The following is a 115,343-nucleotide window of genomic DNA, read 5'->3' as shown; positions in this document are numbered from 1 at the left end:
ATTCCTCCTTAGTTTTGAATACAAGAATCTATCACCACCTAACTAATAGGTGGTAGGGATGCTGAACTGGATTTTAATTAGCTGGCTTTATTCCGTTATTAATGCCTGTGGGATTGGCGCAAAACTATCTGGTAGGTCTTGGATAGATTTGCCGTGGCTTCGGAGAAGTCTATCAAGTGATTTAAGTTGGGGAATTGTAAAGGACGGGACGTTGACACCCGCTTCCCATCGGCTAACAGTTCTTACACTTATGCCAATGGTTCTCCCAAAATCCTCCTGAGACATATCTAGCTCATCTCTAAGTTGCTTCAAGGGTGATTCACCCCCATGTTTTTGTTCTGTGTTTTGGGTTGCTTTGTTCATATTAACCATGTCATGACATTTTGTCTAGACCTCTTGACATAGGCAATGAGTCAAGACATAATGTCTAGTGTGAGACAACAAGAAGCCAGCCGAGTTAATTACTCGGTAAGTGATTACAACTTGGCTAGTTGCTCAAAGTTTCTCACTTTAACTTTTCCAGAAACACAGTACAGTGCGTTTTTACTAGTTCATTTTTCTGGAACGCTCCCACCCCACACCGGGGAAATACCACGACTGGAGCAAGCACCCACACCTAGACCTCGTGTGGAAACACCCTGAACAAAAAAATCACCGAAGACATATGCGCTGTTCACGAGTTGACAGCGCGGTGATTTCTTCCATGTCTGCAATAACCAATGACTAAATACCAATGACTAAAGAACCTGACAAATGCCCAAATTGTGGCTCCTTACGTGTCGTGAGCAAGCCATTGTCCTTGTGGTCAATGATTTGCCTCAGTTGCCGACATGATTGGATGCCACCACCAAGGGAAAAACCAACAACCAATGACTAATGACTAATGACCAATAACCAATCGCTTATGGATAAAAAATTACCTTGCTGGCTCACAAAAAAGCAGTTATATGTCGCCGAACAACTCATTGCTCAAGGCTTTTATTATTGTGCCGATGCTGATGATTTCTACGAACCAATATTTTCTGAATCAGTAACAGACGGGTGGAGTTTATCATTCCCGGCTGGTGAATGCTTCCTTGATGCAACTTGTGATAATGCGATATTTTCAAAAAACTTAGAGGGGAGAGAGTTTCATTTTCAAGCCGAACTAAAAGCCGCAAGAAAAATAATTCGTAAAGCTTCTCAAGATTGGCATCTCACGGGCTTAAACCATTGCCAGTTGTCTTTTCTATAAACCAATTACCAATTACCAAATGATGAAACAAATTGAAGATTACTTTACCTTGGTTTATGGGTTTCTCCTTGCTTACCCACTAATATTTGGCACTCTTTTTGTTATCTCTACTGTCCTACTAGCGCTAGTTCTCCCTTACAGATAAACCTCATGGGAGGTGTAGCGGAATTGGTAAACGCCCGGCACAGGAATGCGGTTAAAAGGGAGCTTCCTAAATATCGGATTAAATGCAGGTTCAACCCCTGCCACCTCCCAAATTTCCAACATAACAACTAACAAAAAGCCATGATATTAACAGTTCAAGAGCTAATTATGAAGCTCGACGGATTTGAAGACGGCGCAACTGTTCAAGTAGAAAATGACGGCGTTGATTCCCATATCAGCGACATCAAGATGAAAGCCGGTAACGCGATTTTAATTATCAATTCTGAAGATGACGAAAATGAGGAGGATGATGACTAGACGATAAAACTTGTTGAAATTGTATTGTTCATTCCCAGTTCTCCCACTGGGATTATCCGCTCAAACTGCTATTTGATGGCAAGCCAGTATTAGCTGGTGGCTGATACTGGTTTTTTCTTTAGGAGCAATATGTACAGACAACTTAAACCGTGGGCTGTGTATCGTGTTGGCATTCCACATAATTTGTTTCTCAACAGATTCAAGAAACGTACTGACGCTGAGGAATACGCCAAACTTTTAAAGCAAGGTAGCACGCAATTCAACTTCGAGATAATCTTTGATAACTAACTAACATGGGCATCAAAACTGTTACATACAAGCGAATTCTAAACATAGGCAACTATGAAGCTAGACACCTGGAAGCAACCTTTGAATTTCCAGAAAACACGACTCCTGACTGGGTAGAGGAGGAATCTACCGAGTTGATGGAGTTCGTTGAGCGCAAAATCAGAGAGGATCATTCAGTCGAAATTAGAAGTCAGCTTGCATCTCTAGAAAGAGAAGTTCAGCAACTCAAGAAAGATAGATCATCTCTCAAATTTTTATTAGAATCTTCAGGAGTAAAGCCAGAGACAGCGGAACCAGAATATCCACTCCTTGAAGCTGAAGAATATGAAATAGGCGAAGGGGGATTTTTATAATGAACAACAGACCCCAGCAAATTCTCCCCTATGACGACGAGTACATCTTGGTTCGTAAGCGTCGTTTTCTGTCCTCTACTATAGCTATAGCCTCAATGGGTAAATATATTTCAGCAATCAATAATCGTTCACTGATTGAGATTGTTGACAATTTTGCTCAAGGTGCAGCAAGTCAGGCTGAGTCAATGTCCAGCAGCGAAGTAGAGAGCCAAATACTAAATGCAATAAATGCTTCCAAAAAAACCGCCTGATGAGTCTGGGTAGAACTCCCCAGACGAAACACACCGCACCTGGTGTGTCGCGGTCTGAGTCCAAATCAGTTCCGCACAAAGCACAATCAGCTTAGGGCTTTGAGCGTGAAATAAGCTTCTGGCTTTCCCTTCTTCGTAAGCTCGGTTGGTTTGTGTTTTAAAAATGTGTCCTCCTAGTATTTGCAGTACTAGGAATTGCTTTGAGACTGAATCAGGCTCGTTGGCCTTTGGGTGATTCACAAGCGTAATTGACACATATTTCACCTACACGAGAAAAACAGAATGACTAGAGTTGTTGGGTTGGATGTTTCCAAGTCAAGCGTTTCGTGCTGCTTACTTACTGAAAAACCAAGTAGCCCAAGAGAATTTTACTATGAATATCGGTTTAACAAATTTGCAACTGACAGAGCCGGACTAACTGGACTGCTGTTGCTAAAACCAGAGATTGCACTACTTGAACCTACTGGGATGAATTACTCTAAGTTCTGGGTAGAACATTTGACCCGTGCTGGTTGTGAGGTGAGATTTGTTGGGCATAAGCAGCTGCGAAACTACCGCGAAAATCACTTGGCACTACCTGATAAAGATGATGATGCCGATTCCTTAGCCCTTGCCTGTTATCAATTTGATTATGGAAATGATTTGAGTCGGTTCGTTCAGGTGCGCGATCGCATTATTTCCAGGATGAGAGAATTATTTCTCCGACTAAACCACCTTTCCAGAATTCAGTCCCCAATTATCAATCGCGCCAGACAAGATTTAGCTTGGCAGTTCCCAGAAATTGCGTTGGTTAAATCAGTTCGCGGTGTTTCTGGAAAAGTCCCCCTAATGTGGGGATGGTTAGCAGGTCAAAGGCAGAGCAAGCGATATGATCGCATTTACGCCACCACAGCCGGACTAGGTTTAACTGACTCGGTTAAGTTTCACGCTCAAAGAATTTGTAGTTTACAACTAGAAGAAAAATTAATTGAGGATGAATTAGATACACTCCTTACTGATGAAAGGTTCAGAAGTTACCGCGAAGTTTTCCAGAAATTTAACTTTGGCAACCGGGTGCAGTCTGTCATTCTCTCGCAAATTTTCCCGCTAGAGAATTTCTTGGGTGAGGATGGTAAACCAGAAATCAAAATTCGCAAGGGTAGAAAATCGGGTAATCCCACAAAGAGACACTTATCATTGCGGCGGTTTCACAAGGCTTTAGGAGTTGCACCTTCCCAGGAATCAAGCGGTGATATTTCTAAATCTAAAGTTTCTGGTGGATCGGGGGTGTGCCGTCGGGCGCTGTGGCAGTGGGTATTTAGTGCAGTTGAACCCGCCCGCCGTCGCACTAATCCACTACTCAAAGAGTTGGGGCAGTTCCTCGATGACGAAAAAGCAGCAGGCAGGCCAGTGAAGTTGATCAGGTCGCGTGTATCAGCAAGAGCGGTAAAACTTCTGTTCAAAATGCTGATTCAGTCCAGAAAAGTTCTAGACTGAAGAAGGAAAAACGAACCGCAGAGGCACAGAGGACGCGGAGAAATGAGTGTAAGAGTTGTGGTTTGCTATTTTGCGTGAACAATAATAGCAATAAAGTAGTTACAATAAGTGATATCATTAATTGGTTGCAACGAATGTTATGGAACGCGAAGCTTTAACAATCCGTTTTCCTTCTGAACTACTTGCCAAAGCCAGGAAACTAAAGGAAGGTAGGGAATCTTTTAATGATTTAATCGTTGAGGCTGTAGAACGTGAGGTACGACGCAGAAGAGGATGGGCTGCACATCAGCGAATTATTGCCCGCAGCGAAACCATCAAAGCCAAAACCGGCATACAACCAACCTCTATAGATATGATTCGCAGTCTCAGAGAGGGTGAGGGACGGCATGACTAGAGTTTTGTGCATAGATACCAGTGTCTGGATTCCTTACCTTGTCCCAGAAGTTTACCAATTCCAAGCCAGAACCCTAGTAACAGAAGCATTAAGCTTAAATATACGCTTAGTAGTTCCCGCTTTTGCTTGGGCAGAGGTTGGATCTGTACTAAGGAAAAAAACACGAATAGGAGTCATTACTAAAGAGGAAGCACAAGGTTTTTTTGAGGACTTCTGCGAACTTCCCATTGATTACATTGAAGAAGAAACAATTAGGGTTAGAAGTTGGGAAATTGCCGCAAAATACGGTTTATCTACCCTTTATGATGCAGCTTTTCTTGCTTGTTCTGAAATGACATCTGCTGAGTTTTGGACTGCGGACGCTGCACTGGTGAGACAACTCACACCCAAACCTGATTATTTGCGAGAAATAGAAGAAATAGTAAATTAAATTGATTAAAATATTTAGTAACCCAAAGTAACAGCAGATAAATTATGACTCTTACCTCTACAGAATATAAATATGTAGAACTCAACGAGCGCCATGTTCCGATCATCGCAGGAACGACAATGAAAATGATTGAATTAGTTACGGGTTATCTTGCTCATGGTTGGAGTCCAGAAGAGCTGCATTTTCAACATCCTTATTTAACTCTGAGTCAAATTCATTCAGCTTTAGCTTATTACTGGGATCATCAAGCAGAATTAGATGCAGATATTCAGCAACGAGAGCAATATGCTGAACAATTAAAACAGCAAGCTGGTGAATCTCCTCTAGCGAAAAAACTACGCGCTCAGGGATTAATTAAATGAAAACCCAACTTATTTCTATATTAAATAGAATTACCATATCACCAAAGTACAACTATATTATAAATAGTTTGAATATGTTGCTTCATGCCAGCATCAGTAACACCTACAAGATATTTTAATAACGCATCAACATCCTTGATAGCTTTAGCTGTCAGCCTAACTTTTCCTGTTGGTGTTTGTGTCCAAGAATTTGCCGGAATGGGAAAACCATGTGCAAAACTGTGTCTTACTTGCAGAATATCGTTTAGCATCTGTCGAGTGGCTAGTGCATTTATACTTCTTTTTGACCAAACCCAATCATTGATAGGATCGTAACCAGTATATTGAACCAAAAGATTACGAGAATTATCTGCATTTGGCGTATTAAATTGTTTGAGCGAACGTTCCGCTGCATTTTTCGCAAGCGAATGTACAGCATAAAACTGAGGATCTAAAGGGTTTGCTGTGACATCAAAAAAGTTGCGAACGAGTTCTTCAATATAAGTTTCCCATCCAGCTACAAACATTGCTAAAGCTGAATGGTAATAGACTTGAGTGTGACTATTTAATATTGGACGTAGGCGAATATCTGTAGCAGTATCACGTAGAATACGAGCTTTCTGAGCTACTAAATCATATTTTAAGGCTGCTGGTGATGGCACGGTGATACTCTCAGAGACAATTTACAAACTCTTCAAGTGCATCTCGATACCTCTGTAATGGCTCTGAATTTAATTGCACTTGCTCATCACCAATTTTTCTGGAGCCTGGTTTAAGTTTATGTAAGGGGGTACCAGTGGTTGTCATAACTATACTAGCAGTGTGAAAACTGGGAATTTCAACGAAATTGTTACTGGGAATTTCAATAAAACTGTTACTGGGTAAATCTTTGGGATTAGCAAAAATATGACGATTCTTCTGATGTATATTATCCATAGTTTTTTTAATCATTTTGTTTATAGCTAATGATGCAGATGCTGCCCTGCCTTCATACATGGATACCCGATTAAGGACAAAAGCATATAATTTTGGTAAGTTTATACCTTCTTCTTTTGCAAGTTTGGCAAAATTAATTCGTGCATAAGGAGCAGTATTAGGATCGCTGATACCATAGAGAAGTGCCACCACATTCTCAATTGCATGAAGCGAACTATCATCCGCAGTGAATGGGACAATTAGACTTTCTGCGGCAACTAGACCAAGTTGCGTATAAACAGCGAAGCTAGGATTACAATCAATTAAAAATAGAGTATCTCTCTCACCACTATGTGTACGCAGAGCAACTGTTAAATCTCGAATCCAACTCAGCACCTGCTTCCAAGCATCTATTGGTATTTGCAGTTGAGAAGTTTGCCGAATTGCTTCAGAAATTATTTCTAAAAGATTGTCTCCACATATAAGTCTTAAATTTTCTGGAATTTGGGGATTAAATTCTTTTGGCTCACATACATAAGGAGATACATCTGGAATCATTCGGAAAGGTGAGTTAAGACGTGCTTCTAGGTAGCCAGCTACTGTTGCACGAGGTGTCTTTCTACTTAAAGAATTGAGAGCTTCAGGACTTTTAAGATATCCCCCTAATAAAGTTTCCGAGACATTAGCTTGTGGACACAGATCAATTACATAAACATCTGTATCGGGATAAAGGTGAGCATATTCAGAAGCAGCTACAAAGCAAAGAAAACTTTTTCCTACTCCACCTTTGTTGTTCCAAAAAGCATACGAACTCATTTGTTAGATTCCTTTCTTTGGTAAAAAATACATATTTGTATGAGAAGTATTGAAAAAATTTTACCTCTATTATCACAAAATTAAGTTGAACAGATTTTCATTCTATCTCAACTACTCAATGGCTTTAAAGTTAAAAATCATACTGTTACAAAATTCATTTATTTCTTATAATGACATTACATCTATAATAATAACGTTAATATCTGACATTGTTAGATGCTTACATCTCAACAAAGTTGAGGAAAAACATCATGACTACCAACATCCTGGATAACATTGACTTGCGGACATTAGGTGAACTCCTCCAACAAGCCCGTAAAAAATGCAACATGACTCAAGCTGATGCAGCTAAGGTGATTGATGCTGCACGCACCACCATGATCGCTATTGAAAAAGGAGAACGCCGCCTCAAAGCCAATGAACTGATTAAACTTGCTCGTGCTTATGGACGTTCTGTGAGTGACTTTGTTCGGCAACGTCCTGTAGTTCAACCTTTTGAAGTGCAGTTTCGGGCAGTTTATCAACGCAGTCAAGAACAACAGACAGAAATCGAACCATTTATCTCTCAATTAGAGGATTTATGTCAAAATTACCTAGAACTTGAGAAGATTATGGACGCGCCAATCCCGCTTAACTATCCTCTTGAGTATCAAGTAACTGATATGCCCATAAAATCTGCTGCGGAGAGTATAGCAGTAGCAGAACGTCAACGCCTGGGTTTAGGTGATGCGCCTATTTCCCAACTGCGGGACATCCTAGAACAAGATGTGGGTTTACGGATCTTCTATTTGCAGATGCCGCAAAAATACTCAGAAGTGTACAGCTATAACGAAGAAGTTGGCGGTTGTATGGCTATCAATGCCAATCATCCAGAGGAACGCCGACGCTGGTCAATGGCGCATGGATACCTGCATTTTCTCGCACATCGTCAAAAACCGGAGTTCCATTTTGATGGTCAATATCAGCGATTTCCTGAAAGTGAGCAATTAGCAGAAACTTTCCCCAAATATTTCCTCATGCCTACCAGTGGATTGCTGAAGCGGTTTAATGATATGTACCGTACACACGGCAAATTCACGCCGACTAATCTATTTACACTAGCTCATTATTATGGTGTTTCTGTAGAAGCCCTAGTTTATCGGTTAGAAGAAATGGAACTTCTACCTTCAGGAACTTGGGATAAATTGCGAGATAGAGGTTTAAAAGTTAGAAAGGTACAAGAGGAACTGGGTTTAGAACAAATTCCGCAAAGAATTGATATTATGCCACTTCACTATCAACATCTCGCAATTGAGGCATTAGATCAAGGTTTGATTACGGAAGGACGTTTTGCTGAATTTCTCCATGTTAATCGTTTAGAAGCCCGTCGCATTGCCGAAGCATTACGAGAACATTCAAGCGGAATGATAGAAGAAGATACTCATTTTGATTTGCGTCAAATCCAAACTGCTGGGAAGTGAGGAGTATATATAAATTGTTATGCAAATTACTCACTCCCACGTTCTGCTTGATGCTTGTTGTGTTCTCAACCTTTGTGCGACGGGTCAATTTCTAGCAATTTTGAAATCTCTCCCTGCTGAAATTGTCGTTACTACAGTTGTGCAAGAACGGGAATTAAACACACTCCAACGGCTTCAGGAAGAAGAAAATTATGCTGTGTTAGAGTTTGAAGAAGCTATTCAACAGGGTTTGCTAAAAGTTGTGGCTTTTGAGTCAGAAGAGGAAGAGGAATCTTTTGTAAATTATGCTGTTGACCTTGATGATGGCGAATCTGCAACTTGTGCTATCGCAGTTCATAGAAAATGGGCAATAGCGACTGATGATAGAAAAGCAATTTCATTTATTCAAAAAGAAGCGCCCTATCTTCAGATTTTATCAACTCCAGAGATCATTAAACATTGGTCAGAAAAAGAAAGTATTGATTCCACAATATGAAGTCATGTACTCAATGCAATTCGGATTAAAGGACGTTATGTACCACCAAAAAATGATCCTCTGCGAAATTGGTGGCAAAATGCTTCTTAACCCACATTCGGCAGAAGCGTAGAGTAAAAAATAATTATCACCAAAAGCCATTTTTGGTAAGGCTTTCCAGGATTTTAGTTCAGATGAACCACAAAACACCTATTAGGAATTTATCTTATTTATTGAGAACATTTTTGGAGAAAAGTTTGTACAACCCTGAATCCTTCGTGATAATTATTCAGAAGTGGATTTGATCTGTAGAATGTGGGTTTTAGGTAGTTAACTATTCTAAATAGTTACTCTCTCTGTACCCAATATAAATAATATCTTTCACTATCGACCCATGCCCTTTCAAAATTCTTAATTGGTACAATTTTCAAATCATTTCGGTTTATTTTCAGTTCTTGATGTAAAATTAGCAAAATTTTGTTTAGATTTTTTTGCATATTTAAAAGAGAACTAGTTTGTTTTAGTATCTCCGCTTGATCAACCTCTTTACGTCCTGTTTTAAATAAAGTAAAGCTTCCCATATTTTGCAATTCAGGATAATAAAATTTACGATTGAGATAACCTGATAGCGCAGCCATATTTGCATCTCGACTAGCAACAATAAATTCCTGATCTAGCTGAGACTTGCGAATGTATTGGCTTGTTTCACGACTAGCAGAATAGGGAATAACTAAATCTCTCGTAAAACCATAAATTCCTCCGAAAAATTGCATATAAAGAGTAGCCATGAAGATGATAGAATACCATTTATTACTAAACCTAAGTGTTTGCTGGGGAATGAGAAATTTATTGGATAAAAAACTGGATTCTTGATAATAACTTTCCAGCCATAAAGCAGCTATAAAAACTAAATAAAAATGCCCAAAATGTCGAAGTCCTGAACCTGCAAATTTCAAATATGCAAACATTAAAATTTCTAAAGTTCCTAAAGTGTAAAAAAAGAGAGGAATGGGTTTTTTAGATAATTTAAGCAAGGTTAAAGCTATTGCAGATAAGGCAATTAATGTACAGACAATTAAATCTAGCCATCGTTTAGATGTAGGTATTATTAAAAAATAGCCACTAAATAATCTGCCTATACTTTTCAATAAATGACGTATATCTAGCGTCACAGACCATCCATTGCTTAATCCTCCATGAAGGTAACTATCAGCAGGAGGAGTAATAATGTTTATTGCTAAAATAAAACAAGATATAATAATGGCAACACTTATAAATAAATCATATTTTTTATTTTGGCGAAAATACTGGTGACGATGTTCAATATCAAAACAAAATTCAACTATTAATGTTAATACTAAAGTAAATGATATAAATAGAGCATAGGCATTACTATTGGCCATTAAACCCAATAAAATAGCTAGGATGATATAAGTTTTTTTTCTAGATGGAAAAGCAGCACAAAATGCAAAAATAAAGAACATTCCCAAAGCATAGTTACGAGAAATTAATAGATATTCATAAAAAGGGAGATAACCAAATGAAAACAGAAATTTTTGTCTATAATTAAATGGGCTGTATAAGCAAAAAATAGTAACAGAAGAAATTGCTAAACCTAAATGAAATAGTTGCATCATTATCGGTGTATCAGCAATATTTCTTAATAATGCTAGAGAGAAATACCACAGAACGGGATGACCCTCATAACGAATATTTCCGATTAAATCAGGCAAAGATTCACTATCTCTGATAATTAGCCAGGGATTTAATTCGTCTCTCCACATTGAATGGTTGAGAATCCCGATCAAACCGATAATCGAAAATAAAAGTATTATAAACCAAGGTGAATTAAAGATTAATTTTGGTATATGATTAAATATCTTTTTTGCAGACATTGTTTATAAATTAAGGTTTTGCACTCAGAATCAAAGCCAGGAAATTTTTAGATGTAAAACGCAGCAAAAACATGATGGATTTTGCCGCGATTCTTATTTATTAACGTGTAGCTTCCAACAAACGAGAAAAGTAGAAGCGAGTTCGAGTCATTGCTTGACGCTGTATTGTGAAGCCATTTTTTTCGAGGATTTTCACCACATCAGCTTCACGGTGTAAATAGGCACGAGTTGCTTTACTAGGGCCTGGGAAGAAACTACCAATTTTCTTGAGGATAGTCAGGAAACAGGTTTTAGGTGCAAAACTCAGAATAATGCGTGATTGTGCTAAAGAACACAGATGCGAAATCATCTCATCTGCTTTTTCTTGGGGGTAGTGAATAAGAACATCTAAGCAAATGACAGTATGATAATTACCACTCAAAGATTCTAAATCCTGAACTGCGAAAGTCGGATTTGTAGAATTTGACAAAGCTTCTACACTTCTATCTTTGGCTTCTGACACCATTTTTTCGGAGATGTCGCTGGCGTAAACTGTAGCACCATCTGTTGCTAAGGGAATACTAAGACTACCCACACCACAACCAGCATCACAAATTGATAACTCTGCTAAATTGTTATCTGCTTTCAACCAGCCGATGACTGTATCCACAGTTTGCTGATGTCCAGTACGGATATCTAACTGGACTTTGTTGACTTCACCATCACCATAGATGCGTTTCCAACGGTCAAAACCTGTGGAATTGAAGTATTCACGTACTATTGTTTTATCGTCGGCTGCGTTCATAAAGTCGATTATTGAAGTTCCCAATTCTTAGAATTATAAATTTTTTGAGCTAATTTTTCACTTAAAAAAAAGAATATTTTTCACATCTGCTTTTGCTAAGTAGATAGTTGGGTTTCAACCTAATAATGATTTATGGCTAAAACCCCACTCACAACCTTGATCATTGTTGATTTTGATTTTGATTTAACCAACTTTCTAAATCATCGACTTTGGCAAAGTCTAATAATTCCATGCCCAAAGCTTCTAATTTCTCAAGTGGTAATTTTTCAATCCTCTCAATTAATGTCGATTGAATTTCGCCAAGCCGTCGATTTAATTGACGGATAATTAACAATGTTTCTCCTTCAATTTTCCCTTCAATTTTCCCTTCAATTTTCCCCTCTATTTTTCCTTCCTGAACCGCTAACTCTCGATCTTGTTGATACAATGGTGCTAATCTCATAATTATCTCCTTGTCTTCCGGTTCTTGACTCACTGCCAGGTTTCTTTGCAGGTTATACAGCAATTCTAGCGTCACTCTCCGAAATGGGTGGTTTGCTGTTAATGCTGCTAGTTCTTCAATGGCTTGTTTCTGCACAGTTCCTCTCCCTAACATTCTAATCCAGAGGGTTTCTTCTGTTCGGGGTAGTTGGTGAATAACTACTATGGCTGTGCGTAGTGCTTTTCCTAAATAGTATATCCCTGGTAAAGAGTCGGTTTCTAAAGTAGCGTTAAAACTGGATAATATCTCAGCAGAGGCTGTAGGTGTGAGTATCCATAATTTGGGATTTTCGGATTCTTGAAGATTGGTTTTATTGCGTTTGGCTTCTCTTTTTAATGCTCCTTTTACTTCCAATAATTTTAACAAGCAATCGCAAATTTCATCGGCAGAAGCAGGATTACGATATGGTTCAAATATGGCGGGTATGGATGCAAATTTACCTAATAAACCTAAGAGTTGTAAATTAGGATTTGCCTGGGGAGATGGAGAAAAATAAACATCTATTTCTCTGACTTCTCCTGCAACGCGAGCAGGTGCTTGCACTTCTCCATAATTTTTCAGGAGTTCTTCTAAATAGTCTTTGGCAAATTGATCATGAATGAATCTTGTCATGTAATAATCTTATAATCTTTCCCAAGTCAATTCTTTTGTTTCTTCTTCATAATGCCAGCGTAATAAATTAGCAGGTTGATTTGGGGCAATTGTTGGTAAATTTATTGCTTTTCTGGGTGCGTCTGTAGCTAGGAAGATGGCTTTTTCTGCGTCGCATATTCCCCATTTCACTAGGTTTTGCACTCCCGTTAATAGGGGCAAGGTTGTGCCTGATAAAGTGCCATCAAATAGTCTGGCTGTACCGTTAATTATTTCAATTTGCCGATCATCCCAAGGATACACGCCATCTGGTAATCCTAATGGTGCTAGGGCATCACTGACAAGAAATAACCCTTTACTGGCGCGAAGGAGAATTTCTAACATTGTAGGGACTACGTGCTGTCCATCGGCAATAAAACTACACATCACGTCGGAATTGTTCATGGCTGCACCTAACAAACCCGGTTCACGGTGATGTAATGGTGGCATGGCATTAAAAGCATGAGTTAGCATTGTTGCACCTTGTTCAAAGGCGTTTTGTGCTTGTTCTGCTGTGGCTTGGGAGTGTCCTAAGCTGACTGTGATGCCTAATGAATGTAAATATGGGATGACTTTACCGGTGGGATCTAATTCTGGTGCTAAGGTGATGACTTTGACAACGGAGGCATAATCACCTAAAACCCGCTTAACTTCATTCATGGTTAGGGGTAGGAGGTATTCTGCTGGATGAGCGCCACGTTTACCGTAGTTTAAAAATGGTCCTTCGAGATGGACTCCGAGAATTTTCGCGCCTGAGTTTTGGGTATAGTTAGAGATGACGGCGAGCGATCGCTGTATATTTTCTACAGAAGTTGTCACTAGGGTTGGTAAATAGCCATCAACACCCACATCCCACAAATATTGGGAGATATCTTCGAGCATATCAGCGTTTTTAACTGTCAAATCAGGAAACGCCAAACCTAGCCCACCGTTAATTTGCAAATCAACGCCACCGTGGGAAATCCAGTCACCGGCAAAATCTAAAATTTGTAAATCTTCTGGTGTCACTCGTCTACAGACTTTACCCATTGGCAAAATTTGCTCAATTATGCCGTTTTCATTCACCCAGATCATCTGCAAGTCTTGATAACCGGGTACTCTTGCGTTGATAATATCTACGTTTGTCAGGATGGAATTTGGTGTTGCTTTGGTCATTACCCTAGCCAGAAAAAGCTGAACCTCAACCGATTGTAGATGGAAGCATCGACAATTAATCTAAAATCTAAAATCTAAAATTCTATGAGTCTTCAAGTTGGTATTATCATGGGCAGTGATTCAGATTTGCCTACAATGAAAGATGCGATCGCAGTTTGTGAGGAATTTGCTGTTGAATGCGAAGTAGCGATCGTTTCTGCCCATCGTACCCCAGAACGTATGGTGGAATATGCCCAAACAGCACACCAACGCGGTCTTAAAGTCATTATTGCTGGTGCAGGTGGTGCGGCTCACCTTCCTGGTATGGTAGCATCTTTAACCCCTCTCCCTGTCATTGGTGTCCCCGTAGCTACCCGCAATTTACAAGGCGTAGATTCTTTATATTCAATTGTGCAAATGCCAGCGGGAATACCTGTGGCTACGGTAGCCATTGGTAATGCTAAAAATGCCGGACTTCTAGCAGTGCAGATTCTCGCTACTCACCAACCAGAACTGCTGCAAAAAATCCTGAAATATCGTCAAAGCTTATGTGATATGGTCATGGAAAAACAAAACAAATTAGAAGAATTAGGCTATCAGCAATATTTACAACAAATGTTTTGACATAATCAGGACTTACGCAAAACAGAACGAAAGTAGCGGTAATTCATGAATTACCGCTATAAGCAGGTCTTAAAGAATCTGCCTCTCTTTAGTGGGCAGAGTGTCAAGTTTATTTGTATATCAAAATTTTAACAAGCTATTATTAAGCAAGTAAGCATCTTCTTGAACCTTATTATGCAAATTAAATCTAGAACAGCTTGACAGTAAAAACAAATAGCTCATAAATTTTTTATATGACAAAATAACCACATTATTATTTTTATTAATAGTTAATTATTCAAGTCCTTTTTATTAGATATCGATGAGGCTAAATCCTTGTATTGCAAGGGATACATTCACCTTGACCTTGATTCCAGGGTGAGTAATTTGTATCAAAAACATAAAAATGTATTTTTTGATACAGAATTTATTTCTAAATTAAATAGAAAATCAATCAAATTTATTGAATAACGGTTTCATTAAATTAAATCAGGAATTAATCTAGAAATTCCTGAAGCAATTACATCTAAAATTTTCCCTTAATTAGGGTTAATTAACTAAATTTTGTCAAATTGTAATTTGCACCTTGAACGATGATCAACTTTCATGATAATTAGGGGATAAATCATGGAAGAAATATTCTGTTTTCTGTGCCTCAAGCCAACAATTGTTATTCCAAATCAACACGTTTGAGCCGAAATAGAATCCATTTTTGAAACATAAATATTGAGGTAGTGATTTTTCAGATTTAGCGGTAAAAACATTGTTTAATGTTTCTAGAATTAATTAATTTCTGTCAGCTTCTGAAAAACATCAATCAAGGCTTTACTCGCAGGAAAAAACAGCAATGAATAAACGTACTCGACCCTTGTATCGCCTACTAGCATTAGCTATAGGTTCAATGGTGTTTGCAATTTTTGCTCCTACAGTTGTTCAAGCAGCAGATCCGCCAACAATTCAATCTTTAGCGGAAACAACAACCAAATTACAAATTTCTATTGATACTACCTGGGTATTACTCACAGGGTTTCTAGTATTTTTCATGCAAACTGGTTTTTCGATGTTAGAAGCAGGTTTGCTCCGTCAAAGAGGTGTAGTTAACGCCTTATTAGAAAACTTCATTGATGCTGCTGTCACCATCTTAATTTGGTGGGGAGTTGGTTTTGGTATTGCCTTCGGTACAAGTGCAGGTGGTTTCATTGGCACAGATACCTTTTTCCTCAGTCAGTTACCAACTGATGGAGCCTTTCCAAATGGTGGAGTGCCAGGTATAGCTTCTGAACTCAATGCTTACACCTTGTTCTTCTTTCAGTTTGCTTTCGCTGCTACTGCCAGTACAATCACAACTGGTTCAATGGCGGGAAGAACAGATTTTATTGGTGACTTAATCTATAGTGCCGTTATGGCAGCATTCAGTTACCCAATTATTGTTCACTGGGTTTGGAACGCGGATGGCTGGTTAGCCAAAATGAGTTTCCATGACTTTGCTGGTAGTTCTGTAGTTCACAGTGTAGGTGGTTGGACAGCTATAGTTGGCGCGTATTTGCTAGGCCCCCGTCCTGGACGTACTCCTTGGGGACAAATTCCCCCAGCACATAATTTAGGTTTAGCAGCCTTGGGAACCATGATTCTGTGGTTTGGTTGGTATGGGTTTAACCCAGGTTCAACCCTTGGTACTGGTAATCCTGGCTTGATTGGGTTAGTAACACTCAATACCACCCTTGGTGCTGGTGCTGGCGCTCTTGCGGCAATGTTTTACCAATACTACCGTTCCCGTAAATGGGATTTAGTTTATTCTCTCAATGGTTCTTTAGCCGGACTTGTAGGGATTACAGCTGGTTGTGCCTTTGTTGCACCTTGGGCTGCGGTTTTAATCGGGTTAACAGGTGGAATTTTAGTAGTTTTAGGAATTGATTTCATCGAATCAATGCATATTGATGACCCTGTAAGTGCATTTGCTGTTCACGGTATCAATGGCATGATGGGTACTCTGGCTGTGGGTTTCTTGGGTCAGCCAGAATTAACTCTGAACAAAAAAGCTGGGTTATTGTTAGGCGGTGGCTTTGATTTGCTGGGTGTGCAAATTTTGGGTGTAGTTGCGATCGCAGTTTTCACCGTTGCTTTTGCCTTTTTGATGTTCGGTGGACTCAAAGCAATTGGCCACCTACGTGTTGATTCTGAAGCCGATAAAATCGGTATTGATGCTTATGAACACGGCGCAACTGTCTGGCCTGATGTCTATGCAGTTGAGCAGTTTGTCGAAGAAGAAGAAAAACATCGCTCTCATTAGTCTGGTGTCGGTGCTTTAGAAGGTGAATAATTTACCGCTTTGGTTAGGTAAGTGCAATCAACCAATTACCTAACAAATTTGTACATTAGATTTAACAAAGCCAACCCAACATTAATTAATTTTTCTGTTGGGTTGTGCTACGCTTAATCCAAGCTACAATACTTAATTGTTAACAACATACTTTTTAAAATAGAGATTTTTGGTAATTCATAAGTAAACCCTATTTTTAATATTATTAAAATTATTCTTAATACTGTAAGTAAGCTAAAGATAGCTTTTGGAGATCGCCTGGGAGGATCGCTCAAAAAAGTAGTTATCAATATCTTTTACGTTTATTGCAAATAATTACATTGCCGTGATATGCTTACTTCACATAAATGCCTTTGTAATTAACAGTAATCAGCAGGTTTGAGTTATGTCGCCGGTAACAATCTCTTTGGTAGCTTTGAATAGTTGGGATTGTCCACCTTAAGGTGCAGCATAAGCCTTGCCGTAATTAAAAGTATTTGCAGCAGCCAACAAGTGGTAAACATTTCCAGCTTTGCATGATTCATAGTTTGCCAAGATCGACTGCTATGTCCAGCCTGTAGATTCATCTGTTCATAGTCTATTGAGTCATTCATATATCTCATCTATATTGAGTAACCCGTACTTACAAGTTATCTGCTTGTGAATGGTATTAAGTTGATGAATTGCCAAAAATCTGGTTTTTGGTGACTTTTCCAAAGCGGCATTACGAATAATTAATTACGGAATTATATTGGCGAGTAGGCTATTTTCGGTGTGAATTACGCACTGGGAATTTTATTTTGATGAAAAAGTTAGGAGGAAAATTGAACGGAACAATTTTGCGGCGAGAGTGGTTTTTTAACACTCAGCGAGACATTATGGCTGGTGCAGTAGTGGGACTGGCATTAATTCCAGAAGCGATCGCATTTTCGATTATTGCCGGGGTTGATCCCAAAGTCGGGCTTTATGCCTCATTTATTATTGCAGTCATCACAGCATTTTTAGGAGGTAGACCAGGTTCAATTTCCGCCGCTACAGGAGCGATGGCGCTACTAATGATTGATTTGGTCAAAGATCATGGTTTGCAGTATTTATTTGCTGCCACCTTGTTAACAGGAGTCTTACAAGTTGTGTTTGGGTTGCTGAAACTTGGACGACAAATGCGATTTGTACCCAGGGCGGTAATGATTGGCTATATCAATGCGTTGGCGGTGTTAATTTTCCTCGCCCAGTTGTCCCAATTGACCAACGTACCGCCGACTGTATATGTGTTAACTCTTCTTTCCTTGGGGATTATTTACATTCTGCCCCGCTTCACTAAAGCAGTTCCCTCGCCCTTGGTAGCTTTAGCGGTGATGACAATAGCAGCGATCGCTCTCAAATTAGATGTTCCCACAGTTGGGGATATGGGACAATTACCCACTGCCCTACCCAGTTTTGCCTTACCCCAAGTGCCTTTTACCCTGGAAACACTACAGATTATTCTGCCCTATTCTCTGACTTTAGTGATCGTTGGTTTATTAGCTTCATTCCTCACCGCTTCTCTAGTAGATGAACTCACAGACACCCCCAGCGATAAAAATCAAGAAGCCAAAGGACAAGGTATTGCAAATATAGTTACTGCCTTCTTTGGGGGTATGGCTGGATGTGGCATGATTGGCCAATCAGTCATTAATGTGCAGTCTGGTGGTAGAGGAAGACTGTCAACTCTTGCGGCTGGAATTTTCCTATTATTTGCCATTTTGGTTTTACAAGGTTGGGTTTCGTGCCTCAACCCAACCTTGTATTCAATATACATCAATATACTAAAGCCTTTAAATCATAATTCATCTAACTAAAGATAGATTTAAAATATTCTCATTGTTACATTTTCAAACTATAGCAATTCTATCTGATTTGTGAAAATGCTTTAATCTTATATTTTCCACTTCTTGGAGGATTTGGGGATCTTGTTTTTCCAAAAAATTAACCTATCTTTAACCGCTTCTAGGGAAGAGGCAATTATACTGGATATGTGCATATTTGGAAATCTAAATTTGAGGACAATCTTTCGCAAACGGCTAATTAACTCGGCAGATGACCATTAGAAATTTTTATTTATCATCCGAAATCTCTCCAAAATTGACTTATTGCCAAATTACTTTGGTTTAACCTTGACTTTGGTAGTAAAATGACTAAGTTAAGTTTTATATCCCAAATATCAAGGATATAAAACTGAATCAATACAAAACCTGTAGTTTTCTAAGTTTAGGCAATAGCTTTAAACTAGAAAACAGTAAAGAGAGGATTTCAAAACATGGCATTTTCACAACTTCCACTACCCTTCGACTTTAATGCTCTAGAGCCTTATGGTATGAAAGGTGAAACCTTTGAATATCACTATGGTAAGCATCACAAAGCTTATGTAGATAACCTCAACAAGCTCACCGATGGTACAGAACTTGCTGATAAGTCCCTCGATGAGGTAATCCAAATTTCCTTTAAAGACTCCTCTAAAGTTGGTATATTCAACAACGCTGCTCAAGTTTGGAACCATACCTTCTTTTGGAACTCACTCAAACCCGCAGGTGGTGGCGCTCCTACCGGTGAACTAGCTGCTAAGATTGACAAAGATTTTGGTAGTTTTGACAAATTCAAAGAAGAATTTTCTACTGCGGCTGCAACCCAGTTTGGTAGCGGTTGGGCTTGGTTAATTGATGATGGTGGTACGCTGAAGGTGATTAAGACACCAAATGCAGAAAACCCTTTAGCTCATGGTAAAAAGGCACTTCTCACCCTAGACGTTTGGGAACACGCCTACTACATCGACTACAGAAATGCTCGTCCAGCATTCATCAAAAATTTCTTAGATCAATTGGTTAACTGGGAATTTGCTGCTGCAAATCTAGCTGCTTAATCAACTTTTGATATAAAGCTTTCATTGACAGTCCCCATGCCTAACCAGCAGGGGATTTTTAATAAAGCCATCTGAGACGTAAACGCCTCAGTGGCTTCTTGATCCCCTGTATTGGTAATTTATTGGCTCCAACCCTGAAAATCCAACTCTCCACAGCGTGAAAGTAAAATTGGGTTGCAATTTGATCAAATTTACTACAACTTGCTCGCCTGGTCTTTAAACCACCGTTGACTAGTTTTTTGCTTGACTGTTATCAGTGTAGTTGGTGGTTTTGCCTGATTACCCTGATTTTCAAAGGCTTTATTCCCAAACTTGACCGAGGTGAGTTCAATATAGTCTATACTTCTGCCTTGCCTAGTGTTCCTGATCCCCGATTATTGGTGCAAGCAGGACAAGAACAACGAGGAGAACCAGGAAGGCTACCGGGACAAGGAGAATCGAACATAAGAGGACAAATAAATTCCTCTTCGGCTGCTGCTTTCGCTGCTTTATCATCTCCAATTCCTCTTCCTAATCCTTTAAATGATTCTGTGGATGTTGCTAAGAAACTGGAAGTAGTGGTGAGAAAGTCTCCCGCAGTGGAAACTGTGTTTATTATTGTAGGTTCCCGTGAAGGTGAGCCGAATAAAGAGAAGCTTTATGTGAAGCTGAAAAAAGAACGAATAATGACAACAGCTGCACTGCAAGACCAACTGCGTTCTGATTTACCTGATTTAAGCCACGCTACACTATCGGCAGTGCGATCGCTCATCTTCCAAACATCCACAACGCTAGGATGCAGCCATTTACAAAAATGTCCAAAATGTTGGCCATTAATGTAGCATGACAAATGATTGTGTCAGCGGCAGGATGATTGATTTTCCAAGATGGAACAGACTAATAGCTCAAAATCCGCACGCGAAGTTTTTAATATATCCAGATGGGCAATTAAATTTTCGTGGTTGACGGTGTGTTTTTGGATAGCGGTGACTGTAGCAGGTATTCTAGCTTTCGGTTCCCTCAAATACGCTTTGTTTCCAGATATTACCTTTCCGGTGGTGGTGGTAAATGCTCAAGCACCCTTAACTTCTGCTTTAGATACAGAAACCAAGTTAACGAAACCACTGGAAGAAAGCCTCAAGTCCCTGGCAGGAATTGAAAATATCCGTTCCTCAACTTATCCGGGGCAAAGTGCTGTTAGCCTATTGTTTGCGGTTGGTACAGATTTAGAAACATCTACTAACAAAACTACCAGCGCACTGAAGGAGTTAAAACTACCTGAAGGAGCTAAATATAAGATTATTCCTTTAAACCTGAATGAGTCATCAGTCATTAGTTATGCCATTGAGAGTCAGTCAGGAAATTTGGGTGATTTGCAGAAATTGGCTGATGAGAAAATTTTACCTGCGATCGCAAAATTACCAGGAGTTCTCAAAGTCTCACTATTGGGCGCTCAACCAAAATCACCTCCTCTTAATCCTAGCAATGCCACGGCGGCTTTAACAGGGGGAGCAAATTTAGTCAGATTTAATGGTCAAGATGTACTAGCATTTCAAGTCATCAAACGTGGCGATGCTAACACTTTAGAAGTAGTGAGTCGAGTCGAACAGGAAGTACAAAACCTGCGTTCTACCTTGAAAGATGTCAAACTCACCCTAGCGGCTACCCAAGCAGAATATATCCGCCAAGCCACCAAATCAACCATAGATGCGTTGATAGAAGCTATCATTTTGGCAGTTGTGGTAATTTTCCCATTTTTATGGAATTGGCGAGCCACTTTGATTTCTGCTTTGGCAATTCCCACATCTTTGTTAGCGACGTTTATCGTCATGGCAATTTTTGGCTTCAACCTAGAAACAATTACGTTGTTAGCCTTAGCTTTAGTTATTGGCAGTGTCATTGATGATGCCATCATTGATGTAGAAAACATCTTGCGGCATATCGAAGAAGGGCAAAGCCCCCGCGAAGCTGCACACTTAGCTACCGATGAAATTGGTTTAACAGTGGTCGCCACAACTGCCACAGCCGTAGCAGTATTCTTACCTATTGGTTTAATGGGAGGAGTAGTCGGGCAGTTTTTCCAGCCATTCGGGATTACGGTTTCCGCTTCTTATATTGCTTCTACATTGGTGGCTCGGACTTTATCACCGGTGTTATCTATTTATTGGCTCAAACCTGTTAAGAAAACTTCCCAACGCAAAGAAAATAAAATTGGGGTTTATTTTACCGACGCTTATCGCAATTTACTTTCTTGGTCTTTGAATCACCGGAAAATAGTTATTGCCTTAGCCGTACTCAGTTTTATTGCTGGTATTGCCATAATTCCCTTTATTCCCAAAGGATTTATCCCCAAACTAGATCGCGGTGAATTCAACATTACCTACATTGCACCTCTGCCGAAAATGCCGGATTTGGCAGCGTTACAAGGAGGCAGGAGGCAGGAGGCAGGAGGCAGGAGGGAAACAACTTTTTCCCAATCTCCAGTTCCCAATCCCCAATCCTCAATACCTATTCCCAATCCTCTCAATGACTCTTTAGAGGTGGCAAAAAAACTAGAAGCAGAGGTGAGAAAATTCCCAGATGTGGAAACAGTTTTTACCACTGTCGGTTCTCGTGGAGGTGAGCCAAATAAGGGAACTTTATATGTCAAGCTGAAGGAAGATCGCACGATTAAAACGGCAGAATTACAAGACCAGTTACGCCAAACTTTGCCTAAACTTCCTGGTGTGACTACCAGCGTGGAAGATATTCAATTTGTGGATACTGGTGGAGAAAAACCTTTACAGGTGGCACTTCGCGGTAATGACCTCAAAGCTTTGAATCAAGCAGCTAAGACTATTAAAGACCGCATTACCAAAATCCCAGGATTTGCTGATGTCACAGTTACAGGAGACACCAACAATGCAGATCAGGTTTTTCAAATTGAACGACTGAATCAAGAACGGGTTGCATATATCAGTGCTAATTTGGGTCAGGGTTTAACTTTGGGTGATGCTACAGACAAAATTGTAGCGGAAGCGAAAGAGGTTTTACCTGCTGATATCACTTTAGGTTTAGGTGGAGATTCTGCCCGACAAAACGAAGTTTTTGGTAGTTTTATTTCAACTTTGATTTTATCGGCTTTGTGTATCATCGTTGTGTTGATTTTACTGTTTAAAAGCTGGGTAGATCCTTTAGTGATTGGCGTTTCTTTACCCTTGGCGGTTGTAGGAGCGATGTTAGCATTACTCTTTACTAAGAGTGACTTTGGCATGATTTCGCTGATTGGTTTTGTGTTTTTGCTGGGACTGGCAAATAAAAACGCTATTGTTTTGGTTGATTACATTAATCAGTTACGTCGATCAGGTTTAGAACGCACGGAAGCTATTCTCAAAGCTGGGCCTGTCAGACTCAGACCAATTATGATGACTACTGTCTCTACTCTTTTAGGGATGTTACCGATCGCTTTGGGTTTTGGTGCGGGTTCAGAATTGCGATCGCCTATGGCTGTAGCTATTGCCGGCGGTTTGGTGACTTCTACTATCCTCAGTTTGATTGTTGTGCCGGTTGTCTATGCAATTTTAGATGATTGGTTTCCCAGGAAGAAGATGACTCAATAACAGCTTGTAGTAAAGATTGTAGAGACGTTCCATGGAACGTCTCTACAGGAGTTTCAGGTCACACATATTTAATTTTCACTCCTATCTCTAATTAGTGAATTGAAAAAATTGACGCACCAAATTAATTAAATTGTCAGAATCAGGATTTACAGGATGTTCGTTTATGGTATGATTTTTTTGTCTGAATCCTGATTTTAACGTTTTCAAAGTTCAAAAAAACAAATTTTTTTGGGGTTTAAAGTGGTTGACTTTTTTCTCTAAAAATGATATTTTTATAATGGGAATATAGCCTTAAATAAAAATTTTGCTTCTGCTCCATTATATTAATATGAATATTTTACCACGTTGACCCCGACCGCAACCCCTAAAAAAAGAATTTTTTTGAAGAAAATTTTATCAAAAATATTTCACTCAATAATCTAAACTTATTAATTACAAAAGACAACTGAGTTTTTTTTGCCTGTTATCCTGTAAATCCTGATTCAGACAATAATGAAATATTCAGGAGTGAGAGGTCATTGAATGCGGGCTTTTGTGACTGGTGGTACAGGTTTTGTAGGTTCTCATGTGGTGCGATCGCTCTTAGAGTCAGGATACAACGTTACAGCTTTGGTACGTGGGAGTAGTAATTTAGGCAATTTACGCGGTTTAGAGGTAGATATTGTTAAAAGTGATTTAAATGATCCACTTATCTGGAAACAGATGCAGGGTTGTAACTACCTGTTTCATGTCGCTGCCCATTATTCCCTCTGGCAAAAAGACCGCGATTTGCTCTATCGTCATAACGTGGAAGGAACGCGCAATCTCTTAGCAGCAGCCCAAAAAGCGGGGATTGAACGCACAGTTTATACAAGTTCTGTAGCGGCTATTGGAGTGGGGAAATCTGGTCAAGTGGTTGATGAAACCCATCAGAGTCCTGTAGAGAAGTTGATGGGAGACTACAAAAAGTCTAAATTTTTGGCTGAACAAGTAGCGATCGCAGCTGCAAAACAAGGTCAAGATATTGTAGTGGTTAATCCTAGCAGTCCAATTGGAACTATGGATATTAAACCCACACCAACCGGGGATATTATATTGCGGTTTCTGCGACGACAAATGCCGGCTTATGTGGATACGGGTTTGAACTTTATTGACGTGAGAGATGTGGCTAGAGGACATTTGCTGGCTTTAGAAAAAGGAAAATCAGGCGATCGCTATATCTTAGGACATCAAAACCTCAGCCTCAAGCAACTGCTAGAACTACTCTCCCAAATTACCGGATTAAAAGCACCGCAAATATCCGTTCCGGCTTTGTTACCTTTAACCGTGGCTTGGATAGAAGAAAAAATTCTCGCACCTATGGGAAAAACCCCCACCGTTCCCATAGATGCTGTCCGCATGGCACAGCAACCGATGTATTATGATGCTTCCAAGGCCGTCCGCGAACTTGGTCTACCTCAGTCCCCTCTGAACGTAGCACTCAAGGACGCTGTTGATTGGTTTGTATCTAATGGTTATGTGAATAGGTAAAAAATGAAGTTTTACCCCCTGATTTTGTAGGGGTTTAGCAATGCTAAACCCCTACCCAGTTGGAAATAATGATTTTTCAATTCAACAAGTGGTGTAATCAAGAGAGGAGAATAGTTAAATGGCAATTAATCTACAACAAGCAATAGATATTGGCAAGTATCTAGTAACACAGCGTCTGTTGGGGCGTAAACGCTTCCCTCTGGTATTGATGTTAGAACCGCTGTTTCGGTGTAACTTAGCTTGTACAGGCTGTGGAAAAATCCAACATCCCACAGAGATACTCAAACAAAACCTTACCCCAGAACAGTGTTTTGCAGCAGTAGAAGAATGTGGCGCACCTGTGGTTTCTATTCCTGGAGGAGAACCGTTATTACATCCCCAAATTGATGAAATCGTTAAGGGTTTAGTTGAACGCAAGAAATATGTTTACTTGTGTACTAATGGTTTGTTATTAGAAAAGAGTCTCCATAAATTTCAACCTTCTCCTTATCTGAGTTTCAGCGTTCACCTCGATGGAATGCGAGAATGGCATGATAAATGTGTAGACAGAAAAGGCGTTTTTGATACTGCTGTTCAAGCGATTCGCGCTGCTAAAGCTAAAGGCTTTCGTGTAACGACTAACACAACTATTTTTGAAGGTTGCGATATCCAAGAAATGCAGGAGTTTTTTGATTTCTTAGAAACTCTGAGAACTGATGGAATGATGATTTCTCCTGGTTACGGTTACGCATGGGCCCCAGATCAGGATCATTTTCTGCAAAGAGAACAAACCCGTGCTTTATTCCGAGAAATTCTCACACCTTATACATCTGGTAAAAAGAACTGGAATTTCAATCACAATCCCCTATTTTTAGATTTTCTCATTGGTGAGAAAGACTATGAATGTACTCCTTGGGGTAGTCCTAGTTATAGTGTTTTGGGTTGGCAAAAACCTTGCTATCTCTTGAATGAAGGATACTATACAAGCTTCAAACAGTTATTAGATGAGACTGATTGGAGTCAATACGGACGTGCTAGTGGTAATCCTAAATGTGCTGATTGCATGGTTCATTGTGGTTATGAACCAACCGCAGCAATGGATGCTATGCAACCACAAAATATAGCCCGTTCTTTAGGAACTGTGTTTGGTAGGGGGTGACGAACTGTAACTTAATTCTTGCTCATGTTTACTTTGGGTAGGTCTGATGTGAGTTGGTCAATAAAATCTCTTAACCGTTCCTGATAGTTGGGAACGGTTTTCATTTTCTTCCTTATTTATTTTTTGACTTTAAATTTTAAAGGAGTTTTGCAGTTTTACTTCCTTTCCACGAGAAGAATACCGATTGAATGAACCACGAAGACACGAAGGACGCTAAGGAAGAAGAGAAGAAGATCGGTAATCTTACACCGGAAAGGGAGTAGTTGTTGAGCAATTTAGTCAGAAAGTTCGATTATGATTTGCATCGGTTGATTCTCCTTGGCTTACGGTTTACTGTGGCGTTCTTTCACGGCTTCGTAGAGACGACGCGACATTTCAATAGGAATTCCAGTAGGAGGCAAGAGAATTTTCAACCACTCGATGCCACCTGCGAGAAGAACTTTGATAAGGTCAGGTGTAGATTCTATTAGTTCTAGAAATTTGTGAGTGAAAGTCTGCTTTTGTGGTTCAGTAGTAATAGGATAGGTTTGGACAAGTTGATTCAACAAAACTTGCATCTTTGGCGCAGCTACGGCAAGGTCTTGTTGACTGACATTTGTGACATTTTGCTGAAATTTGATATTGCTGTTTTCGGCAGCATAGTTAACACCAACAGTTGCATTAGGTTGATTAAAGTTGATGATAGGTTGTTTATCAGTCACGATAGTTAATACTTGTTTTGATGAGTTAAAATTTTCTATCTTTAGTATATCTGTTTGTGAAAACTTGGCAATTTCGTAGTTGTAGAATTGGCAGCGGGATTGGATAAGAATAACAGCATCAAGCACAAATCCATTTGGTGAAGTAGGAATTAAATTGATCAAATCTGGAAGATATTTAGCAGTAATTGGAAATGGCATATTTTTCAAAGATTCAGTTGCACTTAGAGCAACTTCAAAATCAGTATCTCTTACCATATCCAATAATCTGCTCGCAGCTTTTTCACTACTAAATTGTCCCAATCCTGTTGCAGCAGAACTATGTAGATTGTTATCAGCAGCTTTTGAGGCATTTATAAAAGCATTCTCTAAGTCTTCATTCAAAAGTAGATTTGGCTGTATAGAAGATAACTTTGTGAGCGTTGTTAGTGTTTTTTCTTGGATGTATATATCTTGATCTTCATTTAAAATTCGTATCAGTCTCGAAATTGTCGCTTCAGAAATTTCTAAGTTGTCAGGTAGATATTGCCTCAAACCTGTTAATTCCTGAGATGCTTGATCACGAACATTACAGTGTGAATCGTCTAAAGCTTTTATCACTTGAGGAATAGCTTCTTTACCAATCAGTCTTACTAGGCCAGTAAGGGCGTGTCCTCTCACATAATGATGTGGATCTTCTAAAGCTTGAATTGCTAAATCTATGGCTACTTCTTTACCAAGCAAACTTGTCAAGTGAAAAATAGCATTACCTCTTTCGATAGGTTCTTCAGAATTTAGATATCTCAGCCAATGGTTAATTTGTCCTTTTTGTTGAGATTCCTGACGTTCTTTTATATCATTTTCCTTAGTGATTTCTCTATTTTTTATCTGAAAAATGGCATAAGAAGCTGTACAATGTAAGTCTGAGTTCAAATCTAAATAAGCTTCAAATAAATCAATAATAATTCTTTCATTACCTAATTTACCCAGTAAATCGGCAGAAGTTTTACGAAGGGATAAGTCACTATTTTTATTCTTTAAAACTTTGGTTAATACAGGAATTACTGCTTCACGTTCCATTTTTTCCAAGCAGCGAGTAGCCATCCTGCTGACTTTATACTCTAAGTCTTGTGTTGCCCTAAGTAGTTCCAGAATGGCTGCTTCCGAATCTAATTTTCCTAAAACACGCATTACTGCCATTTCGCGAACTGAGACAATTGGATCTTTAATTAGAATTTGAGACACTAACGAAATTGCTTGTTCGGTGTCTAGCTCCGCAATTGCTCGGATAGCCGTCTTACGTACATGAAAATCTGCATCCTCAATTGCTATATTTATCACAGATAGAGCAGCTTCACTGCCCAATTTTCTAGATGCCCAAACAGATTTTCTACGGATATCTGGATCTGAATGTTTGACTGTCTTGATTAGATCATCAGCGGCTTTTAAAGATTTGGTTTCCCCAAGGAGAAATATCCTGAACCATTCTGTAACTTGTTGTTCAGCAATCATCTTGACTGTCTTTTGTTGAAGCTCCGGTTTTACATCTCCTGCCAACTTCGCCCCTAACTTCAAATCCACATTCAAGGCTAATTCTATTATCTTTATTGCTTGTTCCTCAGTGTTCTCTGGAAACCCAAGCATGAGGGCAATCGCCTCTGTCCATTTCAAATAATTGAGATGCTCTTTCTGAAACCGATTGTATTTCTGATTTAGTTCTTTTTTGATCAGTTCAGGTAGCCTAGTTAGTAAATATTCTGCCGCATAGTATTCCTGAATCAGTTGATGGTGAAAACTAATTTCTTTATCAGAAACTTTTTCCAGAAGATGATACTTGAGCAACTCTTCAATTCGGGATGAAGCACCATAAAGATCGCCAAACCTTTCACACAGAACTTTGTTAGCTCGATCATCAGAGATTACCAAGCCAGGATCATTTGGTTCTAAAGAGTTCAGCATAGTGAACGCCAAATGCTCCAACCAAGCATTCCAGTTTTTGCGGCGTTCATCTGTCACTGGTGCGTCTTCTTTGAACTTTTTGAATGACTTAAAAAATTCACGGAATGCCTCTCCCAAAGTCTCTGCAACAGTGCCAGTTTCCTGAAAGACGTGATATAGCATCCATAAAACAAAAGGTGTGCGGCTTAACTCTCGGTTGTCTCGGCTTAACAACTGCAACACCTTTTGCTCCTGACTAGACATACATTCTTTTAAAAAGCGATTAATTTCTAAATGACTAAGAGGTTGAATTTCCAACCTTCTTGTAATACCTAAATCGCCACTGCCTAGCTCTCGCGTTGTACAGATGAGTGGTATTTTGGACTGTTTGCACTTATTACGAAAGTCTTTCAAATCTGTACGAATTGAATCTGCTGGCATCTCGTTTAAGCCATCTAAGAGCAGAATCAACCGTTTTTTCTTCCACAAAAGTTCTTTTATTTCTGTAATTTCCAGTATTAGTTCTGGTTCTAGGGTATCTCTAATCAGAGTCAACATCCCTGAAGCATCTTCAGATCCAGAAACAGGGACTTTGTACCTTTTCAATGGAATCAGTACCGGAATTCGAGGCTCTGGTTTCTCAAGCTCTGCTTTTGCAAAACTAACCAAACAGCGTAAAAGTGAGGTTGATTTGCCCACACCCGGCGAACCGACAAGTAAAATATGTTCAGATTCGATGTGATCCTGAATTCCTTTGAATATGGGCAGTGAGATTATTTGCGGCTTTTCTTCACGCTCCTCTTTCTGCTCTTTAGTTTGCACGATTTGCTCAAATGAGAAAGTTGCTTGTTGAGCCGCGATTGTTTCAGTCAACGCATCTTTAGTCCACCACTTCTCATGGCGGCAACAGATTTCTTGCAGATAGGACTGGAACTCGCTGGAGGCAACCATGCAAAGACCAAGCTAAATTATTTTAAGTGAGTCTTATTAATCATAAGCAGACGCTTCGGATTATGCCTAGTATAATTCATAAAATTTTGAGAAAAAGCGTTATTCTGTAAAAAATCAGATATTGGTTTCTATGTGAGACATTAACTAGCGACTGAATCTGTTAATCTAAAAATACTGCAAGTTTATAACTTACCCAACCATGAAAACATCAACTCAGGTAAATGATATTTTGCAAGCTATATCTGATCTAGCTTTTGAAGATCAGTCATTTATCGCTGAAATTCTGTCCAAAAGAATGATCGAATTGAGAAGAAGTCAAATTGCTTCAAGAGCTAAAGAAGCTGAGGAAAATTACAGATTGGGTAATGTTCAGACTGGTACTGTTGAAGATTTGATGATGTCTTCAAGCGATGATTGAGATTATTTGGGATGAGCCATTCCTACGAATATTGAAAAAATGGCGCAAGAAGCATCCTGAACTTGTTGAAAGATTTCAGCAAAAAATCTCTCTTTTTATCGACGATCCATTTCATTCATCATTGAAAACACATAGTTTAAGTGGAAATCTTGAAGGTTATTGGGCGTTGAGTATCACCTATGAGTATCGGCTTGTTTTCCAATTTATCTCTGACAGCAAAGTTTTACTAATTGATATTGGAACTCACGATGAGGTTTATTAGCAGTTACCCTTTTCATCCTTCATCTAAATTCATCATCATCTCGTAGGTTGCAATGTTAAATCCATTAGCTTCAAATAGCTGCTTTGCAAATTCATTTTGTGCTGCAACTTGGAGTATCAATATTTGTGAACCTAACTGCTTTGCCGCATCTATTGAAGCATTTAACAGCAATTTTCCTGCTCCCAGTCCCCGCGCTGATTCATCAATGTAAATATCATGAAGCCATACTGCTTCTGGTGCAATATCTACAAAACTGCTTTCTTCTAACCGTGTAAATGAGTAACCAACGATTTCATTTTCTACTTCTACGACCAACACAACTGCTTTGGGGTTGACAATCTGTTCGACAAAAAAATCAAAAATTTGTTGTTCGTGATTTTCAAACTCAACGAACCTTAAAGGATTGAAATTGTGATGTTGATGAACTAGTTTGATTGCGTACTTTGTCACACCTTGATGATCATTTATGCTTGCTTGTCTAATTGTAATATTTGGCTTTTTCATAGCTTCGTAATGGATAAATAGAAAGATGTGATGCACCGTTTATCTAGTTTGTCCAGAATGTATGGGTAATTTACTAGGACTTACGCACTCAGCCAAGTTGAGAACCGTAGAATAGGCGTTTCAACTTCTGGAGAGATTCTTCGCTGCGCTCAGAATGACAGTTTTCCGTTTCAGTGCGTGAGTCCTGTTTACGTCCTGGACAAAAACCCCATCATCCTTCACTAGCCAACCCTTCCAAGACCTGCTGCAAATCGCTTGTCAATTCAGACACCGCTTGTCTAGCACCTACACGACTCCCCTTATACCCCGGATAACGTTCAGAAACAGATATCGGTGTACCCACAGTAATTTTCACCCTTTGCTTACCCAAATGCGGACGCTGTAAAGGATTGTTGCCTTTAATTTTATTGACCATACTCCATAAAAGTAAAGTTGTTTCTGCAAATCTTTCTACTGTTGGTTTTTCGCGGATATAAATCCCAGAAACTGCTACAAAACTCTCAACTAATCTCATGTGCCACATCCGAAAATAAGCTTCTTCGGCAATTTTATCGCCCAAACTTCTCTCAATTTGTGATAATGATTTAATATCTTTAAAATCTTCTCTAAATATATAATTCCAACCTGCTTGTTCTACTCTTCTACATCTATCATTCCAATTTCCTCTAGATGGTAAATCAAAATATTGTTCAGCAATAAATAAGGCTACATTCATGACAGCCTGTAACCGATAAGCTAAGGCTTGATTTCTATCTTTAATTTCTCCGTTAATAATCTTTTCATCTGGCAATGTTTGATGATAAAATCTGGTATAGAATTGCTCCATTATGGATAATAAATGTTCTGCTAAACTCAATAAGCGGGGATAAAGCACTTCAAAAGAAGTATCAGTTGATGGGTTGACAGATAAACCACTAGCTGATTCTAATTCAGTTAATAAGTTGGAGATCGCCTCCCAAGGTTGGTTAACATAACTATACTGAAGTCCTATTGGTAAAATTAATACCTCTTCACTTCTGCCAGCCTTGTGTAAATCTTCTGCACACCAAAAGCCCATTTGAGCAATACCCGGTTCCAAAGGACTGACAATTTCTGATAAACCATTAGTTGCACCTTCTGGTGCAGCAGCCATTGGAAACTGCCCATTCATATACAAATCCCGCGCTGAACGTAACCCTGTCCAGTCAGCTTTACCCCGTTGAATGGAAGTACCACCTAAATTAGAAGCAAGCCAACCAATATGTTGACCAGCCCAGAGAGGAATACCCCGATCATAGATAAAATGGGCATGAATTGGATGCTGTAGCTGTATACTCTGCTTTCGTGCTGCCTTGGGGACAAGTTGGGAAAACAAGTGCGTTAGACATAGTGGATCTTCTATTTGAGGATGACGAAAGGCAAACATGAAGCGGATTTTACCTTCCTGAAACTGATGATAAAGATCCACTAAAGTTTCTACGTTTTCAGCTTCAATTTGGCTAATAGGAGTTTTCCAGCGTATCCAGTTGGGTAATAAAAGATGTACAAATCTTAATAGTACAGGGTTAAACGCTGGGGGGATAAATTCTAGGGGTGGTTGTGCTTGATACATTAAATCTGACAAAGTACTTTTCTCCTCAAGTGACGATGAGACACTTTAGACTGAACAATGAGAATCTGTATAGAGTTTCTTTCAAGATACCCTAGCGATCGCTCTACCAGTTGCATAAATCCTGTCGAAGAGGGCGAAGCGAACTGACAAGTCAGCGTTCACACTATCGCACTTGGCACAATTGGGGCAAACTAGGAACAGGTCTGTAAAGAAAGGAGAACTGTATGGCCTGGACTAAAATTTTGGCGGCTAATGCCTTAGCCCCTGGTGCTAGAGAAGTTGTGAAAGTAGGTGACAGAAATATTTTGGTGTTAAACCACGAAAATAATCTTTATGCAGTGGAAAACAAGTGTCCTCACTTAAATTTACCCATGAAATCTGGGAAAATTAAAGATGGAGCGATTGTTTGCTCTTTCCACCGAAGTGCTTTTGACTTGAGTAGCGGTGAAGTGAAAACTTGGTGTCCTTGGCCCCCCGGAGTGGGTAAGTTAATGTCAATGGTTTCCCAAGCCAAAACCTTGCCAGTATTTCCTGTACGCGTGGAAGATGGCAATATTTTGGTTGATGTTCCAGAGTAATAGTAGATAGTTTGTCTTGATAGCGATCGCTTGAAAGTACAAATTCTGGAAAGCGATCGCATAGATTTAGTCTATATTTTAGCAATCAACCCCGATTAATATGAGCGAACAACAACCAGAAACCATACAGCAGAAGATTAAACAATTAGCCACCCAAGCGATAAAACAATCAAAACCATCATCCTGGTTTGAAGTTCTATATGCAGAATCTCAAGGTGATGCAACTCAAGTACCTTGGGCAAACTTAACCCCCCATCCCTATTTACAAAATTGGCTAAACACTCATCCTCAAACCCGTGAAAAGCCTTCAGCGCTGGTAATTGGTTGTGGCTTAGGAGATGATGCCGAAGCTTTAGCTAAACATGAATTTCAAGTCACAGCCTTTGATATTTCTCCCACCGCAGTTACCTGGTGTCAGCAGAGATTTCCTAATTCTGCTGTTACTTATATAGTTGCAGATTTGTTTGCAATTCCTATCCAATGGCAGCAGGCTTTTGACTTAGTATTTGAATGTCGCAATATTCAAGCACTACCATTGAATGTACGTTCCCTAGTAATTGAATCAGTTGCTTCTATGGTTGCAGTCGGGGGAACCTTATTAATCATTACAGGATTTCGAGAAACAGAAGCCGAACCAGATGGCCCACCTTGGTCTGTGTCTGAGTCAGAACTTACTCAGTTCACAGCTTGGGGATTAACAGAGATTTCTCGCTTTCCGTTCTTAGAATCTAACAAACAACGCCTGAGAATTGAATATCGGCGGGAATTGTCTACCAAATAAATCTACAAAATTTTACATACAGTATATTGCAGGTAAAAGAAGTACAAAATTTAACTTAAACACCAAGTATCAAGTGAGTTTTATTACTGACTCCTTGCCCTGAGCGTTCACGTAGTGTGTCGAAGACAAGCCGATAGCGTAGCGTGGCGTTAGCCATAGGGCTGACTCCTGACTCCTGACTTCTGCTCAATATTTTTTGTAGTTATTTTTAGGCGATAATAAAAATAGAAAGTTGATTCAACCATTGCTCACTTTTATTAAATTAGCTCCAAAATCAAATAGCTTAGTTAGCAAGTGGTAAATGGAGGTGAAATAAGATGACACATGATTTTATCATCCCTGATACTACTACATACCTGCTCATTAAAATCGGCGTGGTAATTTTAGCCCTTTTACTGTGGTTTGTAGTGACAGCCGCACCAGTTATTTAGTGATTAGACCTCTGGGAACAAAGAAAGTAGAGGCGTTACATGGAACGTCTCTGCAATATTTATAGCAAAATGAGCGATCGCATCAGTGGCTGCGGGGTTCCGTAGAAGCGCAACATCAAAAAAATTTGCTTTTGATAATAAATCTCTCATGACTTGTCCGTTATGGGCTTCCGTATTATAGGATGAACAGAGTGTTACAAGGCTTGGGGCTATTATGGCTCGCTATACCTGTTCGTTTATTGTTTCTGTTCCCATTGATCAGTTGCAAAGATTACTAATACAACTTCTACAGGAATGTCATTTAGATGTTCAATACTATACAGCAGACTACATTATGGCGCGTGAAATTCCCGGTCAAGTATCCTTTTCTAAATTAGTGACAATAGAGGTACTGATTGATAAATCCAATGCTACGGAAACCGAAACCGGAATGAGTATTATCATGAAAAATGAGGAACTCCCACTTCAATTAAATAATCACTGCCGACAAATATTTGATTTTGTGAGGCAGTCCATTGAACAGAGCCGACATTGGCATTTAATTGAAAGTATTTCTAGTTAACATTCTCCCGACTGTAAAAATCAGCAATAGCGAAATTTTCACAAAAAGTCGGGAAATTTTTAGTTCCGCAAATCCACTTAAACTAGATTTCTGAGGTTATGGTATAAATAAAGTATCTAGGCAACCACATTACAGTAATAGCTCGTCTACCAGGTATGCAAAGTAATCTTAATCCCCTCGAATTTCTTAGTGTCAAGGTAAAAGCGGCTGTTACTGATACTCAGAATTTAGCTAACCAAGGCATTGCTAAAATACAAGAAACTACAACTCAGATAGGCAATTTTGCACAAGCAGCACCCAGTTCAATAGTTAGTGCTGGTATAATTGCCACTCAAGAAGCTTTTAAAATCACTCATAATATCCGGTTTGAAAACTTGCCAGCAAATCTGCAATTCAAATTTGCACGGGCTGGAGTGCGTAATGGAATGCGTGATATTCAAGAAGCCGCAAAAGTGTTTGAAACCATTCCGGCACAGATTCGCGCTCAAGGTTCTGAAGCAATTCGAGAATTTTGCAAAGATAAAGACTGGAGTCACATTCAAGCTCATGTTAATGGAGGTGGCAGCGAAGCCACTAACGGCATTTTTGAGCATTTTCGGATTAACCGCGCTCGCGGTGGTGTAGACATGACACCAGAAGAACTAGCCGTAGCCCAGCAGGTTTTAGCTGACGCAGCATTTAAAGCCGCAGTGGCAGAAGTAGTGGGAGCAGTTTTAAAAGGAGCAGTTGCCGCAGCAGCTATTGAGTTGGTATTTTCCATTCTAGAAAACTCATTGTTGTGCGTCGAAGGTAAAATTACACAACAAGAATTAGTACAGAAAGTCGCCATAGCTACCACTAAAGCAGGCATAGCAGGTGGTGTGATCACAGGGATTCTGTTGACAATTTGTATGATATTTCCACCTATAGCCGCACTTTTAGGCGCAGCAGCTATCCCCCTTGCAGTTGCAGGTATTGGTTTTATGGGAGTTCGTGCTTGGGAAATTTTCTGTCATGCAGATAGCTTGTTTGGTATCACTGAACAGACACAAAAATTCCTGGGAATGTCTGAAGCTACAAGTTAGGTTAACCGGATCTCTCACAAAGAATGAGAAAATAGGGGTGATTGGACACAAGTATGGCTTGCTGAATAAACCAAAAACCTAGATATATCAACAGTTTCAGTCCGAAAAAAGTAGAAGAAGGTGCAAGAAATAAGCGATGAAATCATCAAAAACCGTTCATTTACCCAGATTTGAGAATATTCTGATCTACTTCTAATTCTTCCTCCTGACTTCTGACTCCTAGCTCTAACGGAAAGACTTTTTCAGCAAGCCCCAAGTAGAAACATAAGTTTAAGATGTAGCGACTGTCATATTATTTTCAATTTCACCTCTAAGAGTGCAGGACTCACGCACTGAAACGGAAAACTTTCATTCTGAGCGCAGCGAAGAATCTCTCCAGAAGTTGAAACGCCTATTCTACCATTCTCAACTTGGCTGAGTGCGTAAGTCCTAGATTGTTCCAAAATTAGCATCTTTGACATACGCTTTCGTGTGCGGTAATGTGGGTTGGAAAGTTACGTTTACACCTCCACCCAATCAAAAGTCTTACTAACAGCCTTCTTCCACAACCGATAACAATCTTCCCTCTCCACAACATCCATCTTTGCTTCCCAAGTCTGATCCAAAAGCCAATTATTAGATAACTCCTCCAAACTACACCAAAAACCAGTCGCCAACCCAGCAGCATAAGCTGCCCCTAAAGCTGTAGTTTCTGCTACCTGCGGACGAATCACTGGCACACCTAACACATCACTTTGAAATTGCATCAGCAGATTGTTATAAACCATCCCACCATCTACCTTCAAAGCAGTTAAATTTACCTGCGCGTCTTCTCTCATCGCATCTAAAACTTCACGAGTCTGCCATGCTGTAGCTTCCAACACCGCACGGGCAATATGACCTTTATTTGTGTAGCTAGTCATCCCCACGATCGCACCTCTAGCATCATTGCGCCAATAGGGAGCAAATAATCCAGAAAAAGCAGGGACAAAATAAACACCACCGTTATTTGTAACTGTGCTGGCTAAAGTTTCTACCTCTGCACTGCTTTGAATTAATCCCAAGTTGTCACGCAACCATTGAACTAAAGCACCTGCAATAGCTATACTCCCCTCCAAAGCATAAACCGCCGGAGCATCACCCAACTTGTAAGCTACCGTTGTCAGTAAACCATGCTGGGAAATCACCTTTTGCTGGCCTGTATTCAGCAGCATAAAGCAACCTGTACCATAGGTATTTTTGGCTTCACCCACCTGAAAACAAGTTTGTCCAATTAATGCTGCTTGTTGATCACCTATCTGGTATCTTGCCAAACAATGGCATTGTAGTAGGGTTCGCCTGTTTTTTTATCCCAGACTACTATGGTTTCCCGCTGATTGGTAATGCCAACGGCTGTAATCTCTGCAACAGTAATATTACTTTGCTCTAAAGCATCTTTAATTACAGTTTGAGTACATGACCAAATTTCCTTGGGGTCGTGTTCTACCCAACCTGGCTGGGGATAAATCTGCTGATGTTCTTTTTGTGCATAGCCAACAATTTTACCCTGCTTGTCAAAGATAATGAAGCGGGTGCTGGTCGTTCCTTGGTCAATTGCAGCTACATATTTGGTCATGGTTTTCTGTTGCTTGGCTATGCACTCGTGAGTGATTAAAAGCGATGACAACTGTATCCAGGGGGTGCAAAAATTCTCAAGGTATTTGACCTCCAACACTGCTTTCAGTGCGATAGTGTATCCCTGACGGGAGTGCAAGGCACTCCAATATCCAATACAATGATTAACGATGGAATGCTCCTGTTTGCTATTTCTGGATATAAAATAATTTCCGATATAATTCACAGCTTGGGATCACTTTATCTTTTAACTGTTTAATCAGCCCCATACTACTTAATTTATAAGTCATGAGGGAATCTAATGATATTGGTTGTTGAGAATTGATAATACTATCTAACGCTTTTGCTAATTCAGGTTGTTCTTGCAATGTTGCTTGATGACGCTGCAAATGAGAGGAATAAATTCCAGTCGATGTAGCTGCTGTATCGAGGAATTGAGCAAAGCTAATATCCCCTCGACTCAGATGATAAATAGCCGTATGTGTCAAGGCTGGATGTCCTTCCACCATTGCCATCAGTTCTCTAGCTTCCTGGTAGTCAGTCCAGTTGAGTCCGTAAAGTTGAGCTAACTGCTGTACCTGTTCTAGATTGAAACTACTTAACTCTATTGGTAATCCTACATTAAATGGTGATTGTTTTAACTGAAGAGGGACATAAATTTCAGTTGAATGAACAATAATTAACCGTAACTTTTGCCAAATTGGTTGTCTCTTAGCTTCTTCATACCATGAACGAAAGAGTGGTAAAACATCCTTTGCTACTTGAGGATGTTCAAAAATATAGTTGACTTCATCCACCGCTAAAACTAGAGGGGTATCAATTTGCTTTAAGAGATGATTGCGAAAATAAAGAGAGCAACTAATTTTGCTACCGATATCTTCATCCCAATAATCTTCTAATTTTGGTTCTAACTGAAGTTGACGAGTAACATTGGCACATAGCCAGCGCAAAAAACGATTCAAATCGTTCAAAATTACATCATCTATTTGTTCTAGATTTAAGCTAACAGTGCGGTAGCCTTGGTGAGTGGCATAATCCAAGGTTCTCAGTAGTAAAGATGTTTTTCCCATCTCTCTAGGGGCTTTAATTCTGACTAAAGCTCCAGGTTTTCTAATTTCTTCATAAACTTGCGTTTCCACCACAGTTCGTTCTATGTAAAAAGGAGAATTGAGGGGAACTGCGCCATTTGGATAACAGGGAGAATTGAGGGAGTTGTCCATATTTTCTATAGATACAGGACTATAGGGGCTAATATGGGATACAAAGACGCTTGTAGAGATGTCTTTGAGCTTGTTAAACTCTGAATTAGAGGTTTGTATTGTCAGATTTTGATTTACCCAATCCAAATTAAAGACTTTTGCATAGATTGGGTTCTTAACTGTTAAAATTCCTTGATGTTGGGCGACAAGTCCCGACAACCGCAATTCTAGGTACTCAGGGGAGTTGTGAGCAAGGATTTTTCCTTCTTGTATAATCTGCTGATATAGCTGTAATAATTGTTGGCTTCTGGGAGTGTTGCGAAGTAAGCGATCGCGAATTGTCCTTAAATGTTCTGGTTCGTCCTGACTTTCCCAATTTTTAATAATTTGATTCTCTACAATTTTCTCCACCCACTGCGATTCTTTGCCCTCTTGAGAAGAACAAAATTCTGTGCTGTTATTGCAGTAATTTACAATTAGCCAACACAGTTTCTGAGTCAGAAAAGGTTGTCCGTTAGTCCAATCTAAAACCTCTTTTAAGACTGCTTCCGGGTTGCTAATTTTTCCTATTAATCCGTTGGCTAAAGGTTTGCTGTTTTGGAGTTTAAACCCTTGTAGTTCAATGGCTCTACCGATATTAAATGGCGTAGAATAGTGTTTATCCTGAATCAAATCTGAAGGCGTAGCTACCCCCAATAAGGCAAATGACAATCGCCTATAAGCTGGCTTGATAGCTCGACTTTCATAGCAGTGGCGAATCAGGGCAAAAAATTCATCAGTAGAAAACTTCAAACCCAACACGTTATCAATTTCATCTATAAAGATGACAATATTTTCCTGAATTTGCGCCAGTAATACCGTTTCGATAAATTGATTTAAGCACTGAATAGGAGAAAGATCATCATGTTCTCTTAACCAACTACGCCGATTTATTTGTAGCTTAAAACCACTCGCTAATTCCTGAATAATTCCCCCATACCATTGGGGTGCAGTAATTTGCTGGCTACCAATACCGCTTAATTCAATTTCTGCACAGTTAATACCCGTAGCTCGTAACTTGTCCATTGTCCGTACTCGTAAGCTAGATTTCCCCATCTGTCTAGCGTTGAGAACATAGCAATAATCACCAGCTAATAACCCTTCGTAAAGTTCAGAGTCAGCCTGTCGCACTACATAAGTAGGGGCATCAGGTGGCAGACTACCACCTGGTTGATAGGTAGCGTTGAGTTTGGTAAACATTAGAATTCGTTTAGACGGTTAAAACCTGCATCAGTGTTAATTGTCACATGGTTCTAGGTTTTTTAATGCCTGAATTTAACTAAAATTAGCTGATTTTTTTAAGTCCTAAATTGAACTGAATTATTGAATTAACCAGCTAGATATTATTTAAACACCCAATTACATAAGTAGACGGACAAAAATACTTATAGTCATTGCCAGCGAAGCAAAGCAATTTCCACCCTTGTAATTGCTGAAGCCTAAGGCTATCAACACGTTCGCGGAGTGTAGCGTTAGCTATAGTGTCCCGAAGGGATACGCTGCTTTCACAATGACATTGTGTAATTAATTCTGTCCACTTACGTAAATTCAGAAACAGAAAACATTCCGAATCATTCATGAAAAAGTTAACTTCCTTTTTGGCTGCTATCCTTAGTTTTATTATTTGTCTAGGCGGAGTTAGTCCCGCTTTAGCTCAACAAATTCCTCAACCAACATCTCGTGGAATAACTACTTTTTACCTCACTCCAGAACAACAGAAACAAGGAGTGCAGATATATCAACAGTTAAAATATGATGTAGCTATCCCCAATCCTGACCTCAGTGCTGCTCTGCCTCAAAATTTACAAGATTTTCCCGCAGTTTATAAAAAAGTCCTCGCAGAAGGTCGCCGGAAAAACGGAACTAATGGTTCTTTTACAGAAGGTTGGTTTGATTTCCAAGCATCAACTGCTGTAATTCCTGGGACTAACACACTGTTCACTATTAATGCTCCTCGTGACGGCAGAATATACAGTGTGGTAGCTGGATCACCTGCTGCTGAATGCCCTCTGAAAATTAACAACACTGAAGTTGATTTCTTTGATAATGTCAAAGATGCAGAAACAAGGGCTGGTGAATTAGATGGTAAAGGATTCTTGGTCTACGTTTCTCCTAACGATGATTTGACCATCAAGGCATTTTCACAACTTTTCTATGACCAAGCTACTGGTAAGAAAAAAACTAACTCAGCTTGTTTCTTAGTTTCAGGTGCTACTGAAAAAGTTACAACTGATTTCAAACAAATATACACTTTACTTCCACCTGCATTACAACAACCTGCACGTCAAGCACCATTTGAATTCTCTCCCAGAGTTGGAAATTTCATCTATCTGGCTAATGCTAGAAAGACTCTCACTGCTCAAGGGGGTAATGCTGTCATAGATAGACAATTTGCGGATACGGCAAGAGATATCTACTCAGTTGATACTAATAATTCAGTCAATGTCAATGCAGACTTAACAAGTTGGCAGATTTGGGCAAAAAATACCTTACCTGTACAACTAATTATGTACAGACGTAATGGAACTTCTTGGTCTGTAGTTGGTAAAAGTGATTTAAAAACCCCTGTTGTGGGCGCAAATTCCTTTACTCTTCCAACTCCCATTCAAGTCAAAGCAGGAGATTTTGTTGGCTTGTACTATCCAAAACAAGGTTCTGTTGCTTTCACTCTGAATGGTCCAGATAATCTCGGATCAGGCAACTTCAGCGGAACAATGCTTCAAACAAGAGATGGTTCTGGACCTAATTCTGCTACTGACTTTGCTTTTTCTAGCGATCGCTTTTACTCAGTATCTGTTAAAGGTTCTGCTCAGTAATTGTCAATGACTTTGCATAACGCTGGGATGGATTGAGGGCAGCAGGGGCAGAAATTTTATCCAGTTGTTAATTCCTCGATTCAGCAATCCTAGCGTTGCCACATCTGAACTGTACCCCTGCTCCCTGCTCCCTTGCCTCTTTTTCAAGCCCCTTTTTCTAAACATCTTGGCGACTGATATGGCTGGAAAACTGCATATCTTAAGTTTAGGATGCGATCGCTTTTTTACAGGATATTAACGGTATAAGTTTAACTATGAAATTTCAACCTGTTTCTCATAGCTGGGTGGCTCTACATCCAAAACCTCAAGGCGTAATTCAATTTATTGGTGGGGCTTTCTTTGGCACATTTTGGCCAATGTTTTTCTATCGCTCTCTACTTCAGCGTTTATTTAACGATGGTTATACGATTGTTATTTTGCCATTCAACTTTACTTTTGACCATTATGCCGAGTCTGGCTTTTTAATCAGAGAACAGTATGAAATAATGCCAGAGCTTGTCAGAAGGGCAATATTTGCGGGCTATGAATATCAACCCTATCTCAGTGACAAAAACTTTTCTTGGATAGGTCATAGTATTGGCTGTAAATATATTGCTCTCTTGGAAGCATTTAGTGCCTTACCTTTCATTGGCAAACCTGGTAATTCTAGCTATTCGCATAATATTGAAAAACTACGGAAGTTTATTGATTCCATAGTTATAACAACAGCAAATAAAACAGATTCTCAAGTAAAAATTGATGGAAAGATTGAGAGTATCTTTACAGACCTCTTAATTCTGATTAATGATCTAGAACTAAAGCGTAAAGAGGCTAAACGATTAATTAAATATTACATCAAGCGAGAAGCTAATTTCAAAGACTTGCAAGACGATATTGAAATTAGTAGCATCTTTATTAAGAATCAAGCCTCTTTACTATTAGCTCCTGTAAATACAGGTCTTGATAGTGCTATCCCCCAACCTTTCGCAAGTATCGTTATTAGCTTAGGTTTCAATGTCAAGCCGACCCCAGAGGAAACTTATGCTTTAATAAAGTATGGTAATCTATTTAATCTCATGGGGTTAAATTCATTCAAAAATGATAAACTTGCGTTATCAACTGCTCAGTGGTTTGAGAATGATTTTAAAAAACCACCTGAGGGTTTTAAAGAAGATTTAAAAGGTGGACATTTAAGACCATTAGGTATTCAATTGGGCAATTTTGCTATCAATTTTCCAGACCTCAAGGATAATATTCCCATGATTGAGTCTATACAAAAACGAAATACAGAGTTTGAATCTCCTGTAAGTCAATTATTCCAACGTTTAGAAGCTAAGTAAGCTAATACTCAAGGGGACTTTGATTCTAGTTTCCCCTTTTTTTAAGGGGGGTTAGGGGGGATCTAAACGTTATCGGGCAAGTTTATAAGATTTGTGTGTACACCTTAGGTGAACGGAGAGAGGCTTTGAACTTGTTCTTTGTATTATCAAAAAGTCAAATTTCTAGCCGTTTTGAGTATAGCAGAGATGGACAAGATGGCTAAAAGCGACTGGAAAGGTGCGATCGCTCTTCTCTCCACAAAAAAAGCGATCGCACAAAAGTACAGCTTACTGCTCGTTGCATTACATTAAACGGATACCTGAATTTAACTAAATTAACTGAATTAGCTAATTTCAACTAATTTTTATTAATCCTGAATTTAACTGAACTACTGATTTTAAAGCCCAAGTATTATATGAATTATGTGAACTTTATCTCCAAAAAAGTAAGTCATTAACTAACTAATATTCAATTAGGTTAAGGAGTGATTGTTCGTACTGTTTGAGAGAGGGTAGCTTTTATTAAATTCATCAACTTTTGAATGTTTTATCAAGATAAAAGTTATGTTTAATTATCCAGTAAATACTAGATTATTTTTTGGCGATCGCTCTGAAAATATAAGTGCATTTTTTTGGCACTTATGGCGACAGAATCAAGATTATCTATATCGTTGCTGTCTCAGGTGGATGAATGGCAACCCTAGTGATGCTGAGGAAGCTTTGAGTCGGGCGATGTTCAGAGCGTGGGACAAGTTACAAAAATACGCAGGGGAAATTACTAATTTTAAGGCTTGGTTGACGCGTCTGACTCACAATCTATGTATAGATATTCATCGAGAGCGAAATCGCGGTGCGAATAGAGTTGAGAATATAGAAGTTTATGCTGCACAAGAGGAAAAAACCCCAGGTTTTCATTTTTATATATCAGAAAGTGCTTTGGAGATAGAGGAGAAAATGATTGTAATTCGTGAAGCTATTTATAACTTACCCCTCAGACTACGCGAGACTTTTATCATGCATTTTTATCAGGAATTATCCTATCAAGAAATTGCTCAACAGCAAAATATATCCTACCAAAATGTCTGCAAGCGCATTTCACAAGCAAGGGCAATTTTACGAGACGAATTGAGGGCATATTTTATTGAAGAAAGTTAGAAGTAAACAGAGGAGATTGTCGGTGCGTTGAGGTAGCAGTATATAAAAGGGACATCAAGAAGTAATTGACAGGTAAATAAATCTTCCTTCTCCCTTTGGGAGAGGCTAAGGTCAACGCAGTTCGTTTCTTCTTTATCCATCAAGATGTATTTGACAGATTACTGGGTAAAGTCATGAATTCAAATATTGAATAGTTAGCCATGACTTACATTTACCTGATTCCTAATCACATCACCAAAATAACGCCGATACAGTTGACAACGCGGCTCTACTTCATTACCAGCAAACTTCACCAAACCCATACTCTGTAACTGATAAGCTGATATCGTTTCTAATCTCGCTGGCTCGGTAGAAGAAATCACCGTTTGAAATGCTGCCATTAATTTTGTTTCCTGTTGCAAACTCAACCAATATTCCCTTAAATGATGACGATAGATACCTGCATCTGTTATCGCTTCTGCTAACAATTGCTCAAGCGTAACATCGGGATAACTTTTGATATGAGAAAATGCCTGTTCCAATAGATAAGGATGACCACCTACCAATTGCATTAAAGGGTCTATTAAGAATTCGTCTCCAGCTAATCCATATTGTCGAGCAAATTCCTGCACCTGCTCTCTAGTTAATTCTGGCAGTTCAATGGGCAATCCCACATTAAAAGGAGATTGATTAATATTCAGGCGGATATAAACATCAGTGGAATGAGCGATCGCTAATCGCAACTTTTTCCAGTTGACACGGCTTCTGGCTTTCTCATACCAAGAGCGCAACAACCCAAAAAAGTCTTCGTAAACTTCAGGATAAGGGAAAAGTGCATCCACGTCGTCTAAGTATAGAACGAGAGGATTGTCATTAGCCGCCAAGAGGTATTCTTCTAAATAAGTTGTGCAACTTACCTTCGCACCCATGCCTTCTTCATCCCAACATTCATCTAACTGATTGGGTAGCTTGAGTTCTCGACTAAGATTGAGGCAAAACCAGCGTAAAAATTTATTCAGATTAGTGAGATGAGTTTTTCGATCCGCCATCTTTAAACTTAAACTAACTGTACGATAGCCCTGCCTTGTCACTTTAGCCAATACCCTTTCCATGAGCGAGGTTTTACCCATTAATTTAGGTGCTTTGAGCCGAATTAGGGAGCCTGGTTGCAACAGAGTTTCATGGCAGAGAAATTCAATCGAAAATCGCTCGACATACAATTCAGAAGACGGAAAATCTTGTTTAGCTTGATTTAAATAGGTTGGAGATGGTAATTCTTCTAGTTGGCCATTGTGCTGTTTACCATTAGTAGCCATTAATTCGGGTTGTGATAAAAAAGATTCAGATGTAAATTGTTTATTCCAACATTGCTTTTCCCAATGTCTTTTTAGGGCTTCCTTAAAATTACTTTTTCTGACTTTTTCGCCTAAGGCATCTGTGAGCAGTTTCCAAAGCTTGGGAGCAATATCTTGACTAATATAACTTGTTGCATACTGGTTTTTAGCTGCAATTTGATCATATTCGTCTCGTTCCCAAGCTCCTTTAATTACAATTATTTCAACGTCAGTTAAGTTTCTATAAAAATTTTTTAAAACAGCTTGATTAGCGATTTTTATGGCATCATCTAAATTAAAATTCATAACAATATGGCGTAAAAGCTTTTATTTATGCATATTTATTCGATTAAATTGTATCCTGATCCGACTTGCAGAGAGATTTCTCCAAACAAGGTTAAGTTTGTATTAGACCTCTTGCCAAGTTTGATTATTTATTACTACGCCCTTGCTCTTAGAGAATATCATGTATGACAAATATTTAGTTAAAAGATTAAATAAAGTAAATTTTGTCTATTCTACGCAAGATGTCAATAAATCTTATTGATAAGATTTTTGTGAATAGCTTGAATTTTTGGACAGTGAAGATTTCCACCCTACTACTGATTAGACATCTCCAAAAAAGAATGTAGAGCCGAGAATCCCTAGCCATGTAACGTCTCTACAGGGGTTTTAGGAAACGCACATTTAATTTTCACGCTCTTGTCTATTGAAGAAATAGGGTGAGTGACGCTTCAACAAGCTGCTAATGTATTCACAAACTCAATCAAGTCTGATTTAATTTTACTTAAAAAGCTTTGTACTAAAACAAAAGCTGCTATAAATGTTGAAAAGCAGCCTAAATCAAAAACCCATCATATATTTTGTAAAATCCAAGTTGTATTAAAAACAACTTCATAAATCCGGTTATGGATTTTTAAATAACTCTCTTCTTTAACTAATAACCCTGATAATATCAATTCTCGCTCTTCTAGACTATCAGCTGCTTTCATCTTTCCATTTTCTAATACTTGTCGATAGAGTTCTAGCATTGAAGTAGCGGGTTGTTCACCTTTGAGGATGCGATCGCGAATCGTCCTTAAATGCTCTGGTTCGTCTTGAGCTTCCCAATCGTCTATAATACTAGTGTGGATTAAATTCTCAACCCAGGCTTTTTCACTTTTTTCAGATATAGAAGATGAGGAATTGCGAACCATCTGGCAAATCTTTTGGGTTAAAAAAGGCTGGCCGTTAGTCCAGAACAATACTTCTCTAAGTACCGCTTGCGGGTTGCTAACCTTGTCTGAAAACCCATGTAGTAGAGGTTGAGCTTCGTGTAATTGAAAACCTTGCAGTTGAATAGCCTGACCAATATTAAAAGGCGTTCGGCGATAATCTGTAATTAAATCACTAGGTGTAGCAACTCCCAATAAAACAAAGCACAATCGCTTATACTCTGGATTAATACCTCGCTGATTATAGCAAGAGCGAACTAAAGTAAAGAAGTCATTGACTGAAAATTCCAAACCTAAAATACAATCAATTTCATCTAAAAAGATAACTATTTTCGGTGCAGGAGTACCATCTGATAATTTAACTTCATTTAACAAAACTTCTTCAAAAAATCTACTCAATCTCTGCACAGGAGAAAGTTCGATATTTTCTTGCCACCAAGCTTTTAAATTAACCTTACCAAACAGGTCAAAACCCTGCCACAACTCTACAGCTAATCCCTTGTACCATTGATCTGGGGTAATATTTTCACTACCAATTCGAGTCATATCAATGGCAGCACAGCAAAAACCTTCTTGTTGTAAATAGTGCATCATCCGCACCATCAAACTTGATTTACCCATTTGTCGGGTATTGAGAATATAACAAAATTCTCCACTTCTTAATGCTTTATAAAGATAACGATCAGCAGAACGCACTACATAAGTAGGAGCATCAATTGGCAAACTACCGCCAACTTGATAATTATAACTTGAGGCTTCTTCGTCACTTTTTAACAGGGCATTTTCAAATTCTAATTTAGCTTGAGTGGCTTTGAGAATTTCCAGAGTTTGTGACAGTTCTTGAGTACGTTCTTCTACTTTTTGTTCTAAGGTTGCGTAGAGGCGAGAATTTTCAATTGAGATAGCAGCTTGACTAGAAAGAATATTTAAAACTTCAACTCTCTCTGGTGTAAATGCTCCCGTTGTGAGATTATTTTCTAAATATAAAATACCGCTCAATTTCCCTTGATTGAGTAAGGGAGTACAGAGAATTGATTTAGGTAGAGTAGCGATAATATAAGAATCACGGGTAAATTGTCCCTCATGGGCGGCATCATTGAGAACTACATTTTCCTGAGTGCGGGCAACATAGTTGATGATAGCGCTTGAGAGGAGCAGGTCATGGGTGGAGTCATCTAGTGAGTCTACCGGGATGGATTCTAGTATGGTAAGGTCATCAGAATTTATTGCTCCTACCGCCTCAATCACCCAGTGATCATCAGAATTTAGAAGCAAAAAGCCTTTTTGAGCGCCAGCATTTTCAATCACAATTTTCATTAACTTTGCCAGCAACTTACCTAGAACAATTTCTCCCGCTAGGACTTGAGATGCTTTAATAACTGTTGTTAAATCGAGAAATGTTCCATCATTACCACTAGTAGAAATAGTGGGACTGAGGCTTTTAGCCTCCCCTTTGTTTGTAGTTCTTATAAAATATTGTGGATATTCATCTTCTAATTGTTTGACTTTGGCTTTAGCCCCCCAATGGGTGTAACAATGGTGTGCATTTTTCAGATATAGCTGCCCAATTTCTTCCCTACCCAGTTGCAGATAAAATTCTGCTGCTCGTTCATAAGCTAAAGCTTCTTCATGGATAAATTCATATTTCTTAGCGCCTTGAATAGCTTTTTCATATAATTCTTCTGCTTGCCAATTTTGTCCTAAGACTCGTGCTTTTTCTGCTGCCACTAAATCATATTTATGTTGAAAATTTTCTAGGCAGTGGTTAGCCCATGTTTTCATGTTCTCCTGATTTTTGTCTACTTGCTTGATTAATTCTTCTTGCTGCTGGATATTACAAGCATTACAATGAGCAAGTAAAGAAAGAGAAAAATAAAAATTATGTTGGGGTGCTGTTAAAAAAGCACTAGAAGCTATTACATATTTATTCGCTTCTATTCCATTACTATAAGCTTCAGTATAATTCTTGAAAAAATAAAAATATACAGTCTTGGCAAAAAACACAAAAAAGATTAACCAGTCATTTGACTGATTTTGAATCCAACCTTTTAAAGTTTCTTCCTCTTCTTTTTTAGATTTACCAATAATCAAGCCATGATCATTGTTAATTTCCAAAAAATTAATCGCTATTTTATGAAGTATTTTTATGCAATATATACAAAAAACTATTTTTGTTTTTTCGATAAAAGCAGAATATTTTTGGTATTCTCTATCAACATCTTCCAAACTATATCCACATATAAACCTCATAAAGCAATAATCTATAGCCGCATAAGAAGCACACTCATTTTCTCCTGTATCTATACCTGTGTTAAATCCATGTCTTAATTTGTTGTGTACATCTATATTTCTAAGAAACTCTTTCCAGTGCCAGATATTTCCGTAGTATATCTGCACAACATGGGCTTCTAATTTGGGATTATTAAATTTTTCTAATAGCTTTAGAGCCAGCTTACCAAACTTATTTCCATAGTTAACTTCTCCTTTTAAGCTACACACCAGCATTCCATAAGTGCTATATATATATCCTGCGTGTAGTGGATTTCCATACTGTATACAGAGATTAAGCTGGGTTAATATGACCTCAACAGCTAAAGGAAAGTTGATCGTAAGTGTGGCTGAACTAACTTGCTGTAATATTGATATCACTGCTATTTTTGTTTGATCAGTCATTACAGGTAAGTTGGCTAAATCTTCAATATCTTCAAGATGTTTAGCTTTTAAAAATGATTCAATTAAGCCTTGTTGTTGTTCAATTTTTTCGCCTATATTTGTGGATTCTAGAGATATAGATATGCCAAAATATAACAAGGTTTGCAGTGCAGTATCTATTGCCTGATGTGGTTTAAGTGTTGTAAAGTAATATACTATTTTTAACTGATTTACCTTGGCTTTATCTAAAAGTTTTTTAGCTTGTTTTAGAAGTATTTCAGATAGTTTTTCAAATTGCTCAAACTTAGTGTTTAAATAAAGTAGTTCTAATGTTTCTATATGCAATTCCCATGTCAATTCATACTGATAATCCCAGCTATTGGAAGCTAAAAGTCTTAATCCAGTTTCTAAATATTTAAGACCAGGTTCATAAGCTGTAGATGCCTTAGATTTTTTACCAGCTTGAAGATTCAATTTGGCTAACTCATCTTTCTCTAGTTGCTGCTCTATTAATTCTGCTCCTTCATTAAGTTGATTGACAATATTAAAAATATTTTCTTCTAATTCATCTGCTTGAGTGTTTTTCCATAAGAGGCGGCCTATTTGCAAACGAATAGATTTTTTTTCTGCTTCTAAAATAAGAATATAAGCCGCTTGTTGAACTCGGTCATGTAAAAATTTATAGGGAATGGATGCAGTAGATTGGGGGAGGAAAGCTAAGGAACTTTCTGAAGTATTACTTGATATTTCTTCCTGATTCCATAACAGAGGTAGTTTATAGTTATTATTTAAGGGAATGATTAAGCCTTCCTGAAGTGCTGGTTGTAGTTCTTGAGCGGTGACAATCGGGGATTTTTTATTAACAATTGACAAAATTTCTAAGTTAAATTCATTTCCTATACAAGCAGCTAATTTTAAAATATTTTGTGTATTTTTATCTAGTTTTTCAATCTTTCTGACCATTAAATCAACTACATTATCAGTTATTCCTACTCGTTGTATTTGCTCAATATCCCAATGCCAAAAACCTCTATTATTTTCTCTTTGATTAAGGGGAAATTGAGTGATAGTAAATACTAATAATTTTTCTTGGTATAATATTTGTAATAATTGAGTAATAAAGAAAGAATTACCAGCAGTTTTCTTAGTTACTAACTCTGCTAAAGATTGTACCTCTTCTCTGCAACAATTTAGGGTATCAGCTATTAATTGTTTAACATCACTAATTCCCAAAGGTTGAAGAATAATTTGATTAACGGTCACTTCAACTTTTCTAATTTGCTCTAATGTTTGTATTAAAGGATGGGTAGGACTGACTTCATTATCTCGATATGCCCCGATAATCAATAAATATGGGCTATCAGCATTGGTAATTAATTTCTCAATTAAATTCAAAGATGGTAAATCTGCCCATTGTAAGTCATCAAGAAAGATAGCTAAAGGATGTTCTTTTTGACTGAAAATATGAATAAATCTGGCAAAGAATAAGTTAAACCGATTTTGTGATTCAGTTGCTCCTATTTGCTCAACAGGTGACTGTTTACCGACAATTTTTTCCAAGTCTGGAATTACATCAATAATTATTTGACCATTATTTCCTAAAGCTTTTAATATTTTCTCTTTCCAAATTTGTAGGGTTATTTCCGGTTCACTCAATAGTTGACGGATTAACCCTTGGAAAGCTTGGTTTATCGCTGCGTAAGGAATATCTCTCTGTAACTGGTCAAATTTACCATTGATAAAGTATCCCCTTTGCTGTGTAATGGGTTTATGGATTTCATTGACTAAGGCAGATTTACCAATGCCTGAATAACCAGAAACGAGAATTATTTCAGTATTACCTTGGCTAACTCGCTCAAAAGTAGCTAATAGTTGCGTAATTTCTTGCTCTCGACCATAGAGTTTTTGAGGAATATGAAACTTATCAGCAATATCTTGACTACCTAAAGACAATTGAGCAATTTTTCCTGTAGTCTTTAATTGCTGAAGACAGGTTTCTAAATCTGCTTTAATTCCCCAAGCACTTTGATATCTTTCCTCTGGGGTTTTTGCTAATAATTTCATGACAATATTAGATACTGTCAATGGAATAGAGGAGATTAATTCATGAGGTGATTTTGGATGTTGTGCAATATGACAATGGACTAATTCTATCGGGTCATTAGTTGTAAAAGGGAGTTGACGAGTCAACAGTTCATAGAAGGTGACACCCAGAGAATAAAAATCACTGCGGTAATCTATCCCTCGGTTCATTCTACCAGTTTGCTCTGGGGCAATATAAGCTAACGTTCCTTCTAATTGATTGATATTGCAAATAGTCTGATTTGCTTGAGACAAATGGGTAGAAATGCCAAAATCAATAATTTTTAGTTGTTTAGTTTTTTGGTTATAAACTATATTCGCAGGGTTAATGTCTTTGTGGATAATATTAGCAGTATGAATAGCTGCCAAACTTTCGGTAGTTTTAATAGCAATGGTGAGAAATTCTTCTAGGGTAAACTGATCTTTGGAGATTAATAGGTTTAAAGATTGTCCTCCAAAGTCCTCCAAGAGAATTACTAATGTATTTTTATATCGCTTTAAGTCATAGGCTTTGACAATTTTATCTGTTTTTAAGGAATGGGCAATTTCGTATTCCTGCTTATATCGAGTTAGTTCTGATTGTGTAGGGTAATTCTCTTTGAGAATTTTCATAATAATCGGTTGATTATCTGACTTGATAATGCCTCGATAAACTAACGAATTAGAACTCTCATATATTTTTTCATTCTGATAGTAGTCTATTAGGTTAAACATAATTAAGATAAGACGTATTTATGAATTAATTTATTGGGTCATCCCAAAATTTTACAAATAGCAGTATCAGGTTTATTTTCAAAGCTTTGCTATTATGACATATGTTTTTTGTTGTATGTACTTACTTCCTTGGAGTTGGTTAGGTAGTTAGATTAGAGATTGTATTTAATGTTCAATATCTTGACTAAAAACCAGGTAATTTTATAACCACAAGGAAGTAAGAAACTCAAATTGTTACTAACAGGTACTTAGAGGCATATAAGGAGAAGGTGGCGTAAAATACTTCACATCTAAGTAATAGTTTCCATCTTGATCCTTAATATAAAATGGCAATTCTCCATTTTCTTCTTTAGCATTAGCCCATTCTTTAATTTCTCTGATAGATAGGTTTCTTTCTGAAGGTATTGGAGGATAGGGAACAGTAGCTTTACTAGCCACAGAATACTTTCCTGGCTCTAGTTGCATCTCTTGTATATTGCCTTTAAAGTTATTCCAATCCACTTCTATTCCATATCTGAAAACGATATCACCTGTACTTAGAATAGGTGGAGAGATTTGGTGGTATTGTGTTTCGTCACCTTCTTTAACTTCATAATATGCCTGTCCTGCCATTAATAGGCTCAAGGTAATTCCCTGCCAACCTTCACTACTAGGCAGAATCAAATATCTGTCTTCGGCAGGTTTCCCATCTTGGTTCAATTTCTGATTTAATGGATAATAAATATTGAGGTTATCTGGTTCTAGATAATCAGGAGAAAATGCTTGATCAAAAAAGAAAATTTCTCTAGATATAAGACCATCTAAAATATCAATATCCACACCAGTCCAACGACCACCTGTGAAGTCTTCCCAATGTTCACGGTTTTTCTGTGCTGTTAAATAAGCATACCAAGTTTTGGCAATTAGCTGGGATATTTTGCGGGTTTGCAGTAGGGTTTGAGTTGTTTCATAAAAATTATTAAGTGCGACAACAGAATTTTGTACAGACTCATTTGGACATAGCGAATTTATATAACCTTCCGGGAAAATTGCTCCGGAAGAGGGTAAATATGAGCCTATAGTGTCCTTCTGAGTATTTTTCTGATCTGGGTAATAGTCTTTTAGCTTTTTTTGAGTTTGCTGGTCAAGCCGATATTGATTAAAGTCTCGTCTTGTTTTAACCACAATTTTTGTGTCTATTTTTTTCCCTTTAATCTCCTGATTATTCTTATTCTGGCAAGGAGAAACTAATAATATTTGATAATAAGTATCATCGTTGTCATACCACTGTTTTATTTCTGAAGAGTTCATAGATTTTGATACCTTTTGTGAATTGTTCATAATGATATTTTGTCCTCTTGAATGTTAACAAACTTTAGGAAATTTAGTGTTGCTGAATGAAGGTATAAATTTATTTCTCGCAAAGGCGAAAAAAGTAAGAGTTTGAGTAATGAATTTTTTGATTTTCATACCTCAATCCAGCAACTCCAAAAATTTTAAACCAAACTGTAAAAACAACAGTATTGTTACTTGTTCCCAATTATTCTAACTAGAAGTTAGGGGTAGATAGGGATATGGAGGCGTGACATAGTTGACATCTATTGAATATTTCCCATCTTCTGTTTTGGAATAAAATGGAAAATCTTCTCCTTCATCGTCAGCTTCAGCCCATTTTTTAATATGTTCGGGAGGGAGGTTGATTTCGGAAGGAATGGGAGGATAAGGAATAATAGCTTGGAAAGCAGTAGAAGAACCTCCTGGAGTTATACGCAATTCTTTTATCTTGCCTTCATAGCCATGCCACTCTACTACTATTCCATACCTATTCACTATTTCACCTGTACTTAAAATGGGTTGAGAAATTTGGTGATAGTATGTTTTGGCACTTTTTTTAATCTCTCGATATGCCTGTCCTGCCATTAAAAGACTTAAAGCAATTCCCTGCCACGCGTTACTATTGGGCAAAATCATAAATTTTGGTTCTGCATTAGCTTTATCTATATCCTTTAGTGGATAATAGATATCAATATTTTCTGGGTCAATATCGGATGGTAAACTGCTTTGATCAGCAAGGAAAATCTCTCTAGCTATGAGTGCATTTAACATTTCAGCATCAATTTCATCCCATTTACCATACACAAAATTATTCCAAATATTTGTTTTTCTTGCTTCTATATAAAAGTACCATGTTGTAGCAATTAGCTGGGATATTTTGCGGCTTTGAAGTAGATTTCGGGTTGATTCATAAAAATTGTTGATCTCCCCAATGCGTTGATTTTGTGAAGAATTGCTTGGGAATACCGCATCCACAAAACCTTCTGCTAAAACTACTCCAGGTGAGGGTAAATAAGAGCCTATACTATTACCAAGATCCTCCGGGCTTTCACAATAGGGTTTCAGCCTTTCTTGAGTTGCTGGATCAATTAAATATTGGTCGAATTCTCCCTTGGGTTTAGCTACTATTGTAGTTTTTATATATTTCCCTTCTGTTCTCTTTTCAGAGGGGGTAACTGAGAGGATTTGATAATATGTGTGAGGACTATACCACTGTCCTGAACCCATTTTATCTTGTTTGATTAATGGAGTCCTGGAGGCTAATTCTTGTTGATTTATGATCATAGTGCATCCTTAATTTAATGTTCAAGCCAAACTGTAAAAACGGCTGGGATTATCCCAAACAATCTTTTGTACCGTTTCTTGAGATAACTGTGCCTCAAGCTCTATAACTGTGTTCACGATGTTTGGTTTATGATCCATGTGAGGGTAATCAGAGCCGAAGATTAAGTTATCAGAACCGATATATTCGATAATTTGAGGTAAATAAGGTTCGGAAGGTTCGATACCTACAAAGCACTGACGACGGAAGTACTCTGATGGCTTCATTTTGACATGATCTTTGACCTCCCAATGTAAATTATCATACTCTTCGTCCATGCGCCAGAGCCAATAGGGAAGCCAACCACAACCAGACTCTAGAAAGCCTACTCTTAGCTGAGGGTGACGTTCTAACACTCCTCCTTCAATCAATGCCAACAAGGCCATCATCTGTTCCATTGGGTGGGAACAAGCGTGGAGGGCAAAACGAGTATTAAACCGGTCTGCACCTGTGGTTGGTAAGCGGCTATGGGTTCCTTCATGTATTGCTACTGCAATGTCTAACTCTTCGCAGGCTGTCCAAAATGGCTCATAAGTGCGATCGCTCAAAATTCGACCTTTGACCGGATTAGGACGTAAAACCACAGCCTTCCAGCCAAAATCGGCTATGCGATGTAATTCTGATACCATTTGCTCTGGGGCATGAAGATTTATAGCTCCTACCCCTTTTAATCTATCTGGAGCATAGCTACAAAATTCTTCATATAACCAAGTATTGTAAGCATGGGTAAAGGCTCCCACAACTTCAGCGGGCATTGTATCAATGGCAAAGAGCCACAGTCCATAAGTTGGATAAATAAATGCTAAATCAACCCCCATTTGCACCATTGCTTGGAGGTGAGATTCTGCATCGTAGCGATGAAGATAAGCATTAGGATGAGCCTCCATCATCTCCTGATTACCCATTTCTCTCATTTGCAAGGATATCTTTTCCACAATGTCTTCCCCTTGAATTTTCATGTCTGGAGAAGGTGCAAAATGCTTAAATTCCGGGGCTAGATACTTAGACCATATCTGCGGAGGCTCAATCACATGGGAATCAGCATCAATAATTTTATATCCGTGCAGCATAAAACCTGGGAAATTACAGACAGTTATCAGTATAAATTATCTCGTGTAAAATTTGGAGCAAACATCATTTATATTGCTACCTGTCAAACCTTTCTCTACAGAATACTACGGAAATATGGTATTCAAAATTCAATATAAGTAAGTGGACAAAATTAATTACATAGAATCTGATTTGCAATCTTTGCATGATAAAAAATTGACAAAAAATCAATATGTAATTAATTCTGCCCTAGTACTAGTACAGCAATCCTAAATGAAATGTGAGCAAACTTTAGGACTAATTCCCACCAGTTAGCTCAGAAGTCAAATCCGGACTTGCTATAGTATCTTTGGTTTTTCACCTCAAGAGTTGAGTTAAAATCAGGACTGTTGCACATCGGTTAAATTCAGTTAAATTCAGTTAAATTCAGGTATGGCAGATTAATGAGGCTTCGCCGTGAGCGTCAGCCGATAGCTTGCGTGGCGTAGCCATACGGTACAGAATCAAAATTGAAACCTAGACACCAAGCCAGTTGTACTCCTGCCTCCTTGCCCTGAGCGTTCACGTAGTGTGTCGAAGACAAGCCGAAGGGCTGAATTCTGCTGTAAATCACATCCACATCGGATAGGGGTTCAATTGGTCTTCTGTCAAAGACTGTTTCAACCAACCCATTGTGATAGGAATTTCATAAAGCCGTCCTGTACCTAAGCGTTTCCACATATGTCGCATTCCTGGCACAATTACCTTAGCTACTCTCAGCCCAATATCGGCACGAGTCTGATCTAGAACTAGCATTTCCAGACCATTTTTTTCAACGATTTGTTGACAAAGCCTGATATCTTCGAGAAGATCATCACTGGCTACTTGGGGATAATCAGCAAAAATTTTCGGGATACTCTGATCATCTGGAAGCAGATAAGGTTGATTTGCTACAGTCGCAGATTTCCACCATTCTATTGCCAGAGGATCAGCAGATGGGGGATATTGGGTATTGCCATCCGCTTGAGCAGATAAAACATTAGGTAGAATTTGGTTAACTTCAGTTAAAGCTCGACTAATGGCAATCTGAGGGTCAAAATGGGTTCCATACCCTAAAATAATATCTTCTATTTCTCGATCTGTGCGGCGACTAATAGCAGCGAAAGCCGGAATATTGAGGTCACTAGTAATATCTAAAACCCATAATTCTCTGTTAATGGCTTGATAATATTTCTTCAGTTCTTGGAAATAAGGCTGATTGAAACTGTCTAAATCTACTTGAGGTTTTTGTAGATGGTTATACCACCACAACGCTACACAATCACGCTCAACTAATTCCATAAATCCTTGGAGAATAGCCTCTTCGAGTGTATTACCTGCCGCACATCCATTAGAGTCTGCCCAACAGTCAGGTTTATGGGATTGAGAATAGCCATAATAGCAATAAGCCGTTGGCAGATATTTGAATTCTTGATGGGTTAAAGACCAAACTGGTGTCCAGTCGATTTCTTTTTCTATATCAAAGGGTTCAGGGACTTTTTGAAACCAACCTTTACTTTTGGTATTCAATTGTTCCCGATGCTGATATTGCTGTTCGCTAAAATTCATACAGGTATTGGGATGAATAGCTTTGTCTCCCATTTGTTGGTAACTGCCTTTGTGTCTAATCTCATCTCCCTGAAATACCCCAGAATACCTTTCAATAGCTTCGCAGAAACCGCTCACCCTGGCTTGAATATCAGTCCTACCTTTTCCTGCACTTCTACCTCCAATATTTTGGCGTAAGCTGTCTACATCATCAAAGACGCTGAGAAAATGATGCTTTGCTATGTATGTATGGTTTAACCCATTACCTGGTATCTTTTGCAGTTCTCGAACAACACCTGTAATAGGACTAATATGATGTTGATATTTTCTGAAAGTTTCTTGTGGTGAACAATAACGATGTCCTCCATCTTTAGTAAAGTTTTTCTTCCGGTGTCCTAAAATAATGGGTAGGGGTTGGTTGTTTTGTTCATTGGCTATTTCTCCACAATCAGGACATTGGGGACGCTTAACGAAGATATGCTTTTGAGTTTGGAGAGTCAGGGTATCATAGGTTAATAAAGTCCCTTCTAATTGTTGATTTCCACCTTGGATAATCCATTTGAAAACTTCTGTTGCTGCCATTCCTAAAGCTGTTTGCATTGTAGAAGCTAGGAATCCCAGCGGAGGAGATAAGGAAATCTGTTTATGTTTTTGGATAAAGTTGGCAACTGGTCTATTATCCCTTAATCTTTGGGCTAGACATTCCCAACACCCGGTAGTGTGATGATTAAATATAGGCCCTATCCAGAGGGTTGTTCCTAAAGGATTGACTAGCATCCAAGGTGATTGAGAATTTAAGGCTTGTTGATTAAATGCTTTTAGCTGAGGGTGTAGGTAGTCGTCAGTCAATACGACTGTGAAATCTCCATCATCAGCTACTTGAATATGCAGGGATTTCAGAATGTTTATGAGGTCGTCGCTAGGAAAAGAACCAAAGGTTTTGACTGCTACTTTCGCTGATTGTAGTCGTTGAGCAGCCACTATGGGAGCAATATTGAGATGATAACAGAAGATGGCTAAGTGAGAGAGAAGTGAGTCATCTTGTTCCACCAAATAGCCTTTTTGTTCCATTTGGAATAGGGCGTACTGGGTTTTGATACTGAGATTGAGAATACTTTGGAAAAAGTCACTAGTTTCTTGAGTAGGTTTCTGTTCTGGTAGTAGTTCTAATTGAATAATGTCAAGAATTTCATCAACGCTATAATCGTGTTCTTGTAGTAAAGAAGCTATGCGATAAGAAAGGCGATCGCTTAAACAGACTGTCTCTCTCTCGGATAAAAGAAATACCTGGTCTGGTTCTATAGTTTCAACAGAGTAACAATGTTTGAAATGGGGTTTGTTGATCATTTTCTGTATTTGTTAAGACTTACGCATTGTACAAATTTTACATAAAAATTACCTAGTTTCAGGCTTTGGGAATCGTATATTAGTGCGGTGCGTCAGATAGAAAAAGTCTGTTAGATGCTCAATTATCGGGTCTGACGTGGCTGGTGAGCTTGCCGAACCACACTCTACAAGAGATAAAATCCATAACCCATATTTGATAGATTTTGTCTATGCGTAAGTCCTAGCATATTTAAATTCGGTCGATGTCTACTTTTAGGACTTACGGACGAGTTACGGAATATCGAACCGCAGAGGACGCAGAGGACACGGAGAAATAAGAGTTGGAGGTTTTTTTGCGTAAGTGCTAATTTTATTGGATTAGGTGTATAGTTTTGTCTAGAAAATTATCAACTAGGGACTAGCTCTCTAAGATATTGGGATCTGTTTCTAAAGTATGGGCTGCTGTTTGCATCAGTTCAATATCTGCCGGCGACCAATCACGAAGTGCTTGACAATGGTGTGCGGCTAATAGACCCCATAGACCTTTTGGTATCACAATCGGTACTACTAGGTTAGAGCGAACTTGGATGCTGCGAAGAAAATTTCGGTGACAAGTTTCGATAGGTTCTATTTCTATATTAGCGATCGCTCTTACTCTTCCTGCTAAGTACAAAGCAGCATACTCGTTGTTAAAACAATCATCTGCTCCAGTTGAACCTAAAATCGAGAATTCCTCAGCACTCAAAGATTCAAATGTTACCTGTCCTTGCCATTTCTCATAAAAGTAATACAAAACTACACGGTCAACCTGGAGTGATTCTCTAAGTTGATTCATAGTCTGTCGGACTAACTCATCCCGCTGCATTTTGCTAACAAGGCGCTTGAGCAATCTTCGCAAACCCTGTTCACTATGCCGATTTGGGATATGTTCAAATTCTGAGTGAGAATGAATTTGCACAGGTTTAAAATAAAGACTGAGTAAATTGCTTTGGTTTCACATAATAACTTATCAGACTGATGAACAGAGGGTTTTAGAGAACTCCACAAAAAAGATGATCCAATTTCACCAAATCAAAGCGACTTTTCTTCCCCCTGCTCCCCTTCGACTTCGCTCAGGGCAAGCCTGCTCCCTGCCCCCCTGCCGTCACAACGACGGGATATTTTTTTAGTTGGAAGTCTCTTAATGTCCTTTGCCTGCACCCAAATACAATTCTCCTACTTTGGGATCGTGTAACAATTCCAATCCCGGCCCAGTAATAGCATCCCGTCCCGATTCTAATACACAACCACGATCTGCCATTTCTAAAGCTTTACGAGCATTTTGTTCTACTAGGACGATGGCTGTACCTGATTGGTTAATTTGTTTAATCTGCTCAAATACTTGCGTTACTAAGATGGGGGATAAAGCCGCAGAAGGTTCATCTAACAGCAGTAAACTGGGTTCTAACATTAAAGCTTTACCCATTGCTAACATCTGCCTTTCCCCTCCTGAGAGAGTCCCAGCCCGTTGACGACGGCGATCGCTTAATCTTGGGAACATCGCAAATATTTTATCCTTCAGAGGTTTCAGGGGAATATTCCGTACAAACGCCCCCATTTCTAGATTTTCTTCAATCGTCAAGGAAGGAAAAACGTTGGCTATTTGAGGAACGTAGCACATCCCCCGTTGGACGATTTGATTTGATTTCAAACCTGTAATATTTTCCCCTTTAAAGGTAATTGTGCCTGTGTGGGGTGTCAAAAGTCCAAAAATTGTTTTTGCTAACGTGGATTTACCCGCACCGTTGGGACCAATTACTGTAACTAATTCTCCTGCTTCAACGCGGAAATTTATACCTTGCAAGATATCTACATCTTTAATATATCCGGCATGGACATTTTCAACTTCTAATAAATAATTAATTGTCATAAGTTATTAGGAATAGGTAATTGGATGCAGGAGTCAGGAGTCAGGAGTCAGGAGTCAGAAAAAAGATAAACATTTCCCCAGTCCCCATTCCCCAGTCCCCAGTTTCCTAATCTACTATTTTTTGCAATTCTGGTCTTTCTTCTGCCAAAATTGCTCCTTCTACTGGGCAAACTTGTAAACAGATGCCACAGTCGATACAGGTAGCAAAGTCAATCCAGTACCAATCGGTGCCTTTGACGTTTTTACCTGGGCCGTCATGAATGCAAGCTACAGGACAAGCTGCTACGCAGTCAGCCACGCCTTCACAAACGTCAGTCACAATTGTATGTGGCATTTTCTCGATTCCCTCTCTTTAATAAATCAGCAGTTTCTAGGTTGACAATTTGTAAATCTGTGTAAGGATTCAGGATACATAATCTTTGATATAGCAGGGAACAGAAGAGAAAAATATTCTTCATCCTTCCTTCTTTCTCCTGACTCCTTGCCCTGAGCGTTCACGTAGTGTGTCGAAGACAAGCCGAAGGGCTGACTCCTGAATTCTTACAAATCTGTTAACTTACTGCTTCAATTGTGGGTGATCCATCGGCTTGAATCCAGGCAATTTGTGCGATCGCTCTTTCTTTGGCATATTGACGAATAGCCTCTGCATTCCTGCCCCCCAATTCCATTTCTACCCGCACTAAATCACTAGATTCTCGTAATTTTTGGGCATAGGCAAAGGCAGCAGCATCAGCACTCTTGCTTTCTGGAACTACTAACCAGTTACTCGCTGGGGTACTCTGTGGTAATTGCTGAGTAGATGATAGAACTTGGTATAAAACATCAATATTTAGTTCAAACCCAATTCCGGGTATATTATCGCCTTGGGGATGATATAGCCCTAACAACTGATCATAACGACCACCACGCCCTAAAACTTGAGCTTGCCCATCGGTATCACTGACTACTTCAAACACAATTCCTGTGTAATAGTCAATAGTTTGAATTAGGCTCAAGTCGAGAATTAAGGGGAATTTACCCTCTGATTCTAGTAATTCTACCAAGGATTTGAGGTTATTTACTGCCTCTTGTTGGTCTGCATCTAGATGTAAACTACTGACTTTTTGCAAGACATCTGCACTATTGCCGCGCAAATCGAGCATGATTTTAGCGCGTTCATGCAGTTCGTCTCCAAGGGGCAAAGTATCTAGAGTTACACGGTCAAGATGAGCGATCGCACTCCGCACTTTACTTCTTAGATGAGTCGGAAAAGCATCAAGCAGCGATTTGGTAATTCCCGCTTCACCTAAGATTAAATGCCAGCCCTGCAAATCCAAAGCTTCTAAACAATTGCCTATCAACAGCAGTACTTCTGCATTTGCCAGCAACCCACCTGATCCGAGCAACTCTACCCCAGCTTGATAATATTCTTGCTGACGATTATGTCGCTTTTCCCAGTTACGGCGAAACACATTAGCATTGTAATACAGCCGTTGGGGATAGGTAGCATCTGCCATGCGAGTGACAACTGTCCGCGCAATCGAAGCTGTGAGTTCTGGACGTAAACCCAATTCCTCATCTTGTCCATTTTGCAATTGAATCACCATTTGGCGCTGAATTGCTTCACCAGCCATCAGGGTATCCATTCGTTCCAAAGTTGAGGTGATAATCCTGTGATATCCCCAACGATGAAAAACTTGTTGTAACCTATCTTCAATCCAGCGTTTTTGAGCCACATCTAAGGGCAATAAATCCCTAGCTCCCGCTGCTGGTTGATACACCATTATTTTTTCTTCCCACCAAACAAACCACCAAACAAACCACCATTTCCAGAATTATCTGGTTGATTATCTCCTGTATTTGGAGATGAATCCACTTGAACAGTACCGGATTTTATCCCCATAGCCTGGTCTACCTTAGGTTTCCACTCCAAAGCAATTTTGTCTTGGGGATTTAATCTCAATGCGTTTTCAAAGTGAATTCTTGCCATTTTTAGCTGATTTTGCCGTAAATAGATGATTGCCATCAAGCTATGGCAGCGACTATTTTTTGGTTCCAGCTTCAAGGCATCCTGTAATTCTACTTTGGCTTGGGTAAATTGGTTTTTCTCAATTAGAATTTGAGCGCGACGGAGATATTGTTCTACAGGTGAGTCTTCTTTAGGTGGTGGTGGTGATGGTGGTGGTGTGCTGGATTTACTTGTAGATTGGGGAGTTTGAGGCGTTGTCATTAACCGCCCTGCACGCCGCATTAGGTACACTAAGTTCAATTCACTAATTTGGCTAATAAATTGGGCTGCTTGTTGCAACTCATTAAATTGAGTGTCGGCAATTTTAGCAACTTCACTTTTGTACAACAAGTCTATATTCGGTGCGATCGCTAATTGTTTAGCTATATCAGTACTGAGTTCTATTGATGTTGACTCTTGTGCTAAACGCTTGCCTATTTGCGACAAAATTAAACTATATTCGGCGCGATTACGTTCTACAGACAGTTTTTCGTAAGCAGGATTAACCAGCTTAGATAATAATTGATTTGCTATATCTTTATCAGAACTTTTGGTAACAACAGTACTATCTGGGTGCAATCGACGGGCAATTTTGAGATAGCGTTTGCGAACTTCTTTAGCATCTGCGTCAACCGGGACACACAAAATTGCGTGATAATCTATGAAATCATATTTAAATAGTCCACCATCTATTTTTAAGGACATAATATTTAAGCGTTGCACCCAAGCAGCAATTTTCTATAGTTTACCCTGCCTGTAATATTTAATGGTCAGTTGTCAGCAATTTTTCTATCTCACCTATTAGGGAGAGGTGTGACTTGCATGAGTTCCTGACTGAGACTGTTGTGAATATAACCATTGGTAGCGAGAATTCTCCCAGACTCGATTTTAAAAGCAGTACCATCATAAGCTGTGACTTTGCCACCAGCTTCTTGTAATAAAATTATACCAGCGGCAATATCCCAAGGTGCAATACCTCTTTCCCAGTAAGCATCAACACGACCGCAAGCAACATAAGCCAAATCTAGAGCAGCTGAACCGCCCCGCCTCACTCCTTGGGTAAGATGGGTGAGATGACAAAATTCTGCATAGTTGTTATCAGTAGTTTCCCGGCGATCATAAGCGAATCCTGTTGTCAATAAACTTTTATTCAGTTCAGCGGTTTGAGAAACTTTAATAGGACGACGGTTGCGTGTTGCACCCAAACCCGCAGCAGCCCGGAATAGTTCATTATGGAAAGGGTCATAAATGACACCAATTTGCGGTACACCATTAATAAATAAGCCAATGGAAACTGCAAAACAGGGATATTGATGGGCGTAGTTGGTTGTACCATCTAGAGGATCAATCGCCCAAAGGTATTCATTATCTTGATTTCCCAGTTTTCCTGATTCTTCGGCGAGGATGGAATGTTGAGGAAAGTGACGACGCAAAATTTCTAAAATGACTTTTTCTGAAGCTTTGTCAGCTGCGGTGACTAAATCACCAGGTCGTCCTTTTTCTGTAATTGCGTCTTCTACTTTACCTAAATAATCTTGCAAAATTACACCAGCCGCTAAAGCTGCTTCGGTAGCAATATCTAGAAAAATTTGTAAGTTGGTCATTGGTTATTGGTGATTAGTCATTAGTCATTGGTGATTGGTGATTGGTGAATAATTATTCTTTGTCAACTGTCAACTGTCAACTGTTTCAACGATATAAGCGGCGAAATTCACCGGGAGTTAAACGCATGGGTTTTTCTGGGTTCCAAATTCCCTGTCCCATGAGTCTAGCCCATTGTTGGGCGCGTTCTAGGCGTTGGTCGTATTTGTGATTGGGCGATCGCGCTACAAATAGAGCATACCCTTGTTTGAGTACTTGTTCATTCAACAAAACCTGATCTTTCCACGCATAAACCAAAGTTCTGTCAAATTTATCTTTGGCTTCTAAGTCAAACTCTAACTTGATAGATTTTTCTGCATTACCATCACCAAGCAAGCTGTTTAAAAGTTCTTTAGCATCATCCCCCCAAGGAAGTTGGCCTAAATCTGGTGCATCTACACCAATTAAGCGCACTTGGGAAATTAAATTGGGTTGTTCTGCCATACCTAGCACTTCTAAGGTCTGTCCACTAACAACCCGCGCTACTTTTACTTCTGAGGGAATGTTCGTAGGCTGATTTTTGGTTTGACAACCTACTAAAACTAGCAAACAGAGAATGAAGCCTATTTTGCGAATCAAGACCCTCAGAAGCCTCTCTAAAGCCGCTATCTCCACTTTTAAATATCTGCACCCTGCCTTCTGCCTTGTACTAGTCTTCATCTAAAGGTAAACCTGCTTTAACTTTACCTTTACCAAAAAAGCGCCCAAACTGGAGTTCATAGACTTCATCTTCGTCTTGTGTTTCTACTTCCAAGTCGGAACGGGCATAACTCACACATAGCAAAGCGTAACCTTTGCGGCGTAAATCGGGAGATAGTCCAATGGCTTCTGGTTGATAAAGGTCTCCTGAGAGAACTCTAACAGCGCAAGTTGTACAAGCGCCATTGCGGCAAGAAAAGGGTAGTTCTATTCCTTGGTGTTCGGCTGTGTGCAGAATATAACGGTCTTCTGGCACTTGCAGGCTGTATGATGTGCCGGTAGCGCGATCGTGAACTCTAATTGTATGCGTCTGAACCATTTTGTTTTGCTGAAAGATGTGGACTCTGAGATTTATTTTAAGAAAGTCTTCTATTAATATTGCATTTTTTGCATTTTTGTTTTAATATGATGATTCGTGACCCCTGGAGAGGTGGCCGAGTGGTTGAAGGCGCAGACCTGGAAAGTCTGTTATGCAGTAATGTATACGAGGGTTCGAATCCCTCCCTCTCCGTTCAGAATATTACAACATCGCTAATCCAGATGCATTAAGTTTTACAGTTGGGATTGGGTTTTGTTGACTATGGTTCTTGAAACTGAAGCAGTACAGTTTTTGTTAGATCGCACCAACAATCGGTAAGTCTCACGCAAAGGCGCATTCGCGTAGCGTCCCGCAGGGAAGACGCAAAGGAGGAGTGCGATCGATCGCTAATCCTGATGTCTTAAGCTTTACAATCATGATTTGGACGCTGTAGAGTAATAACAATGCGCCGGGACTCGATATTTTACAAGTTATTTAAGCAATTTCCGGGTTTGCTGTTTGAATTGGTGGACGAACCACCCTCAGAAGCAAAGCAATACCAGTTTGAATCGGTGGAGGTGAAGGAAACAGCATTTCGGATTGATGGTGTATTTCTACCTCCTCGTGATGCAGTTTCTAAAACTGTATTTTTTGCTGAGGTGCAGTTTCAAAAGGATGATGATTGGTATCATCGCTTCTTTTCAGAGTTGTTTTTGTTTCTGTATCGGCATTCTATCCGTTATGATGATTGGTCTGGGGTGATAATTTTCGGTTCTCGGAGTTTGGAACCTTCTAACTCAACGATTCATCGTGCTTTGTTGGAAAGTGGCCAAGTGCGACGGGTATATCTGGATGAGTTAGGGAAGGTACAACAGCAACCACTGGGATTGGGTTTGATGTTGCTGACTACGGTTCCTGAAACGGAAGCAGTGGAAGCCGCGCAATTTTTGCTAGAGCAAGCACAGCAACAATCGGAACAAGCGATAATAGAATTGGTGACGACGATAATTGTCTACAAGTTTTCTAACCTGAGCCGAGAGGAGATTGAAGCTATGTTGGGACTAAATTTGGAAGAACCGAGGGCTTTGCGAGATGCGAGAGAAGAAGGAGAAAGAAAGATTATTCTCCGACTATTAAATCGCCGATTGGGTAATATTCCCGATTTGCTTCTGTCCAAAATTCAGGCTTTGTCGCTGGAACGCTTGGAAGCGTTAGGTGATGCTTTGTTGGATTTCTCTACTTTGGTTGATTTGGAAGGGTGGTTACAAGATGAAGTAAGGGGGTAAGTCTCACGCAGAGGCGCAGAGGCTCAAAAGAGGAGATAAACGGCTATAATCCTCCTTTAATTGATATTTCTGCACTAGTTTAGTCCACCTCTGCGAATAGCAAGTTCCTTTTTTATTTCCTCTTCATTTAATAAAGGCTTACCAGAAGCAACTATTTTAGAGCGAATCTGTCGCAGCAGATGAACAGGAGAAACCAGAGGAATGAAATATACAATAATTATTCAATGGTCTGAGGAAGATCAATGTTATGTAGTTTTACTACCTGATTTTACTAATGTAATGCAGCCTTGTACTCATGGAGAAACTTACGAAGAAGCTTTAAAAAATGGTCAGGAGGTGTTGGAAATGTTGGTTTAGTCTTGTTTGGCAGATGGTGAACCTCTTCCAGAACCACAAGTTTTAGGTAAGTCCTTGAAGGTGGCATAATTTATATATTAATGTAGGTTGGGTTGAAGCAATGAAACCCAACATTGGTTATTTTTTGTTGGGTTGCGACTGCCTAAACTAACCTACATTTTTTATTACTAAACTGTTGACATAAATTTATTATTGGCGCAACTTTCTGATTTCCTCCATAGCATCTTGATAGTCTTTTTCCTGACCTTCTTTTTTGTATATATCTGCTGCTTTTTGGAAATCATGAATTGCACGCCGCTTCGCTCCTAAATCAGAACGAGCAATACCTCTTTTCCAGTAAGCATCTGTATATTGAGGATGAATTTTGATAGCCTGAGTGTAATCCTCAATCGCACCCTGTTTATCTCCTAATTCATAACGATCAAAACCTCGGTTGTTGTAAGCATCTGTATATTGAGGATCAATTTTGATAGCCTGAGTGTAATCCTCAATTGCACCCTGTTTATCTCCTAATTCAGAACAGCTAACTCCTCGACCGTTGTAAGCATTAGCAAAGTTAGGATCAATCCTAATAGCTTGGTTAAAATCCTTAATTGCACCATCCTTATCTCCTAAATAATACATGGCACGTCCCCGTTGGTTGTAAGCATCTACATTATTTGGTTGCAGTTGCAATACTTGAGAATAATAATTAACAGCACCTCGATAATCTTTTTTCTCAAAACACTCAGCACCCAAGCGCATATATTCATCAGTTTCAGAAGATGCCAAACTCTCTAAATAGCAGCGTAAACCCCCAGAATAAAGTAATTCATTTATCCCTACCAAGGCTTTACCATTAATAGATTTAATCATATTAGTTGCTAAAAATCCTGCCAAAATCAAATTGTATTCATTTTGAGACTCGCTCACTTCTTCTTGAATTAAAATACAAACGAGAACCGCATTTTTTTCAATTTCTTCTTGGCTAATTGTCCATTTAATTTCATCAAATTTACCATTACGGGCTTTCACCTGAATACCCACTGATGAGTCAGAAGTGAGGGTAAAATCAACTTTTCCATCACCACCAACGCGCTTTTCATAGTCAACTTCTGTGACAAAATTACCTAACCTCATATCTTGCACCTGGTTAAGGGAGACAGTATTAACCGAAAATGAGAGAATAAAAATAACATCCAGACTTGGATAAATAAATTAAAATACTGAGACAATAAATAACATATAGTCTACATAAAATAACTGCTAACATACACAAAACTAGCAGTAATTAAATCTGCACAAAGATAATTTAAATTGATTAGTAAAAATGCGAAAAAGGGTGTATTAAACAACATAAATAGCAAGAACTATGGAAGCAACTCTTGCCCGTGTCCATTCCTTAATGTGCACAATCCTAGCATTCATGCCTACCCACTATCAACGAGATAGCTTAGAAGCAATGCTAGGATTATTTCTAGAAGCTCAAGGAAAACCTTTACCACATTACAGTAAAACTAAATCAGAAAGTGCTTTAAGCCGATTTCTAAATCACTATAACTGGTCTACTCGTCAAATAATTCGTCATCTGCGTCGAACAGTAATTGAACTAATTTTGAGTGAATGCAGACGGGGACGTAAACCATTCTTACAAGTAATCATTGATCTAACTACCTTAGAAAAAACAGGTAAATTTAAGGCTTTTAACCACTTAATTACTATTTACAATCATAAACGAGGCTTACATCTAGTTGTCTTGTATTTAGTTGTTGGACAATGGCGTATTCCTTGGAATTTCCGGGTGTGGAGAGGTTCATGTTCAACAACTCCAGCTCAATTAGCTTTAAAAATGGTATGTCGTTTACCGAAACAACTTACCAGGCAATTTCATCTGAAAATCCTGGCTGACTCGGCTTTTGGTACTAAGGAGTTTATTCATGGTATTCGTCAACTTAAATATCACGCTATTCTCGGAATTGCTTGTAATCGTAAATTGGTTGATGGTCGCTCAGTTAAGGATTTATGTCATCGTGGACAACAGTTAAAACTTGTTGGTTTAGATTTTCCTGTTACTATTTCTTGGTATTATTTCAAAACTGATAAAGGTGTGTTTATCAAGAGATATGTTATTTCTACAATACCACTCAAGGCTGCAACTATCTCTTGGTGGGGTAAGCGAAGATGGCAAATAGAAGGATGGTTTAAAACTGCTAAACATCGCTTTGGTTTAGACAAATTTGGACAATGTACTCTCTTGGGTATTTATCGTTGGTTAATCTTATCTGTGACTGCCTATTTATTAGCACATTGGACTTATTTAGCTGAATATTATCCTCATACTCTTGATTGGGGTCAAGCTGCTTTTCTTGCTCTGTCCACTTTTTTTCCTATTTTATTATTGTCTTTATTATTACTTGATATTGAACGCCTTCGTCCTCTAGCATTTAGTCACGGAATTGACATTACTATTTCCAGGTGCAAGATATGAGCTAACCGGGTTTTGACCACTTCTTCACCCAGTTTTCCTTTCATGTTGTTGATAAAGACATCACGAATAGGATTTGAAGAAGTGCGTCTATATTTTTCAGCCATCTCCCAGCAAAAATCCCGTAATTGCTTTAACCTCTCTCCAGATATGACGGTTAGTTCACTGTGCTGGCCTTGTTTGTCACAATGCAGGAAGTCACTAGATTTAAGTCTTTGAATAAAATCAGTCTGTTGGGCTTTTAGTGGTTTTGTCCAGTCCATATTGGTATAATTTGGCTCGGATATGAGAAGTAAGCTAATTTTAGTATTCCCCATGAAGAGGCAAAAATACCAAATATCAATTTACAGCGTATTCCAGGTAAATGAAATACAGAACCTTTCATATATTTATACGACACCCTAAATTAACTTATTTCGTGGCGTTGCGCCTTTGCTCTTTTGTGTCTACCCTACGGGATCTCCTAACGGAGATTGCGCGAAACCTGAATCAAAATATCCTTCCTTTACCTGCAAATTGCTATCATTAACCAACTACAAAATCAAATAAATAATGCGCCATTTCTAATTTAGAACAAGCCGGAATTTCTATCTCTCTTCCTTCTTTATCTAAAAATACCGCTTGATTATCAATAATTCAAAATTCATGTTATAGTGTACTCAAGTGTACACAATTTATCAATTCACTATTATGGACATCCAATCTGTAGGAATCAAAGAATTTCGTGCCAATTTACACAAATACACACAACAAACATCTGAACCAATTGCAATTACTTCTCATGGAGTCCCAATAGGTTACTACATACCAACACAACCTACTCCTCAAAAACAAGATTTAATGGCTTTACAAGCAGCAGTACAAAAAATCAAACAATTGCTGGAAACAAGAGGTATTAGTGAAGATGAATTACTTGCTGATTTCCAGAATGCTAAAGAAAGTACAATATAACGATGAGAAAGTTAATTGTTCTGGATACTAATATTCTCATTCGGGCAATATTAGCAGAACGTGTTCCCAACTTATTAGATAAATACAATTATGACTGTAGTTTTGTTACTCCCGCTTCCTGCTATGATGAGTTAAATGAGCATTTACCCAAAATTTTACAAAAACGGAATCTTCCATTAGATCCATTTTTAACTGCTATTGAGAAACTAACAAAGGTAGTCATACCAATAGCTGATGAAATTTATAGTGAATATGAGTATGATGCTAAACGACGAATACAAGAAAGAGATATAAAAGACTGGACAATAGTTGCTCTTTCTTTATCTTTAAATTGTCCAATATGGACAGAAGATCAAGATTTTTTTGGAATTGGGATTGCTACATGGAACACTCGAAACGTAGAAATTTATTTAGGTAGTAATTGATTTCGCACTTATAAAATTCTAATTACAGCAGTGTACACTTTAATGATGTACATTATAGCCATAATAGCTCCCTCCTCGCTTGCGGGGAGGGGGTTGGGGGTGGGGTTCTTGTATCTCACTCAAACGATAAACGCTATATTAATCTATCAGAAGTAGAAGAACAATAGAATGTGATTTTATTTCATTAAACAACAAAATCAAATAAATAATGCGCCATTTCCAACTTAGAGCAAGCCGGAATTTCTAACTCTTTTCCATGCTTATCTAAAAACACAGCTTGATTGTTATCACTGCCAAAACCACTATCAACTTTATCAATAGGATTTGCTACAATTGCATCTAATTTCTTTCTTTGCAATTTTTCCCGCGCAGGTGTGATAATATCCCCTGTTTGTGCTGCAAAACCTATTAATAATTGATGGGGTTGTTTACGATTTCCTAATTCAGCGACAATATCCGGTACTGGTGCTAGTGGTAGATTTTTGGGAAGCGATCGCTTGGGCAATTTTTCGGTACTATAATCTCTAGGCTTTACATCTGCAACTGCGGCAGACATAACGATGATATCTGCATTGGCTAAACGTTCTAACATCACCTGCTGCATTTGATCTGCGCTAACTACCTCAATAGCTTCTACTCCCAAAGGTACATCCCAACTTGCTGGGCAATGGACTAATATTACTTTTGCGCCTCTGTGCAGTGCTGCCTGTGCCAATGCTAAACCCATTTTACCCGTTGAGGGATTACCAATAAAGCGCACAGGATCTAAATATTCTCGCGTTCCCCCAGCACTGATTAAAACCTGTTTCCCGGCTAAATCTCTGGTTCCTTGGGTGTGTAATAAAGATTGAATATAAACAAATATTTCTGCGGGTTCTGCCATTCTACCAGCACCGATGCGATCGCACGCCAACAATCCAGAACCCGTTCCCGTACCATAAAATCTAACATCTGTCAATAACTGTAGCCAATTCCTTTGCACCGCTATCTGTTCCCACATATCCGTATTCATCGCTGGTGCTAACAACACGGGACAAGTAGAAGCTAAAACAGTATTTGTTAACAAATTATCCGCCATTCCATAGGCTAACTTAGCTAACGTATTAGCAGTTAAAGGCGCAATCACAATTAAATCAGCCCACTCACCCAACTCAATATGTAATGGACGAGAATAAATTGGTTGCCAGAAATCATCATCAGTATAAGTGCGATGACGAGATAAAGTAGCTAAAGTCAAAGGTGTAATAAATTCTTGAGCAGATTTAGTGAGAATGACTCGCACTTCTACCCCAGATTTAAACAGAGTAGAAACCAATTCACAGACTTTATAGGCGGCTATACCGCCGCCTACAGCAATCAGAACCCGTCTGGATTTGGGATTTAAAAAAAATGGCATTATCTCTTTATTTTAATTAGTATTTCAGCAGGAACTTGATTTTCAGGGATTGGAAAGCCATGATAAGTTGGATAACCTTGTTCATCAAAACTATTATCTGAATGAAACACATAAAATTGATCTTTTTCCTTATTAAATCCATAACGTTTTTCACTATTTTCATTACTATTCCCTATAGAACTATTTAAAACTTTTTGAGATTCTTCATCTCTTAAATCCATAGGAGTAGCATTTTCCCAATAACCTAAAAGATCATGTTTAGAATGAAGTTTATAACGAGGGCATATTTTTATAGCGTGTTTAATTTCAGTTAGGTTTTTGATAATTATATTTTCAACAGGATTTGTACATTCCTGGAATTCAACTTCAATATTTTCGTTACTAAAGTCAGAATTATTTTGCAAACTAATTAATACCCCTTCAAGCACAGCAGCACCAGCTAATGAAGTTGATGAAACACATTTTTTTTGATAAAAACATTCACAATCATCTATTAAACCTTGTACATCTATAAAAGGACCTTTACTTAAAAGTATTAGTAAAATCCTAGCGATTTTTTGTTGATCAGAATTTTTTGAATTTTTCTGTTTAAAAATCCATTGACTTACAGTTAATTCAGGGGTTATATTTTGAGAAGCAAAACTACTATGAGTTTGAATTGGATCATCATTTTGGAGAACACTTATTTCTGCAATTATTTTAAAAATGGTTTTCATTAATTCATCAGCTTCATAATCATTGGCAGCTTGTCCAACAAAAGAAAGTTCATTAATTAAAAAGTGCATTGATAGTAGAACCCTATTTATAGTAAATCCATTAAATCTTTTTCAGCTTGATCAAAAAAACCGTCTGGCCACTTATCAATTCCTCCATCGGGATAAATTCGAGGAGTAATAATTTCTGTGATAGGTTGTCCTTTTTCTAGATATCTTTCAAAGTAGTTAATTTGTACTTTTTGAGCATCAAGTTTATGATGACGTACTGCTTTACGGATACCATTGAGAACATGATCACTATGAGTTTCTAATATTATTTGAACACCACAATTTGCGGCTAAAGCAATTAATTGTCCCATCTTAGATTGTCCTTTAGGATGAAGGTGTGCTTCTGGATTTTCTAACAAAATTAATGTATCTGAAGTCGCAGATAATATAGCAACAAGAATTGGTAAAATATAAGTAATACCAAACCCTACATTACTTGAACGATAAGAATTATTGTCTTCATAAGAATACTGTAAATTTGCTAAATCCATTGTGGAATGGAGTTCGAGATCAACTCTTGTTCCTGGACTAATTTCTCCTAACCAAGCCTCAACTTGATTTTTTAAATTGTCAGACTGTGCTGATGGATGTAATAGTTGATGATGAGGGATTATTTTAAATTCATTGATAGATAAAAAGTGAATAGTAAATTCACCTTGACTTCCAAGTTGTTGATGTTGTTTAACTTGAAAGTCAGACATTGGGAAATAATTTCTAGGTGCTATTCTTTCTGCTTTTAAGTAATGAAAATTATCTGTAAAAAGACTTGAATTATAAATTTCTGCATCAGCATTTGATAATGAAGATACTTGCATTATATCTGCTTGACGATCATAATTGAAAACCCAAGTACCTTTCATATTATTATTTATTCCAATTTCCAAAGTCATTGAATCTTCTTTTGCTCTCTTAAATAGAGCATCTTGGGCTGTACCTATAGAAACTAAATCACCATTTAGTGCTAAACCTACCCTATCTAATAGATCATCCTGTTGAGAGGATTGACGAAGTAGTAATAGAGATTGAAGTAAAGAAGATTTACCGGTGCTATTTAATCCAGCAAGTAGTGTTAATGGTTTTAAAGAAAAAGACTGATTTTCAAATGGTTTAAAATTTTTTAAATTTAAAGAACTTAGCATAATAAGACCTCTTGAACTATTTGATTAATTTGTTCAAATCGATATTTAACTTTACTAGCAGCTTGAGATATAGATTTATTGAAATCATTATCCTTTTGCATTTTTTCGATGAACTTTTCTTTTAAAAGTTCTTTGTGATTAATCAATATATCAATTTCTTGCGAATTTAATTTACTGAAACTAACTGACCATGCTTCAAAAAGAGATTTATTGACAGGTGATTTCTGAGATTTACGAAAAGCGGAATCTCCAAAAATATTATCAGCTGTCTTCATTGCTATAGTAAAATTATTTACTATTTTATCTGTCAAATTAGAATCTATCTTATTTAATTGTTTCATGGCTTCATGTAAAAAATATTTGCGACCTTTGCGTACTGGATATTCTTCATAATTATTTAAAGTAAAAGCTATAAAACCAAGTATAAATTCATGGTCATCCATACGTTGTTTTTTCTTTTTACTTAAATTTGTTACTCTTTCAAATTCTGGTAAATTAGCTAGTTTTTTTAGAATCTTTATAGCTTGTCCAGGGTTCATTGCTTGACGAAGTTCTTGAGGATTAAGAGGTAATCCTCCGGTGTTAACTCTTTCAAAAATATTATATTTTACTTCTGAAGGAGTTCCAGGTTCAATTAAATAAACTGTTAATTCTGTTTCATCTATTCGTCTTTGATAATGACGAGGTAAATCATCATACTTATTTTTTTCTAAATCTGTTAGAAATTGTAATCCAGTTAATTTAAGAGCTTTATCTAGAATAAAACTTTTGAATGTACTAATTCTTTGTAAACCATCTATAATTATCCATTTATCATCATTAGTAGCATCTATATAAAAAGCTGGAAGTGGAATCCGAATTAAAAGAGATTCAATTAAGCGACTTTTCGCTTTAAGTGTCCAAATATCAGATTGTCGCTGAAAATCAGGAGCTAGGTCAATTTCATCATATTCAATTCTTTTAAGTAACAGATCCATTGTCATGGGTTTAGTTTTAACCCTAATTTTTGTTGGATCAAATGGTTCTAAATTTTCATCCTCATCTTCTTGTTCAAAATTAAAATCATCATTTACATCATCTTCTTGATCTAGTAATTCCATCTGTTGATTATTGAGTTTATTTGTTACCATTATGACAAACACTCCTAAAAACTTAGACAAAATTGGATATCATGAATAATGATACCAAAGAAATTATTTAGGCGTTGGTTGAATAGAATTATCAACGATATGTTAGTAACAGTTTGATTAGACTTGCTGCTCAAGGTAAGAGCATATAAGTTGTCTAATACGTGCAAAATCAGGGTTTAGCGATAGCAAACCCTGATTAACCCCTAAATTTTTACTTCAAATCGCTAGGCTTCGTCGTAGGCTTCTAAATCTAAAAGGTGGATAAAGGGTTCAACTAATTCTGGACGCTGAAACGCGATTGCTCGCAGTAGATGCCAATCATTTAAACCCTCAAAAGCATTGCTGTAATTATCCAATTCCAGACGTGTAGCCAAATCTTGTACTTCTGTTGCTGTCATAGCAGCAATATCTTTTCTGGAAATGCTTAGAGTTGTCATAATGCTTGCCCCTCCCTTTTGCAGCACTCGCATTCAGCTTGAGGTGGATTTGCAATAAAAGCTTCCACCCAATCTATATTACTCATTAGTGGGCAACAAAATTGTAAAAATTTGGCTGATTTCTCACCCAATTTGTAAAATATTTGTAACTTTAGCTAACTAATTGTCTTGATCACAAAAGTTCGTAGTACCTCTAACATTTGTAAATTAATTTCATGCCCCATGTCAAATTCATGATATTCTACTTCCACTCCCAGGGATTGGGCTACTTCTCTAGCCTTGATTGCAGCTTCTAAAGGTACAACTTGATCTTGTCTGCCATGCATGATTAATGTGGGTGGAAAGCTAGTTTTATTCAGAGTTTCTACGCCAGGATGTAAATATCCACTCATTACCACTAAACCAGCCAAGGGTAAGGTTAATCCGACATCTAAAGTCATCGCTCCACCTTGAGAAAACCCACTCAAAATAGTCCGCGATAACGGCACACCTGTATTACTCTCTAAAGATTGCAACCAATCTATTAATAATTGCCGACTTTCTATCAATCCTGCATACATATTTTCATCTCGCAAGTCATACCACGCTCTACCGGTGGGAGAATGAGGATATGGATAAGGCGCATTGGGAAGTAAAAATTCATAATCAGGTAAGTTGATATAAGGGACTAAACCTTCAACATCCTGAGCATTTGCACCCCAACCATGTAAGGTGACAATTAAAGCGGTGGGTGCTGGCTCTATTTTGGGGGAAAATTTGATGAAATCTAATGCTTGAGTCATGATTTATAACGCAATATGATTGATTAAGGAGGCAGGAGGAAACCCCTACCGTCTATTCATTGTATCGAGATGAAACTGTTAGCTGGTAAGGGAATAGTGATTATTAATTTCCCTGCAATGGTGCATTTAAAGTTTTTTCGATGCGATCGCGGGTTTCTAGTAAATGAGCTTTAGTATATTCATCATCAGACTTCACTCGCCGGAGTTGCTGATCTAATTGTTTGAGTTTATACCAAGCTAATGTGCGACCATCTTCTGGTACATCCACCTTCCTTAATACCATCGCTGTTAAGAAGTTCACATATTGTCGTTGTAAACCCCTTCGTAAACTGGAAATTTCCAATTTACCTTTCGGTTTTAAAACTTCTGTCCAAATCCCAGTTTGTAAGGTATCAAATAACTCAGGTAAAGCCAGTGCTTCTCCTTTTGCGCTTTTGAGTTCAATATCCTTAAGACGTGATAAGCGATCGCTTGAAAGTAAATCACTCAACACTGCACTCTGCACAAACAATACTAAATCATGTACTGGATAATCTAAACGTCCCATCTTCGGATTACTACCCCAATGGTACCAACGGGAAGGTGCCAATTTATTGAGTAGTTCTGGTGAAAATTTCAGTGCATCTTCAGCAAATACATACTCTTGCAGAGTTGCTAATGCCTGTCTTTGTTGCTCTACAGGTACTGATACAAATGGTAAGCGTCTTTTGCTTTCTCCAGGATGAACACGGTAAAAAGACTGTCCTCCAATGTATTTACTTGTATAGTATAATTGCTGTAAATAATTACCAAATATGGTGATAAATTTTTCGCTTAAATCGCTGTAACTATCTCCCTCAATTGAATAACCTTTATTTAATTTTTCCCACATTAAACGAGAATTATTCAACTGCCATTGTGAATAAATTAGCACATTACTACTATTATCCCAAGGAGCAGATGTAGGGTCAATACTAGATACATCCTCATCTGGAGAATAACTCAAATCTGGGTTTTCGGATTGTTTAGCAATTTGTTCTAAAAATGGTTTTTCTGCAATGGGAGTTTTGGCTAGAGTAGGAGTATAACCATACTGAATTGCCCATTGATCATAGCTTCCCACCATATCAGGGAAATAATCTCCTTGTTGAGTACCATGAGGGGCTATATTTGGTGGAACATAATCCATCACTGAGGCTGTTAAGCCTTTACTGCGGGTGATTCCACGATTATTCATTTCCTCTGGTGGTAAGAGAGTACTACCACGAAAATTATGACGCAGACCTAAAGTATGACCAACTTCATGAGCAATAATTAAACGTAAATATTGATGGATATAATCCTGCACCTGTTGTTTAGTAGGAGTAATATTTGGTAACAGAGACATTGCTAAAGAACCAAAAGCAAATTGGTTAGCAGCTTCTATTCCGTAGCATAAATCATACTCTCCTGCTAGTTTGGATAAATTACCCCTTAATCCCTTGGTAGTTTTATCACTTTTTCCACAAAGTAGTCCATTTTCTATCAATGCTGACAAGGAAGTACGAGTTTGTGTTTTGTTGGGTAAAACAATTTGACGATACTCGTTTTTTAATACCCGCACAAAACTCGCATCAACGATAATATCTGCATCTAAAATTTCTCCAGTTAATGGATTAACACGAGATGGACCCATTGCAAAATATCCATCTATTGTATTAATCCAGCGAATTGTATTGTAACGAATATCCGCAGCATCCCATGTAGGATTATCGGGCATTTGTCGGACTTCAATTGCATCTTTAAATCCTGCTTTCAAAAAGGCTTGATTCCACATTAATACGCCTTCTTTAATAGCATCACGATATTCAAACGGTACGGCGTTATCAATCCAGAAAACAATCGGCTTTTTAGGTAGAGAAATTGCTGCTGTAGGATCTTGTTTTTCTAAATTCCAGCGATTAATGTAACGCACAAAAGGATCATGACGATCATCTATAGATAAATCTTGATGGGCAGTGAGAAAATATCCCACCCGATCATCTGCTAATCTGGGTATATAGTAATTATTAGGTAGTTGGGAAAGGCTATAGTGAACCCGCAGAGTAAAGCCCCGATTATCAGGTAAAACCTCAAAATTAGCACTTTCATTTTTGCTACCACTATTATTAGAAAAGTTAAAAATTGATTCAATTTCTAGATTGTGGGGAAAAGCTTTAGCATTACCAAAATAAGTTTTATCTGAGTTAGAAGTTAATTCTAAACTTGCAGATAATCCAGCCAAGTCTGTCAGCAACAAATCACCTAAATCAATAAGGATAGTTTTGCGTTCAGAATTAATGCTTTTAATGGGAATAGTGTAGAGAACAGAGTCACTAAAAGAACGAGCAAGCGATCGCGCTTGGGGATCTCCTTGACGAGTACGAAAATTAACATTACGAACTACAAAATGTAAATTCTTGTCTACTCGTTGGAAATAAAACAAAAAATCTTGCAATGGCATACCACTATAAATACCCTTTTCGCCAATACCAGATTCCAACGTGGCTGTAGCTAAGAAGTTTTTTTGTAGTTGCTCTGGCTTAATTTCTAAATATATTTTATTTTTCTCTTTTTGGCGATAGAGAGTAAATAGCCCTTCTAGCTTTTGACTATCTTTCACTACTTCATCAAACGATTCTAACCCATTCTCTGGAGATGGTTTAGTGATGCTTCCTGGTTTTTTGGGAGTTTTAGCAGCTTGCAGAAATGGTTGCTGTCTGGCTTTATGTGAGTCTTGAACTACCCAAATAAAAGGTTGTTTTTGTACTTGTTTATCCTGATCAATTACCCATAGTTGTGATGATGGTAATATGCTTTCAGTCGCCTTTCCTACCTTGACTCCTACTTCTGTCCCCGGTTTAAGTCGATTGATTGGTAGTGACTGAGCGTTACTACTCCCCATTCCTAAAAACAAGCTTTGTAACAAAACGATATAAAAAGTTATTTTGTTCATCCTACATCCCCAATAACTATTTCTCGCAGAATCCGGCAGCAATGCTGATAAAATCTACTTTTTGTGGATACTTTCTAGTTATTTCTGCCCTGTTGTACTAGTTAATCATCAAATCAGGGAACAGGGAATAGGCTTCTGCCGTGAGCGTCAGTCGAACGGGAATGGGGAATGGGAAAACAATATGTAATTAATTCTGTTGGGGTACTTAGACCTGTTGCTTTCAGGATTCTCGTAACACGTATCCTACACCTCTAACTGTTTGAATGAGGCGCTTTTGACCATCTTCTTCGATTTTTAGGCGCAAGTAGCGAATATATACTTCAATTACATTTGACTCACCCATAAAGTCATAACCCCAAACATTTTCTAAAATTTGTTCGCGGGTTAATACCTCACGGGGATGTTCCATAAAAAACTTTAATAATTCAAATTCCTTCATTGTCAGGTCGATCGCTCTACCATTATGGATAGCGCGACGGGTACCAATATCTAAAACTAGATCGCCAAAGCGCAATTGTTCGTTAGTATCAACATCTGGTTTGAGATATAAACGAATCAGTTTCAAAAAATCTTCCGAGCGATAAGGTTTGAGGATGTAATCATCTGCACCGGCTTCGAGACAAGCTACACGATCATCAACTGTATCTCTTGCCATTAAAATCAAGATCGGGGCGCGATTACCGATAGTACGGAGATTTTTGCACAAAGAAAGTCCTGATTCTCCTGTCAGCATCCGGTCTACAACAATTAAAGCAGGACTGACTTCGCGGCAGTTTTGCAATCCACCAGCTGCATCATTAGCCACAACTGCCTCATAGCCAGCTTCTTGCAAATCAAAAGCCAGTTGATTGGCTAGACTATCATCGGGTTCAATCACCAGAACACAGGGATTGTGAGCAACTATCATATTAATTTTTGGGATATTGGATTTGGAATTGGGGATTGTATGGCGCTGGAAATGTAATTTAAGAGTTTTTGAAGTTGGTACAAGTCTGAATTGAGAATTTTGCTATCCCAGGTTGGGATTTGAGGTAATTAGTGATTGGGGAAAAATTATTACCTATGAACCTGTGACAAAAAATTCAACCATGCTACTTATATCAATCTGGTATCAACGATGTTTTAACACGTTTAGATATCAATCATCGACATTTCCAAGGTGCAATTTTAATTACTCATTCCAAATACAATTCCCTAACCAGCAATTCTGGAAAGAAACAATTTACCCCCTACAACCCTTTGATAATTAAGGCAGTTCTACAGAATTGGGTTTAGCAATATGTGGTAGACCCCAACCTAATTTTTCCCGTAAAATGCGGAAAAATTCTGGTGATTGTAAGCGAATGAATTTGGCACTGTATGGCGATCGCTCTAAATATACCCGATCTTCTGGTAGAACATAACATCCACCATTGCCATCTACCACCATCACCAACCTAGGGATGTTGACTGGATAGATATTAACTGGTTCACTATCGGGAAACACCAAAGCCCTAGAAGCTAGGGAATGGGGACAAATTGGTACTAGCTGCAACACTGGTACACCAGGAGTAATCACAGGTCCACCGGCGCTTAAGGCATAAGCAGTTGAACCTGTTGGGGTAGAAACTATCACACCATCGGCGGCAATATCCACTGCTGCATGATGACCAATTTCGATTTCAAAATGGCACATTGATGTCAATGGTTCCCGATGTAGCACCATTTCATTTAAGCAAAGAGCTTCCCATAATACCGAATCTCCCCGGAGAACTTTGACAGTTAGCATGACTCGTTCTTCGATTTCATACTTACCTGTCATTACCTGTTCTATTGCTTGGGGCAATTGGTTAAGATAAGCTTCTGTCAAAAATCCCATATGACCAGTATTCACTGTCAATAGTGGGATACCACAGGGGGCAACTTGACGCGATGCTGCTAAAACAGTGCCGTCTCCCCCCAGCACCACTGCAAACTCCATGTCTGAGTCAAACCCAGGGGGATTTAGACCTTCTATTGGGGTGTGGCATACAGGACTATCTGGATTACAGTAGCCCAATATACCACCGATGCTCGTTGTTACACACACATCCCAACCAGCTGCGGTTAGCTGATCTTTCAGTTCAATAGCGACTCGACACGCTATCGGTTTAATGTCGTTGTAGATAATGCCTGCTTTCGGCACACTCAAATATCCAAGTTTAGGCGACGCTTGATCTCTAGTAATCGTTACACATTTTTGGCTAATGTAGTCATTAGTCTGGAATTTTATTGACTATTAACTTTTGAAGACTGTTTAAAAGGGGTTTTTTTATCTTTTTGCTTTTTGTTTTTGGTTTTCTCGTAGTCTAACTCCTTCAGCTTTTTCATAATTCGGCTGAAGTACTCTTGCAGGTAGGTTTCTACAGTAGCTGTTTGTTGTTTGTCTAAGCCAAATACTGTATATACTTCATCCATTGGCGCATTTAATGGTCTACCACTGGCTAAGACTTCTGTAAAGGCTAGTCTGTCAGCAACATTCCATCCCCACTGAAAGAACCGCAGTAAACTCTGTACACTACGGAGTAAGCCAATTGGCATCCGTGTGACTCTGGCATCTTTCCCAGATAAGCGTTCGCATATGTTAATTATTTCTTCTGCACTCCAAGCACGAGTACCAACTACAGGGAAAGCTTGATTTTGGGTTTCTGGCACGCTTAAAGCTCGGATAGCAAATTTAGCAATATCTTGAGTATCCATATAAGCAACTGGTGAAGATGCACCTGTTACCCACACTGGTTGATTTTCCAAAATGGGAATGCCATATTGACCAATTAACCCTTGCATAAAACCAGCTAACCGTAAAACGGTGTAGTTCAAGCCGGATTCAGCTAAAAATAATTCTGTACACCGCTTAATTTCCATGAGCGGTACTTTGGGGTATTTTTCGGCATCGAGAATGGAAAAGAAGATAAAACGCTCTACATTGGCAGCTTTGGCAGCTTGAATTAATGCTACCTTGCCATCCCAATCTACCTGTTTAATAGTTAGTGAGTCTGTGGGACGAGATGTAGAAGCATCAATGACTGCGGTGACACCTGCTAATGCTGCTTCTAGAGTCTGGGGATAACACAAGTCTCCTCTGACGAGTTCTGCGCCCCATTCTCTCAGGAATGCAGCTTTTTTGTTACTGCGGACTAAACAGCGTACTTTATATCCCTCATCGATAGCACGACGAGCCACTTGTCTTCCTAAGGTGCCAGTGGCACCGACGATTAATAATGTCATGAGGGTCATTATAAATTTTAATGTTTTATGAAAAGAATCTTAACAGAATTATCTATAATAAATAAAACTTTACATATTTTTAATGAAGGCAGGAGGCAGGAGTCAGGAGTCAGGAGTCAGGAGTCAGGAGTCAGGAAGTAATATATTATTCTCTCCCCTGCTCCCTGCTCCCCTGCTCCCTGCCTATTCTTCTGCGCCTTGAATTTTTAGCAATAATGCGCCTAAAGCCCAACCTACGAAGATTAAGCCGAAAGACAATAAAGCTGCATTTAAGATTTCGCCGCCCATTTGCTGTGATTCTCCTTTGTGAAGTGAATGGTTTGTTTATGAGACTGCTTAATTTGACTTGATGAATCAAATCTCATTTTTGCTAGTCTGACTACTTAGGCTAACTAGGTCTAATCCCAGCACTGCGATCGCTACTTTTGGATTAGACCTTTGAGAATAATTCTAGACCAGTTTAGCAGCTATGGTGGTGTAGCCCAACGATACTCAGGTGTATAGACCTGGGGGAAAATAATTGTTGATGGGTAATAATAATTTAAGCAAGGTTAATGTCACGGATTATTTATGCAAAATTAATAATAATGTGACATGGAAATTTTATGTATCAAATCAATAAACGTCCACGGTTAGCATTGACGCTGGGAGATCCCGCAGGAATTGGGACAGAGGTGATTTTGAAAGCTTTGGCAGATCCGGAAGTTAGTCAAGGCTGTGATGTGGTGGTGGTGGGTAGCCGGGATTTACTATTCCAGAATTATGAGAACTTAATTAAAAATTTGACATCTTTGGCAAATCCATCTGAGTTGTCTGTGATTGATGTGCCTACTGGTGGTGAAATTATTACGGGTGTGGGTGATGCGGCCAGTGGTGCGGCGAGTTTTGCTTATATGGAATCTGCCATATCTCAAACTTTGGCTGGTGAGTTCGATGGTATTGTGACCGCACCTATCGCTAAATCGGCTTGGAAGGCAGCGGGATATAATTATCCAGGACAAACGGAGCTTTTAGCCGAAAAGGCTGGTGTTGACCGTTTTGGAATGTTATTTGTCGGGCGATCGCCTTTTACTGGTTGGACACTCCGGGCAATACTATCTACCACACATATCCCTTTACGTCAAGTAGCTGATACTTTAACACCGCAATTATTAACTCAGAAACTTGATTTATTGGTGGAGTGTTTAGAGAGAGATTTTGGGATTAAAAATGGGAGAATTGCGATCGCAGGTTTAAATCCCCATAGCGGTGAAATGGGACAACTAGGAACAGAAGAAATAGATTGGCTAATTCCCTGGATAGAGTCAGAAAGGTGCAAGCATCCAAATATGCAGCTAGAAGGGCCAATACCACCAGATACAATGTGGGTAAAACCGGGTATTGCTTGGTATGGTAATTCTGACATCAAAAATCCCGCTGATGCTTACTTGGCACTTTATCACGACCAAGGCTTAATTCCGGTGAAGTTGATGGCTTTTGACAGGGCTGTAAATACCACTATTGGTTTACCGTTTGTCAGAACTTCCCCAGATCATGGAACAGCTTTTGATATTGCGGGTAAAGGAATTGCTGACGCAACGAGTATGAAAGCAGCGATTAATTTGGCAGTGGATTTGGTGAAACAGAAGTATTAAAGTGTAAGTTGTGGTGTGTTGTTTAAATTCACCCACCCTGAATATCTAACCCAGAGAAATATAAGTTGTGAGGTGTAGTTTAAATACCAAACACCATGAACATCCAGCCCAGAGAAATCAAACATTACCTCAAAGTAAATGGTAAAAATCCTTTTGATAGTTGGTTTGATTCTCTAAAAGATAGAAGAGCAAAAGCTAAAATTAGAGCTAGACTTGACAGAGTTGAAGATGGTAATTTGGGAGATTATAAGACCGTTGGCGAAGGTGTTTTTGAATTGAGAATCGACTATGGACTAGGCTACCGGATATACTTTGGACAGGAAGGGTCAAAAATTGTTTTGCTTTTGTGTGGTGGTGATAAAAGCACTCAAGTCCAAGATATTCGTAAAGCTAAAGAATATTGGGAAGATTATCGGAGTCGAGATGATGCCTAAAAGTACAAGTTATCACGAAAAACTAATTAAAGACTTACAAGATCCACTAGAAGCAGCAGCTTATATTGAAGTAGTTATAGAAGAAGGCGACCCTAAAATGTTAAATAAGGCGCTCAAAAATGTAATTGAGGCGCAAGGTGGAATTGATAAACTTTCAGTACCAGTTCAGCAATGTTACGAAAAGCTAACGCAGATGCTATCTGAGAAGGGAGAAATTGAATTTTATTGCTTAAGTACCTTGTTGAATGCTTTAGGATTGCAGTTAGGAGTAACCGTTAAATCAGCTTGAATTATTTAAATTACTAGACAGTTAATTTTACAATCACGGGAAAATGATCAGAAGGCCAAACGCCTTCCCACTGTTGAGGGTCAATAATGACTTGTTCTATCTGGAAAGAACTATCGCAATATATAGTATCTATGGCATCCCAAGCTTCACCTGTAAACTCATGAAAGGTTTTCTGTTGTTCTAAGGGAAGGGTTGCTAAAGGATCTTGTAATTTTTTACCATTAGCTAGGGGTGAGAGGAAAATCTGCCGCGCTTTAGTATTAGGATTGGCGTTAAAATCTCCTGTTAGCAGTAGGTAGTGTTCTAACGGAAATTCGGCTAAACGTTGACTAATTAACGCTGCACCTAACTCTCTGGCTTTAGCACTTTCGTGATCTAGATGGGTATTGACGATAGTTACAGAAACTTCAGGATTACTCACTTCAAAATTAGCCCAAGTGGCCATGCGTGGTAAACGGGTTCCCCAAGTGATACTACCAGGAATTTCTGGGGTATCGCTGAGGTAAAAATCTTTGGTTTGCTGAAGCTTGAGACGTTGGGGATTGTAGAAAACTGCACAATGTTCACCTTGTCCTGTCCCAGTGCGATCGCCCCCTATAAATTTATATTCGGGTAAAAGTGCTTGTAAATCAAGCAGTTGATGAGATTTCCCCTCCTGTGTCCCCAGTAAATCCGGTTGGTAGTGTTGGATTAAAGATGCGATCGCACCTACACGCTTTTCCCACTGACGCACCCCCGGATCTGGTTTATCGTAGCGGAGGTTAAAACTCATTACCGTGATTTTCATGAACTTCTTTAATTTAATCAATATTAAAAAGAATATATATAGTCAGCCTATATTTTCTAGTCCTAAAATAACTGAATCACGGAAACTTAAACAAAAATCGTTCGACTGAGCGCAGTAGTTGAGCAGTTCGACCCTTCGGCCAGATCAGAGCATCGCCAGTTCACTATAAGACTTGTTGAAACTCACGTCGAGATCCAAAATCCAAAGTTGCTATGAGGCTTGAGTAGACACAAATTCCCTGACCAGATTTAGCTTCAACATCCTAATTAGCACGAACAATCTAACCAAGCCTCAAAAAAATCCTTAGTAAATTCAGATTTTCAACCAATTTGTTAAGCAAGAACAACATTAATATTTTTAATGAGTTGCTTGGGAAATTGGAAATTTAAACTTTGCTACCTTCAGGTGGTTCAAACTTGTAACCATAACCACGCACGGTTTTAATAAATTCCGGCATACTAGAATCAGCTTCCATTTTTTTACGTAGCTGACCAATATGTACATCCACAACTCTTCCGTCTCCTACATAGTCACAACCCCAAATTTTTTGAATTAGTTGGGGACGACTCCAAGCCTGACCAGGATGGCTGGCTAAAAAATGTAAAATATTAAACTCTAAAGCTGTTAAAGCCAAGGGTTTATCGTTCAGCGTTACCTCTCTACCTTCTGGGTTAATTGCTAACTGTTTAAAAATGAGACGTTGTGATTGACTAGGATGGATATAACGAATGCGTCTTAAAAGTGCTTCCACTCTGACTTCTACTTCTGCCAAGCTAAATGGTTTAGTCATGAAGTCATCTGCACCTGCTGCCAGAACTCTAATTTTATCCGCTTCATCATTCCGGCTAGTGAGTATCAAAACTAAAACATTTGTACGACTCTGCATTTCTTGACAGAGTTTGTAGCCATTGGCATCTGGCAAATTCCAATCCAGAATTACCAATGCAGGGTTGAATTGGTCAAACAACGCCAGCGCAGTTTTACCGTCTGCTGCTGACTCTATTTGATATTTTCGACTGAGAAAACGGTAAACGAGATTTCGGACGCTGAAATCGTCATCTACAACCAGAATTTTGGGAATAGTCGTGGGAAGCATATCCATAATGCAATACAGTCTATGACTTGATTAGGCAATTTGCTGTGGCGATAGATGAGTCTAGATGTTGTTGAGAGTGTAATTGCTCCTACCCTAGCTCAGATTGAATAATACGCTAGTACAGATATACACTTAATTTTCCCTGAAGTTTATGCAAACTTTATAATAATGCTTACAGAATCTATAGGTAATGTATGATTTTGGTATTTTTCAAAAAACTTTTGGTATAAATTTACGATTATACACTTAAAGTTTAACCACATTTAAATAGCCACAGCAGTAAAGATACTTATCCCATTTAGACAAAAATATTACTGAAAGAGTTGAACGGGCATAAGTTTCTCCACGAGAAGCTACGCCAACGCTAACACATAGCATTTCAAAAAGATAAAAAAGGTGTCTTTAATTTTTGCGATCAATTGCATCTCTTGTAGCTTTATAAGCTTCGACAAAAGTCCGGAATGATTCTTGGGATATATTTTCTGATACCAAATCGCCTACTACCTGTTCAAGAATTTGATCTAGCTTTTGTTGCAATAAATCCTTATTTTGCTGGCGATGTTGCAACAATTTGACTACTATCTTAATATATTTAGCAGAATTTTCTCTCTGCTTCTGTTCAATAACTAATTGAGAAACTTGTCTATCTCTTTCTATAGCTTCTCTGGTATTTTTGTAGGCTTCGTTAAAAGTTCGGAATGATTCTTGTGAAATTTTTTCATCCACTAGGGCTTTAGCTGCTTCATTGAAGGTTTTATCAAGCATTTTTTGCCTATCTTCAAGCTTGTATTGGTCTTCTTTCATTAAGTTAATAGCTAACTTTAGGTACTCATCAGCCTCATCTTTTTTACTTCTTTCAATCCATAACTTTAGCTGTTTAATCCATTCAACTAAAATTAAAAAAGCTGTCAATAACAGAGCTATATAGTCGGCATTTTCCTGGACAAATGTGGGTTTATCTCGTTCATAAAAGTCCAAAGCACCAGGATGTAAAGAGATATCAATACCACTAGTGTTACTGGGACGATTAATATCAGCAATTAAGGGTTTAACTTCAGCGTGTTCTTGAGAAATTTCGTTAGCTATTTCTTGGCGATATTCATATATAATTTGTGTTAATTCTCTAATTATGCGGGCATCTACTTGATCGCTTGCTAATAATAGCCTTGATATTGCTACTGTGGGTAGGTTAGTAGTCGGCATGGGAGGATTACCTCTGTATGCTCCTTGGGGAATAATGGCAGTTTCAAAGGCAGGCTGTTTAATTTTCATTGCTTCTGCCTGTGTTATTGGTAATAATTTTCCCTGATAATTGTTGACAAAATTAGAGATGGATCTATTACCTGCGGCTCGAACTCGGAATACCGCATCTGCTTTGTTTTCATTAAAGTCTTGATCTGCGGTATTATCGTTGTAACCATTAATCGGTTTACCACTACTATCTAAGCCTGTAATTTTAAAGTCTTTTTGGCTTAAACCATAATGTTCTGCTATTTTGAGAAAAGACTCATATTGCCCACCACTAGCAGTTACAGCAATGCTTTTACCTTTAAGTTGAACGAATTGGTTAATCTGAGGATCTTTGACAACTAACTGAAACAGATCTCTATATAATACAGATACAGTTTTAGCTGTGGGTTTTTTGTGGTAATTTAAAAATATGGGTTTATCGCTAGACAAAGTACCAATTTTTTGAGAAGTTACATCTGCCTGAGCCGTTATTAACTGAGCGTTGCCTTCTAATAACATCTGTAGGTTTTTTGTTGTACCACTAGTTGCTTTGACTATGATTTTGATATTTGATCTACGTTCAACTACTTTTTGTATAGCTTCGCTAATGATATAGCTTTCTCCCTTTTTATCTCCAGCAGCAATAGTCAAATGGGGAGTTGATAAACGATTGATTACATTCCAAGTGATGATTGCAAATATGCTGATGCTGGCAAGTCCAAGACTTACAAAAATGAGTTTAGATAAAGGATCGAGAGTTAGAACAAATTTGAGAAAATCGGAGTGAGTATTTTTTTTAGATTTTGCCATATCTGCACAGTTTCAATTTACTAAATAGACATAGGAGTGAGAATTAAATATGCGTGACTTGAAACTCTTGTGGAGACGTTCTATGTAAGGTCTCTACAATCTTTTTTACTCCTATGTCTAATGACCAAATAGGATTCTGAAAGTATTTTACTTTTATGAGCATAACTTTTAATACATGAGAAAGAGACACTATTCCCAATTTTTTGGTAGTGTTTTGTTGTGCAAAATTGATATGTATTGATTTACAGGAAAATGTATTGGTTTAATTTAAGAAGAGGTTATGAGAATGTAAACTTAAGAATAAATTTTTGAATTATTTTGTAGTGAATAAATTTTCTCAAAAAAATATTTTAGCTGTAATTGAAAAGTAAGCTCTTATCAATTTGCATACATCGAAAGAAAGATTTTGTTACTCTTCATCCTCAAGAAAGATAAAGCTAGTGTGAAGTTTTTGTTAAGTTACTGCTAATGCTCACATTATCAAAAGCTATGAATAACAATCTCATCAGTGGCATTATTCCCTCACACCCAGCAATAGAAGCCGAGTCTGATGTTCATGTAGTTAAGTCTCGGTTGGAATGGGGTGAACCAGCATTTACAATTTTGGATGTGCGCGATCGCTCGACATACAACGAAGGTCATATCATGGGAGCAATGCCTATGCCCATAGATAACCTCACCGAGCGTGCAATAGACTCTTTAGATAGAAGCCGTGATATTTATGTTTACGGTACAAATCAGGGTCAAACTGCTCAAGCTGCCCAATTATTGCGTTCCGCTGGATTTGAACACGTATCTCAACTCAAAGGCGGTTTGGGTGCATGGAAAGCAATTGGTGGCCCAACAGAAGGCATTATTGAATCAAGAACTCCCCCAGGTGCAGATGACTACAACGTTGTCTCTCGGATACAAAATCATTTAGAAAATCAGCAGAGAAATTAGGTGACAGGTGACAGGTGACAGATAAGAGTTTTTCCTAATTACGAATTACGAATTACGAATTAGTAATTATTCCTCAGTGTTCAAATAAATCTTTGAACTGCAACAAATCCAAGGAAACTATTGTTGGCAGAAATTGGAAGCATTCTTGTGCTAGTTGCCAACGTCCTTCTCGTTGTAGCATTTGGGTGAGCTTTTGCTGTATGTTCAGTAAATAACGCACATCGTTAGCGGCATAACTGAGTTGAGCTTCTGATAAATTAGTGGCGTTTCCCCAATCAGAACTTTGAGAGCTTTTATCTAGTTCTACTTGTGCCAATTCTTGCACCACATCTTTGAGTCCGTGACGATTAGTGTAAGTACGAGCTAACTTACTAGCAATTTTGGTACAAAAAACAGGTTGAACCTGGATTCCCAAGTTATGACGTAAAGTAGCGACATCAAAACGGGCAAAGTGAAATACTTTCAGGACATGGGGTGCTTCCAGAAGTTGTTTTAAGTGAGGAGCTGCTGTTTGTCCTTGAGCGATGCGGATGGCTGTTACCTGTCCCTCTGGGTTGCACAATTGAATGAGACACAAGCGATCTCGCTGAGGTAATAATCCCATAGTCTCCGTATCGACAGCAAGAGCATCAGATTCTAAATACAAGGAGAGGGTGGCTGCATCCAAATCGCGATCGCAAACTTGAAAATTTTGTAATGTCATGAATTGCTCAGAAATAATAAATTATAGTGTCTATTCGTTAAATTACCCTGTCAGACACTAAATTATTACAACAGCAGTAGGGGCATATTGCAATACGTCCCTACTGTAATTTTTTCAGAAAATCACTTATCAAATCTATCTAGTATTTAGAAATATTTGCGTGAGGTAGACTTCACCTTTAGCATTAATAGCTACACCAACCCCTGTAAGTTTATATTGTCCATGAATATTCTTTAAATGTCCGGGACTATTTAACCAACCAATCACAGCTTGATTTGCGGGATTACTATATCCGACATTAAAAGCTACATTTTCTGCCGCACTGTTGTAACTAAGAGGGATAGCTTTAACTCGCTGTTCAAATCCATGATGACTAAACTTAACTATACCATTAGCCATATTTTGACTGTGAATTCTTGCTTGCTGAGAGATATTTGCATTTAAAGTTAACTTTGGCATTCCTTGAGCAACCCGATATTGATTAATTTGCTCAAAAACTAATTTTTCTAGAGTAGAATTTTGAGAATTAAGATTCGATGCGATAACTGCCTGACTAGAAAGATTCAATGACTGCTGAGTTTGAGCGATTTTTTTGGTAAAACTATTACTGGTAATAGGAGCCGTCATGAATCCACTAGCAAGGACAAGCGTACTTAAAGCCATGCCAAAAGCAGTTTGTCGGAACATAGAGAATTAGGTAGTGTATGAATTTATGAGACATATACTCTATCTTCTGATTTCAGAATAAATACCAGGATACTATCAAGTATTCATAAACTGAGGAATTGCCTGATTTTCCAAACTTCTGAGTTCAGTATTATCAAGATGGCATTTTATTTCCCTGAAAATCTGCCAATTTCATGACCTTTTAAAAAAACTGGTATCCAGTATATGTCAGTAGTGGATGCTTTACCTCTTTAAATGTTCTTGACACTACATTATTAATCAAAAAAATATATAAAAAATAGTATCCACTGACAGATGTCATGAATACTAAAATTATTAAACAGCTATTGCTCACAAAATTTATCTTGATCGCAGGAAAATTTGTGTGAAATAAATTTCTCCTCGGCTATTATTTGCTACACCAATGCCCGTGAGGTTATAGTTACCTCTAATGTTGGTTAAATGTCCTGTACTTTTAAGCCAACTTTGAACTGCTGTAGTAGCTGGATCACTAGAACCTTGGTTGTAGGCAACATTCTCCGCAGCTGAACTGAAGGGAATAGCGATCGCTTGAACTCGTGATTGAAATCCGCTATGTCCAAAGCCAACTCTACCACTAGCCATGTTTTGACTGTGAATTCTGGCTTGATTGTCAATCTTAGAATTACGAGTCAGTGGAGGTAAATTTTGGGAAGCACGGTACTGATTGATTTTCTGGAAAACAGATGTTTCTATTGCCGCCGTATTAACGGTACCTTGTGCAACCTGGTAGCTAGGAGTTAATACGGTCGGAGAATTAGGTGCTGAACTAGCTATCCCACCACTAACTAAAACCAATAACCCTGCACCAGCGGCTGAAATAGTGTTTTTAAACATAATTTAACACTGTTCAAAAGACATGAGTTAGGGATGTAGATTAAATCACCTAGTTGATGAAATTATCTACAAGTTTTTTGGGGTGTGTTATGGACATACCCCGATTGTACTCATTGAATTAAGAACTTAGCGGCTGTTTGCACATCTTTGTCACCTCGTCCAGAACAGTTGATGATAATTCGGGGACTACCAGAGAGTTGGGGACATAAAGTTTCTAGATAAGCGATCGCATGAGAAGTTTCCAAAGCGGGTATAATTCCCTCTAACTTCGACAACCGCTGAAAGGCATCCAAAGCTTCAGCATCAGTCACACTGTAATATTCAGCCCGTCCAATATCTTTCATATAGCTGTGTTCTGGCCCCACACCAGGATAATCTAACCCAGCACTAATCGAATGGGGTTCAATAACTTGCCCATCATCATCTTGCAAAAGATAACTCATCGAACCATGCAACACACCAACTTGTCCTTTTGTCAAAGTAGCTGCGTGTTTACCAGTATTCACACCTTCTCCCGCTGCTTCCACACCAATTAAACGTACAGATGGCTCCTTCACAAATTCGTGAAATAGTCCCATTGCATTAGAACCACCACCCACACAAGCCATCAGAATATCAGGTAAACCGCCCCATTTTTCCATCGCCTGAGCGCGAGTTTCTTCACCAATCACAGCATGAAAATCCCGTACCATCATTGGGTATGGATGGGGCCCAGCCACAGAACCAAGGATGTAATGAGTAGTTTCCACATTCGTTACCCAATCGCGGATGGCTTCAGAAGTGGCATCTTTGAGAGTTCCCGTACCCGCAGACACAGGGCGAACTTCAGCCCCCATCAGCCGCATTCGGAACACATTTAAAGCTTGGCGTTCCATATCATGAACACCCATATAAATCACGCATTCTAAACCAAAACGGGCGCAAACCGTCGCCGTCGCTACGCCATGTTGTCCTGCACCGGTTTCCGCAATAATCCGCTTTTTACCCATGCGCTTGGCTAATAACACTTGACCAAGAGCATTATTAATTTTATGTGCGCCAGTGTGATTTAAATCTTCACGTTTTAAATAAATTTGCACCCCTGTTCCATCAGGACGGGCATAATGACTAGTGAGGCGTTCAGCAAAATATAACGGTGTAGCACGTCCTACATAATCACGCAGTAACCCTTGTAATTCTGCCTGAAAACCAGGTTCGTTCCGATATTGCTGATAAGCTGTTTCTAGTTCCGCTAAAGCAGGCATTAAAGTTTCAGGAACGTACTTACCACCGAAGCGACCAAAGCGTCCCAGGGTATCAGGTACTGAAGCGGTTTGTGAAAAATTTGGGGAAAGAGGTGTAGTAGTCACGTATTGGGTAAAAATTAGAGAACAAAGTTAATTTTAATTCTAGAACTGCTGAGGATGCCGATAAAGTTAGTTATTCCTCAGAAAGCTGTACAGCTTTCTGAAATATTTCCAAAGGTAAATCTAGCAACTTGCCAATTGGCTCTAAAATTAGGGACTTCCAATTAAAAAAACACCCAAAAGTTTCTTAAAGTTTCTTGTGGTGCGGGCATCCTCGGACTGAGCAGTTCGACAAGCTCACTGTAAGACTTGTCGATAGCGTAGCGTAGCGTTAGCCATAGTATGCCCATCCCACAAAATTGGGAAATCTATTTTTTGGTGATCCCTTAAACCAAACTGGATCATTACGTGGTATAAAAGTCTCCACATTATTTTTACCACTGACTACCAATCATTGTAAAGGCAGACCAATAGTAGGGATGGGAGAGATTACCATTAATATTCTTCTGTAAATAGGTAGATATTTCTGGTGGTAGATCAATGCTGCTATTGACACCACTTAATTTATTGCCTTCAACTGCAACTTTATTTTGAATCATTGCCATCTGTGCTTGTCGTAGTGCTTCCGCTTTAATTGGTGAAGTTTTTAACTGCTGATAAAACTCCGTCATCAAACCGAGAGTTCCAGCATCGGAAACATACCACAAACTGGCAACAGCTGATTTTACCCCAGCTTGTACTGTTAACCCAGCAAAACCTAACTCTGCTTTTTCATCCCCAAAAGCTGATTTACAAGCACTTAAAACTAGTAACTCTACTGGTGGTTTATTCCATCCCAACTCGCGTACTTGATTTAGTGACAACTTGCTATCGTACAACTGGATGTAGGAGTTACGTGAATTGTCAGAAACAAAATCTACATGAGTCGCTAAATGAATGATGCCAAAAGGATTTTGCTGGCGTTTAATTTTGAGATTTTCTAGGGTAAAGCTCTTATTAAGAAAAGATTTACCATTCCATAATTTTGCAATACTATAAAGCTCTATTGGCACTGCCTGCAAGGGCTGCTGTTTTTGGTCTTTAGTAAATTCACTAGCTCCCATTGCTAAGACTTGGGATTTCTTGATATCAACATAGTTAACATCTGTGAGGCTGACACTGGGTAACATTCCCAGACTGTATTTTTCAATAAGAAACTGTTTACCATCATGGAGAGCAGCTAAGGGGATAGAACGTAAACCAACATCTGTAATAAAGGCCATATTTTGAATGCCTTGCTTTTGCAACTCGGCTTCTTGAGGAGCAATCAGCCATTGATATAATTGCTGTGCTGATGTTAAATAGTTTGTATTATTGGCTTGATTGATATCAGAAATTTCACTGTAAAACTTTTGAGCTACTTGCATTACCTTTGCTCTAGTTGCACCAACAACTGGTTGGCGTATGGGTTTACCTTTACCAGTGATAAGAACTAAATCAAGTAAGTCTTTATCTTTTGTTGATGTATCACTGCTGGAAGTAAAGCTTATATAAACTATTGCTGGTTTAATGCCTGTTCTCGCCTCAATTTGGCGGAGTGCAGCTTGTGCATCAGACAAGCTTTTGATTGAATTTTTTCCTGATTGTCCTAGATATTGCTCTATCTGTCTTGTAGCACTTTCATCTAATTCTGCGAAGTCTGTATCAATTATTACGGAAGAATTATTAATATTAGTAGTAAGCAGTGACGGGTTAACTGTAGAACGTGCTTCTAATTCTGGGTTGGGGATATTATCTGGGTCTTGAGTGATGATCCCAATATTGCCTTGAGTATAAGTACTTGGTATAGATTTGGTGGGTACAATAACATTGCCAAAACCTGTAGCAATGGCGGCCGCAGTACCGTTGGTAGTGGCATCACCCACAACAAATGGGATATCTCCATTGCCGCCATGACGGACGGTAACAGAACCACTGCCCGTACCACCTGCGGTAGAAATACTAGCATTTGTGCCATTGTTATCAGTAAAGGTGCCAGTAGCTTGGAAGAAACGACGAGTTGTAATGTCTACATTACCACCAGTACCATTACTACCACCTTGAGCGTTGATAGCAGCAACTTCAATATCATTATCTGGATCTAATGTGACTGAACCACCATTACCAGTCATGGAACTGGAATTTAACACCCCAGCTTTGATACTGTCTTTTGCTTCAATATTAATTCCTCCACCATTGGTTGTAATATCTTGAGCCGTAACTGTGCCACTGGTACTTTTGAGGGTGACGTTATTGTTATTGTTGGTAATATCTTGAGTGGAAATATTGCTGTTTGCTGAAATATTAATCGCAGCTTGATTTGTGCCTGTAATTTTTTCAGTTGCGGTTATTGAACCTGCACTAGAATTAAATGTTTGGCTACCAGTCCCTGTGAGAGCGAGTGGACTACTAAAGTTGATATCGCCAGTAGTGAGAATATCGCTGCTGATGCTTGTCTCAGTCGTACTAGTAATGTTGAGGCTATTGAGTGAATTTGTACTACCTAAAGAACCACCAAGGTTAATGTTACCACTACCCGCAGTTAAGGTTAAGTTCCTAGCTCCATCAACTGTACCTGTAAAGTTAATATTTCCTGGGCTAGGAGCTTCTGTATTAAATGAGATGTCGTTGACCAGATTAACGTTACCATTCAAGTTGATATTACCAGCACTGCCTGTACCAGAGACGGTTTTGAAAGAGTTACCAAGGTTAATAAAACCCGTGTTGCTGGTAATGTCGATGTTTTGACCATTTGTGATGATGCTGTCTGTAGCGATGTTCTGGTTGGCTAACAGATTAATTGAGGTATCATCTGTACCCGTAATAGTTCCGGTTGCTGTGATTGAACCTGCACCAGTGGGCGATTGAATTTTAACTGGGTCTTGGAATGTGACACCATTACTAGCTACACTAATTGCGCCACTGCCATCATTGCGTCCAATAGTGATAGAACTAAAACCGCTTGCTAATGCAGCTATATCAGTGCTGGTGAGATCGAGGGTTCCTGTCGCAGTATCAGTAGCACCGCCAAGTGCAATATTCTGACTTGGTTTTGTTGGTTGCAGAACTAAATTGCCTGTGCCTGTCACTGAGTTAGCTGAAGTCGGCAGGTTAATTTTATCAGCTGTCAAATTTAGAGAATTGCTTCCTGCACTCAAACTAGAATTAATCGCTATTGTACCCGTTCCCGTACTGGAGTATGCAAAGGATGTAGGCATACCCGTAGTAGGATCAATGGCTGTTGGCACAAGTACATTATTTCCCGCGTTAAATGTAGCGTTACCTGTAAGAGTAACTGGACTGTTGAATATAATGCCACCATTCTCAGTAGTAATATTTCCTGGTACTTTTGTATTTCTAGCGGTAACATTCAGACTATTTAAAGGTGTTATCCCACCAATAGCACCACCAAAGTTAATGTTGCCTGTGCCAGCAGACAGGTTTAAATTGCCACTACCATCAATTGTGTTACCAAAATTAATGTCTGCATTGCCAGATTTGAGCGCAACATTAGCACCACTGCCGAGTAAGACTTTGCTGGGGAAAGTCATAGGTTGATTGTTGGTGGTGATGCTTCCATTTAGCGTGATTAAGGCAGTATTAAGAATTAGTGAGGCATTATCTATGGCTGAGACTGTAGTGTTGCTGTTAACAGTCATATTCCCACCAGGAGAATTAATTGTGACTGGATCTTGGAATATGACAACATCACTATCTATATTGATCGTACCACTACCATTATTGCGTCCAATCGTGATAGAAATAAAGCCATTTTGAAAGGACGTTAGATCAGATATGGTGAGGTCTAAAATTTCTGTCCCACTATCATTAGTACCACCTAAAGTAATATCCTGACTGGGGGTGAAAGGTTGAAGCTCAATATTACCTGTTCCAGTGACGGAATTACGAGTTGATGGTAGGTTAATCTCATTTGCTGTTAATGTGAGATTGTTGCTACCTGCTGCTAGGAAGTTATTTAAGGCAATTGTCCCTGTACCAGCATTAAATTCTTTGCTACCAATGCCAGTGAGGGTTACGGGGCTGTTAATATTTATATTGCCAGTAGTGAAGATGTTACTAGGAATAGTTGTGTTAGCACCACTGATAATATTAAGACTACTGAGTGGGGTTGTACCACCAATAGCACCGCCAAAACTAATGTTACCTGTACCAGCAGTCAGGTTTAAATTTCCACCACCATCAATTGTGTTACCAAAACTAATGTTGGCATTGCCAGAGTTGAGAGTAACATTAGCACCACTGCCAAGTAAGACCGCGTTGGGGAAAGTGATAGGTTGATTGTTAGTGGTAATGCCTCCATTGAGGGTGGTTGAGGCAACATTGAAATTCAGAGAAGCATTATCTATAGCTGTAATTCCACCGCTATTGACTATTAGTAAACCTGTGGGAAAAAGTATATTTACAGGGTCTTGGAATGTAGCATTATTCACGGTTACTATACCGCTGCCGTCACTACGTCCAATGGTGATGGAACTGAAGCCATTACCTAATGCAGCTATGTCAGATTGAGTTAGGTCTAAGGTATTTGTAGCACTATCGGTAGAACCTGTGATCGCAATATTTTGAGTAGCTGTTTTAGGTTGAAGTGTTAGTATTGCCCCAGTACCTCGAACGGAGTTTGTACCTCCTACCAAGTCTATCTTATTACCAGTTAAACTAATTACACCATACTGAGTCCCTGGATAAAAAGTATTATTATTAACTGAAGAGAGAGTAATATTGTCAGCTTCTAAAGTGATTTCTCCCCCTGTACCGATCTGATTAGTCCCATAAGAGGTGGAATCAATCCAGCCGTTTACAGCGATACTGCTACCCTGTCCAGTAGAAAGAAAGCTAATCTTCCCCCCATTACCCGCTGTACTACCCAACGTGCCAGCAAATACATTGTCCACCACAATATCATTTTTAGCATTGAGAGTGATTTCACCACCATTACCTACTGGACTCTCGTTTGCAGATGTATCTGAAGCTAAATAACCTGCATTAATACCACCATCACTACTTGTGATTTTGATTGCTCCACCATTACCTGCCGAGCCAACACCAGATAAAGAGCTACCATAAGAAGCAGTGACTATAAAATCTACATTAATATCATTTTTGGCATTCAGTGTAATTGCTCCACTGTTACCTGCATTTGGATAACTATTAGATAGACTCAAAAGCTCTTTACTAGATATACTGCCATTGCTCGTGATATCTATATTGTTACCGTTTGTGGTTATGTTATCGGTAGTAATGTTCTGGTTAGCTAGTAAGTTAATTGAGGCGTTGCTGGTAATTGCCCCATTCGCTGTGATTGAACCTGCACTAGAACTGAATAATTTGCTATCAGTACCAGTGAGGGTGACGGGGCTGTTAATACTTATGTCGCCACTGGTGAAGATGTTGCTGGGAATAGTCGTATTAGCAGCACTGCTAATATTGAAGCTACTGAGTGGAGTTATCCCACCAATAGCACCACCAAAACTAATATTGCCTGTACCCGCAATCAAGTTTAAATTGCCACTACCATCAATTGTATTACCAAAATTGATGCCTGCATTGCCAGTATTAAGAGCAACATTAGAACCATTGCCCAGTAAGACTGCGTTGGAGAAAGTGATAGGTTGATTGTTGGTGGTAATGCCTCCATTGAGAGTGGTTGAGGCAACATTGAAATTCAGAGAAGCATTATCTGTAGCTGTGATACCACCACTATTAACTATTAGTGAACCTGTGGGAGAGAGGATATTTACAGGGTCTTGGAATGTGGCATTATTCACGGTTACTATACCGCTGCCGTCACTACGTCCAATGGTGATGGAACTGAAGCCATTACCTAATGCAGCTATGTCAGATTGAATTATATCTAAAGTATTTGTACCACTATCGCTATTACCACCCAAAGTAATATCCTGACTGGTTGTGGAGGGTTGTAGGACTAAATTACCACTACCTTTAACTGAATTAGCTCCTCCTTGTAGGTTGATTTCATTACCAGTTATAGAAACTTCTTTACCAATTAATCCATTAATATTTTGACTACCATTCTGAGTTGTCAAATTGATGTTTCCATTGGTGCTAGTTCCTTCTGCACTGACTTTTTCAAGGTTTATATCATTTGCTGCGCTAACTGAAATATCACCACCAGTAGTAGAAGCAATTCCAGGCTGTGTTACACCAGCAACAGTTTGATCAGGTTGTGAACCACTGTAGAGACTGTTAATAGAAACACTGCCACCTGTACTATTAACATGAATTGTACCACTACTGTTTGTTCCCCCTGATGAGATCACACCAGTAAAAATATTACCTGCTGCTTGCAGATTGACATTACCACCAATGGCGCTGGTGAAAGATGTGAGCAACCCTGTACCAGAATTGAGGAAAAATGATGAACCAGTACCAATACTCCCAAGTGAATTATTGACACTAATAGAAGCATTATTGCTGGTTAGATTAATGTTACCGCCTATACCGCCCCTAGATTGTGCGGCAATATAGTTATTAATATTAATGTCACCATTGCTGATGAGGTTGACTATTCCAGCATTACCATTTCCTTCTGCAACAGTATTAATATGACCTGTATTGATGATACTGCCATTACTGCTAGTAACGTTGATATTGCCAGCATTAGTTAAGCCAGAACTAGAAGGATCTATTGCTAATGAACGCAGACTACCTGTAGTAATATCACCAAATGCACTCAGGTTAATTGCTCCACTATTGCCATTGGTGCTTTCAGATTGAATTGTACCGCTGGAGAAAATAGAACCTGTACTGCTGTTGATATTAATATTGGCACCATTTCCTCCATCTAAACCAATTGCCCAGACACTACCAACCGAAGCATCACCAAGTGATATATTTCCTCCAGCGTTAACGTTAATTTCCCCTGCATTAATTGGTGAATTTGAATACAAAAAACCAGAGTTGATAGTACCAGTAGCAGATAGGGTAATTGAACCACCAGAACCTGTTGTAGAACGAGTATCAATGTTTCCTACTTGAATACTCCCAAGCGGTAAACCCAATGAACTACCTACAAAAGATGTTCCACCATTGGTACTGGGAAAATTAGAAGGTGAAACTGAACTCAACCCCGCCCTTAATATTAAGGAAGGAGTAGTTGTCAAAGTTGTAAAATCTGGATCAGAAGCTGGAATACTGCCACTGGTATCAGGCGAATTAATGTTAATATTCCCACCCTGAATACTTCCCGTTGCTTCAACCTTCAGGGCTGCACCTATATAGTCTCCAAATACTACATCTCCATTAGCTCTGATAATAGGGTCAAACAAGCTGACAAAATTACCAGCACCACCGGAAAGGTTTTTAATAGCAAACCGTCCACCACTATAAAAGTGAGCATCCCCAGACACTATACCACCACTGACTAAACTCAGATGTTCACCACTAACAAAGGGTGTTTGAGGATGATTCAAAGCCAGAATATCAATATTCTTATTTCCCTGAATATAAAGATTTCCCCCTGTTTGAGCTAAAAAAGGAGTGGTGACACTATCTCGCACCCGTACAGTGTCTTTAGCTAACAGGTTTAAATCTCCAGTAGTTTGGAGTTGACTTTCAACTAAAGTTAAATTCTTGGCGGCTGATAAAGTCGCAGATTGGGCTGTAACGTTCTTCGCTACTATATCCCCGGTATTTACAGTCAGTCCAGAACCCGTCAGTTCTACTTGTCCGTTGCTGTTAACAGTGACATTGTTAGCATTACCCCCATTAATACCTGTTAACAAATCTAAGAAAGTCGGGGGAGTAGCTGATGTATCTGATGAGGGTTCAACTTCTAAACTCAGCAGGTGTCCTGGTTGGCTGATGCGGAGAAGGTTTTGGCCAGGAACGGATGCAACGGTGATATTACCTCCTGGTGCTGATAAATTGCCAGTGCTGACAACAGTACCACCGATTAAGTTTAAGTTTTTACCAGCACCAACTGCTAAATTACCAAGATTAACAATACTCCCCGGTTGGGAAGCAGAAAAACTAAAGGCGTTAGGGGTTCCTACTAAATTCGCATAGTCGTTACTACCAACTGCATTAAACTGATTTGCACCTAACCAGATGCTATTAGCTGTGGTAGCTGTAAAGTCAGCGGGTATATTTAAGCTGGCATTAGCACCAAATACGATACCAGCCGGGTTCATTAAGAATAAATTAGAATTTCCGCCAGTTACTTGTAGTAACCCGTTAATAAATGAAGGGTCGCCACCAACGACACGCCCTAAAATGTTCTGAATGTTGGGATTAGAGAGAAAGTTAGCTATCTCGTTGGAGTTGAGTCCAAATTTTTGAAAGCTTTGAAAGAGATTCGCGCTATCTCTAGAAAGAGTGCCACCACTGATATCTAGCTGATTGCCGTTGGGGGTGACAACAGTACCAGTACCATCATTAGCAGGGGTAATAGATTGTGCTTTGACGATGGCTATGGTTTGCAGAAGGGTGACAACTGCGATCGCTTGAGTGAAAATAAATAAAGCAATTTTTTCAGTTAACAAATTCATATAAATCCTGGTATAAATATTTCAATTTGAATTGTCCCTCATTTAACATCTTTATTCATATAAGTGTATATGCTTAAAATTTTGCAAATATGAATTAAATTTCATAAACAACCCCTCTGTGTTTTTACTGTTAAACGCTAAAAAGCCCACAATTGCGAGCTTTTTAGCATCCTGTCTTTTAAAAGACGTGATGATGACTTATTAATTTGTAACAAATTTTAATCACCATACATTAGAACCAGAGGGATTAGAAGGAGGATTTTCGATGGGTGTTGGTTGAATAGGTACGGAACGAGACGGAGTAATTGGAGTAGATGTAGGACGGGATGGAGTGTTATTTCTATGAGATTGGTTAACCACCTCAACAGCTTCATCTAACGATTCTTCTTCTATAATGTTAGTTTTGAGGGGATCTTTGGGGTCTACAGAACCGCCTCTAGTAGCAAACAACTGCGCTGTCCCTGGTTCAGATTTATCCAATTTCATGCCTAATGTATAGATAGCATTCGGCGCTAATTTTCTCAGAAAAGTCTGAATAGGGATGGCTAAATTAAATCCGGTTTTATCGGGAACAATTTGAGGTCCACTTTCTTGATTACCCTGTTGGGATACTGGCAGCTTAGGTGCTTCTTCTCTCCCACCTCTGCCATGAATACCGACAACTCGCCCTGCTACATCGAAAACCGGACCACCACTCATTCCTGTCCTAGTGGTAGCTGTATAAGATATAGCATATCCATTATCTACTGCGGTGTCTTCTTCACCTGCCACTGTATCTCCATCTAAACGACTGGAAACGAGGGAAGAAGTGAATTGAAAAACACGCCTTCTAATTGCTTGATCAGGGTTAGGAAATCCAGAAACGTAGACACCAGCACCTTCAGTTGTATGGTCAGAATCACCAAGGGTAGCGGTATTAAACTTGTGTTCGCTGCGAAACTTGACAATGGCTAAATCTACCCCTGGCAATCTCTGAATGTCTTTCTCCGTGGAAATACTAATTTTTTGCCGTCTTCTGTCTCCTTCTAGGGGAACGGGAGTGATAACTTTATATTCATCATCGCTGTATTGAACAACGTGGTTGGCTGTTAGTACTACATAAACGTTTTTGCCATCTTCTTTGTAGCTGCCAACAATTACACCTGAACCGGGATAATTAACTGTAGGCGCAATCTGCACTACTGTAGATTTAGCAATACTGGCCACTTCTTTGGGTGATAATGCCTGTTTAGCAATGGCTGGGCTGGCTACCATAACCATTGCTGAACCAATAAAGCAACCTGATAATAAATAACGATTTAACATGATGCTATTTCCTGAAACTTTTAATTTATGTCTATTAACAAATTCATACCAATCACTTACCAAATCCACATAGAATGGTTGGTCTGATTTGCAGGTACTGGGGTTTGCGGTGCATAAGTTGAATAGAGAGAATCAACCTCAATTTCCGTGTAAAATGATGCTGCGGATTGGTTAGTTACACCTTGAGAAAATTGGGGGGCGCTGTTGAGAAATGTTGCTACTGGTACAGCCCAACTAGAATACTCAAATTTGCTACGAGTTTGTACGCTTGGGGTAGAACCATCTACAAAAATAAAGGGATTTCCCCAAAGAGGAAATTTGTGTCTACCATTAATTGCTACCAGTTCACCACGCTGATTGAGTACAGGTCCACCACTCATGCCTTTAAGGATGTCATTGCTGTAACCAACTTGATAACCACCTTGAAAAGATTTAGGTAAGATATAGTCAATCTTTCCGGTTGTGAATGACCAAGTTCTGCTTTCATGGGGAAAGCCAGCAGCAAAGGTTTTCTCTCCCATTGCTAAGGGTGATTTAGCAATTGAGGCGATCGCATAATTACTGCTACTCTTAAAACTGAGTAATCCCAAGTCATCATCATTGAAATTCACAGCCTTAATTGTTTGGCCTCGATAAATTTTACCATCGGGAGTTTGGATTTGATAATTACTACCCATTCTCAAAACATGAGCGTTGGTAAGAACTGTGTAACTCTGACCTTTTCTTTGGATAATAATTCCTGAACCCCAACTTTCTCCGGCCATAATTTTCACTGTGATAGCGCGGGCTTGTTGACGCAAATTCTGTTCTGACATTTTTTCATACTGCTGAGAAATCTCTACATCGGCAGTTGGTGTTTGCTTTTCTATGGAGTACACAGCCTTGGTTGAAAAAGCAAAAGACAGACAGCTGATTAAAGCCACAACACTAAATCTAGAAAAATCCATGTTCGCCTAACTCAACAACAGTTAACTATTAATTCCTCCCCATCACATTTTCAGCTTTGAGGAGGAGGATTAGTCTATGTTAATCGAACTTTCAACGTCTTACCAGCTACCACCACTGGGTGCTGTGCTTGGGTTGTTCTTAACTACACCGGGTTCTTGTTGTCCGGGTGTATTAGCATCTACACCCAGGTCAGTCAACATTTTATTCACGTCGATGTAAACACGCTCAGAAGATTCGTTTATAACCGCGCCAGCAGCACCAGCTTTATTATCAAATAATGTTTGCAGAATACCTGCCAAGTTGCGGCTATTTCTGCGATTCAAAGTGAATAAAACATTGCTGCTATTACATGAACCACCAGCAGAGGTAGCACAAACTACAGGCATTCCTCTTACCACCCCAGCCGTAATGTAGTTTAACTGACCTGTGCTGTGAAAGTGGTTAAATCTTGACGATACTTCGATACACCTGCGGACACTGTTATAACCAGAACCTGCAAATTCGTTTGTTCTCCAGCGCATGACAGGGTAGCTTTTTGCACCGACAACAGTTGTTAAGCTATTTGTATCACAGCTAAAAGGACCTGAGAGGTCAGCATAACTGGGGCTGCTAACTGCTGCACCTAAGCTGCTGACAATAACTGCTCCACTGAGGATTGCTAAGGATTTACGTAGCATTTTATTCTCTCCTAAATAAAGTGATTGTGTAAGTATGCTCTTTGCTTAAAAGCAAGTCTTTTGAATTCTGCGCTTTGGTTACTTTACATAACTTATGAGTTGTTTATTTTTTGTTGGGTTTAATAACTTATAAATAGACTACCTCATAATCATATAGCATAGTAAGCGTAAATTTACTTATAGTACGTACTTATTTTTTTTAAGTAACTTTTTAAAATTTTTACTATAATTCCGTAACGATTCAGGTTATTGATTAATAATTAAGTATTAAATATGACTTATCACGCTATTTGATCTCAATTCATTTCAGCTATTTATCGAAAAAACCCAAAATTTTGCCATTAATGTATCCAGAGGTGACATGGCGTGTTAATTTTGGAACAAGAAGTTGATATAAGTATAAAAATCAAATACAGGGGTAATAATTTTATGCGTTGGCATTTGGAAGGTACAATATGGAATGTATTTTTAATTCCCAGTGCGCTCTTAGTTGTCTCTGCATCAGCTAGTTATGCTCAATTGTCTAGTTCAGTTGTAACGTCAGAACTAACAGACAATCTGCTGGCACAAGTCGAAAACAAACAAGTTGCGTCCAATCAGGAATCACTCAGCAGCACTGAATTACTAAATTCTTTAGTATTATTAGAACTACCAGATAATCTACTGGTACAAGTGGGGAATCAATCCGATAATCCCAATCAAGAAAGATTTCTGCAACCAGCACCCATTCCCGAACCGCTATCACCGGAAAATCAGGAGATAGTACCATCAGAATCTGTACCAGAAAACGTACCAGCGACAGTCAGCCAAAAGATTCAGGTTGATAAAATTGAGGTAACGGGTAGTACAATTTTTAACCAAGAGCAGTTAAATTCCCTAACTAAGTCAGTTGAAGGGCGTTCTGTAAGTTTGGAAGAACTTAGGGAAGTTGCGAATGCTATCACCCAACTCTACTTAGATCGGGGTTATATTACCTCAAGAGCAATTTTAGCCAACCAAACAATTAGCGATGGTGTAGCAAAAATTGGGGTAATTGAAGCGGGTGTAGAGAAAATCGAAATTGAAGGCACAAAACGCCTAAATCCTGATTATGTGCGATCGCGCGTAGCTTTAGGAATTAGTAAACCTTTAGCCACAGGTGATCTAGAAGACCAGTTAAGATTATTACGGGCAGACCCCTTATTTTCTAATGTAGAAGCCAGCTTGCGTGCTGGTACTCAGGTGGGTCAAAATATTTTAGTAGTTAGAGTTACCGAAGCTAACTCCTTAAAAGCAGCATTAAGCGTTGATAACTATTCCCCACCAAGCATTGGTTCTGAAAGATTTGGTATTAACGCTAGTTATCGTAATCTCACAGGATTGGGTGATGAACTAGCAGCATCATATTACTTCACCGCCCAGGGAGGCTCAAATATCTATGATTTCAGTTATCGCCTCCCAGTGAATGCAATGAACGGGACTGTGCAATTGCGAACAGCAATTAATAATAACGAAGTCATCCAAGAACCTTTTCAGGATTTCGATATTCGGGGAGAGTCCCAAATCTATGAAATTAGTTTTCGACAGCCATTAGTGCGATCGCCCCGCCAAGAATTTGCCTTATCATTAGGGCTTACTTTCCAAGATGGTCAAACCTTTACCTTTGCAGGTCCAACAGCATTTGGGTTTGGACCAGACGACGAAGGTAACAGCCGCACTCGCGTAATTAAATTTGGACAAGACTATTTAGCACGGGATATTCAAGGTGCTTGGTCTCTACGTTCTTTATTCAGTCTTGGTATTGACGTATTCGATGCCACCAGCAACGCTGATCCCATTCCTGATGGAAACTTTTTCAGCTGGTTAGGACAAGTACAGCGAGTACAACGCTTTAGTAATAACCATATGTTAATTGCCCAAGCTGAAGTACAACTAACCCCCAATGGTTTATTACCCTCACAGCAATTTGTGATTGGTGGTGGTCAGTCAGTGCGTGGTTATCGGCAAAATGCCCGTGCAGGTGACAACGGAGTCCGATTCGTGCTGGAAAACCAACTGACACTACACAAAGATGCTGGTGGAAATCCATTAATCAAAGTCGCGCCATTTTTTGATTTAGGATATGTCTGGAATACGGATGATAACCCCAACCGCTTACAGAAACAAACCTTTTTAGCTGGTACTGGAGTCGGAGTTTTATGGCAACTCATACCTAGTCTGAATATGCGATTAGACTATGGTCTTCCTTTAATTAACTTAGATGACCGGGGTACAAATGCTCAGGATGAGGGCTTTTACTTCAGTATGGGATATAAGCTTTAAACTCATCGCGGCAGTCCCTATTCCCGATTTTAGAGGGATTAGGGGAAACTATCCCACGCTTGGGCAACCAACTTACTGAGCCAACGTCGTTGTTGTCTATCTAACACAGTGTCATCCGCTAACACCTGGGCAGTTAATTCTTCTAAAGATTGACCTTGAGCGCGAACAAGTTGAACCACTCCGGCAATTACGGCTGCTACCAGTTCTTCATCAACTGGCTGTTGTCGAAGTGCAAAAATTTCTTGGGGACTGTCTGGGATAGGATAATTCATGGTATGAGTTTACAGAAGTTCTAAAATGATTAATAAATTTAACAACCTATTAAAATTTCTTAATTCAATTGTGATGCAACTGATAGGGCGGAGTCTAACGCACTTCCTACCTTTGTCAAATCTTTCGTAGTGAGTAGATCGATGGGAGATATCAGCAGAAATATGAAAGAGATTCTTTACTTAGAAGTTCCTACAACTGACACTGCGGCTGTACGCAACTGGCTACAGGTAGATTTTGCGCCGGGGAATGGGGAAAAGTTGCTGACAGCAGATGGTTTTCGTCTGAGAAGCCCTGTTGTCTCTGTTGAGGAAGGTTTGCCAGATGAACTTTCTGTGTTTGTCTGGTCGGTACAGCACACTACTTATCTCAAGGTCTTCCGTTGGGCTGAGAAACCCTTTGCTAATGAGGGGCAAATTCTCCAACGTCTAACTACAGGAATACGCAGTCACTTCCCCCATAGTTATCCAGAACTACCAGAAATTGATTTCCAAAAGTCGATTTTCGCAGAGCTAGAACCTTATTATCCCCTAACTGTCAAGTACTTTCAGAAAATGCCTAATGGGGAAAATGATCTCAAGCGTGCTTACTGGTGGGAGCAACGTTGGCGAGAAGGGGTAAGAAATCCGCAAAAGCCTCGTCAGGTGGTATTTTCTGCGGAACACAGGGAAGAGGGAAAGCCCAATCTCCAGTATGACCTCATTTACATTGGTGGGGCTTTAGGTTCAATTCATGCGGCTTTGATGGCTAAGTTAGGCTATAAAGTCTTGTTGGTGGAACGTTTACCTTTTGGCAGAATGAATCGGGAATGGAATATTTCCCGTGATGAAATCCAATGTTTGGTTAATTTGGGTTTGCTGACAAATGCTGAGTTGGAAACAATTATTGCCAGGGAGTATAAAGACGGCTTCAATAAATTTTTTGATGGTAATAATCCCTCTCACCTCAAAGCACCGATTTTACACACGCCTACTGTGCTGAATATAGCTCTAGATTCTGAAAAATTACTGCAAATATGTGGACAAAAACTACAAGCTGCGGGTGGTGATATCTGGGATGAAACAGAGTTTATCCGAGCAGATGTGAGTAATACACAAGTTATCTTGAGTGTCAAGCATTTGCCTAGTGGTAATGAAAAGCAAGTGAGTGGAAGATTGCTGATAGATGCGATGGGAACTGCTTCACCTATTGCTTGGCAATTAAATGGTGGGAGGGCTTTTGATAGTGTTTGTCCAACTGTGGGAGCAGTGATTGAGACGGGATTTGAGCCGGGAGTCTGGGATTCTGATTATGGAGATGTTCTCTATAGTCATGGAGATATTTCTAGAGGTAGACAGTTGATTTGGGAGTTGTTCCCTGGGGTTGGGGAAGAACTAACGATTTATCTGTTTCATTATCATGAGGTGAATGGGAAAAATCCTGGTTCTTTGCTGGAGATGTATGAGGACTTTTTCACGATTTTGCCAGAGTATCGTCGCTGTGACATGGACAAACTGGTGTGGAAAAAGCCGACTTTTGGCTATATACCGGGGCATTTTAGTGTTAGTAGTAGCGATCGCACAATTGCTTTTGATAGATTAATTGCAATTGGTGATGCTGCCTCACTCCAGTCACCCCTAATATTCACCGGATTTGGTTCCCTAGTTCGCAATTTAGAACGTTTAACCACCCTATTAAATACAGCCCTCAAACATGACTTATTGAGTTTCCAGCATTTAAACCAAATCCGTGCCTACCAAAGTAACGTTTCTGTTACCTGGCTATTTTCTAAAGGCATGATGGTTCCCACAGGGAAATTTATCCCCCCCCAAAGGGTAAATTCTATGCTCAATACCTTCTTTGGCTTATTAGCAGACGAACCCCCGGAAGTGGCAGATAATTTCATTAAAGATCGCTGTGATTGGTTAACCTTTAACCGTCTAGCCCTGAAAGCAGCGAGAAAAAATCCAGCATTGCTAGTATGGATATGGCAAATGGCTGGGCTTAAAGATTTGCTTAGATGGTTGGGTAATTATTTCAACTTCTGTCTTCACGCCCTATTCAGTACTTTTTTAAGTAAATGGTTCGCTAGTTTCCTCAAGTCAAATCAATCTTGGCTAGAACCCCGTTATCCCGGACTGTGGTTAAAGTTGTTAACAATTAATTATGCAATTTCTACCGGCAAACCACTATGGCACAATCAGGTGGTCAAAGTTAACCCAAAAGCAGTAACTCAAACTAGTCATTATTGAGTAACGAGTACCGAGTACCGAGTACTGAGTGCTGATGACTCTTACTCTTCATCGTTGACCTTTGATTCATGACCCTTGGTGCGAAAATTTGGTAGTTCTACCGATGCTAATGACTTGCGCCCCTTGGGTGGACGCTGGGGATAAATCAACGGTGAAGGTGATTTATTATCTTGGGGATATTCACCCAACGGTTCTGCGGAAAAATTGTGTTTTGGTAATTTCGATGTTGTAGATGGTGAGACATCTGACCAATAGTCCTCAATTTCTACAGCATTTATTTCTTGGTGTGGAGAAGTGGGAATTATTGATGGATCATTAGAGGCAGAAATGAGAAAATCATCCACCCCTATACTGTAAGTAGCAGCCGTATTAATAATATCCGTCTCTAAATCTTGTTCTATTGTAATTTTTGATTTTTCAGCATTCTCCGTCATAGATGCTAACGTTTCCAAGATAGGCGTATCAGCTTGATTACTTTGCTCATTCTCTCCCGTAGTTAGTGGAATTACTGATGTAGGCACAGAGGTAAAAAACATTTGAATCAGACTCTCCAACTGCTGGTCTATGTTGGAGGAATTAGAATTAGAAACAGCTTCTGATGTATTTACAGGTTCATTATCTTCTAAAGAGGCAGCTATTTCAGTCGGTGTGAAGGTACATTTATCATCCGACCAGTTTTCAGAAGATACAGGTATTGGCGCAGAGTAATTTTTTTCGTGTGAGCATGGCGTTAACGGTTCCACCCAAGAACTATCTGCGTGTTGGTGTTCTACGTGTTGGTGTAAACTCCCGCAGGTATCACTCACAAAATCTGATTCTGCTGACCAAGGTTTAATGGGCTGTGCATTGGGGAATAGCGATCGCGCTTTTCTAGAGAATCTTGTATGTCCACCAGTTACGTCATGGGGATGATGGGCTTTATCCTCTAGGGTGTCATAGTTAGGAACAGATGTATCTAGACATTTTTCTAGAGCCGCTTTAAATTGTAGCGTTTGACGTTGTTGGCGCATCAGTCTAGTCCGCAACTCCCGACAAGTATTTTCTGAGTGCAATAACTGCTGAGACTGTTCACTGTAATTAGTTTGCAACAGTGAACACTGGCGTTCTAATTGAGCTAGGCGTTGCTGGCTAATTTGTAAATGTGCTTTATGAGTTTCGATGAAAATTTCTTGATTTTGAACAGTTTGTTCAGCCGTTTCTAACTGTTGAAATAGGGACTCAATTTGCTCTTGTGCAGCTGAGAGTTCCTGAGTTTGTTGATTTAGCATCGAATCAGTGACGCTGGAGCGTTTTTTTTGCCATTGCAAAATCTTTTCTGCTTCAGCTAATTCGTGTTTTAACTGTTCTACTTGAGAGTACAAGTCACCATTAGCTGTGCTTAACTCTTGATTCAGCGTCAGTAATTTATGAAATTCAGAGTCTACAACTGCTTGTTTCTGACTGTCAGGTTCTGCAACCCAGTCTTTTTGGGTATTAACTACGGGTTCACACTGCTGTTCTGCGGCTGGGTTCAGGAGTGGTAAATTAGTCACGGCCATATTTTCATCATGGACAACTGAGTAAAAGGGACAACCCGCCAGATCCGATGATGGCGAATTTGCAGAATTTAGGGGTTCAATCACAGTGCCGTTGTTTGAGGTGTCAGCTATATTCATCACTCTTGACCCACCTGCTTAAAAGTATTCAGTAGTGTTTATGACAACATTGCTGATCAACTGCGTTAAATTCAGGATTTCCTCTAGAAGCCAAGTTTAACTCTCTTTCAGCATGAGTGGCTAGTACTATAAGGTAGCTAGGCTATAGGCAAAAGCCAGAAAGCTTTAATGCTCATAGAATTTAATTTTTTTGTCTATTTTTAAATGTCTAGCTATTTGTACCTGACTGTATGTACTAGTCATTAGAGAGTTTCCTAATTGTGCATTTAAAATTGTCGCTGATAACGCCGTTATAACATTGTCGGTTTCTTGTGCGTCAACTTTTTGTATGATGTAGTCTTTTTGTCCCCCAGTGGTAGAGGGTGTGAACCTACTTGACGTGGGTTAAAAGTTATATTAATTTGCTAAAAAATATTATGCCCCTGGCGCTATCTAGTCAGATACTACAATTAGGTAGAGATTTTCTGATTTCAGGGTATCAAATTTTACATTCAAAGGCAGGCAATTGGTAATTGGTAATTGGCTTCCTCCTCCCAATTACCCCATCATCCCAGTCCCCTTTTTTAAGGTAGCCAGTGGGGATGAAAGCCGACTAGAGGTAGTTGTTCTGGCTTGATTTCGATGTTTTCTAAATCAGTGATTGGTAGCAGAGGCATTAACCACAGACTACTAGTAGCAATCGGTTCTCCATCATCAGTTTTTAAAGTATTGGCAGATAAAGAAGTTTGTGCCGTACTATTTTGCATTGGTACTACTTGGTCGAACAATATACCCAAACCGTCAGGTGCTAAACTCATTTGCACATTTCGTTGGGCTGGAGGCAGCATCAATAGTGGTTTCTGCTGCTCAGTTTTCAGATTAATTGCTACTAAATAAGGCTGTTCTATATATTGTTCTTGTGATACTAGCTGTGTGAGCAAACAGTAGAGGGTGGGTGAGGCAGGATCAAAATCACAACCGAGAATTGAGCCTGTTGTTTTTAATAATTGTTTCTGTACACCTTGATTGGTGACTAGGAATAAATCTCGCGTATAGTCTGTATTGAATTTGACCATTACGGCTTGTGAACCATCCTTAGAGAAAGCTTGGACTAGTCCAAATTGTGGTAAAAAATCTAGTGGTTTAGTGGCATCTCCTTCGAGGGATAAAATTGCTGTTCCTTGTCCTTGAGCAACTGCGACAGCTTTACTATCTGGTGTGATGAGAAAGTCTCCACCGGGTTGGCTTTCTAAGCGTTTTGGACTAGGTCGGTTTCCATAATTATCGGTGGTTGCTGGAAGATACCACAGGCCAAAATCTCCTGGATTATCTCTTTTGCCTCGTTGAACAACTATTGTTTGTCCATCAGGGGATAAATCAAATTTCAGGTTTTGATAGTCTTTATTATCTAAAATCAGGTCAAGTTTGCCCGCTGGTTCTGGTTGTTCATCAATTTTGCTGGCAATGCCTGTTGTGACTGTATATAGTTGGGCTGAGAGTAAGTCTGGATTCTTGGAAGAGCGAGCAGAGAATAATATTTTTTCTCCATTAGGAAATGGCTCGAAATCCATGACAACTATGTCTTGGGGGGTAAGTACTTTCTTTTGCTCTTGAGTTAGGTTGTAGAGTACTAACTTTCCTTGTTCTTGTTGATTAGCTCCTATGTAAAGTAAGGCGCGATTGCGAGTACTAAAACTACCGCTAAAAGGCTGAATTTCTCTCTTTTTTCCTTCTACTTCTGAAAATTTGTCTCTAGCTCCTTGCAATAAAACTTTATAATTTGTGCCATAGGGCGCGGGTGTTAGTAGTGTGTAAACCATCCGTCTTCCTGCCCAACTGACTTTACCTGCTAGAGGTGGATCAATTTTTAAATTATCCTCGACGCTTTTGGTGTCCATTGGACGGCTAAACGTGAGGCTAAAAGCTGTGTCTTCTGCCCCAATTTGTTGATTTTGCCAGTTAAAATTCCTAACGATGGGCTTAACTGCGTCACCTTGTAAGATGACGAATCCAATCAGCAAACTTAAGAGGAGCATGAGAGCGATCGCTATTCGATCTAGTGGTTGAATAAATTTATATGATTTAGTCATTGGTCATTGGTCATTGGTGAATAATTATTCTCTGTCACCTGTTCCCCGTCACCTGTCACTTGTCACCTGTTCTCTAATAACTATAAGGATTTTCAGGTTGGGGAATTTTTTTGAGGGAGGTAGCTTTGATAGTAAGTTGGCGTTTATTAGCTACATTTTCTGTGATCATTTGTCCCTCTACTTCTAGCCACACATCTGGTGGATACTGATCGCGATTATCTGGAAGTTGAACGGGTAAGCCTGCTGGATAGACATCTGCGGCACAACAAGTGATCACAAATCTTGCCAATAATAAAAAGTCTTTATCTAAATCTGGGGGATGGATCACAAATCCCTGGACTTTAACTTTTTGTCCAGTATATGCGTCTGGTTCTGGATAGACATTGAGGATGCGTACCCAGTCTATGAGCGATCGCTCCTCTGGACGAACAGTAGCGCGAAAGGCTTGGGGTTGGGAGCGTGTTGCTCCGAGTAACTCAGTTACACCTCGATCTAGTGCTGTTTGACTAGCAAAAACACGAGGGGTAATTATAAATCCTAAAATTGCTGTGGTTAGCAGCAAACCACTACCCCAACCAGGAGGAAATAAATTTATATGTTGATCACTATTCGTAGGTGCTTCATAACGACGACGGCGTTTCCAAAGTTGCGCCCCCTTGAAAACACCAACAATTATTAACCCAACTGCACCCATAATTACTAACCAAAAATAATCGGGGTGAATCAACAAATTCAGTTTACCCGTGAGCCAATATTTCAGCATTAATATTCCCCAAGCTGTAATTGCTAGTACATCTAGCCAAGGGATCAACTGATTTTGGATTTTGGATTTTGGATTTTGGATTGAAGTCATTTTTTATTCGTCATTTTTTATTAAAAAAATACAACGAGCAACTACAGTCGATATAACTAATGCCAAACCTTACATAACGTGCAAATTCAAAAGTAAAGTAAAGAAAAATGTCAATAGTCCGGCTAAAGCAAATAGATAAAATAAAGCTCTAGGTTTGAAAATTGATAACATCAAACCAACGCCTTTAATGTCAATCATGGGGCCAAATACCAGAAATGCTAACAAAGAACCACTGGTAAAAGTTGAGGCAAAAGATAGAGCAAAGAAGGAATCGACTGTAGAGCAGATTGATACTACTGCTGCTAAAACCAACATAGCTAGAATTGAGGTGATTGGCCCAGCACCTAAACTGAGGATGAGATCACGGGGTGCTAAGACTTGAATAGAAGCCGCAATAGCGCTTCCTAAAACCATCACGCCTCCTAGTTCCCGCAATTCTTGGACTATATTATCCAATACTAGACGGAGTTTATCTGCAACAGGTTTATTGAGGTTAGAAGTTGAGAGATTTGTCGGGCTTAAATTATCACTTATCCTGGTGGATATACCTGCTTTACCGCCCAGAATATAGGTTCCTGATTGCAAGAGGGTATTAGCTGCTGCTGGTACTTGGTAACGTCTTCCTTTGCGTTTAGCTTCTGGTTTAGCAGGTGGATTATATTTCAGATAACGAGCGATTACAGGTTGTACAAAAGGGCTTAAGTCTTGCTGAAAACTGAAAATAAACCCGATAATAGTAGCGATCGCTAAAGACAATACAACTCTTAACACTACTATTTCTGGTTGATCTCGAAATGCTGTCCAAGTTGCCCAAATCACAATTGGGTTAATTGTCGGTGCTGCTAGTAAAAAGCCAATAGCTACGGGTGTGGGTACTCCCTGCATCAATAACCGCCGTGCAACCGGCACATTACCGCACTCACACACCGGAAACAAAAAGCCAATCATGCTGCCTACTAAAGCCCCCAGCAGAGGATTTGTCGGCATTTTCTCTACTAATTTACGCTCATCAATAAAAAACAGCAGAAAACTGGAGAATAACACTCCCAGCAGCAAAAAAGGCATCGCCTCGACTAGCAGACTTAGAAATAGCGTAAAACCGTTGTTCAGTTGATTCATCATGCGTCGCAGTCAAAAGCGGTTTTGAGTTTTAGGGTTATGCCTAGTCATTTTATCGAAATGGGGATCAAATGGGGATCAAAGGCAGAACTAGAAAAGTAAACAATCATTATACTCAGTCATTTAGGCATATTGGGGTTATTTAAGCAATTCCTGATAGTATATGCAAGGAGATGTGAGTAGAAGGCAAAAGTGTGGTAGAACTAATTCATGAATTACTCCTACTTATTGAGCTTTTTTAAACTTTTTGACTGGATAGTTATTTTATCCCTGCTGCACTAGATAGATATTTTTAGTTGAGTATATTTACTACTGATGACAATATCTCAGATGATCTGATATACCAAATAGTTACAATTAAATATTTCAACCACCCATCTGTAAGATCATAAATTATTTAAAGTTGTCCTGTTCTTAAGCCAGTTTTGGCAGATAATTTCATATTTGGGTATTAAGCTTGATTGCTTTCATCCTTGTTTGTAGTCAGTCCTGCTCGGAGTTGATCTTGATATTGGTTACTTT

The 115,343-nt window shown here is 39.0% G+C and carries 92 protein-coding genes, 2 tRNA genes and 3 pseudogenes; 41 read left to right on the top strand and 56 right to left on the bottom strand.

The features are described from left to right. Nucleotides 1–87: 87 nt before the first annotated feature. On the bottom strand, nt 88–363 hold the full coding sequence (locus tag ACSQ6I_RS03740) for a helix-turn-helix transcriptional regulator (protein WP_438888956.1): 276 nt from the start codon (nt 361–363) through the stop codon (nt 88–90). A 45-nt stretch (nt 364–408) separates the two neighbouring features. On the opposite strand from ACSQ6I_RS03740, the gene ACSQ6I_RS03735 reads away from it, so the two are divergent. From ACSQ6I_RS03735 to ACSQ6I_RS03690, 10 genes are all read left to right on the top strand, one after another. Continuing rightward, nucleotides 409–642 (top strand): hypothetical protein, encoded by a 234-nt coding sequence (locus ACSQ6I_RS03735; protein ID WP_438888955.1) that lies wholly within the window; start codon nt 409–411, stop codon nt 640–642. A gap of 241 nt (nt 643–883) precedes the next feature. Then, the gene (locus tag ACSQ6I_RS03730; RefSeq protein ID WP_438888954.1) at nt 884–1,234 is read left to right on the top strand and encodes a hypothetical protein; all 351 of its coding nucleotides are present in this window, start codon (nt 884–886) and stop codon (nt 1,232–1,234) included. Nucleotides 1,235–1,387: 153 nt separating this feature from the next. Continuing rightward, nucleotides 1,388–1,488 (top strand) — tRNA-OTHER (locus tag ACSQ6I_RS03725). 31 nt (nt 1,489–1,519) lie between these two features. Beyond that, entirely contained in the window at nt 1,520–1,696 is a 177-nt protein-coding gene (locus ACSQ6I_RS03720) for a hypothetical protein (protein ID WP_438888953.1), read from the top strand. 293 nt (nt 1,697–1,989) lie between these two features. Beyond that, a complete protein-coding gene (locus ACSQ6I_RS03715; RefSeq protein ID WP_438888952.1) occupies nt 1,990–2,337 on the top strand; it encodes a hypothetical protein in 348 nt (115 codons plus the stop codon). Continuing rightward, complete coding sequence (locus tag ACSQ6I_RS03710) at nt 2,337–2,588, top strand: hypothetical protein (protein WP_438888951.1); 252 nt, start codon at nt 2,337–2,339, stop codon at nt 2,586–2,588. The genes ACSQ6I_RS03715 and ACSQ6I_RS03710 overlap by 1 nt, the downstream gene beginning before the upstream one ends. A 282-nt stretch (nt 2,589–2,870) precedes the next feature. Further along, complete coding sequence (locus ACSQ6I_RS03705; protein ID WP_438888950.1) at nt 2,871–4,064, top strand: IS110 family transposase; 1,194 nt, start codon at nt 2,871–2,873, stop codon at nt 4,062–4,064. Between the two features lie 139 nt (nt 4,065–4,203). Beyond that, nucleotides 4,204–4,458: a YlcI/YnfO family protein gene (locus tag ACSQ6I_RS03700; RefSeq protein ID WP_438888949.1), complete on the top strand. Its 255-nt coding sequence runs from the start codon at nt 4,204–4,206 to the stop codon at nt 4,456–4,458. After that, nucleotides 4,451–4,888, top strand: a complete 438-nt coding sequence (locus tag ACSQ6I_RS03695; RefSeq protein WP_438888948.1) for a type II toxin-antitoxin system VapC family toxin — start codon at nt 4,451–4,453, stop codon at nt 4,886–4,888. Before ACSQ6I_RS03700 ends, ACSQ6I_RS03695 begins: the two co-directional genes overlap by 8 nt. A gap of 44 nt (nt 4,889–4,932) precedes the next feature. Further along, on the top strand, nt 4,933–5,250 hold the full coding sequence (locus ACSQ6I_RS03690) for a DUF433 domain-containing protein (RefSeq protein ID WP_438888947.1): 318 nt from the start codon (nt 4,933–4,935) through the stop codon (nt 5,248–5,250). Between the two features lie 38 nt (nt 5,251–5,288). Here ACSQ6I_RS03690 and ACSQ6I_RS03685 read toward each other — a convergent pair whose 3' ends face one another. Together ACSQ6I_RS03685 and ACSQ6I_RS03680 are read right to left on the bottom strand one after the other, a co-directional pair. Next, entirely contained in the window at nt 5,289–5,891 is a 603-nt protein-coding gene (locus tag ACSQ6I_RS03685) for a HEPN domain-containing protein (RefSeq protein ID WP_438888946.1), read from the bottom strand. A 10-nt stretch (nt 5,892–5,901) separates the two neighbouring features. Further along, entirely contained in the window at nt 5,902–6,960 is a 1,059-nt protein-coding gene (locus ACSQ6I_RS03680) for a ParA family protein (RefSeq protein WP_438888945.1), read from the bottom strand. Nucleotides 6,961–7,211: 251 nt separating this feature from the next. Here ACSQ6I_RS03680 and ACSQ6I_RS03675 point away from each other — a divergent pair, with 251 nt between their 5' ends. Further along, complete coding sequence (locus tag ACSQ6I_RS03675; protein ID WP_438888944.1) at nt 7,212–8,420, top strand: ImmA/IrrE family metallo-endopeptidase; 1,209 nt, start codon at nt 7,212–7,214, stop codon at nt 8,418–8,420. A 19-nt stretch (nt 8,421–8,439) separates the two neighbouring features. Next, nucleotides 8,440–8,895 (top strand): hypothetical protein, encoded by a 456-nt coding sequence (locus tag ACSQ6I_RS03670; RefSeq protein ID WP_438888943.1) that lies wholly within the window; start codon nt 8,440–8,442, stop codon nt 8,893–8,895. A gap of 326 nt (nt 8,896–9,221) precedes the next feature. Here the strand turns inward: ACSQ6I_RS03670 and ACSQ6I_RS03665 are convergent, their stop codons facing one another. From ACSQ6I_RS03665 to nagA, 4 genes are all read right to left on the bottom strand, one after another. Further along, nucleotides 9,222–10,769: a hypothetical protein gene (locus ACSQ6I_RS03665; protein WP_438888942.1), complete on the bottom strand. Its 1,548-nt coding sequence runs from the start codon at nt 10,767–10,769 to the stop codon at nt 9,222–9,224. A 100-nt stretch (nt 10,770–10,869) separates the two neighbouring features. After that, nucleotides 10,870–11,553, bottom strand: a complete 684-nt coding sequence (bchM, locus tag ACSQ6I_RS03660; RefSeq protein ID WP_323310703.1) for a magnesium protoporphyrin IX methyltransferase — start codon at nt 11,551–11,553, stop codon at nt 10,870–10,872. Nucleotides 11,554–11,713: 160 nt separating this feature from the next. Next, nucleotides 11,714–12,646: a DUF4351 domain-containing protein gene (locus ACSQ6I_RS03655; protein WP_438888941.1), complete on the bottom strand. Its 933-nt coding sequence runs from the start codon at nt 12,644–12,646 to the stop codon at nt 11,714–11,716. A 9-nt stretch (nt 12,647–12,655) separates the two neighbouring features. After that, the gene (nagA, locus tag ACSQ6I_RS03650; protein WP_438888940.1) at nt 12,656–13,819 is read right to left on the bottom strand and encodes an N-acetylglucosamine-6-phosphate deacetylase; all 1,164 of its coding nucleotides are present in this window, start codon (nt 13,817–13,819) and stop codon (nt 12,656–12,658) included. A gap of 84 nt (nt 13,820–13,903) precedes the next feature. Between nagA and purE the strand changes: the two genes are divergently transcribed. The 8 genes and pseudogenes from purE to hpnH all read left to right on the top strand — a co-directional run bounded on the left by purE (nt 13,904) and on the right by hpnH (nt 25,821). Further along, complete coding sequence (gene purE / locus ACSQ6I_RS03645; RefSeq protein WP_438888939.1) at nt 13,904–14,422, top strand: 5-(carboxyamino)imidazole ribonucleotide mutase; 519 nt, start codon at nt 13,904–13,906, stop codon at nt 14,420–14,422. Nucleotides 14,423–15,248: 826 nt separating this feature from the next. After that, on the top strand, nt 15,249–16,691 hold the full coding sequence (locus ACSQ6I_RS03640; RefSeq protein WP_438888938.1) for an ammonium transporter: 1,443 nt from the start codon (nt 15,249–15,251) through the stop codon (nt 16,689–16,691). 887 nt (nt 16,692–17,578) lie between these two features. Continuing rightward, nucleotides 17,579–18,463 (top strand): annotated as a pseudogene (locus ACSQ6I_RS03635) (SulP family inorganic anion transporter); the annotation flags it as partial. Nucleotides 18,464–18,996: 533 nt separating this feature from the next. Next, nucleotides 18,997–19,596: a superoxide dismutase gene (locus ACSQ6I_RS03630; RefSeq protein WP_438888937.1), complete on the top strand. Its 600-nt coding sequence runs from the start codon at nt 18,997–18,999 to the stop codon at nt 19,594–19,596. Between the two features lie 239 nt (nt 19,597–19,835). Then, nucleotides 19,836–20,417: a hypothetical protein gene (locus tag ACSQ6I_RS03625; RefSeq protein ID WP_438888936.1), complete on the top strand. Its 582-nt coding sequence runs from the start codon at nt 19,836–19,838 to the stop codon at nt 20,415–20,417. 45 nt (nt 20,418–20,462) lie between these two features. After that, a complete protein-coding gene (locus ACSQ6I_RS03620) occupies nt 20,463–23,174 on the top strand; it encodes an efflux RND transporter permease subunit (protein WP_438888935.1) in 2,712 nt (903 codons plus the stop codon). Nucleotides 23,175–23,696: 522 nt separating this feature from the next. Continuing rightward, complete coding sequence (gene hpnA, locus ACSQ6I_RS03615; RefSeq protein ID WP_438888933.1) at nt 23,697–24,683, top strand: hopanoid-associated sugar epimerase; 987 nt, start codon at nt 23,697–23,699, stop codon at nt 24,681–24,683. 118 nt (nt 24,684–24,801) lie between these two features. After that, nucleotides 24,802–25,821, top strand: a complete 1,020-nt coding sequence (hpnH, locus tag ACSQ6I_RS03610) for an adenosyl-hopene transferase HpnH (RefSeq protein WP_438888932.1) — start codon at nt 24,802–24,804, stop codon at nt 25,819–25,821. A gap of 323 nt (nt 25,822–26,144) precedes the next feature. Here the strand turns inward: hpnH and ACSQ6I_RS03605 are convergent, their stop codons facing one another. Then, nucleotides 26,145–29,387, bottom strand: a complete 3,243-nt coding sequence (locus ACSQ6I_RS03605) for a HEAT repeat domain-containing protein (RefSeq protein WP_438888931.1) — start codon at nt 29,385–29,387, stop codon at nt 26,145–26,147. Between the two features lie 199 nt (nt 29,388–29,586). Between ACSQ6I_RS03605 and ACSQ6I_RS03600 the strand changes: the two genes are divergently transcribed. Both ACSQ6I_RS03600 and ACSQ6I_RS03595 read left to right on the top strand, forming a co-directional pair. Then, nucleotides 29,587–29,805 (top strand): hypothetical protein, encoded by a 219-nt coding sequence (locus ACSQ6I_RS03600; protein WP_438888930.1) that lies wholly within the window; start codon nt 29,587–29,589, stop codon nt 29,803–29,805. Continuing rightward, the gene (locus tag ACSQ6I_RS03595) at nt 29,798–30,067 is read left to right on the top strand and encodes a type II toxin-antitoxin system RelE/ParE family toxin (protein ID WP_438888929.1); all 270 of its coding nucleotides are present in this window, start codon (nt 29,798–29,800) and stop codon (nt 30,065–30,067) included. Before ACSQ6I_RS03600 ends, ACSQ6I_RS03595 begins: the two co-directional genes overlap by 8 nt. Before the next feature lie 12 nt (nt 30,068–30,079). Here the strand turns inward: ACSQ6I_RS03595 and ACSQ6I_RS03590 are convergent, their stop codons facing one another. Further along, entirely contained in the window at nt 30,080–30,571 is a 492-nt protein-coding gene (locus tag ACSQ6I_RS03590; protein WP_438888928.1) for a GNAT family N-acetyltransferase, read from the bottom strand. Nucleotides 30,572–30,782: 211 nt separating this feature from the next. Further along, nucleotides 30,783–32,162 (bottom strand): 1-acyl-sn-glycerol-3-phosphate acyltransferase, encoded by a 1,380-nt coding sequence (locus ACSQ6I_RS03585; RefSeq protein ID WP_438889002.1) that lies wholly within the window; start codon nt 32,160–32,162, stop codon nt 30,783–30,785. A 224-nt stretch (nt 32,163–32,386) separates the two neighbouring features. On the opposite strand from ACSQ6I_RS03585, the gene ACSQ6I_RS03580 reads away from it, so the two are divergent. The 4 genes from ACSQ6I_RS03580 (at nt 32,387) to ACSQ6I_RS03565 (ending at nt 35,578) form a co-directional block, all read left to right on the top strand. Beyond that, nucleotides 32,387–32,740, top strand: coding sequence for a Rieske (2Fe-2S) protein (locus ACSQ6I_RS03580; protein ID WP_438888927.1), 354 nt, complete (start codon nt 32,387–32,389; stop codon nt 32,738–32,740). A 100-nt stretch (nt 32,741–32,840) separates the two neighbouring features. After that, nucleotides 32,841–33,521: a class I SAM-dependent methyltransferase gene (locus ACSQ6I_RS03575; protein WP_438888926.1), complete on the top strand. Its 681-nt coding sequence runs from the start codon at nt 32,841–32,843 to the stop codon at nt 33,519–33,521. 645 nt (nt 33,522–34,166) lie between these two features. Next, nucleotides 34,167–34,514, top strand: a complete 348-nt coding sequence (locus ACSQ6I_RS03570) for a hypothetical protein (RefSeq protein ID WP_438888924.1) — start codon at nt 34,167–34,169, stop codon at nt 34,512–34,514. A gap of 155 nt (nt 34,515–34,669) precedes the next feature. Beyond that, on the top strand, nt 34,670–35,578 hold the full coding sequence (locus ACSQ6I_RS03565; protein WP_438888923.1) for a hypothetical protein: 909 nt from the start codon (nt 34,670–34,672) through the stop codon (nt 35,576–35,578). Between the two features lie 500 nt (nt 35,579–36,078). On the opposite strand, the gene ACSQ6I_RS03560 is transcribed toward ACSQ6I_RS03565, so the two are convergent. From ACSQ6I_RS03560 to ACSQ6I_RS03550, 3 genes are all read right to left on the bottom strand, one after another. After that, nucleotides 36,079–36,870, bottom strand: coding sequence for an FGGY family carbohydrate kinase (locus tag ACSQ6I_RS03560; RefSeq protein WP_438888921.1), 792 nt, complete (start codon nt 36,868–36,870; stop codon nt 36,079–36,081). Next, nucleotides 36,852–37,172 carry an FGGY family carbohydrate kinase gene (locus tag ACSQ6I_RS03555; RefSeq protein WP_438888920.1) on the bottom strand — a complete coding sequence of 107 codons (321 nt, stop codon included), beginning with the start codon at nt 37,170–37,172 and terminating at the stop codon, nt 36,852–36,854. Before ACSQ6I_RS03555 ends, ACSQ6I_RS03560 begins: the two co-directional genes overlap by 19 nt. Nucleotides 37,173–37,359: 187 nt before the next feature. After that, nucleotides 37,360–39,609 (bottom strand): AAA-like domain-containing protein, encoded by a 2,250-nt coding sequence (locus ACSQ6I_RS03550; protein ID WP_438888919.1) that lies wholly within the window; start codon nt 39,607–39,609, stop codon nt 37,360–37,362. Nucleotides 39,610–39,986: 377 nt separating this feature from the next. Between ACSQ6I_RS03550 and ACSQ6I_RS03545 the strand changes: the two genes are divergently transcribed. The 3 genes from ACSQ6I_RS03545 to ACSQ6I_RS03535 all read left to right on the top strand — a co-directional run bounded on the left by ACSQ6I_RS03545 (nt 39,987) and on the right by ACSQ6I_RS03535 (nt 43,678). Continuing rightward, on the top strand, nt 39,987–41,225 hold the full coding sequence (locus ACSQ6I_RS03545) for a hypothetical protein (RefSeq protein ID WP_438888918.1): 1,239 nt from the start codon (nt 39,987–39,989) through the stop codon (nt 41,223–41,225). A 254-nt stretch (nt 41,226–41,479) separates the two neighbouring features. Then, a complete protein-coding gene (locus tag ACSQ6I_RS03540; RefSeq protein ID WP_438888917.1) occupies nt 41,480–42,544 on the top strand; it encodes a DUF1350 family protein in 1,065 nt (354 codons plus the stop codon). A 543-nt stretch (nt 42,545–43,087) separates the two neighbouring features. Next, nucleotides 43,088–43,678, top strand: a complete 591-nt coding sequence (locus tag ACSQ6I_RS03535; RefSeq protein WP_438888916.1) for an RNA polymerase sigma factor — start codon at nt 43,088–43,090, stop codon at nt 43,676–43,678. Between the two features lie 194 nt (nt 43,679–43,872). Here ACSQ6I_RS03535 and ACSQ6I_RS03530 read toward each other — a convergent pair whose 3' ends face one another. The 14 genes from ACSQ6I_RS03530 to ACSQ6I_RS03465 all read right to left on the bottom strand — a co-directional run bounded on the left by ACSQ6I_RS03530 (nt 43,873) and on the right by ACSQ6I_RS03465 (nt 64,785). Then, complete coding sequence (locus ACSQ6I_RS03530; protein ID WP_438888915.1) at nt 43,873–45,297, bottom strand: AAA-like domain-containing protein; 1,425 nt, start codon at nt 45,295–45,297, stop codon at nt 43,873–43,875. 548 nt (nt 45,298–45,845) lie between these two features. Further along, nucleotides 45,846–51,653: an AAA family ATPase gene (locus ACSQ6I_RS03525; RefSeq protein WP_438888914.1), complete on the bottom strand. Its 5,808-nt coding sequence runs from the start codon at nt 51,651–51,653 to the stop codon at nt 45,846–45,848. 237 nt (nt 51,654–51,890) lie between these two features. Beyond that, the gene (locus tag ACSQ6I_RS03520) at nt 51,891–52,973 is read right to left on the bottom strand and encodes a hypothetical protein (protein WP_438888912.1); all 1,083 of its coding nucleotides are present in this window, start codon (nt 52,971–52,973) and stop codon (nt 51,891–51,893) included. A gap of 204 nt (nt 52,974–53,177) precedes the next feature. Further along, the gene (locus ACSQ6I_RS03515) at nt 53,178–54,251 is read right to left on the bottom strand and encodes a hypothetical protein (protein WP_438888911.1); all 1,074 of its coding nucleotides are present in this window, start codon (nt 54,249–54,251) and stop codon (nt 53,178–53,180) included. 21 nt (nt 54,252–54,272) lie between these two features. Beyond that, nucleotides 54,273–55,358 carry an amidohydrolase family protein gene (locus tag ACSQ6I_RS03510; protein ID WP_438888910.1) on the bottom strand — a complete coding sequence of 362 codons (1,086 nt, stop codon included), beginning with the start codon at nt 55,356–55,358 and terminating at the stop codon, nt 54,273–54,275. A 589-nt stretch (nt 55,359–55,947) separates the two neighbouring features. Continuing rightward, nucleotides 55,948–58,251, bottom strand: a complete 2,304-nt coding sequence (locus tag ACSQ6I_RS03505; RefSeq protein ID WP_438888909.1) for a TOMM precursor leader peptide-binding protein — start codon at nt 58,249–58,251, stop codon at nt 55,948–55,950. A 397-nt stretch (nt 58,252–58,648) separates the two neighbouring features. Next, nucleotides 58,649–59,188 (bottom strand): GAF domain-containing protein, encoded by a 540-nt coding sequence (locus ACSQ6I_RS03500; protein ID WP_438888908.1) that lies wholly within the window; start codon nt 59,186–59,188, stop codon nt 58,649–58,651. Nucleotides 59,189–59,410: 222 nt separating this feature from the next. Next, nucleotides 59,411–60,139: an ABC transporter ATP-binding protein gene (locus ACSQ6I_RS03495; protein WP_438888907.1), complete on the bottom strand. Its 729-nt coding sequence runs from the start codon at nt 60,137–60,139 to the stop codon at nt 59,411–59,413. A gap of 106 nt (nt 60,140–60,245) precedes the next feature. Next, the gene (locus ACSQ6I_RS03490; RefSeq protein ID WP_015212629.1) at nt 60,246–60,473 is read right to left on the bottom strand and encodes an indolepyruvate ferredoxin oxidoreductase subunit alpha; all 228 of its coding nucleotides are present in this window, start codon (nt 60,471–60,473) and stop codon (nt 60,246–60,248) included. Nucleotides 60,474–60,690: 217 nt separating this feature from the next. Further along, nucleotides 60,691–61,902 carry an ATP phosphoribosyltransferase regulatory subunit gene (locus tag ACSQ6I_RS03485; RefSeq protein WP_438888906.1) on the bottom strand — a complete coding sequence of 404 codons (1,212 nt, stop codon included), beginning with the start codon at nt 61,900–61,902 and terminating at the stop codon, nt 60,691–60,693. Next, nucleotides 61,902–62,831, bottom strand: coding sequence for a J domain-containing protein (locus ACSQ6I_RS03480; protein ID WP_438888905.1), 930 nt, complete (start codon nt 62,829–62,831; stop codon nt 61,902–61,904). The genes ACSQ6I_RS03485 and ACSQ6I_RS03480 overlap by 1 nt, the downstream gene beginning before the upstream one ends. Before the next feature lie 89 nt (nt 62,832–62,920). Then, on the bottom strand, nt 62,921–63,730 hold the full coding sequence (locus ACSQ6I_RS03475) for an inositol monophosphatase family protein (protein WP_438888904.1): 810 nt from the start codon (nt 63,728–63,730) through the stop codon (nt 62,921–62,923). An 85-nt stretch (nt 63,731–63,815) separates the two neighbouring features. Further along, the gene (locus tag ACSQ6I_RS03470; RefSeq protein WP_438888903.1) at nt 63,816–64,427 is read right to left on the bottom strand and encodes a thermonuclease family protein; all 612 of its coding nucleotides are present in this window, start codon (nt 64,425–64,427) and stop codon (nt 63,816–63,818) included. Further along, nucleotides 64,417–64,785, bottom strand: a complete 369-nt coding sequence (locus tag ACSQ6I_RS03465; RefSeq protein ID WP_323313431.1) for a 2Fe-2S iron-sulfur cluster-binding protein — start codon at nt 64,783–64,785, stop codon at nt 64,417–64,419. Before ACSQ6I_RS03465 ends, ACSQ6I_RS03470 begins: the two co-directional genes overlap by 11 nt. A 105-nt stretch (nt 64,786–64,890) precedes the next feature. On the opposite strand from ACSQ6I_RS03465, the gene ACSQ6I_RS03460 reads away from it, so the two are divergent. From ACSQ6I_RS03460 to ACSQ6I_RS03450, 3 genes and pseudogenes are all read left to right on the top strand, one after another. Next, nucleotides 64,891–64,977: transfer RNA gene (locus tag ACSQ6I_RS03460), tRNA-Ser, on the top strand. A 251-nt stretch (nt 64,978–65,228) separates the two neighbouring features. Next, on the top strand, nt 65,229–66,050 hold the full coding sequence (locus tag ACSQ6I_RS03455; RefSeq protein WP_438888902.1) for a DUF2887 domain-containing protein: 822 nt from the start codon (nt 65,229–65,231) through the stop codon (nt 66,048–66,050). 201 nt (nt 66,051–66,251) lie between these two features. Beyond that, a pseudogene (locus ACSQ6I_RS03450) lies at nt 66,252–66,476 on the top strand (type II toxin-antitoxin system HicB family antitoxin). Nucleotides 66,477–66,596: 120 nt separating this feature from the next. Here the strand turns inward: ACSQ6I_RS03450 and ACSQ6I_RS03445 are convergent. Beyond that, complete coding sequence (locus ACSQ6I_RS03445) at nt 66,597–67,526, bottom strand: tetratricopeptide repeat protein (RefSeq protein WP_438888901.1); 930 nt, start codon at nt 67,524–67,526, stop codon at nt 66,597–66,599. A gap of 232 nt (nt 67,527–67,758) precedes the next feature. Here ACSQ6I_RS03445 and ACSQ6I_RS03440 point away from each other — a divergent pair, with 232 nt between their 5' ends. Then, complete coding sequence (locus tag ACSQ6I_RS03440) at nt 67,759–68,874, top strand: transposase (protein WP_438888900.1); 1,116 nt, start codon at nt 67,759–67,761, stop codon at nt 68,872–68,874. Here the strand turns inward: ACSQ6I_RS03440 and ACSQ6I_RS03435 are convergent. Beyond that, a pseudogene (locus ACSQ6I_RS03435) lies at nt 68,865–69,134 on the bottom strand (tetratricopeptide repeat protein); the annotation flags it as partial. The gene ACSQ6I_RS03440 and the pseudogene ACSQ6I_RS03435 overlap by 10 nt on opposite strands. Nucleotides 69,135–69,561: 427 nt before the next feature. Between ACSQ6I_RS03435 and ACSQ6I_RS03430 the strand changes: the two are divergent. Both ACSQ6I_RS03430 and ACSQ6I_RS03425 read left to right on the top strand, forming a co-directional pair. Continuing rightward, on the top strand, nt 69,562–69,822 hold the full coding sequence (locus ACSQ6I_RS03430; protein ID WP_438888899.1) for a prevent-host-death family protein: 261 nt from the start codon (nt 69,562–69,564) through the stop codon (nt 69,820–69,822). A 2-nt stretch (nt 69,823–69,824) separates the two neighbouring features. After that, nucleotides 69,825–70,247: a PIN domain-containing protein gene (locus tag ACSQ6I_RS03425; RefSeq protein WP_438888898.1), complete on the top strand. Its 423-nt coding sequence runs from the start codon at nt 69,825–69,827 to the stop codon at nt 70,245–70,247. A 184-nt stretch (nt 70,248–70,431) separates the two neighbouring features. On the opposite strand, the gene coaBC is transcribed toward ACSQ6I_RS03425, so the two are convergent. The 11 genes from coaBC to petM form a co-directional block, all read right to left on the bottom strand. After that, complete coding sequence (gene coaBC, locus ACSQ6I_RS03420; RefSeq protein ID WP_438888897.1) at nt 70,432–71,643, bottom strand: bifunctional phosphopantothenoylcysteine decarboxylase/phosphopantothenate--cysteine ligase CoaBC; 1,212 nt, start codon at nt 71,641–71,643, stop codon at nt 70,432–70,434. Then, nucleotides 71,643–72,428, bottom strand: a complete 786-nt coding sequence (locus tag ACSQ6I_RS03415; RefSeq protein WP_438888895.1) for a hypothetical protein — start codon at nt 72,426–72,428, stop codon at nt 71,643–71,645. The genes coaBC and ACSQ6I_RS03415 overlap by 1 nt, the downstream gene beginning before the upstream one ends. Before the next feature lie 17 nt (nt 72,429–72,445). Then, nucleotides 72,446–73,546 carry an AAA family ATPase gene (locus tag ACSQ6I_RS03410; protein ID WP_438888893.1) on the bottom strand — a complete coding sequence of 367 codons (1,101 nt, stop codon included), beginning with the start codon at nt 73,544–73,546 and terminating at the stop codon, nt 72,446–72,448. Further along, nucleotides 73,540–74,676 (bottom strand): DUF262 domain-containing protein, encoded by a 1,137-nt coding sequence (locus ACSQ6I_RS03405; protein ID WP_438888892.1) that lies wholly within the window; start codon nt 74,674–74,676, stop codon nt 73,540–73,542. Before ACSQ6I_RS03405 ends, ACSQ6I_RS03410 begins: the two co-directional genes overlap by 7 nt. Nucleotides 74,677–74,900: 224 nt before the next feature. After that, nucleotides 74,901–75,113 (bottom strand): protein IsiD, encoded by a 213-nt coding sequence (gene isiD, locus ACSQ6I_RS03400; protein WP_015212616.1) that lies wholly within the window; start codon nt 75,111–75,113, stop codon nt 74,901–74,903. 155 nt (nt 75,114–75,268) lie between these two features. Beyond that, the gene (locus ACSQ6I_RS03395) at nt 75,269–75,895 is read right to left on the bottom strand and encodes an alpha/beta hydrolase (RefSeq protein WP_438888890.1); all 627 of its coding nucleotides are present in this window, start codon (nt 75,893–75,895) and stop codon (nt 75,269–75,271) included. Nucleotides 75,896–75,998: 103 nt separating this feature from the next. Then, the gene (locus ACSQ6I_RS03390) at nt 75,999–78,848 is read right to left on the bottom strand and encodes a zinc-dependent metalloprotease (protein WP_438888889.1); all 2,850 of its coding nucleotides are present in this window, start codon (nt 78,846–78,848) and stop codon (nt 75,999–76,001) included. Between the two features lie 220 nt (nt 78,849–79,068). After that, nucleotides 79,069–79,755, bottom strand: coding sequence for a response regulator transcription factor NblR (gene nblR / locus ACSQ6I_RS03385; RefSeq protein ID WP_438888888.1), 687 nt, complete (start codon nt 79,753–79,755; stop codon nt 79,069–79,071). Between the two features lie 339 nt (nt 79,756–80,094). Continuing rightward, nucleotides 80,095–81,012, bottom strand: a complete 918-nt coding sequence (locus tag ACSQ6I_RS03380; protein WP_438888887.1) for an NAD(+) kinase — start codon at nt 81,010–81,012, stop codon at nt 80,095–80,097. Nucleotides 81,013–81,095: 83 nt separating this feature from the next. After that, nucleotides 81,096–82,094: an SDR family oxidoreductase gene (locus ACSQ6I_RS03375; RefSeq protein WP_438888886.1), complete on the bottom strand. Its 999-nt coding sequence runs from the start codon at nt 82,092–82,094 to the stop codon at nt 81,096–81,098. Between the two features lie 183 nt (nt 82,095–82,277). Then, nucleotides 82,278–82,382 carry a cytochrome b6-f complex subunit PetM gene (petM, locus tag ACSQ6I_RS03370; RefSeq protein ID WP_006199111.1) on the bottom strand — a complete coding sequence of 35 codons (105 nt, stop codon included), beginning with the start codon at nt 82,380–82,382 and terminating at the stop codon, nt 82,278–82,280. A gap of 317 nt (nt 82,383–82,699) precedes the next feature. On the opposite strand from petM, the gene pdxA reads away from it, so the two are divergent. From pdxA to ACSQ6I_RS03355, 3 genes are all read left to right on the top strand, one after another. Further along, entirely contained in the window at nt 82,700–83,728 is a 1,029-nt protein-coding gene (pdxA, locus tag ACSQ6I_RS03365) for a 4-hydroxythreonine-4-phosphate dehydrogenase PdxA (RefSeq protein ID WP_438888885.1), read from the top strand. Nucleotides 83,729–83,823: 95 nt separating this feature from the next. Then, complete coding sequence (locus tag ACSQ6I_RS03360) at nt 83,824–84,162, top strand: type II toxin-antitoxin system RelE/ParE family toxin (RefSeq protein ID WP_438888884.1); 339 nt, start codon at nt 83,824–83,826, stop codon at nt 84,160–84,162. Next, nucleotides 84,155–84,451, top strand: a complete 297-nt coding sequence (locus ACSQ6I_RS03355) for a helix-turn-helix domain-containing transcriptional regulator (RefSeq protein ID WP_438889001.1) — start codon at nt 84,155–84,157, stop codon at nt 84,449–84,451. Before ACSQ6I_RS03360 ends, ACSQ6I_RS03355 begins: the two co-directional genes overlap by 8 nt. A 13-nt stretch (nt 84,452–84,464) precedes the next feature. Here the strand turns inward: ACSQ6I_RS03355 and ACSQ6I_RS03350 are convergent, their stop codons facing one another. From ACSQ6I_RS03350 to ACSQ6I_RS03340, 3 genes are all read right to left on the bottom strand, one after another. Further along, nucleotides 84,465–85,238 (bottom strand): endonuclease/exonuclease/phosphatase family protein, encoded by a 774-nt coding sequence (locus ACSQ6I_RS03350; protein WP_438888883.1) that lies wholly within the window; start codon nt 85,236–85,238, stop codon nt 84,465–84,467. A gap of 385 nt (nt 85,239–85,623) precedes the next feature. After that, nucleotides 85,624–86,340 carry a response regulator transcription factor gene (locus ACSQ6I_RS03345; protein WP_015212585.1) on the bottom strand — a complete coding sequence of 239 codons (717 nt, stop codon included), beginning with the start codon at nt 86,338–86,340 and terminating at the stop codon, nt 85,624–85,626. 396 nt (nt 86,341–86,736) lie between these two features. After that, nucleotides 86,737–88,374 carry a TAXI family TRAP transporter solute-binding subunit gene (locus ACSQ6I_RS03340; RefSeq protein ID WP_438888882.1) on the bottom strand — a complete coding sequence of 546 codons (1,638 nt, stop codon included), beginning with the start codon at nt 88,372–88,374 and terminating at the stop codon, nt 86,737–86,739. A 489-nt stretch (nt 88,375–88,863) separates the two neighbouring features. On the opposite strand from ACSQ6I_RS03340, the gene ACSQ6I_RS03335 reads away from it, so the two are divergent. Then, nucleotides 88,864–89,316 (top strand): rhodanese-like domain-containing protein, encoded by a 453-nt coding sequence (locus tag ACSQ6I_RS03335; protein ID WP_438888880.1) that lies wholly within the window; start codon nt 88,864–88,866, stop codon nt 89,314–89,316. 73 nt (nt 89,317–89,389) lie between these two features. Here the strand turns inward: ACSQ6I_RS03335 and ACSQ6I_RS03330 are convergent, their stop codons facing one another. The 8 genes from ACSQ6I_RS03330 to ACSQ6I_RS03295 all read right to left on the bottom strand — a co-directional run bounded on the left by ACSQ6I_RS03330 (nt 89,390) and on the right by ACSQ6I_RS03295 (nt 104,323). Then, nucleotides 89,390–90,019, bottom strand: a complete 630-nt coding sequence (locus ACSQ6I_RS03330; RefSeq protein WP_438888879.1) for a ribonuclease D — start codon at nt 90,017–90,019, stop codon at nt 89,390–89,392. 135 nt (nt 90,020–90,154) lie between these two features. Then, entirely contained in the window at nt 90,155–90,706 is a 552-nt protein-coding gene (locus tag ACSQ6I_RS03325) for a CAP domain-containing protein (RefSeq protein WP_438888878.1), read from the bottom strand. Nucleotides 90,707–91,045: 339 nt separating this feature from the next. Then, nucleotides 91,046–91,561 (bottom strand): CAP domain-containing protein, encoded by a 516-nt coding sequence (locus ACSQ6I_RS03320; protein ID WP_438888877.1) that lies wholly within the window; start codon nt 91,559–91,561, stop codon nt 91,046–91,048. A 110-nt stretch (nt 91,562–91,671) separates the two neighbouring features. Then, nucleotides 91,672–92,910 carry a tryptophan synthase subunit beta gene (gene trpB, locus ACSQ6I_RS03315; RefSeq protein ID WP_438888876.1) on the bottom strand — a complete coding sequence of 413 codons (1,239 nt, stop codon included), beginning with the start codon at nt 92,908–92,910 and terminating at the stop codon, nt 91,672–91,674. Between the two features lie 371 nt (nt 92,911–93,281). Next, the gene (locus ACSQ6I_RS03310) at nt 93,282–101,393 is read right to left on the bottom strand and encodes a CHAT domain-containing protein (protein ID WP_438888875.1); all 8,112 of its coding nucleotides are present in this window, start codon (nt 101,391–101,393) and stop codon (nt 93,282–93,284) included. 222 nt (nt 101,394–101,615) lie between these two features. Further along, entirely contained in the window at nt 101,616–102,698 is a 1,083-nt protein-coding gene (locus ACSQ6I_RS03305; protein WP_438888874.1) for a S1 family peptidase, read from the bottom strand. Nucleotides 102,699–102,754: 56 nt separating this feature from the next. Continuing rightward, the gene (locus ACSQ6I_RS03300; RefSeq protein ID WP_438888873.1) at nt 102,755–103,645 is read right to left on the bottom strand and encodes a S1 family peptidase; all 891 of its coding nucleotides are present in this window, start codon (nt 103,643–103,645) and stop codon (nt 102,755–102,757) included. Between the two features lie 99 nt (nt 103,646–103,744). Further along, a complete protein-coding gene (locus ACSQ6I_RS03295; RefSeq protein WP_438888872.1) occupies nt 103,745–104,323 on the bottom strand; it encodes a COP23 domain-containing protein in 579 nt (192 codons plus the stop codon). A 429-nt stretch (nt 104,324–104,752) separates the two neighbouring features. Between ACSQ6I_RS03295 and ACSQ6I_RS03290 the strand changes: the two genes are divergently transcribed. Then, nucleotides 104,753–106,624 (top strand): ShlB/FhaC/HecB family hemolysin secretion/activation protein, encoded by a 1,872-nt coding sequence (locus ACSQ6I_RS03290; RefSeq protein ID WP_438888871.1) that lies wholly within the window; start codon nt 104,753–104,755, stop codon nt 106,622–106,624. Between the two features lie 38 nt (nt 106,625–106,662). On the opposite strand, the gene ACSQ6I_RS03285 is transcribed toward ACSQ6I_RS03290, so the two are convergent. Beyond that, the gene (locus ACSQ6I_RS03285) at nt 106,663–106,896 is read right to left on the bottom strand and encodes a hypothetical protein (RefSeq protein ID WP_438888869.1); all 234 of its coding nucleotides are present in this window, start codon (nt 106,894–106,896) and stop codon (nt 106,663–106,665) included. 162 nt (nt 106,897–107,058) lie between these two features. Here ACSQ6I_RS03285 and ACSQ6I_RS03280 point away from each other — a divergent pair, with 162 nt between their 5' ends. After that, nucleotides 107,059–109,125 carry an NAD(P)/FAD-dependent oxidoreductase gene (locus tag ACSQ6I_RS03280; protein WP_438888868.1) on the top strand — a complete coding sequence of 689 codons (2,067 nt, stop codon included), beginning with the start codon at nt 107,059–107,061 and terminating at the stop codon, nt 109,123–109,125. A gap of 41 nt (nt 109,126–109,166) precedes the next feature. Here the strand turns inward: ACSQ6I_RS03280 and ACSQ6I_RS03275 are convergent, their stop codons facing one another. The 4 genes from ACSQ6I_RS03275 to ACSQ6I_RS03260 form a co-directional block, all read right to left on the bottom strand. Then, nucleotides 109,167–110,780: a hypothetical protein gene (locus ACSQ6I_RS03275; RefSeq protein WP_438888867.1), complete on the bottom strand. Its 1,614-nt coding sequence runs from the start codon at nt 110,778–110,780 to the stop codon at nt 109,167–109,169. Nucleotides 110,781–111,343: 563 nt separating this feature from the next. Further along, nucleotides 111,344–112,849: a hypothetical protein gene (locus ACSQ6I_RS03270; protein WP_438888865.1), complete on the bottom strand. Its 1,506-nt coding sequence runs from the start codon at nt 112,847–112,849 to the stop codon at nt 111,344–111,346. Between the two features lie 73 nt (nt 112,850–112,922). Beyond that, the gene (locus ACSQ6I_RS03265; RefSeq protein WP_438888864.1) at nt 112,923–113,702 is read right to left on the bottom strand and encodes a TIGR03943 family putative permease subunit; all 780 of its coding nucleotides are present in this window, start codon (nt 113,700–113,702) and stop codon (nt 112,923–112,925) included. A 69-nt stretch (nt 113,703–113,771) separates the two neighbouring features. Further along, nucleotides 113,772–114,821, bottom strand: coding sequence for a permease (locus ACSQ6I_RS03260; RefSeq protein ID WP_438888999.1), 1,050 nt, complete (start codon nt 114,819–114,821; stop codon nt 113,772–113,774). Nucleotides 114,822–115,343: the final 522 nt, after the last annotated feature.

The sequence above is a fragment of the Anabaena sp. WFMT genome, assembly GCF_051781005.1.
GTDB lineage: Bacteria > Cyanobacteriota > Cyanobacteriia > Cyanobacteriales > Nostocaceae > Anabaena.
This window is presented reverse-complemented; position numbering and strand designations above follow the sequence as displayed.

Excerpts from the sequence above, each read along its gene's own strand:
- hpnH (WP_438888932.1), top strand. The coding sequence starts at position 24,802 with ATGGCAATTAATCTACAACAAGCAATAGATATTGGCAAGTATCTAGTA.
- ACSQ6I_RS03425 (WP_438888898.1), top strand. The coding sequence starts at position 69,825 with ATGAGAAAGTTAATTGTTCTGGATACTAATATTCTCATTCGGGCAATA.
- ACSQ6I_RS03465 (WP_323313431.1), bottom strand. The coding sequence starts at position 64,785 with ATGGTTCAGACGCATACAATTAGAGTTCACGATCGCGCTACCGGCACA.
- ACSQ6I_RS03565 (WP_438888923.1), top strand. The coding sequence starts at position 34,670 with ATGCAAAGTAATCTTAATCCCCTCGAATTTCTTAGTGTCAAGGTAAAA.
- ACSQ6I_RS03525 (WP_438888914.1), bottom strand. The coding sequence starts at position 51,653 with ATGTTTAACCTAATAGACTACTATCAGAATGAAAAAATATATGAGAGT.
- ACSQ6I_RS03505 (WP_438888909.1), bottom strand. The coding sequence starts at position 58,251 with ATGATCAACAAACCCCATTTCAAACATTGTTACTCTGTTGAAACTATA.
- ACSQ6I_RS03710 (WP_438888951.1), top strand. The coding sequence starts at position 2,337 with ATGAACAACAGACCCCAGCAAATTCTCCCCTATGACGACGAGTACATC.
- ACSQ6I_RS03510 (WP_438888910.1), bottom strand. The coding sequence starts at position 55,358 with ATGCTGCACGGATATAAAATTATTGATGCTGATTCCCATGTGATTGAG.
- ACSQ6I_RS03265 (WP_438888864.1), bottom strand. The coding sequence starts at position 113,702 with ATGACTTCAATCCAAAATCCAAAATCCAAAATCCAAAATCAGTTGATC.
- petM (WP_006199111.1), bottom strand. The coding sequence starts at position 82,382 with ATGGGCGGCGAAATCTTAAATGCAGCTTTATTGTCTTTCGGCTTAATC.
- ACSQ6I_RS03575 (WP_438888926.1), top strand. The coding sequence starts at position 32,841 with ATGAGCGAACAACAACCAGAAACCATACAGCAGAAGATTAAACAATTA.
- ACSQ6I_RS03605 (WP_438888931.1), bottom strand. The coding sequence starts at position 29,387 with ATGGTTGCCTCCAGCGAGTTCCAGTCCTATCTGCAAGAAATCTGTTGC.
- ACSQ6I_RS03695 (WP_438888948.1), top strand. The coding sequence starts at position 4,451 with ATGACTAGAGTTTTGTGCATAGATACCAGTGTCTGGATTCCTTACCTT.
- ACSQ6I_RS03390 (WP_438888889.1), bottom strand. The coding sequence starts at position 78,848 with ATGAACAAAATAACTTTTTATATCGTTTTGTTACAAAGCTTGTTTTTA.
- purE (WP_438888939.1), top strand. The coding sequence starts at position 13,904 with ATGAGTCTTCAAGTTGGTATTATCATGGGCAGTGATTCAGATTTGCCT.
- ACSQ6I_RS03305 (WP_438888874.1), bottom strand. The coding sequence starts at position 102,698 with ATGTTAAATCGTTATTTATTATCAGGTTGCTTTATTGGTTCAGCAATG.
- ACSQ6I_RS03475 (WP_438888904.1), bottom strand. The coding sequence starts at position 63,730 with ATGACCAACTTACAAATTTTTCTAGATATTGCTACCGAAGCAGCTTTA.
- nblR (WP_438888888.1), bottom strand. The coding sequence starts at position 79,755 with ATGATAGTTGCTCACAATCCCTGTGTTCTGGTGATTGAACCCGATGAT.
- ACSQ6I_RS03300 (WP_438888873.1), bottom strand. The coding sequence starts at position 103,645 with ATGGATTTTTCTAGATTTAGTGTTGTGGCTTTAATCAGCTGTCTGTCT.
- ACSQ6I_RS03320 (WP_438888877.1), bottom strand. The coding sequence starts at position 91,561 with ATGTTTAAAAACACTATTTCAGCCGCTGGTGCAGGGTTATTGGTTTTA.
- ACSQ6I_RS03590 (WP_438888928.1), bottom strand. The coding sequence starts at position 30,571 with ATGAAAAAGCCAAATATTACAATTAGACAAGCAAGCATAAATGATCAT.
- ACSQ6I_RS03585 (WP_438889002.1), bottom strand. The coding sequence starts at position 32,162 with ATGTATCAAGCACAACCACCCCTAGAATTTATCCCCCCAGCGTTTAAC.
- ACSQ6I_RS03430 (WP_438888899.1), top strand. The coding sequence starts at position 69,562 with ATGGACATCCAATCTGTAGGAATCAAAGAATTTCGTGCCAATTTACAC.
- ACSQ6I_RS03395 (WP_438888890.1), bottom strand. The coding sequence starts at position 75,895 with ATGACTCAAGCATTAGATTTCATCAAATTTTCCCCCAAAATAGAGCCA.
- ACSQ6I_RS03680 (WP_438888945.1), bottom strand. The coding sequence starts at position 6,960 with ATGAGTTCGTATGCTTTTTGGAACAACAAAGGTGGAGTAGGAAAAAGT.
- ACSQ6I_RS03345 (WP_015212585.1), bottom strand. The coding sequence starts at position 86,340 with ATGGATATGCTTCCCACGACTATTCCCAAAATTCTGGTTGTAGATGAC.
- ACSQ6I_RS03445 (WP_438888901.1), bottom strand. The coding sequence starts at position 67,526 with ATGAGGTTAGGTAATTTTGTCACAGAAGTTGACTATGAAAAGCGCGTT.
- ACSQ6I_RS03540 (WP_438888917.1), top strand. The coding sequence starts at position 41,480 with ATGAAATTTCAACCTGTTTCTCATAGCTGGGTGGCTCTACATCCAAAA.
- ACSQ6I_RS03280 (WP_438888868.1), top strand. The coding sequence starts at position 107,059 with ATGAAAGAGATTCTTTACTTAGAAGTTCCTACAACTGACACTGCGGCT.
- ACSQ6I_RS03440 (WP_438888900.1), top strand. The coding sequence starts at position 67,759 with ATGGAAGCAACTCTTGCCCGTGTCCATTCCTTAATGTGCACAATCCTA.
- ACSQ6I_RS03455 (WP_438888902.1), top strand. The coding sequence starts at position 65,229 with ATGCGCCGGGACTCGATATTTTACAAGTTATTTAAGCAATTTCCGGGT.
- ACSQ6I_RS03630 (WP_438888937.1), top strand. The coding sequence starts at position 18,997 with ATGGCATTTTCACAACTTCCACTACCCTTCGACTTTAATGCTCTAGAG.
- ACSQ6I_RS03740 (WP_438888956.1), bottom strand. The coding sequence starts at position 363 with ATGAACAAAGCAACCCAAAACACAGAACAAAAACATGGGGGTGAATCA.
- ACSQ6I_RS03675 (WP_438888944.1), top strand. The coding sequence starts at position 7,212 with ATGACTACCAACATCCTGGATAACATTGACTTGCGGACATTAGGTGAA.
- ACSQ6I_RS03640 (WP_438888938.1), top strand. The coding sequence starts at position 15,249 with ATGAATAAACGTACTCGACCCTTGTATCGCCTACTAGCATTAGCTATA.
- ACSQ6I_RS03700 (WP_438888949.1), top strand. The coding sequence starts at position 4,204 with ATGGAACGCGAAGCTTTAACAATCCGTTTTCCTTCTGAACTACTTGCC.
- ACSQ6I_RS03535 (WP_438888916.1), top strand. The coding sequence starts at position 43,088 with ATGTTTAATTATCCAGTAAATACTAGATTATTTTTTGGCGATCGCTCT.
- ACSQ6I_RS03285 (WP_438888869.1), bottom strand. The coding sequence starts at position 106,896 with ATGAATTATCCTATCCCAGACAGTCCCCAAGAAATTTTTGCACTTCGA.
- ACSQ6I_RS03470 (WP_438888903.1), bottom strand. The coding sequence starts at position 64,427 with ATGAAGACTAGTACAAGGCAGAAGGCAGGGTGCAGATATTTAAAAGTG.
- ACSQ6I_RS03270 (WP_438888865.1), bottom strand. The coding sequence starts at position 112,849 with ATGACTAAATCATATAAATTTATTCAACCACTAGATCGAATAGCGATC.
- ACSQ6I_RS03580 (WP_438888927.1), top strand. The coding sequence starts at position 32,387 with ATGGCCTGGACTAAAATTTTGGCGGCTAATGCCTTAGCCCCTGGTGCT.
- ACSQ6I_RS03410 (WP_438888893.1), bottom strand. The coding sequence starts at position 73,546 with ATGCTAAGTTCTTTAAATTTAAAAAATTTTAAACCATTTGAAAATCAG.
- ACSQ6I_RS03260 (WP_438888999.1), bottom strand. The coding sequence starts at position 114,821 with ATGAATCAACTGAACAACGGTTTTACGCTATTTCTAAGTCTGCTAGTC.
- ACSQ6I_RS03705 (WP_438888950.1), top strand. The coding sequence starts at position 2,871 with ATGACTAGAGTTGTTGGGTTGGATGTTTCCAAGTCAAGCGTTTCGTGC.
- ACSQ6I_RS03335 (WP_438888880.1), top strand. The coding sequence starts at position 88,864 with ATGAATAACAATCTCATCAGTGGCATTATTCCCTCACACCCAGCAATA.
- ACSQ6I_RS03325 (WP_438888878.1), bottom strand. The coding sequence starts at position 90,706 with ATGTTCCGACAAACTGCTTTTGGCATGGCTTTAAGTACGCTTGTCCTT.
- ACSQ6I_RS03515 (WP_438888911.1), bottom strand. The coding sequence starts at position 54,251 with ATGATCATAAATCAACAAGAATTAGCCTCCAGGACTCCATTAATCAAA.
- ACSQ6I_RS03350 (WP_438888883.1), bottom strand. The coding sequence starts at position 85,238 with ATGAAAATCACGGTAATGAGTTTTAACCTCCGCTACGATAAACCAGAT.
- ACSQ6I_RS03600 (WP_438888930.1), top strand. The coding sequence starts at position 29,587 with ATGAAAACATCAACTCAGGTAAATGATATTTTGCAAGCTATATCTGAT.
- bchM (WP_323310703.1), bottom strand. The coding sequence starts at position 11,553 with ATGAACGCAGCCGACGATAAAACAATAGTACGTGAATACTTCAATTCC.
- nagA (WP_438888940.1), bottom strand. The coding sequence starts at position 13,819 with ATGACCAAAGCAACACCAAATTCCATCCTGACAAACGTAGATATTATC.
- ACSQ6I_RS03495 (WP_438888907.1), bottom strand. The coding sequence starts at position 60,139 with ATGACAATTAATTATTTATTAGAAGTTGAAAATGTCCATGCCGGATAT.
- ACSQ6I_RS03665 (WP_438888942.1), bottom strand. The coding sequence starts at position 10,769 with ATGTCTGCAAAAAAGATATTTAATCATATACCAAAATTAATCTTTAAT.
- ACSQ6I_RS03355 (WP_438889001.1), top strand. The coding sequence starts at position 84,155 with ATGCCTAAAAGTACAAGTTATCACGAAAAACTAATTAAAGACTTACAA.
- ACSQ6I_RS03480 (WP_438888905.1), bottom strand. The coding sequence starts at position 62,831 with ATGTCCTTAAAAATAGATGGTGGACTATTTAAATATGATTTCATAGAT.
- ACSQ6I_RS03620 (WP_438888935.1), top strand. The coding sequence starts at position 20,463 with ATGGAACAGACTAATAGCTCAAAATCCGCACGCGAAGTTTTTAATATA.
- ACSQ6I_RS03520 (WP_438888912.1), bottom strand. The coding sequence starts at position 52,973 with ATGAACAATTCACAAAAGGTATCAAAATCTATGAACTCTTCAGAAATA.
- ACSQ6I_RS03375 (WP_438888886.1), bottom strand. The coding sequence starts at position 82,094 with ATGACATTATTAATCGTCGGTGCCACTGGCACCTTAGGAAGACAAGTG.
- ACSQ6I_RS03485 (WP_438888906.1), bottom strand. The coding sequence starts at position 61,902 with ATGGTGTATCAACCAGCAGCGGGAGCTAGGGATTTATTGCCCTTAGAT.
- ACSQ6I_RS03415 (WP_438888895.1), bottom strand. The coding sequence starts at position 72,428 with ATGCACTTTTTAATTAATGAACTTTCTTTTGTTGGACAAGCTGCCAAT.
- ACSQ6I_RS03720 (WP_438888953.1), top strand. The coding sequence starts at position 1,520 with ATGATATTAACAGTTCAAGAGCTAATTATGAAGCTCGACGGATTTGAA.
- ACSQ6I_RS03690 (WP_438888947.1), top strand. The coding sequence starts at position 4,933 with ATGACTCTTACCTCTACAGAATATAAATATGTAGAACTCAACGAGCGC.
- isiD (WP_015212616.1), bottom strand. The coding sequence starts at position 75,113 with ATGACAACTCTAAGCATTTCCAGAAAAGATATTGCTGCTATGACAGCA.
- ACSQ6I_RS03295 (WP_438888872.1), bottom strand. The coding sequence starts at position 104,323 with ATGCTACGTAAATCCTTAGCAATCCTCAGTGGAGCAGTTATTGTCAGC.
- ACSQ6I_RS03555 (WP_438888920.1), bottom strand. The coding sequence starts at position 37,172 with ATGACCAAATATGTAGCTGCAATTGACCAAGGAACGACCAGCACCCGC.
- ACSQ6I_RS03595 (WP_438888929.1), top strand. The coding sequence starts at position 29,798 with ATGATTGAGATTATTTGGGATGAGCCATTCCTACGAATATTGAAAAAA.
- ACSQ6I_RS03730 (WP_438888954.1), top strand. The coding sequence starts at position 884 with ATGACCAATAACCAATCGCTTATGGATAAAAAATTACCTTGCTGGCTC.
- ACSQ6I_RS03715 (WP_438888952.1), top strand. The coding sequence starts at position 1,990 with ATGGGCATCAAAACTGTTACATACAAGCGAATTCTAAACATAGGCAAC.
- ACSQ6I_RS03405 (WP_438888892.1), bottom strand. The coding sequence starts at position 74,676 with ATGGTAACAAATAAACTCAATAATCAACAGATGGAATTACTAGATCAA.
- ACSQ6I_RS03570 (WP_438888924.1), top strand. The coding sequence starts at position 34,167 with ATGGCTCGCTATACCTGTTCGTTTATTGTTTCTGTTCCCATTGATCAG.
- ACSQ6I_RS03310 (WP_438888875.1), bottom strand. The coding sequence starts at position 101,393 with ATGAATTTGTTAACTGAAAAAATTGCTTTATTTATTTTCACTCAAGCG.
- coaBC (WP_438888897.1), bottom strand. The coding sequence starts at position 71,643 with ATGCCATTTTTTTTAAATCCCAAATCCAGACGGGTTCTGATTGCTGTA.
- hpnA (WP_438888933.1), top strand. The coding sequence starts at position 23,697 with ATGCGGGCTTTTGTGACTGGTGGTACAGGTTTTGTAGGTTCTCATGTG.
- ACSQ6I_RS03360 (WP_438888884.1), top strand. The coding sequence starts at position 83,824 with ATGAACATCCAGCCCAGAGAAATCAAACATTACCTCAAAGTAAATGGT.
- ACSQ6I_RS03670 (WP_438888943.1), top strand. The coding sequence starts at position 8,440 with ATGCAAATTACTCACTCCCACGTTCTGCTTGATGCTTGTTGTGTTCTC.
- ACSQ6I_RS03290 (WP_438888871.1), top strand. The coding sequence starts at position 104,753 with ATGCGTTGGCATTTGGAAGGTACAATATGGAATGTATTTTTAATTCCC.
- ACSQ6I_RS03340 (WP_438888882.1), bottom strand. The coding sequence starts at position 88,374 with ATGGCAAAATCTAAAAAAAATACTCACTCCGATTTTCTCAAATTTGTT.
- ACSQ6I_RS03275 (WP_438888867.1), bottom strand. The coding sequence starts at position 110,780 with ATGAATATAGCTGACACCTCAAACAACGGCACTGTGATTGAACCCCTA.
- ACSQ6I_RS03330 (WP_438888879.1), bottom strand. The coding sequence starts at position 90,019 with ATGACATTACAAAATTTTCAAGTTTGCGATCGCGATTTGGATGCAGCC.
- ACSQ6I_RS03550 (WP_438888919.1), bottom strand. The coding sequence starts at position 39,609 with ATGTTTACCAAACTCAACGCTACCTATCAACCAGGTGGTAGTCTGCCA.
- ACSQ6I_RS03545 (WP_438888918.1), top strand. The coding sequence starts at position 39,987 with ATGAAAAAGTTAACTTCCTTTTTGGCTGCTATCCTTAGTTTTATTATT.
- ACSQ6I_RS03655 (WP_438888941.1), bottom strand. The coding sequence starts at position 12,646 with ATGACAAGATTCATTCATGATCAATTTGCCAAAGACTATTTAGAAGAA.
- pdxA (WP_438888885.1), top strand. The coding sequence starts at position 82,700 with ATGTATCAAATCAATAAACGTCCACGGTTAGCATTGACGCTGGGAGAT.
- ACSQ6I_RS03530 (WP_438888915.1), bottom strand. The coding sequence starts at position 45,297 with ATGAATTTTAATTTAGATGATGCCATAAAAATCGCTAATCAAGCTGTT.
- ACSQ6I_RS03735 (WP_438888955.1), top strand. The coding sequence starts at position 409 with ATGAGTCAAGACATAATGTCTAGTGTGAGACAACAAGAAGCCAGCCGA.
- ACSQ6I_RS03490 (WP_015212629.1), bottom strand. The coding sequence starts at position 60,473 with ATGCCACATACAATTGTGACTGACGTTTGTGAAGGCGTGGCTGACTGC.